This window comes from Zavarzinia compransoris (assembly GCF_003173055.1).
Lineage (GTDB): Bacteria > Pseudomonadota > Alphaproteobacteria > Zavarziniales > Zavarziniaceae > Zavarzinia > Zavarzinia compransoris.
In genome coordinates this window covers 1059848-1170571 of record NZ_QGLF01000001.1, presented here as the reverse complement: position 1 = coordinate 1170571, position 110724 = coordinate 1059848, and the positions used below count along the sequence as shown (strand labels likewise).

The following is a 110724-nucleotide window of genomic DNA, read 5'->3' as shown; positions in this document are numbered from 1 at the left end:
CACCACGGTCAGGGCGTCGATCAGGATCGGGCCCGGGTCGTAGATCTTGCAGGGAATGTCGCAATGGGCCGCGGCCTCGGCGACCAGGCCGAGGCCCTGAAGCCGGTCGAGCAGATGGGCGAATGCACGCATGCCGATATCCTTCGTCGAATCAATGCTGCTGAGGGGGATTGAGGGCGTTCAGCGCCGCCTGCCGCGCCTGCTCGACCGCGCCGGCCAGGGCCGTCTCCGGATCGCCCTGCCGCCGCATGTCGAGCAAGAGGGCGCCCAGCGCATGTTTAAGGTGGCGGACGCAGGCGAGCCGGAACGGTGGCGACAATGCGGTCGTGCCCGCCGAAGCCGACAGGATGGCAAGGGCATCGTCGAGCAGCCGGCGGGCCTCGGCCGGGCGGTTCTGGCGGTGGCGCAGGTCGGCGAGGTTCTGGTGGGCGACGTTCAGCGCCGGGGGGCCGTCCGCGGCCTGGGCGGCCAGCAGCCGGCGGGCCGCCTGCTGGGCCTCGCAATAGCAGGCATCGGCCGCCGCAAGCTCGCCCCGGCCGAAAAGCTCGTTGCCTTCGATGGTCGAGAGGCGCCATTGCCGCCGGTCTTCGACGGTGCCCCGGTCGAAGGGAGAGCCCAGTTCCAGCCTGCTCATGCGCCCGCCAGTCCCTTGCGAGGAAATCAACAGGCGCAGGGTGACATCCGCAAGACGCCGCCGGAAATCACATCCGGCGATCAACCCTTCAGCGGTGGCGTTCGAGCACTTTCTGGACGACCTGGAACAGGGCGGTGAAATCGACCGGCTTCGAGACGTAATCGTCCATCCCGGCCTCGATATAGCGTTCGCGGTCGCCGCGCATGGCATGCGCCGTGACGGCGATGATCGGGACATTGCCGTGGGGCGGCGGCAGCTTGCGGATTTCGGCCGTCGCCTGGATGCCGTCCATCTCGGGCATGCGGACATCCATCAGGATCAGGTCGAAGACCTGCTGGCGGGCTTTCTCCACCGCCTCGACGCCGTCGTTCGCCAGCGTCACCCGGTGCCCGGCGGTGCCGAGCCGGGCGACCATCAGCTTCTGATTATAGGGGTGATCCTCGGCGACCAATATATTCAAGGACTTGTTGCCCAGGTCCTCGCTTCGCGCCTCGGAACGCAGGCGATCCTGGGTGCTGGGGCCGCCGTAGGATTCGGTTTCGACCACGTCGAAGGGCAGGGTGACCCAGAAGGTGGAGCCGCGCCCCGGCGCGCTGGCAAGGCCGATATGCCCGCCCATCATCTCGGTCAGCTGGCGGCAGATCGCCAGCCCGAGGCCGGAGCCGCCATAGGTGCGCGCGGTCGCCGTGTCGGCCTGTTCGAACTTGCGGAACAGGCGGCTTTGCACGTCCTCCGCGATGCCGATGCCCGAATCCTTGACCTCGAAGCGCAGCACGATCTTCTCGCCCATCGAGGCTTCCCGCTTCACCCGCAGGGCGACGAAGCCGGACGAGGTGAATTTCACCGCGTTGGAGACGAGGTTGACCAGGATCTGGCGCAGCCGGTCCGGATCGCCGATCAGGGCGGAGACGCCCCGGAGGTCGTTGGTGACGAAGAATTCCAGGCCCTTGCGGTTGGCCTGGCTTTCCCAGATGGCGGCGATGCCGTCCAGCACTTCGTTCGGATCGAAGGGGCGGTCGTAAAGCTCGAAGCGGCCGGCCTCGATCTTCGAAAGGTCGAGGATATTGTTCAGCAGGGTGAGCAGGGTCTCGCCCGATTTCTGCACCGCCTCGGCATAGTCGCGCTGGTCGGCGGTCAGCGGCGTGTCGAGCAGGAGGCCGGTCATGCCCAGGATGCCGTTCATCGGCGTGCGCAGTTCATGGCTCATGGTGGCCAGGAATTCGGATTTCGCCCTGTTCGCCGCCTCGGCCTGCTTGGCCGTGCTGACCGCCTCCATCGCGGTCTTCCGCTCCGAAATGTCGCGGATGATGCCGACATAGACCCGGCCGCCGTCGGTGATCGCCTCGCCGACTGACAGTTCCATCGGGAAGGTGCTGCCGTCCTTCCGCTGGCCCACCACCTCGCGGCCGATGCCGATGATCTTGCGCACGCCCGTGCGCTGGTAATTGGTGATATAGCTGTCGTGTTCCTGCCGGTAGGGAGCGGGCATGAGCATGCGGACGTTGCGTCCGGCCACTTCCCCCGGGGCATAGCCGAACAGGCGCTCGCAGGCCGGGTTGTAGATCTGCACGTTGCCGTCGGCATCGATGATGATCAGGCCGTCGACGGCGGTCTCGATCACCGCGCGCATCTTGGCTTCCGAGGCGCGGAGCGCTTCCTCGGCGTGCTTGCGCTCCGAAATGTCGCGGATGATGCCGACATAGACGATGTCGCCGTCGGCCGCGGCCTCGCCCACCGAAAGCTCCATCGGGAAGGTGCTGCCGTCCTTCCGCTGGCCCAGCACCTCGCGGCCGATGCCGATGATCTTGCGCACGCCGGTGCGGCGGTAATTGTCCAGATAGCCGTCGTGCTCCACCCGATAGGGGGCGGGCATCAGCATGCGGACATTGTGGCCGAGCACGTCCTGCGGGGTATAGCCGAACAGTTTCTCGCAGGCGGAGTTGAACAGTTTGATCGAGCCCAGGCGGTCGATGATGATGATGCCGTCCACCGCCGTATCGATGACCGCCTTCAGTTGGATGGCACTGCTTTCCACGATCCTCACCTTAACGCGCGGCTGGCCGATAAACCGGGGCAGCTTGGCATGATGCGCTCACCAAAAGGTTAACTCCGGCCCGGGGATCGCCTATATCTCTGCCGTCGGTTGCAAGCATGGAATCGGTGGGAGCGCGAGGCGGACATGAACATCACGGTCAACGGCGATCAACTGGCGCTTTCCGGTCCCTCGACGGTGGCCGGCCTGATCGCCCGGCTCGGGCTCGACCAGGGCAAGGTCGCGGTCGAACGCAATCTCGAAATCGTGCCGCGCTCGACCTATGGCGACGTGCAGCTGGCCGAGGGCGACCGTATCGAGATCGTCCATTTCATCGGCGGCGGCAGCGGGGCGGCCGCTGCGGACGAGGATCCCTTCTTCGTTGCCGGGCGGCGCTTCACCTCGCGCCTGCTGGTCGGCACCGGCAAATACAAGGATTTCGAGGAAACCCGCGACGCCATCGCGGCGTCCGGCGCCGAAATCGTCACGGTCGCGGTGCGTCGGGTCAATCTGGCGACACCGGGCGCCCCCATGCTGGTCGATTACCTCGACCCCAAGGTCTATACCTTCCTGCCCAATACCGCGGGCTGCTATACCGCCGAGGATGCGGTGCGCACCCTGCGCCTGGCGCGCGAGGCGGGGGGCTGGAACCTCGTGAAGCTCGAAGTGCTGGGCAATATCAAGACCCTTTACCCGGACATGGCGGAAACCCTGAAGGCGGCCGAGGTCCTGGTGAAGGAAGGCTTCGACGTCATGGTCTATTGTTCCGACGACCCGATCGCGGCCAAGCGCCTTGAAGAGATCGGCTGCTGCGCGATCATGCCGCTGGCGGCGCCCATCGGTTCCGGCCTCGGGGTGCAGAACCCGGTCAACATCCGCCTGATCATCGAGGCGGCGAAAGTGCCGGTCCTCGTCGATGCCGGGGTCGGCACGGCGTCGGATGCGGCGGTCGCCATGGAACTCGGCTGCGAGGCGGTCCTGATGAACACCGCGATCGCCGAGGCAAAGAACCCGATCCTGATGGCCCGCGCCATGAAGGCGGCGATCGAGGCCGGGCGGCTGGCCTATCGCGCCGGGCGCATGCCGCGGAAATTCTACGCCGACCCGAGTTCGCCCCTGGCCGGGCTGATCTGACGTCCGGTCACCCCGATCAGTCGCCGAACAGGGCCATCTGGCCGCCGCGGTCGAGGGGCGGGCGGAAGCGGGTGACGTCGAGCGCGTGGCGCCTGGTGTCGAGGCCGAGACGGGTGCAGGCGAGGCGGAAACGCTGGGCGATCATCTCGGCATAGGCGCCCTGGCCGTGCTGGCGGGTGCCGAATTCGGCGCTGTTCAGCTGGCCGTCGCGGATATCCCGGACGAGCGCGAGCACCCGGGGCGCCCGTTCCGGCAGGGCGGCGGCCAGCCATTCCTGGAACAGGTCCTTGATCTCCAGCGGCAGGCGCAACAGCACATAGGAGGCGAAGCCGGCGCCGGCCTTGGCCCCGGCGTCGAGGATCGCCTCGGTCTCGTGGTCGGTCAGGCCGGGGATGATGGGGGCGGTGATGACGCCGGTCGGAATGCCGGCCCCGGCCAGGGCGCGGATCGCCTCCAGGCGCCTTTCGGGCGTTGCCGCCCGGGGTTCCATGCGCCGGGCGAGACGGCGGTCGAGGGTGGTGACCGAAAGGGCGACCCGGGCGAGATTGCGCTGCGCCATGCGACCCAGGATATCGATGTCGCGCTGGACCAGGGCGGATTTGGTGACGATGGTGACCGGGTGGTTCCAGCGTTCCAGCACGTCCAGGATGGCGCGGGTGATTTCCAGCTTCTTGTCGATCGGCTGATAGGGATCGGTATTGGTGCCCATGGCGATCGGCTTGCAGCGGTAGCTTTTGACGCCCAGTTCCGCTTCCAGCAGGCGGGCGGCATCGGGCTTGAAGAACAGCCGGCTTTCGAAATCGAGGCCCGGCGAAAGCCCCAGCCAGGCATGGGTGGGGCGGGCGTAGCAATAGGTGCAGCCGTGCTCGCAGCCCCGATAGGCATTGATCGAACGGTCGAAGCCGAGGTCCGGGCTGTCGTTCCTTGAGATGACGCTTTGCGCCTTGTCGGGCTGGACCGTGGTGTGCAGGCGCGGTGCCGGTTCATCCAGGTTGCCCCAGCCGTCGTCCAGGGCCACCCGGCGCTGGGTCTCGAAGCGGCCGGAGGCGTTGGACAGGGTGCCGCGCCCGGCGCCGGCGTCCTTGTCGGCCGTGGCCTTGCCGTCCCGGCGGCCGCGCGGCGCCTCCGCCGCTTCGCCGCGAACGAAGACGGGGCGGGGAGACGGGGGGCGCTTGGCCGGTATGGTCGGAGGGGAAGCCATGAAAAGAACATGGCATGAACAGAACAAAAAGAGAACATTAAAATCGGAAAAAACGCCGGCCCGGGCTCAGAAGCGGTCCATCAACTCGACGAAATTGCAGGGGCGGAAGCGGCTGTCGAGCTGGGTCTTCAGGATGTCGTCCCAGGCATCCCGGCAGGCGGAGGGCGAGCCGGGCAGGGCGAACAGCAGGGTGCGCCCGGCGATGCCGGCGACCGCGCGCGACTGGATCGTCGAGGTGCCGATCTTGGCGTAGGAGAGCCAGCGGAACAATTCGCCGAAACCGTCGATCTCCTTCTCGAACAGGGTGCGGAAAGCCTCGGGCGTCACGTCGCGCCGGGTGATGCCGGTGCCGCCGGTCGCGATCACCACCTCGATCGCGGGATCGGCGATCCAGGCCTGGACCTGGCCGATGATGGCCGGCTGGTCGTCGGTGACGATGGCGCGGGCGGCCAGGATATGTCCGGCGCCGGTGAGGCGTTCGACCAGCGTATCGCCCGAGCGGTCCTCGGCCGGGCCGCGGGTATCGGAGATAGTGAGAACGGCGATGCGGACCGGGCGGAAGGCCCGGCTTTCGTCAACCGGCATTGCGTTTCGTGCCTGTGCGGATGGCTTCCCGGTCCTGGGGGACATAGATCGGCCAGGCGCCGCTGGCGGCGGCGTCCAGCGTTTCCAGGGTCTGGCCCAGGCGGGCCTGATAGATCCAGAAATTGGCCAGGATCCGCTCGATGAACAGGCGGGTCTCGCCGGCCGGAATGCTTTCGATGAAGAGCAGGGGATCGCCGTTGAAGCGCACCTCGGCCAGCCAGCGTTCCGCGGCGCCGGGCCCGGCGTTATAGGCGGCGGCGACCAGGAACAGGTTGTTGCCGATGCTGCCGTTCGCCATCAGCATCTCGATATAGGCTTGGCCGAGGCTGAGGTTGGTGCCGGGATCGGTCAGGTTCTTCAGCTTGCGGTCCAGTTCGATGCCCCGGCGGTCGGCGACGATCCGCGCCGTCGCCGGCATCAATTGCATCAGGCCGACGGCGCCCACCGGGCTGCGGGCATGGGTATTGAAGCCGGATTCCTGCTTGGCGAAGGCAAACAGCAGGGCGCGGTCGATGCGCAAGCCCTCGCTCGGGCGCCATTCGGGCACGGGATAGCGGCCGTTGCCGTGGGTCGCCGGATCGATCAGGCCGAGGCGGACGGCCAGGGCGTCGATACCCGAGGTTTCGGTCGGCGACAGCGTCGCGCGCAGCAGGCCGAGTTCGGCGCTGGCAAGGTCCGGCTGGCCGATGGCGGCCAGCGCCGCCGCCCGCTGCACGGCGGGATCGAAGGCAAGGGCGTGAAGGGCGCGGGCATCGATCTGGTCGAGGTCCGGGGTCGCGGCGATATCGCGGCCGAGCAGCCGCGTCGCCATCAGGCCGTAGAAGGTGTTCGGATATTGCGCGGCCCGGGTCAGGTGATCCAGCACCCGTTCCGGCCGGCCGGCGATGAGATCGGCCCGCGCGGCCCAGAAGGCGGCGGCCGAGGCGACCCAGACCGAGACGGTCTCGGCCTCCGCCAGGGCGGCGAAGTGGATGCCGGCCCGGGCCGGTTCGCCCAGGCGCCAGGCGGCGAGCCCGGCGGTCCAATCGGCCATCGGCACGTCGGCGCGCGACCGGTCGGCGACGCCGGCGGCCATCTCATAGGCCGCGCGGTCGTCGCCCATGCGGTAATAGTGGCGGGCGATGTCGGCGCGGGCGAATTCCTGTTCCAGGGGATCGAGACGGCCACCCACCCGGGGCTCGTCCAGCAATTGCGCCGCCTGGTCCGGGCGGTCGGCGCGCAGCGCCGCGGCGATCCGGGGCGAGACCGAGCGTTCCCGCGCCGCATTGGGCCGGCCCCGCGGCTCCAGCGGCATGACGTCGAGGGGCGAATCCATCAGGGCGAAGACGCGGGCATTGCCGATCGGGCGCAGGAAGCGGCTGCCGTCGTCGCCGGCGCCGGCCGGATTGGCCGCGGCGGCCAGCGCCTCGATATCCTCCGCCCCCGGCAGTTCGGCATAGGCGGCGATCCAGGACGCCAGTTCGCCGGTGCCGGCACTGTAGCGCGCGGTATCGAGATAGCGCAGGCGCATCAGGTGCCCGACCAGCATCAGATCGCTCAATTCGGCGACCTGGCGGTCCGCCTCGGCGAAATCGCCCCGCTCCTGCGCGTCGAAGGCGGCGCGGTAGCGCTTCAGGTCCGGGGCGGAAAGATTATGCAGGGGCTTCAGGCCCGGCGCCGGCGGGGCGACCACGGTGCCGGCGTCGCTGGCGGCCCGGGCCGCGGCAAGGGGGCCGAAGGCGAGACCCGCAGCCAGCGCAAGCACAAGCGCCGTCCCGGACGCACGCCGGAACGCAGCCCCACCCCGTACGGGCAGCCGCCCTGAAGCCATGGATCCCCCAATACCCAACTCAGCCCTTGGCCAAGGTAACCCAGGCCGGCATCGCGCGCCAAGACGGTATCTACGGAAGCAGGCGCGGAATTCAGGGATTTCCACCGTCGAGGCGGCGTTTGACGGCCAGGAAATCGCGCCAGGCCTCGCGCTTGGCCTGGGGCTGGCGCAGCAGATAGGCCGGGTGCAGGGTGGGCAGGGCGGGGATGCCCTCGACCTCGTGCCAGCGCCCGCGCAGCCGGGTGATGCCTTCGGACGTGCCGAGCAAGGTCGCCGCCGGCGTGCCGCCGAGCAGGATGAGGACTTTCGGCCGGGCCAGTTGGATCAGGCGCTCGACGAAGGGCTTGCAGGTCGCGGTCTCGACCGGATCGGGCTTGCGGTTGGCGGGCGGGCGCCAGAACAGGATATTGGCGATATAGGCGTCGCGGCCGCGGTCGCGCCCGATGGCGGCCAGCATGCGGTCCAGCAATTGCCCGGCGCGGCCGACGAAGGGGCGGCCCAGGCGGTCCTCGTCCGCCCCCGGCGCCTCGCCGACCAGGAGCAGGTCGGCGCCGAAAATCCCGTCCGCGATCACCGTGTTCATGGCCCCGGCCTTCAGCGGGCAGCCGTCGAAGGCCCGAATCGCCGCTTCCAGTGCTGCTATATCGTCGCAGGCGGCGGCGATCTGGCGGGCGCTGGCGATCGCGGCGCTTTCGGCCCCGGTTTCGCGCCCCTGGGGCGGCAGGATCGGCACCGCCGGCGCCGCGGGCCGGAAAGACGCTGCGGCGACAGGGGCTTCCGGGGCCGCGGGGGGCCTCGGCGCCTGCCGGCGGGAGGTCTCGAAGCGGTCGATCGCGACGTCGCCGATGACCTCGTCGACCCCGGCCGACAGGTACCATTCGAGGATAGTCCCGATTTCAGTGATTTGATCCATGGATTGACAATAGCACTATCGTTATGTTCCCGCTTCACAACATCGGGGCCGTCAAGGCCGGGCCAGCTATTGACAGTGAATTGCGGGGTTAGGAGGAGCTTGATGGAACGCGAGGCGATGGAGTTCGATGTGGTCATTGTCGGCGCAGGGCCGGCGGGCCTGTCGGCGGCGATCAGATTCAAGCAGCTCTGTGCCGAGCAAGGGAAGGACTACACCGTCTGCGTGATCGAGAAGGGCTCCGAGGTCGGCGCCCATATTCTCTCGGGCGCGGTGCTCGACCCCAAGGCGCTGAACGAGCTGCTGCCGGACTGGAAGGAGCGCGGCGCGCCCCTGAACACGCCGGTCACCGAAGACCAGTGGCTGTTCCTGACCGAGAAGAAGTCGCTGTCCTATCCGGCCTTCGTCCTGCCCTCGTTCATGCACAACCACGGCAATTATATCGTCAGCCTGGGCAATGTCTGCCGCTGGCTGGCGGCCCAGGCGGAAGAACTCGGGGTCGAGATCTACCCGGGCTTCGCCGCCGCCGAAGTGCTCTATCACGAGGACGGCTCGGTGAAGGGCGTCGCCACCGGCGACATGGGCATCGGCCGCGACGGCCACCACAAGGACAGCTATACGCCGGGCGTCGAGCTTCACGCCAAATATACGTTCTTCGCCGAGGGCGTGCGCGGCAATCTGTCGAAGCAGATCATCGCCCACTATAACCTCCGCGAGGGCAAGCAGCCGCAGACCTACGGCATCGGCATCAAGGAACTGTGGCAGATCGATCCGGCCAAGCATCGCCAGGGCCTCGCCCTCCATGCCCAGGGCTGGCCGCTGGACCGCCGGACCGCCGGCGGCGCCTTCCTCTATCATCTCGAGGACAATCAGGTCGCGGTCGGCTATGTCGTCGCCCTCGATTATTGGAATCCCTATCTCTCGCCCTTCGAGGAATTCCAGCGCTTCAAGACCCACCCCGCCATCCGCCATTTCTTCGAGGGCGGCAAGCGCATCGCCTATGGCGCCCGCGCGATCAACGAGGGCGGCTACCAGTCGATCCCGAAGCTGATCTTCCCGGGCGGGGCGCTGATCGGCTGTTCCGCCGGCTTCGTCAACGTGCCGCGCATCAAGGGCAGCCACAATGCCATGAAGACCGGCATGATGGCCGCCGAAGCCGCCTTCGAGGCGCTGGAGGCGGGCCGCGAGGGTCATGACGAGCTGACCGAATACGCCAACAAGTTCTCGACCTCCTGGGTCCACGACGAACTGTTCAAGGTGCGGAACGCCCGCCCGGCCCTGAAGTGGGGCACCCTGAAGGGGACGATCTACGGCGGCTTCGACATGTGGATGAGCCATCTCGGCCTTCCCCTGCCGTGGACCCTCGGCCATCATCCGGACAACACCAGCCTGGTGAAGGCCAAGGATGCGCCGAAGATCGATTACCCGAAGCCGGACGGCAAGGTGACCTTCGATCGCCTGTCCTCGGTGTTCCTGTCGAACACCAACCACGAGGAAGACCAGCCGATCCACCTGACCTTGAAGAACCCGGACGTGCCCGTCAGCATCAACCTGGCGGAATACGACGCGCCGGAGCAGCGCTATTGCCCGGCCGGCGTCTATGAGATCGTCGGCCAGGACAAGGGCGAGCCGCGGTTGCAGATCAACGCGCAGAACTGCGTCCACTGCAAGACCTGCGACATCAAGGACCCGACCCAGAACATCAACTGGGTGGTGCCGGAAGGCGGCGGCGGCCCGAACTATCCGAATATGTAACGCGACGAACCCCGCCGGCCCGCCGGCGGGGTTTTCGTTTTCGGGGGGCCGGAACGGCGCGGGTGTCGGGGCCCGGCCGTTCCGGCCGTCGCCGGGGGCCCTTGCGGGCGGCTGATGGCCCCGGCGAGAGGGGCGGGGGGCAAGGAGCCGCCGGTGGTCCGGCAGCCCCCGCCGCGATAGCCTGCCTGACCCTTCAGGTCATCACGAAGCCGGGATAGCCGCCGTCCGCCACTTCGAGGCATTTCGCACGATAGGTGCCGACCCCGCCGGTATAGGACAGCACCCGCCGCGGCTTGCCCGGCACGTTGGAGCCGACGTACCAGGAGTTGGTCTTGGCGATCAGGGTCGCATTCGCCGTCTCGTCATGGTGGCGGACCCATTCGTCTTCGGCTGCGGCCGAAGGTTCGACCACCGAGCGGCCGAGGTCGCGCAGATAGGTGATGCAATCGGTGATCCATTCCGTCTGCTGTTGCAGGCAGGTGGTCATGTTGCACAGCGCGGCCGAGGGCGCGAGGGGGGCGCCGGTCATGAACAGATTGGGGTAGCCGTGCACCTGCATGCCGAGGGTGGTGCGGATGTCCCGGCCCCAGTCCTCCTTCAGGGAACGGCCGCCGCGGCCCCGGATGTCGATCCGGGCAAGGGCGCCCGAGCCGGCGTCGAAGCCGGTGGCCAGGATGATGACGTCCAGTTCGTGCAGGGTGCCGTCGGCCAGGCGGATGCCTTCCGGCACCACTTCGGCGATCGGGTTGTCGCGCACGCTGACCGCCTCGACGTCGTCGCGGTGATAGACTTCGAGGTAATTGGTCTCGAGCGGCACGCGATGGGTGCCGAAGCCATAGTCCTGCGGCACCAGGAGGTCGATCAGCCGGGGGTCCTTCAGGCGGGCGCGCATCTTTTCCCGCACGAATTCCGAAACCTCCTCGCTCACCGCCTCGTCCGAGAAGATTTCGGCGAAGGAGGCGAGCCAGAGCTTGAGCGAGCCGTTGGCATGGATCTCTTCCAGCCGGGCGCGGCGCTGCGCCGGGGTGAGATCGGCCCAGGCATTCTCGAAATCATATTCGAAGCCGGTGAAGGTGCGCGGCAGGTTCTGGCGCAATTCGTCGAAGCGGGCCTTGTAGGCCTTTTCCTCGGCCGGGCCGAATTTCGGGTTCTTCATCGGCAGCACATATTGCGGCGTGCGGATGAAGACCTTCAGGTGGCCGGCCTCGCCGGCGATGGTCTGGATGACCTGGATGCCGGTGGCGCCGATGCCGACCACGCCCACCCGCTTGCCGGTGAAGTCGAGCGCTTCCTTGGGCCAGCGGGCGGTGTGGAAGATCCGGCCCGTGAAGCGATCCTGGCCGGGAAAGCGGTTTTCCAGCGGCGCCGAAAGCATGCCGCAGCAGCCGATCAGGAACTGGGTGTCGAAGGTCTCGCCCCGGTTGGTGCGCACGGTCCAGCGGCCCCGCGCCTCGTCGTAGACGGCCGAGGTGACGGTGGTCGAGAAGCGGAAATCCTTCCGCAGGTCCAGCCGGTCGGCGATGTAATGCAGCCAGCGCTCGATTTCCGGCTGGCCGGGGAAGCGCTCGCTCCAGGTCCAGTCCTTATAGAGGCCTTCGTCGAAGAGATACTGGTAGATGTAGGATTCGGAATCGAATTTCGCCCCCGGATAGCGGTTCCAGTACCAGGTGCCGCCCACGTCGCTGGCCGTGTCGAGGCCGAGCACGGTCAGCCCTTCGCGGCGCAATTGGTGCAATTGGTAAAGGCCGGCGACGCCGGCGCCGATCACCAGGGCGTCGAGGGTTTCCGGGGCCCTGGTCGTGGTCCCGGCTTCACTGGTTGCGCTTGTCATCTCTTCATGCCTCCCGTTTTCCTGTTCCAGCCGGCCACCGTCTTGTCGTCGCGGCGGGCCTTTGCCACGGAAAAGCCTAGTGAGGAGGGGGATGGGGGGCTTGTCGGATCCGGCGGCAATTCTTGTACGATCGGGACCGGCGGCGCCGCTCTCGTCCTAAAGGACAAGGGCCGGCCGGTTGTGCAGGCCGGCCATCGCCCCTAGCATCGGCCGAAAAGGGGAAGGAAACCCGGCCATGCTGCAAGATGCGCTTCTCTTCGATGGCGCGGGGCGGCCCGTCGCCGGACAGGGGCGAACCTACTCCCGCGATTGGGACGAGGTGCAGGACTTCTGCCGCAAGGTCTATATGCCCTACAAGGTACGGCCCACGGGCCGCCTGCTGCAACCGGACGCGACCATGCGCCAGGCCGCGGTCGCGCGGGTCACGGTCACCCGCTTTTCCTATGGCGTGCCCATCCATCTCAGCGAATTCGATCCCGGCGCCGGGAATATCCTGGTCCTCAACACGCTGCGCGGCAGCCTGCGCCATCTGTGCGAGGGGCCGAACGATGCGGTGACCCGGGCCGGCGACAGTTTCGTGGTCGATTGCAGCCGCACCGACTATTGGCTGGATGGCGACGAGAACCACATGCAGCTGAACCTGACCATCCCGCACGACGTGGTTGCCGAGGTGGCGCACCGCTGGTTCGATTTCGTGCCGGACGACCGGCTCTGGACCAAGCGCCTTGCGTTCGGCGGTTATGGTTCGCGCTGGCAGTACCTGCTGTCCTATGTCGTCCAGGCGGTCGACCCGGTGCGCGGACGGGTGCGCAGCGATGCGCTCGCCCGCCACCTCGAGGAAATGCTCTGCCTCGAATTGCTGGAAACCTGGGCCGCCGGGGCCGGCGTCTCGCTGAAGGACGGCGCCCGGGCGGCGGCGCCCTATTACGTGCGCGAGGCGGAGGAGATCATGGCCCGCGAGGCCCGGGATCCGCCCGCCATCGGCGCCATCGCCGTGCGGGTGGGCGTGTCCGCCCGCACCCTGTCGGAAGGGTTCCAGCGCTTTCGCGGCATTTCGCCCCGCAGCTTCCTGCGGGCCCGGCGCCTGGAGGGGTTCCGCACCGCGCTGGAGAGGGCGCAGCCGGGCGAGACGGTGACCACCATCGCGACCGACTGGGGCTATGTGAATTTCGGCGCCCTGGCCGTCGCCTATCGCGAGCGCTTCGGCGAGCGGCCGTCGCAGACGCTCGCCCGGACGATGGCGAAAGTCTAGATCCCTGCCGATTGCGGACAGGCGGCGCCGGTCGCGGACAGCAGGGCGGCGGATTTCGGCCCACCCTTGCCGGACATAAAAACCACCACGGGAGGACGGATCATGAGCAACCTGAAGCCAAAGCTCGATGCGGTGCTGTCAAGCGTGACCACGGGGGCCGCCCGCGTGCCGGGCGTGGTCGCCATGGTCACGGACCGCGACGGCGACCTTTATGCCGGCGCAGCCGGCGAGCGCCGCCTGGGCGGGACGGCCATGAGCCTCGACACGGTCTTCGCCATTTTCTCGACCACCAAGGCGATCGCCGGCACGGCGGCGCTGCAATGCGTCGAGGAGGGGCTGCTGGACCTCGACGCCCCGGCCAAGACCTATGCCCCGGCGATCGGCAGGCTGCAGGTGATCGAGGGCTTCGACGCCGACGGCCAGCCCCGCCTGCGCGCCCCGAAAAGCGATGTCACCACCCGCCAGCTCCTGCTTCATGTCGGCGGCTTCGGCTATGATTTCTTCAGCGAGACCTACAAGCGCCTGGCAGAGGAGCACGGCCAGCCGTCCGTGGTCAGCGGCAGCCGCGCCGCGATCGAGACCCCCTTGCTCTTCGATCCGGGCGAGCGCTGGGAATACGGCACCAATATCGACTGGGTGGGGCAGGTGGTCGAGGGCATCCGCGGCCAGCGCCTGGGCGCGGTGCTGCGCGAACGGGTGTTCGACCCCCTGGCCATGGACGAGATCGCCTTCACCCGCACGCCGGCGATGAAGACGCGGACCGCCACCATCCATGCCCGCGACGGCGGCGGCGGCCTGGTGCCGATGGATGATTTCGCCCTGCCGGACAATCCGGAGGTGGACATGGGCGGCCACGGGCTCTACGGCACCGTGCCCGAATACATGAAGTTCATCCGCATGTGGCTGAACGACGGCGCCGGCCCGCGCGGCCGGGTGCTGAAGCCCGAGACCGTGGCCTGGGCGGTGAAGAGCGGCCTGCAGGCGCACCAGAAGGTGGGCATGCTGCCGGGGGTCATTCCCAGCCTGTCGAATGACGCGGAATTCTTCCCCGGCGTGCGGAAATCCTGGTCCTATACCTTCATGGTCAACGACGAGCCGGCGCCGACCGGCCGGCCCGCCGGGGCCATCGGCTGGGCCGGGCTGGCCAACAGCTATTACTGGATCGACCGCCGGAACGGCATCGGCGGCTATTGGGCGACCCAGATCCTGCCCTTCGGCGACGGCGTGTCCTTCCCCGGCTATATGGCGTTCGAGACCGCCGCCTATCAGGCCCTGGTGGCGGCCAAGGCCGCCTGAGCGCCTGCCCTCGTTCTGTTGCGTATCTGCGTTACGGCTTGAAACCCGTGGCGGAGGGCCGTCGCCCTCCGCCCCCTTCCATCGGGGAGATGCGCGCATGTCCGCCCTCGTTCCGCCCGAGGACCTGCCCGAATGGGTCCCGGGCCGCATCCTGCTCGCCAGCGACGGGCTCGGCTGGAACCATGTCGGGCTCCGGTCCTACCATTATGCCGGCCAGGACGTGATCGTGCCCGCCATGCGGGACTATATGCTGGTCGGCTATCGCCGGGGTGCGACGCCGATGCAGCGCCGCTTCGACGGGCGCTGGCGCCAGGAGACGCTGACCCCCGGCGCCGCCTCGCTGCTGACCCGGGCCCAGCGCGCCTATTGGAACTGGAGCGAGCCGATCGACGTCACCCATGTCTATCTCTCCGGCGGGCTGGTCGCCCAGGTGGCCGGCGAAGTGATGGATTGCCTGGTGACCGAAGTCACCCTGGCCGACGTGCTGCGCACCGAGGACGAGGTGATGACCCGGGCGATCGAGGCGATCGCCGCCGAGGCGCGGGAAAAGGCCCTGGGCGGCACGCTCTATGTCGAATCGGTCGCGCGGGGGCTGATCATCCACCTGCTGCGCCGCTACGCCTCGGTCGATACAAGGCGGCTGGAGGCGGGGCAGGGGCTTTCCCCCGGGCAGCAGCGCCGCATCGCCGAGTTCATCGACGGCCATCTGGGCGAGGCGATCGATCTCGAAGCCATGGCGGCGGCCCTGGACCTGACGCCCTGCATCTTCGCCCGCCGCTTCCGCCACAGTTTCGGCCAGCCGCCCTATGCCTATGTCATCGCCAGGCGCATCGGCCGCGCGGCGCAACTGCTGGCGCAAAGCCGGCGCCCGATCAAGACGATCGCGGCCGATTGCGGCTTCACCGACCAGGCCCATCTCACCCGCCTGTTCGCCCGCGTCCACGGCACCACGCCCGCCGCCTTTCGCCGGCAGGCGGAATAGGGGCGGCTCGCCGGGCTTTCTTTTCCACGCGCGACTGCCCAATATCGGTTTCTGTCTGTCGCCTTGGGGGGCAACCGGTTAAATTGGCCCGCATGAATATTCGTAGAATGGGCGGGCGTTCCGTCGCGCCGCCCCGTCCCGCACCCGCATTCCCCGTGCTCGCCTTTCCCGCGCTCGCACGTCATGTCTATTCCCCGCGTCGCCTGGTTTCGGCTGTCGTCGCTGCGGTGCTGCTGGCGGGCTGCGCCACCGCCGACGTCGGCGCGACGCCCAATGCCGGCGCGTCGCTCGCGCTCGAACAGGTCGAGGTGCATTCGCTCGCCGGCGGCTATCTGGCCGGGCGCCATGCCGGCGGCACCCAGGACGTTCTCGCCTCCGCCCGCTTCTATGATGCGGCGCTGCGCCTCGATCCGGGCAATACCAACCTGCGCCGGCAGGCCATGATGTCGGCCCTGCTGGTCGGGCGCTATCTCGATGCCGCGACCCATGCCGAGATCGTCGCCCGCCTGGAGCCGGCGGATCCGGTCGCGCCCCTGATCGCGACCATCGCCGAAATGCGCACCGGCCGCTATGAGGCGGCGCAGAAGCGCCTGAACGCGCTGCCCAGCAATTCCGCCCTCGACATCATCAGCCCGATCATCACCGCCTGGGCCATCCAGGGCCAGGGCGATATCGACGGCGCCCTCGTCGCCCTCGAAAAACTGGGCGACAGCCCGGGGGTGCGGCCGTTCCGCCTGTACCACACGGCGCTGCTGGCGGTCGCCGGCGGCCAGACCGCGCTGGCGGCCAAGGCATTCCAGGCCCTGCGCACCTCGATCGGCGGCTCCTGGGTCCATGCCCTGCTGGCCGAGGGCGCCTTCCTCGAATCGATCGGGGAGAAGGCGGCGGCCCGCGCGCTCTATCAGGCGGCGCTGAAGGGCGGCAACAATCTCGCCCTGGCCGCGGCGCTGGCCCGGCTGGAGCGGGGCGAGGGGGCCCAGCCCCTGGTCTCCACCCCGGTCGAAGGGGTGGCGGAGGCGATGTTCGGCATCGCCAGCCTGCTGGCCCAGGAGGGCGCGAACGAGCCCGTCCTGGTCTATCTCCGCCTGGCCATGATGGCGAAGCCCGATTTCCCCGAGGCCCAGGCCCTGCTGGCCGAAACCTTCGAGGATGTGGGCGACAAGCGCGCCGCCGCCGAATTGTTCCGCACCGTGGCGCCGGACTCCCTGCTGCGCCCGATGGCGGAAATCCGCCATGCCCTGCTCCTTGCCGAAATCGACCTGAAGGACGAGGCGGTCGCCCTGCTCGACCGGCGGATTTCCGCCAATGGCAAGGATGTCGACGCCCTGACCGCCAAGGGCGACATCCTGCGCCAGGGCGAGGATTTCGCCGGCGCGGCCCGGGCCTACGGCAAGGCGATCGACGTGATCGAGGCGGACGGCCAGCAGCCCGAGGCGCGCTATTGGACGCTCTATTTCTCGCGCGGGATCTGCAACGAGCGCCTGCGCCGCTGGGACGATGCCGAGGCGGACCTGAACCGCGCCCTGGCGCTGCGTCCGGACCAGCCGAGCGTGCTCAACTATCTCGCCTATTCCTGGGTCGAACAGGGCCGCAACCTGAAGAAGGCCGAGGACATGCTGAAGAAGGCGGTCGCCGACCGCCCGGACGACGGCTATATCGTCGACAGTCTCGGCTGGGTCTATTTCCGCCAGGGCCGTTTCGAGGAAGCGGTCGCCGTGCTCGAGCGCGCGGTCAGCCTGAAGCCGGGCGATCCGACCATCAACGATCACCTGGGCGACGCCTATTGGGCGGTCGGCCGCCGGGCCGAAGCCGGGTTCCAGTGGCGCACCGCGCTCGCCCTGAAACCCGAGGCGGAACAGAAGAAGGATATCGAGGGCAAGCTCGACAAGGGCCTGCCGGCGGAGCGCCTGGTGCCCGGTGTCGATTGACCCGGGTTTTCCCGTCGCCGAGGCCGCGCCCGCCAAGGTCAATCTCTATCTTCATGTCACCGGCCGGCGGGACGACGGCTATCACCTGCTCGATTCCCTGGTCGCCTTCGCCGAGACCGGCGATCTGGTCGAGGCGGGGCCGGCCGGCCCGGGCGTCCTCGACCTCGATCTCGCCGGCCCCTTCGGCCCCGCCCTGGCCGCGGACGGCGGCGACAATCTGGTGCTGCGCGCCGCCCGTGGCCTGCGCGCGGCCCTGGGCGAACCCGCCCTCGGCGCCCGCCTGCGCCTGACCAAGGTTCTGCCCGTCGCCGCCGGGATCGGCGGCGGATCGTCGGATGCGGCGGCGGCCTTGCGCGCCCTCTGCCGTCTCTGGCGGCGGGAGCTTGATTCGGTGCAACTCTCGGCGCTGGCGCTTGGTCTCGGCGCCGACGTGCCGGTCTGCCTCGGGGCGGTGCCGGCCCATATGGCGGGCATCGGCGACAGGGTGGAACCGGTCGCGGGCGCGGGGCTGGCCGGCCTCGGCCTGGTCCTGGTCAATCCGGGCGCCCATCTGCCGACACCGGCGGTGTTCCGGGCCCTGGGCGGGCGGTTTGGGGCGGCCGACCGGCTCGACCCCCTGCCGGATGCGCCGGCGGGAATCATCGAGGCCCTGGCGGGTCGGCGCAACGACCTGGAAGCGCCAGCCATCGGTCAATGCCCGATCGTCGCCGATGTTCTCGCCCTCCTCCGCGGAACGGATGGGGTCGTGCTTGCCAGGATGAGCGGTTCCGGCGCAACCTGCTTCGGTCTTTGCCCGGATCGGGCGGCCGCGCTTCGGGCGGCGGCGGAAATCCGCCGGATGCGGCCGGCCTGGTGGGCCGCCGGCGGTGGCATGTACAAGGGGCGGGAGGCGCCTTGATGCAAATGTGGCGCTTCGGTCTGTCGCGCGCGGCGGCGGCCCTGGTCCTCGGGGTGACGGCTATCGTTACCGCGTCCTGCGGTTCCCGCGCGCCCGAGGCCCCGGCGGCGACGGGCGATGCCCAGCTCTCCGATATCGAGCGGACGTGGTACGACGCGGTCGTCGCCTTTCCGCCGGCGACCCTGGGCGGGCCGGTCGACATCCGCCGCATGCACGATGTGATCGCCAGCCCGCCGGTCGATCCCCGGCCGCGCACCACGGTGATCTATCTGCACGGCTGCACCGGGCTCGGCGATCTTTCGGTGGTGAAATACCTGGCGGCCGAGGGCTTCGTCGTCATCGCGCCGGATTCGATGGCGCGGAAATACCGGCCGCTGCAATGCGACGCGGCGACCGGGCGGGGCGGCTACAATCTCTTCGTCTACGACTTCCGGGCGACGGAACTGGCCTTTGCCATCCACAGCGTCTCGCGCATGCCCTGGGCCGATGTCGGCGACATGTTCCTGATCGGCGGCAGCGAGGGCGGCGTGACGGCGGCGCTCTATCGCGGCGAGGCCTTCCGCGGCCGGGTCATCGCGGCCTGGACCTGCCACGGCGCGCCCCTGGTCGCCGGGCTCGACGCCCCGCCGATGGAACCGGTGCTGAGCATCGTCAGCGCCGACGATCCCTGGTATTCGGGGCGGGCGGCGGTCGGCCAGGCGGGCGATTGCGGCACCTATATGCCGGGCCGGCCCAATGCCCGTTCCCTGGTGCTGCCCTCGGGCGAGGGCCACGCGGTGCTGAATTCCCGCGTCGCGCGCCAGGCGATCGTCGATTTCATCACCCTGTGGCGCCGGCCCTGAGCCGGCGGGGCGCAAAACCGCACCGCATTGGGTATAGCCTGTGCTTGTGAGCGCCGCCCTCTGCCCCTAGCTTCTTCTGAAACAAGCGCCGGGGGAGAGGCCTTTGATGAACGATCTCGCTGCCTTCTGGCAGGAGCTTTACGCGCGTCCTGATTTCTGGGGCTTCGTGTCGATTCCGATCGTCGCCGCCGTGGTCACCTGGGGCCATGTCTGGATGGCGATCCAGATGGTGTTCTATCCGATCCATTTCGTCGGCTACCGGCCGCTTCTTCTCGGCTGGCAGGGCATCATCCCGCGCAAGGCCGAGAAGATGGCGGGCATCGTCGTCGACAAGACCCTGACCAAGCTCGGCACGGTCGGGGATTTCCTCGACCAGATGAATCCGGAACTGATCGCGGCCTATGTCGCCAATGCGATCGAGCGCCGGATCGAGGAAATCGTCGACGAGGTGATGGAGGAGCAGAACAAGGTCCTGTGGCAGAACCTGCCCCGGATGGTGCGCAACCGGGTCTATGCCCATGTCCGGGAAAAGTTGCCGGACGTGATGCTGGAACTGATGATGGAAATCATGGCCGATGTCGACAGTCTGGTCGACGTGCGCGAGATGGTGGTGCGCCAGATGGCCGGCGACCGGAACCTGATGGTGCGCATGTTCCAGGAGGTCGGGCACAAGGAATTCAAATTCATCATCGACGTCAGCTTCTGGATCGGGCTCGGTTTCGGCTTTATCCAGATGATCCTGTTCTACTTCATTCCGGCCCATTGGATGCTGCCGATCTATGCCGCCGCCCTCGGCCTGATCACCAACTGGCTGGCGCTGGCCATGGTGTTCCGCCCGCTGCACCCGGTGAAGGTCGGGCCGTTCAAGGTCCAGGGCGTGTTCCTGAAGCGCCAGAACGAGGTCGCCGAGAAATTCGCCGAGCTTTCGGCCAACGAGCTTCTGACCATCGGCCAGATCACGCGCGAGATCATCACCGGCAAATATTCGCCGCGCACGCGTTCGATGGTGAAGCGCCGGCTGATGCCGATCCTCGAATCGCCGGTCGCCCGCGCCACCATGCAACTGGCCCTGGGCACGGAAGCCTATGCCGCCGTGCGCACCAAGGTCGGGGACATGTCGGCCGATTTCGCCCTGACGCCGATGGAGGACGAGAAGTTCAACCGGGACCGGGCGAAAGTCCTCCAGGTCAATCTGGCGGCCAAGATCCGCGCCCTGCCGACCGAGGAATTCCAGGACATGCTGCGCCCGGCGTTCCAGGAGGACGAGTGGATCCTCCTGGTGCTCGGGGCGGTCACCGGCCTTGCCGCCGGCGCCGCCCAGCTTGCGCTGGGTTTCGCCTGATCAAAGGGCGGGGCGCAGGCCCCGCCAGTGCCTGATCAAAGGGCGGGGCGCAGGCCCCGCCACGGCACCACGGTTTCCAGCTGTGCCGCCAGGCGGTACAGCTGGGCCTCGTCGCCGAAGCGGGCAGCGACCTGCACGGCGCGCGGCAGGCCCAGCGCGTCGAGGCCGGCAGGCACCGCCATGGCCGGCTGCCCGGTCATGTTCTGGAGCCCGGTGAAGGCGACCACGCGCCCGATCGCCGCGACATAGTCGCCAAGATCGGCCGGCGACAGCGACAGGGTGCCGAGCGGCGGCGGGCTGTCGGGCAGCAGCGGGGTCAGCAGCAGGTCGTAACGCCCCTCGTCCAGGAAGGCGGCCATGCGCCGGCCGGCGTCGTGGATCGTCGCCAGCGCGTCGAGATAGGCCGTGGCCGGGATTGCGCGGCCGGCGGTCGCCAGCATCAGGGGGACCGGCTCGATGACATCCTCGATCCGGGCGCCGGTCGCGGCCAGGCGCTGGTCGACGCTGCGGGCGACATTGCAGGCGATCAGCGTCTGCTGCGCCGCGGTCAGGACCGGGCCGGAAAGGGGCAGCCGCGCCACCTCGACGATCTCGTGGCCGAGATCGGCAAGGGCGGCGCGGATCAGCGCGATGGCGTCGAGCGCCGGGGCCGCGAGCACGGTCGGATTGGCGGCTTCGAGGCAGAGCGCGATGCGCAGGCGCCCGACCGGCGCCCCCACTTCCGCCGCCCAGGGCCGCGCCGGCGCCGGGGCGGCATAGGGATCGCCCGGGACCGGGGCCGCGGTCGCATCGAGCAGGGCGGCCGAATCGCGCACGCTGACGCCGACGGCATGGACCGTGGACATGCTGCCCCAGCCCTCGGCGGCATCGGGCGCCATGGTGATCCGGGCGCGCGAGGGCTTCAGGCCGAACAGCCCGCAGCAGGCGGCGGGAATGCGGATCGAGCCGCCGCCGTCCGAGGCATGGGCCAGGGGGATGATCCCGGCCGCCACCGCCGCCGAAGCCCCGCCCGACGAACCGCCGGAGGTCCGTTCCAGGCCGAAGGGGTTGCGGGTCTTGCCGTGGACCAGGGTTTCCGTGGTCGAGGTCAGGCCGAATTCGGGCGACGCGCTGCGCCCGAACAGGACGAAGCCGGCGCGGCGGTAGCGCTCGATCAGCACGCTGTCGTGGTCGCAGATGAAATCCCGGTAGCTCCGGCTGCCGTTAGTCAGGGGCCAGCCGGCGACATGGGCATTCATGTCCTTGATCAGCATGGGCACGCCGGTGAAGGGGCCCCGGGGCAGGCCGCGGTCGATCTGGCGCCTGGCCCCCGCCTCGTCGAGGAAGGTGACGGCATTCACCGCCGGGTTGACCGCGGCCACGCGGGCGAGCGCGTGGTCCAGCAGTTCGTCCGGGCTGGCCGCGCCGTTGGCGACAAGGGCGGCAAGGCCCAGCGCGTCCTGTGCCGCATACTCGTCTTTGCTGATCATTCTGCCTGGATCCCCATTTGTCGGCCGTTGCCCGGCTTCTTCGCAGCTCTTGTGGAACCCGGAGCTTGGCGCATGCGTTGCATGGAGGCAACGGCCGCGCATTCAACCGGCGCGGCCCTGATCCCCGGTTGGGTTCCGACCCTTGCTGTGCTAGGTCTTCTGCCATGAGAAATGTCTGCCTGCGACGACGAAGTTCGGGCCTGCCCGGCGCCTTTGGCCGGTCGGCAGGCATGCGTCCGCGCGGCCGCGGGTAGGGGCACGGTCCCCGCCCGGGCGCGGGGACTGGTGAGCCGTTTCCGGGAACCTCCTTTTCCGGGGGATTTCCGGGGGCGGAATGGGATCTTGGGGCGCGGGCCTGCGGGCCGGGCCGTCCCGCTTGAACAATGCGGCAGACATGACCACCCTGATGCAGGAACGGCCGGAAGACGGCCCCGCCATCGAAACCCTGATCGACGCGTCCTTCGGCGGCGATCGTTTCAAGAAGACGGTCTACAAGTTCCGCGACGGCGTGCCGCCGGTGCCGGAACTGTGTTTCGTCGCCTATGACCGCGGCCGGCTGGTGGGCAGCCTGCGCTTCTGGCCGATCCTGATCGCCGGCAAGACCGAGGCGATCCTGCTCGGGCCGCTGGCGGTCGACGGCAGCCGGCGGGGGCAGGGGATCGGCGCCGCCCTGATGTGGCACGGCCTGGCCGAGGCCCAGCGCCAGGGCCACCGGATCGTGATCCTGGTCGGCGACTATGATTACTACGTGAAATTCGGCTTCCGGCGCGAACCCTGCGTCCGGCTGGACCTGCCCGGCTGGGTGGATCGCAAGCGGTTCCTGGCCCGCGCCCTGGTGCCGGGCGCGGTCGACAATCTCGCCGGCATGATCGGGAAATGGGTGCCCGCGGCGGAACGGCCGCGCGACGTCGCCTGACGGCTTGAAATTCCTCAAACTTCGGATTGAGACTTGGCGCTTCTACCAATTCGCGACGCCGCCGATGGTCGCGAAGGTGGAATTCTTCCGGGTCGACTCAGGTTATGCTCGGGGGCCGCCGGGGCCAAATCGCGTCGCACAAGGGGAACACGATGTCCAACCATCTGAAATTCTATATCGACGGCGCCTTCGTCGACCCGCTGGTGCCGGCGACGCTCGACGTCATCAACCCGGCGACGGAAGAAGCCTATACGCAGATTTCCGTCGGCACCGCCGCCGACGTCGAGCGGGCGGTGGCGGCGGCGCGGGCGGCCTTCCCGGCCTTCGCCAAGGTGCCGCAGGCCGAGCGCCTGGCCCTGCTGAAGCGCATCCTCGAAATCTACAACGAGCGCTACGAGGATATCGCCCGCGCGGTGAGCGAGGAAATGGGCGCGCCCCTGTCGTTCGCCCGCGCCGCCCAGGCCTGGGCCGGCCAGGTTCACCTCGAGGCGACGATCAAGGCGCTGGAAGACTTCGTCTTCGAATACCCGCGCGGTTCCACCCGCATCGTGCTGGAGCCGATCGGCGTCGTCGGCATGATCACGCCGTGGAACTGGCCGCTGAACCAGATCGTCTGCAAGGTGGCGCCGGCGATCGCGACCGGCTGCACCATGGTGCTGAAACCGTCCGAGATCGCGCCGATCTCGGGCATCGTCTTCGCCGAGATCATGGCGGCGGCGGGCGTGCCCAAGGGCGTGTTCAACATGGTGAACGGCACCGGCCCCGATGTCGGCCAGGTGATCGCCGCCCATCCGGGCGTCGACATGGTCTCCTTCACCGGCTCGACCCGGGCCGGCATCATCGTCGCCAAGTCGGCGGCGGACACGGTGAAGCGCGTCGCCCAGGAACTGGGCGGCAAGTCGGCCAACATCATTCTCGGCGATGCGGATCTCGAAGCGGCGGTCACCGCCGGCGTCGGCGGCTGTTTCGGCAATTCGGGCCAGTCCTGCGATGCTCCGACCCGCATGTTCGTGCCCGCCGACCGCCATGCCGAAGCGCTGGAGATCGCCCGGGCCGCGGCCGAGACCCACAAGGTCGGCGATCCGCTGGCGGAGGATACGGTGCTCGGCCCCCTGGTCTCGCAGCTTCAGTTCGACAAGGTGCAGCGCCTGATCAAGGCCGGCATCGACGAGGGCGCGACCCTGGTCAGCGGCGGCCTCGGCCGGCCGGACGGCCTCAACCGCGGCTATTACGCAAAGCCCACGGTGTTCGGCAACGTCCAGCACGAGATGACCATCTCGCGCGAGGAAATCTTCGGCCCCGTGCTCTCGATCCTGCCCTATGGGACCGAGGCGGAGGCGATCGAAAAGGCCAACGACACGGTCTATGGCCTCGCCGCCTATATCGCTTCCGGCGATATCGGCCATGCCCGCGCCGTGGCCCGGGAATTGCGCGCCGGCACCGTGAACATCAACTATCCCGACTGGGACACCCATGCCCCCTTCGGCGGCTACAAGCAGTCGGGCAACGGCCGCGAATATGCCGACTGGGGCATCCATGATTTCCTGGAGACCAAGGGCATCGTCGGCCACGGCGAATAGGGGCTACTGCCCCTCCCAGCTGCCGACGACGCGGTGGATGGCCTTCACCCGGCGGGTGGGGATGGCCGGCAGGTCCCGGGGTTCGGGGTTGAATTCGCGCAAGGTCAATTCGTCGTTCGACTGGCGGACGAATTGCTTCACATAGGCTTCGTCGTCGCCCAGTTCGACGACGACGAAGCAGCCCCGCACCGGCGGCAGGTTGGGATTGAGGAACAGGAGATCGCCGGCGCGGAACTTCGGCTCCATCGAATCGCCCACCGCATAGACGGCGAAGGCATTCGCCACCCCCGCCAGCTGGGCCGGCCGGAAGGTATATTCGAGGGCCTGGCCCTGGTCGACGAACAGGGCATTGGCCCCGCCCCGCGCCGCGCCGCAGACCGGAAGGTCGCGCAAGGGGGCAGCCTCCGCCCAGGGCTGCGGCGCCGGGGCCTGGAGCCCGGCCGCGGCGGGCAGGGGGGCTTCCGGCAAAAGATCGCCCGGCTCGCAGCCCAGGTGCTTGGCGAGGCGCAGCATCCAGTCGACGGTGAGGCGGCGTTCGCCCCGTTCCAGTTTCACGATCTGCGAGCGCACGGTGCCCGCGCGTTCGGCCAGCTGGTCCTGTGTCAGCCCCGCATGGCGGCGCCATTCGCCCAGGCGATTGTGCACGGCTATGCTCCCATACTGTATCCATGCACCCTAGCACACTTACCCGATCCGGGCAAAAGTTCTTGATTTGTTCCGTTCGCGTGATAGTATGCTTCCGATAGTTGCGACGGGGGCGATGCCATGTGGACGGGTGAATTGGTCGCAGCGCGGCTGGAGGAGGCGGCGGATACCCTGCGCCGCCTGCCGGATACGGAGACGAAGTACCGCCTGGGCCTGCGCTCCGCCTGGCCCGATGTGGTGCGCGAATCGGTGGCGGTCCAGGCCTCCACCGGGGTGCGCGTCCGCCTCGGCCCGCCCAGCCCGGGCGCCATCGACCGGCTGGAGGCGACGATCGGCTGGCTGTCCCTGCTGACCGAGGCGCAGCGCCGCATCGCCTGGGCGCTGGCCAGCGGGATTTCCGCGGCGCGCCTCGCCCGCATGATCGGCTGCCACCGCAACACGATCGCCAATCGCCAGGCGGCGGCGCTGCGCATCATCGCCGGCCATCTGAACCAGCCCGCGGCGCAAGGGGCGGGGGCCTGCGTCCAGGACATGGGTGTTTGAGGGAACAAGCGCCGGCTTTTCACATTCAGATCCGCGAATGCCGCCACGGGCGCGGCACCGAACCGGCAGGTCGAGATCATGGCGCAGCGCATTCTTGTGGTCGAGGACGAGGCTTTCATCGCCTTCTTTCTTGATACGGTGCTGACCGACGCCGGCTTCGAAGTCATCGGCCCCCTCGACGATGCCGCCGAGGCGCTGGTGGTCGCGGCGGCGGAACGGCCCGATCTCGCCCTGATGGACATCCGCCTGAAAGGCGGGCTGGACGGCGTTTCCGCCACCCGCCACCTGGTCGAGGACCTGGGCGTGCCGGTGGTCGTGGTCAGCGCCAATGCCGGCCAGGCCATGGCCGACCTGCGGCCCCTGACCTCCCATATCCTGGGCAAGCCGGTGGCGAGCGAGGAATTGGTCGCCACCGTGCGCGAGGCGCTGCTCGCCGCCTGAAAGCGCTTTGTATCGCCTGGGGTGCAGTTGAAGGCTGATCTCGGCGGATTTTCATTGTAGAACAAGGGCATGAAGTCCCTGTCGCGGGGCGCGCGGCAGGGCGAGCCGGCGGCCTCCTCAATCGATATTGCTCCCGTCGAGGGTTCGGCGTCGGCGCGCGAGCCGGCGACCCTGATGCTGTGGGTGGTGGCCCTGTGCATCGCCGCCGTGGTCGGTACCATGTGGTCGGTGCTGGCCCAGCCCTGGCTCGGCCTGCACCTGGGTGTCGCCGCGGACGGCAGGGTGACGGTGATCGCCGCCGCCGCGGGCGGCCCCGGCAGCGCCGTCCCGGCGGGCAGCGTGCTGCACGGCCTGTCGGTGCCCGGGGGCCCGGTCCTGGCCCTGGAGGCGCAGGACCTGACCCCCGAACCCGATTTCATCACCAGCTATGCCGACCTCGATCGCTTCATGGCCCGGCAGTCCGCCCTGCATGCCATCCTGGGCGCGGGGCAGGTGGTTCTGCACTATGCGGGCGCGGACGGCGCGCCCCTGGCCCTGGCGGTCGTGCCCGGGGAACGGCCGCTGGCCGACCTGCCGGTCGATTTCTGGGTCCAGTTCGTCACCGGCATCGGCAGCCTGCTGATCAGCGGCTGGGTGTGGTCGATCCGCCCGCGCGACTGGCCGCCGCGCTTCTTCATTGTCAGCGGCGTCGCCATGGTCATGTCGGCCCATGCCGCCGCGATCTACAGTTCGCGCGAACTGGCGCTGGACGGCATCCTGTTCCAATGGCTCTCGGCGGCCAATTTCCTGGGCGCCATGGGGTTCGGGGCGGCGGCGGTGGCGCTGTTCCTGCGCTATCCGATGCCCCTGGCGGCGACCCGCCACCTGGTCTGGCTGACCCTGTTCGTCGCCGTCTGCTTCGCCGCCGACCGCCTGCGCCTGTTCGACGGCCAGACCACCGCCCGTTACCTGCCGACCGCGACCGAGATGGTCTCGATCGTGCTGGCGGTCGCCGCGCAATGGCTGGCGACGCGGCGGGATGCGGCGGCGCGGGCCGCGCTGAACTGGCTCGGCCTGACCATTTCGATCGGGGCGGGGTGCTTCATCCTGATCATCGGCGCGCCGCTGCTGATCGGCCGGGAACCCTATATGTCGCAAGGCTATGCCTTCGGCTTCTTCCTGCTGATCTATCTCGGCGTCGCGCTGGGCCTGCGCCGCTATCGCCTGTTCGCGATCGGCGAATGGTCGTTCCGCGTGCTTTTCTACGGCGGTGCGATCCTGACCATGCTGGTCCTCGATGCCGCCCTGCTCTATGTTCTGCATCTCGGGCCCGAGCCGTCGCTCGGCCTTGCCCTGGTCTTCGTCGGCTTTCTCTACCTGCCGCTGCGCGATGCCCTGTGGCGGCGCACGGTGGCGCGCCGGCGCATGGCGGAACCCGAACTGTTCCGCGCCGTGATCGAGGTCGCCTTCGGCGCCTCGGCCGAGGAACGGGCCGGGCGCTGGCGCGCCCTGCTCGAACGCCTGTTCGATCCGCTCGAGATCGCGCCCCTGGCCGAACCGCCGCGGATCGCGCAGCTGCGCGGCGACGGCACCGAAATGCGCCTGCCGCCGACCGGGGAGACCGGCGGCCTCGCCCTGCGCTATCCCTTCGGCGGGCGGGCGCTGTTCTCCCTGCTGCACCTCAATCTCGCCCGCCAGCTCGGCCTTCTGATGCAGCATGCCGAAGCCAGCCGCAGCGCCTATGAGCGCGGCGTGGCCGAGGAGCGCCGGCGCATTTCCCGCGACCTGCACGACGATGTCGGCGCCCGCCTGCTCTCCGGCCTGCACAAGGGCGACATCGGCGATATGCGCAAGATCCTGCGCGAGGCGATCGTCGATATCCGTTCGATCGCGGGCGCGCTCGCCGGCGACCGCCTGCCGCTCTCCGTGGTGGCGGCCGATCTCCGCCACGAAACCTTCCAGCGCCTGGACGGCACGGGCATCGCCCTCGACTGGCCGATGAATCCGGCGGCGGGGGAAGAGGTCATGGTCGATTACACCCTCTACCGTCACTTCGTGTCGGCGGCGCGCGAGATCGTCAGCAACGCCATCCGTCACTCGGGCGCGTCGCGCCTCGACATCCGCCTGGCCTGGGGCGGCGGCCTGCTGCGGGCCGCCTTCGCCGATAATGGCATCGGCCGGGCCGAGGCGGCCCTGGGGGGCATCGGCCGGGCCGGGGCGGCCCCGGGCGGCAACGGCCTGCGCAACCTGACGGCCCGGGTCGGCGCGGTCGGGGGCACGATCGCCTTCCCGCCGGTGGCCGCCGGCTTCGCGATCGAGATCACCCTGCCGCTCGGCCGGACGGCATCATGACCGCAAGGCCCGACATCGGCTTCGTGGTCGAGGATCTGGCGGAAGCCCGCGCCAGCCTCGTCGCCGCCCTCGAAAGCGCCTTTCCCGGGATCGAGGTCTTCGCCTTCGCCGATCTGGCCGGCGCCCGGGCCTGGATCGCCGCCGCTCTCGGCCCGCAGCGCCGGGCCATCGGCCTGATCGATCTCGCCCTGCCGGACGGCTCGGGCATCGACCTGATCCGCCTTCTCGCCGGCGGCTATCCGGCGACCCTGACCGTCGTGACCACGATCTTCGACGACGACGGCCATCTGTTCGACGCTCTCGGGGCGGGCGCGCAGGGCTATCTGCTGAAGGATGTCGACCTCGGCCGGCTCGGCACCTATCTGCGCCGGATCGAGCAGGGGGAACCGCCCCTGTCGCCCTCGATCGCGCGGCGCATGCTCAATCACTTCCGTGCCGCCGCGCCGCGGCCGGAAATCGTGCCGCCGGAAATCGTGCCGGACGATGCCAATCTCACCCGCCGCGAGGTCGACGTGCTGCAATTGATCGGCCGGGGCCTGCGCGTCGCCGAGGCGGCGGATGTCCTCGGCCTGACCGAACACACCGTCGCCGGTTACGTGAAGACCATCTATCGCAAGTTGCACGTCTCGTCCCGCGCCGAGGCGGCGCTGGAAGCGGCGCGGCGCGGCCTGGTCTGAATCGGGTATTTCCCCCTGTTCCGGGGATATCTCCGCCCTTGCCGCCATGGTTAAGGTTCGGGCGGCGGCCCCGGCTGCCATCGACGTGCCGATCCGCGTCGGGAGTGACGGTGCCCGTGACCAATTTTCCGCTGCCGGGGGGCGCGGAAAATCGGGCTGCAATCCCGGCGATGGATGACTGCCCGGCAGCGACGCCCCGCGCGGGCAGTGCTGGCCGCCGGGGGGCGGCCAGGGCCGTCGAGGCAGCGGGGCCGTTCCCGGCCCCCGCCTGCCCGAATGCCCCGCCTGATGGATGAATTCAGATCGCCTGGCGGACGGTATCGATGATGCGGTCCTGCACGTCGGGGGCGAGATAGGGATGCATGGGCAGGCTCAGGACCCCGGCCGACAGGCGCTCGGAAACCGGCACGCCGCCCGGCCCGGTCGGGAAATGCTTGTAACCGAGCTGATGGCTGAGCGGGATCGGGTAATAGATCGCGGTCGGGACATTGGCCGCCTTGCAGGCCGCCGCCACCTTGTCGCGATCGTTCAGGACCAGGGTATATTGCGCCCAGACGCTGGTCGTCCCGGCGCGGAGGTGCGGCACCCGGGCGACATCGGCGAGGCCAGCGTTGTAACGGCTGGCGACACGGTCGCGGGCTTCGATCTCGTCGGGGAAGAGCTTCAGCTTCTCGATCAGCACGGCGGCCTGGATGGTGTCGAGGCGGCCGTTGATGCCGATGCGGACATTCTCGTATTTGTCGCTGCCCTGGCCGTGGATGCGGATCGAGCGCAGGACTTCGATCAATTCGTCGTCGTCGGTGAAGACCGCGCCGCCGTCGCCGTAGCAGCCAAGCGGCTTCGCCGGGAAGAAGCTGGTCGCGGTGGCGAGGCCGAAGGTGCCGACCGCGCGGTTGTTCAGCTTGGCGCCGAAGCTCTGCGCCGCGTCCGACATCAGCCACAGTTCTTCGGCCTCGGCGATGGGCAGGATCGCCTGATAGTCGGCCGGCTGGCCGAACAGGTCGACCGGGATGACGCCGACCGGGCGCAGGCCGTTGTCGCGCGCCCATTTGATCGAGGCGGCGAGATGGGCCGGGTTCATGTTGAAATTGTCCTCGTCGACATCGACGAAGACCGGCGTGGCGCCGACCCAGGCCACCACTTCCGCCGTGGCGACGAAGGTGAAGGCGGGCACGAAGACCGCATCGCCCGGGCCCACGCCCTTCGCCATCAGCACGAGGCCGAGGGCGTCGGTGCCGTTGGCGCAGGACAGCACATGCTTCGCGCCGCAGAATTCGCCGAGCTGGCGTTCCAGTTCGATCACTTCCGGCCCCATGATATAGGCGCCGTGATTGACCACCTTGAGGATCGCCTCGTCCACGGCGCTGCCCATGCGGGCGCGCTGGGTCTTCAGGTCGATGAAGGGAATGGGCGGGGTGGTCATGTTCACATCCTTCGAGTCTCGAAAGTGCTGGAATGCTGTACAGGGTTTGGCCGAACTGGCGTCGTCCCGCAAGCGCGGCGCATGCATGGCTGATCGAAGACGGGGAGAAGCGGATGTCGTATCTGGGCCGGGTTCTGGGGTTCGTCGCGCTACTGGCGTTCGGCGGCGGTGCCGCCCTCGCCGAGGACGGGGAGGGCTGGAGCGTGCCCGGCTTCAAGGCCGAGATGTACCGCCATCCGCTGGATCCCGCCGCCGATCCCGCCGACTATGAAAACTGGGATGCGGCGGGCCTGCGCTTCCTCGGGCCCGACGGCAAGGTGGTGGCCGCCTTCACGGGCCAGGGCGATACGGAATCCTGGGAATTGCTGCGGGCGGACATCCGCATCGAGGGCGTGGCCGAGCCTTTGGCCGCCTTCCGCCACTATTGGGGCGGGGCGCATTGCTGTTCCCGCGTCGAAGTGTTCCGCCTGGGCGGTATCCCCGGCCTGCTGGCCGTCAGCCCGCGCCAGGAGGGGGATACGGTCGGCATCGTCGAAACCCCGGCCGGCTGGTTCGTGCCCTCCCACGATGCCAGCTTCGCCTATGCCTTCGACCGTTCCTTCGCCGGCTCGCCTTTTCCGCCGGTCTATTGGCGCCTGACGGCGGCCGGCTTCGTGCCCGCGCCGGAACAACAGCGGGTCGATGCCGCCGGCCGGCCGGCCCTGCTCGAGGCCTGCCGCCGCCCCGGCGTCTACGAGGAAGGGGTGCCGTCCTGCGACGACGTGCCCTTCTACCTGACCGGCGATGCCGAGCTTGCCGCCCTGCTGGCCGAAGTGGCGCCGGGGGCCGGGCAGGAGCCCTTGAAATGGCTGGCGCGCATGCCTGCCGCCGTCTTCGAGCGTTTCGCCGAAGGCGAGGCGGCCAAGGCGCTGGCCCTGCTGAAGGCGGCGGGGGCGCCGCCCGAGGTCGGCCGCATCCTGGTCCAGGCCTTCGCCGCCCGCCACCACTGGCGCGAACTGGTCGCCCTCAACGGTTTCGAGACGCTGGTCGCGCCGCTGCTCGAGGATGGCATCGTGGTGCCGGCGGCGGGGCGCGGGCTGGTGCAGCCGGTCTCCGCCCTGCGCGGGCCGCTGGCCGGTTTCGCCCGCATCGATTGCCCGGCGGACGGGGAGGCCAGGGTCGAACTGCTGGATCGTTTCGGCGCCGGTCTCGGCCTCGCGACGCTCGATCATTGCCCGGTGCTGGCCTCGCCCCTCTATCTCGGCGGCAAGGCCCCGGTGCCGGCGCTGCTTGCCGCCTATCGGGGCGAGGCGATCTCGGCCCTGGTGGTGCCGACGGCGGCCGGCGGCATGGTGGTCCCGGTCGATGTGCCGGACCTCGAAGTGATCGGCGCCACCGATGCGGACGGCGACGGCAAGGCCGAGACCATCGCGGTCAAGCGGTCCGGTCGGGCCGGCGAGCCGGTGACCTGTCCCTTGAGCGAAGCCCCGGCCCTGATCGCCTGCCTTGACGGCCTGCCGTGATCCTCGGCCGGTTTCTGGCCGCGATACCGCTGCTGATCGCCGGGGCGTCCCTGTTCATCGCCTGGGTCTGGCTGCATGCGCTTGCCCCGGCCCCGGCCAGCAGTTTCCTTGCCGGCCCGGCCCCGGCCGAGATCCTGGCGATCGAGATCGTCGAACGGCGGGTGAAGGGCAGCCTGCACACGATCGATCTCGCGGTCACCGTCCGGCTGGCGGACGGGCGCAGCGGCATCGTCGGCGGCTATCAGCGGATCGATGGTGCCGGCGCGGTCGCGGATGTCCTGGCCGATCAGGTCGAGGACGGCGCCCTGCGGGTGCGGGCCTTCGCCGGCACGATCTATCGCCATGACCCGGATCTCTTCATGCTGGCCGGGGGCACGGCCATCGGCCTGATCGGCCTGTTTATGCTGCCGCTCGGCCTTGCCGTGGTCGGGCTGGCGGGGGCGGGGTTCATCCGCGCCTACGCCGGGGTGATCGCGGCCGTGCTCGTCGTCCTCGGCGGTGCGGTCGGCTGGTCCGGCCTCAACCAGGGGGCGGTGCGGCCGCTGGACCGGCTGCTGGGCGAGCGGATGACGGCCGAGGTCGTGGCGAGCACATGGCACCGCCTGCCGGTGACGGGTGCTGCCCCGGCCGGCAAGGCGGTGCTGCTGCCCGCGGTCCTGGTGCGCCTGCCGGACGGGCGGGGCGAGGTTGCCCTGCAGGGGTTGCCCGGCGCCGTGGCGATCCCGGGGCTGGACGAGCCGGCGCCCGCGGTCGCCCCCGGCGATCGGGTCGAGGTGACCTCTCGCGCTTCGGAACCGGGGCGGGTGCGGCTGGCCGGCTGGCGCTTCCGGCCCCTGGCCACGGCCGGCCTCGGCGCCGTTCTCCTGGTGCTGGGGCTCGGGATCGGCCGCCGCCTTGCTGGGCGCCCGGTCAGGCGGGGCGGCGGCTGAACCAATGTTGCAGCGCGATCGAGGCGGCGACCGTCGCGTTCAGGGATTCGACCGCGCCGCTGGTCGGGATGGCGAGGCGGGCCGCCGCGAGGTCGGCGGGCAGGCCCTGGCCTTCCTCGCCGAGGACGAGGCGGAGATCGCCGGGCCAGGAGAACCGGGTCAGGTCCGCGCCGCCGCCGTCGAGGGCGAGCAGGGGGCCGGCCCCGGCGGCCAGCGCCGCCCAGCCGCGGGTACGGACGAAATCGAGGCGGAACACCGCATTGGCGGCGCCGCGCAGGCATTTCGGGTGAAACGGATGGGCCGCTTCCGGCAGCAGGATCACGCGCCGGACCCCGAAGGCGGCGGCGGAGCGCAGCAGCGCCCCCAGGTTGCTGGGGTCGCCCAGGGCGCAGGCGAGTTCGAGGCCCCGGGGCGGGGCGGCGAGATCGGCTTCGGCGAAGGCGGGCACCGTGCCGACCAGCAGCGGCAGCCGCGTGCCCGAGACGTCCAGCCGCTCGAACAGCGGCCGGGCCAGGACATGGCGGGCGAGATGGGCGGGCAGCAGGGGCGCCAGCTGGTCGAGGGCCGGCGTATCCGGGGCGATGACGGCGGTGAACCGGTCCGGCACCGCGGCCAGGGCTTCGGGCACGGTCTTCCGCCCGGCCAGCAGGAAGGCGCCGTGCTTGCGGATGCCGCGCCCCTCCAGCAGCCGTTCCCAGGTGCGGAAGCGCTCGTTCTGTTCGCTGTCGATGGCGATGACGCGGGTCATGGCGCGGATCGGGCCCGGCTCAGATCGTCATCTGGGTGCCGAGCTCGATCACCCGGTCGGACGGGATCTGGAAGAATTCCGTGGCGTCCGAGGCATTGCGCGCCAGCGAGATATAGAGCCGGTTCTGCCACAGCCGGAGCCCGCCCTTGCTGCCCGGGCGCAGCGAGCGGCGGCCGAGGAAGAACGACGTGCTCATGATGTCGTATTTGAGGCCGAGCTTGCGGGCGGCGGCCAGCGCGCGGGGCAGGTTCGGGCTTTCCATATAGCCGTAGAATACCCGCATCAGCATGATCCGCGGGCTGAGCGACTGCACGGTGACCCGGGATTCCGGATCGATATGGGGTTCCTGCGCCACTTCGATGGTCACGATCACATTCTGTTCGTGCAGCACCTTATTGTGCTTCAGGTTGTGCATCAGGGCGACCGGGGCGACATTCGGCGTCGAGGTCAGGAACATGGCCGTGCCCGGCACCTGGTGGGGGTGGCTGCGCTCCAGCATGGCGACGACGTCGAGCAGCGGCAGGCTGTCGCGCCGCGACTTCTCGGCCAGGATGCGGGTGCCGCGCACCCAGGTCGCCATCAGGGTCGCCAGCGTCGCCGCCATCACCAGCGGCACCCAGCCGCCGTCCAGCACCTTGAGCAGGTTGGCGCCGAGGAAGGTGAGGTCGATCAGCAGGAAGGGCGAGATCACCAGCAGGGCGACCGCCAGCGGCAGCCGCCAGCGATAGCGCATGACGACGAAGAGGAGGAGGGCGGTGACCACCATGGTCCCGGTCACCGCGATGCCGTAGGCGGAGGCGAGATTGCCCGACGACTTGAACGACAGCACCAGGATGATGACGGTGAGCAGCATCAGCTTGTTCACCCGGGGCAGGTAGATCTGGCCCGCATGCTCGCCCGAGGTATGGCGGATCTCCATGCGCGGCAGGATGCCGAGCTGGATCGCCTGCCGGGTCAGGGAGAAGGCACCGGTGATCACCGCCTGGGCGGCGATCGCGGTCGCCATGGTCGCGAGCAGCACCATGGGGATCAGACCCCAGTCCGGCGCCAGCAGGAAGAAGGGGTTTTCCAGCGCTTCCGGCCGCGACAGGACGAGGGCGCCCTGGCCGAGATAATTGAGGGTCAGCGAGGGAAAGACCAGGGCGGCCCAGGCGATCTGGATCGGCTTCCGGCCGAAATGGCCGAGGTCGGCATAGAGCGATTCCGCCCCGGTCACGGCCAGCAGCACCGAGCCGAGGGCGATGATCCCGACCGTCTTGTGTTCCAGCAGGAATTCGACCGCATAGGCCGGGTTGAAGGCGAGGAAGACCGCCGGCTCGTCGGCGATATGGCTGGCGCCAGTGACGGCCAGCGCCAGGAACCAGACCACCATGATCGGGCCGAAGAAGACTGCGACCTTGGACGTGCCCCGGCTCTGCACCAGGAACAGGGCCATGATGATGCCGATGGTGATGGGCACGACGTAAGGATCGAAGATGGGGGTGACCAGCTTCAGCCCCTCGACCGAGGACAGCACCGAGATCGCCGGCGTCACCACCGCGTCGCCGTAGAACAGCGCCGCGCCGATGATGCCGAGGCCGAGCACGAAGCCGGTGCGCTTCGCCATGGCGCGCCGCGCCAGCGCCATCAGGGACAGCGCGCCGCCCTCGCCGTTGTTATCGGCGCGCAGCAGCAGGATGACGTATTTGGTGGTGACGATGATGATCAGCGCCCACAGGATCATGGACAGGACGCCCAGCACCATGGGCTGGGTGACGGGTTCCCGGGACGCGGTATGGATCAGGGCTTCGCGGAAGGCATAGAGCGGGCTGGTGCCGATGTCGCCGTAGACGACGCCGACGCTGCCGAGCACGAGCGCCCATAAGCGCTTGCGGTCGGCGGTCGGATCGGGGACCTGGGCGCCGCTCGTCTTGGTCTCGCCTGCGGTTGGGGCCGGGGCGGGATTGCTCATCAGATGCTCCGCAAAGGGTCCGGTGACTATGACGGGGCGGGGCGCGGCCGCCTAGCCCGTTCTGCACCGCAATGAAAATATCGCCGCCCGTGCTCCGGGGGCGGGCGGCGGGCTCAGCCCTCGAGTTCTTCGCGCAGCATTTCGAGGGCCAGCCATTCATCCTCGGCGGCGGCAAGCTCGCCCTGCGCCGCGTCGATCCGGGCCACCGTCTTCTGGAATTGGGCGGGATCGCGGCCGAACAGGGTACCGTCGTCGAGCCGGGCCTGGAGGCCGGCGATTTCCGCCTGCAATTTCTCGATCGTCTTCGGCAGGGTTTCCAGCGCGTGCTTTTCCTTGAAGGAGAGCTTGCGCTTCGCCGCTGCACGGGGGGCTTCCGCAGACGTGGCGGCGGGGGCGGGCTTGCCGGCGGCGGCCGGGGCCTGTTCCCGCGCTTCGACGCCGCGGCCGCGCTGCGCCACCATGTCGCTGTAGCCGCCGGCATATTCGACCCAGGCGCCCGGCCCCTCGTAGGCCAGGATCGAGGTGGCGATGCGGTCGAGGAAGTCGCGGTCGTGCGAGACCAGCAGCACGGTGCCGGCGTAGTCGGCCAGGATTTCCTCGAGCAGGTCCAGGGTTTCGAGATCGAGGTCGTTGGTCGGCTCGTCGAGGACGAGAAGGTTGGACGGCTTCGCCAGGGCCCGGGCCAGCATCACCCGGCCCCGTTCCCCGCCCGACAGCACGCCGAGCGGCGTGCGCGCCTGTTCCGGCCCGAACAGGAAGTCCTTCATGTAGCCGATGACGTGCTTGTAACTGCCCGCGACCTCGACCTGGTCGCTGCCGCCGCCGGTCAGGGCATCCTGCAAGGTGGTGGTCGGGGCCAGCGATTCCCGCTTCTGGTCGAGGGTGACCATCTGGAGATTGGTGCCGAGGCGGACCTCGCCGCCGTCGGGGGCGAGGATCCCGGTCAGGACGTTGATCAGCGTGGTCTTGCCGGCGCCGTTCGGCCCGACGATGCCCAGCCGGTCGCCCCGGCGCAGGCGCAGGTCGAGGCCGGCGAAGATGGCGCGGCCGTCGTAGGCCTTGGAGACGCCCTTCGCCTCGATCACGGTCTTGCCCGAGATGTCGCCTTCGCCGACGGCCATTTTCACCGTGCCGACCGCTTTCCGCTCCTCGCGCCGGTCCCGGCGCATGCCGTGCAATTCGCCGAGGCGGCGCATGTTGCGCTTGCGCCGGCCCGAGACGCCGTGGCGCAGCCAGTCGAGTTCGGCCACGATCTTGCGGTCCAGCTTGTGGCGCTCGCGCTCTTCCTGTTCGAAAACCTCGTCGCGCCAGTCCTCGAAGGCGGCGAAGCCGCGCTCGATGCGGCGGGCGACGCCCCGGTCGATCCAGACGGTCGAGCGGGAGAGGGCGGTCAGGAAGCGGCGGTCGTGGCTGATCAGCACCAGGGCGCAGCGGCTGCGCTTCAATTCGTCTTCCAGCCATTCGATGGCTGGCAGGTCCATGTGGTTGGTCGGCTCGTCGAGCAGCAGGATATCGGGCTCGGGCGCCAGCGTCCGGGCAAGCGCCGCCCGGCGGATCTCCCCGCCCGACAGGCTGCGCGGGTCCTCGTCCCCGGTCAGGCCGAGGGAAAGCAGCAGGCTGCGCGCCCGATAGGCGTCGTCGCCCGGGGCGAGGCCGGCCTCGACATAGGCGATGACGCTCGGAAAGGCGCTGAGGTCGGGCTCCTGCGGCAGGTAGCGGATGGTGACGCCGCTTTGCAGGATGCGCTCGCCGCGGTCGGGCTCGACCAGGCCGGCGGCGATCTTCAGCAGCGTCGACTTGCCCGAGCCGTTGCGCCCGACGAGGCACAGGCGGTCGCCTTCGCCGACGATGAGTTCGGCGCCGTCGATGACCGGGTGTCCGCCGTAGCCGACATGAATATCGCGAAGGGTGAGAAGCGGTGCTGCCATGATGTCGGGCCCGTCAATAGCCGCACCGCGCCCGGAGATCAACCTCGGCGGGCGCGCCGGGGTTTCCGGATTTTAAGGCAGCACTATTGACCTAACGCGCGGCTTGAGGCATTTATGTGCCCATATCCATCATGGGATGAAATAAAATGTCTGCCGAAAACATTGTCTGGAAAGATAGTTTCGCAAAACGCGCCAGCCGCATGAATGCCTCCGAAATCCGCGAATTGCTGAAGCTGCTGGACCAGCCGGATGTGATTTCCTTTGCCGGCGGCATTCCGGATCCCGCCCTGTTCCCGACCGGCGTGGTCGAACAGGCCTATGCCCGCATCCTGGCCGATCCGGCGCGCTCCGGGCCGTCGCTGCAATATTCGGTCTCGGAAGGCTATGCGCCGCTGCGGGCCTGGATCGTCCGCCATATGGCGGCCCTGGGCGTGCCCTGCGATATCGGCAATATCGTCATCACCGCGGGCTCGCAGCAGGGCCTGGACTTCATCGGCAAGCTGTTCCTGTCGCCGGGCGATACCGCCCTGGTGACCGCGCCGACCTATCTCGGCGCGCTCCAGGCTTTTAATCCTTACGAGCCGCGCTACGACACGCTGGCGCTGGGCGGCAATCGCACGCCCGATTCCTATCGCGAGGCGGCGGCAGCGGCGGGCGGGCGCGTCGGCCTTGCCTATCTGGTGCCCGATTTCTCCAACCCTTCCGGCGAGACCGTGCCGCTAGCCGAGCGCCTGGCGCTGCTCGACCTTGCGGCGGCGCTCGATACGCTGGTGGTCGAGGATGCGGCCTATCAGGCGCTGCGCTACGACGGCGAGCCGGTCCGCGCGATCCAGGCCCTGGATGTCGAGCGTTCGGGCGGGATCGAGCAGTGCCGCACGCTTTACTGTGGCACCTTCTCGAAGACCCTGGTGCCGGCGCTGCGGGTGGGCTGGATCTGCGGCCCCTCGGCGGCGATCGCCAAGATCGTGCTGGCCAAGCAGGCGGCGGACCTGCACAGCCCGACCATCAACCAGATGGTGATGCATGAGGTCGCGGCGGCGGTCTACGACGCCCAGGTCGAGAAGATCCGCAAGGTCTATCACCAGCGGCGCGACGCTATGCTGGCGGCCCTGGCCCGCCACATGCCGGAAGGCGTCACCTGGACCCGGCCCGAGGGCGGGATGTTCGTCTGGGTCAGCCTGCCCGAGGGGATGAGCGGCGCCGCCCTGCTGGCGCGGGCGATCGCCGAATGCCGGGTCGCCTTCGTGCCCGGCGGCGCCTTCTACGGCGAGGGGCGGTGCGACAACCGGCTGCGCCTGTCCTATTCCCTGTCCGATCCGGGCCAGATCGAGGCCGGCATCGGCCGCCTCGGCGCCCTGATCCGGCAGGTCCGCGCGGGCGCGTGATCGTCATCCCGCCTGTCGAGGGGGGATGGCCGCGGATGCGGGGCGATTGGATCGCCCCGCGTCAACTATTAACACCATTCCTGCGATAGTTGTGCGCTGCAAAAATCGCCCCGAAGCCGTGGTGAAGGCAAAAAACGGCGGAAAAACCGCAGGATTCAGGTAACAGGCAAGCCGCTACATGCAGCTTGGACGATAGATATGTTTCCATAATGAATGTTTGTTGCATTCATTGTGAAATTAATAACACGGCAATATGAGTGAAGTTGCCAGCTCAACACAGCCTGTTTCGCGCAAAGTCTCGGATGTTCGTCCCGAGGATGTCTGGCAGACACATTGGCGAGTCGGCGCGGGGTTTTCGGTGGTTGTCGCCGGCCACCTGAAACGTGGGCTTGCAGTCGAGTCGCTGCACCCGGGACGGGGATTCCCAAAGTTTCTACAGGGGCAGAGAAACGATGAAGATCAATGCGATCCTTGGCTCGGCGGTGTTTGCCGCTGCGGTCGCCGGTGCCACTTTCGTCGGCGCGCAGGACTCGGGGCCGGTTTCCGAGGTCAGCGGCCAGCTGTCGATCTTCGGCGGCGGCGACGAGAACGGCGGGCTGTTCGGCGGCGCGCCCAGCCTGACGGTGCCGGTGGACGGTTCCTTCGCGGTGCAGTTCGACGGCATTGCCGGCTTCGTCGCGGACGAGGCGGGTTTCGCCGGCGGCGCGGTGCAGCTGTTCTACCGTGATCCCCAGGCCTATACCGTCGGCATCGCCGGCGGCGGCTATTATGTCGACAGCTATTCGCAATACGCGGTCTCGGGCATTGCCGAATACTATATCGACAACCTCACCCTCGAAGGCGCCGTCGGCTTCACCACGGGCCAGATCCTCGAGGATCAGGTCTATGGCCGCGTCGGCCTCGCGGTCTACCCGAACCCGAACCTGCGTCTCGGCGGCGGCGTGACCTATTCCGATACGGTCGGCCTCGGCGGCGACGTCCAGGTCGAAGCACTGCTGACCGATGTCCCGGGCCTTGCCCTCTTCGCGGCCGGCGCCTTCGACGACAAGGGCGCCACCGGCTACGGCGGCATCCGCCTCTACTTCACCGGCCGCACGGTGCTTTCGGTCGCCGACAGCGCTGCCGAATCCACCCCCAGCCTGCAGGAACTGCACCGCAATTACGGCCGGCCGAACTTCTTCCTGTCGGATCCGAGCGGCTTCGGCATCCGCCAGATCAGCAAGGCGGGCGGCGCCATCAACGGCGGCGAGCCGTTCGGCGACATCGGCGAGGACGGCAACAACGACCCGGGCGACGATACCCCCCCGAACAGCCAGAACTGCCAGACGCCGGACCTGATCAGCACCGTGCAGTGCACCCTGGGCGGCCTGACCAACAATACCGTGCTCGATCCGGTCACCGACCTCGTGGACCAGCTGCTGAACCCGACCGACGGCGCCCTCAGCGCCCTGACCGGCCCGCTGGCGGACCTGACCGCCCTCGGCCAGGGCGCCCTCGCGCCCCTGAGCGAAGTGGTGCAGGCCCTGGTCGGCACGCAGAACTCGGCCCTGAACCCGCTGATCGACGGTCTCAACGCGGTCATCCAGGGCATCGGCCTCGGCTCCACGCCGACCGATATCGCCAACCAGCTGGGCGCCATTCCCGGCCTCGGCGCCCTGCTGCCGTAAGGCGGGCGGGACCCCTTGAAAAGGGCGGCTTCGGCCGCCCTTTTTGCTGGGCGGCACAAAAAAATGGCGCCGGGGGGACACCCGACGCCATCAAGTCGGCCCGGCGCTAAACCCGGGCGGCGTGCATAAGGGCTCACACGCAGGCTCTGTCTACGCCTGCGGCTAAAATTTGTCACTCGTCAAAAAATAGCAAATTGGGACGATTCCGTGCCTGTTCGAGCCGAACGGCCGCCAATCCGGATTATTCCCCCGGCCCCTCCACCAGCGTGCTCAGCAGCTTCGCCAGGGCATCGGCGCCGATTCCGCCGCCCATCAGCACGTCGCGGAGCGGCGGCAGGGCGAAATTGATCGCCGAAATGCCGACGAGGGCGGAAATGAAGATCGCCGGCTCGATGGTTTTCAGGACGCCTTGGCGATGAACCGCTTCGATATGGTGAGAAAACCCTGAAACAATATCGTTCAGGTAGTGCCGGGTGATCCAGTCCATGCGCTCGCCGCCGGCGGCGGCCTCGCTGAAGACGATCTGGATATGCTCGGGGTGGGACAGGCAGAAGGAGGCATAGTCGGCGATCAGCCGGGCGACGGTGGCCCGGGCCTCGGCCGGGGTTTCGGCCACGGGCTGGTCGGCCGGCTTCGGCATGGCGTCGAAGATGCTGGCGACGGCGGCCTGCCACAATTCCATCTTGGTGCTGAAATGATAGCCGAGATGGCCGAGTTCGATGCCGGTACGGGCCGAGATCGAGCGCAGCGACGCCCCGCCATAGCCAAGGGCCGCGAATTCGGCGATGGCGGAATCGACGATCGCCTGGCGCAGGGCCTGGGTCCGCTCTTCCCGGCCGAGGGAACGCGGCTGGCGGCGACGGGGCTTCTTGGCGGGATCGGGCATGCTGTTAAAGGCTCCGCGACGGCACAGGGGACGGGGACGAGACAAGACGGGGATAAGGCAAGAGGGGGATAAGGCAAGAGGGGGACAAGGCAGTGAGACGCAGGAAAATATTAATCATCTTTCTGACAGGCCCGTCCGGAACCGGCAAGGGTTGCCACCATCGTGCCACAGCATGTCGCCGTCCCATTCGAGAATTCTTGACGTCTGACCAAGTCTGTCGTCCTCTCCTGCAGAAGGGTGGGGGGAAACCGGGCATGCAGGGCGAGGATCGCGGTGCGGCGCCGCAGCGAGGGCGGCCGTCTTGACTGTGATGTCGGTGGTTCTTCTGGTTTTCGGCGTCGCGGTGGTGGCGGCGGCCCCGCTGGTCGCGGCCCATGTCCTGCTGACCGGGGTCAGGGTGCCGCGCCGGCTGCGCGCCGACGGCCGCCTGCCGTCGCTGATCGCCGCCCGCGCCGGCCAGATCGGCGGCCGCATCGGCAGCCTGACGCTGGATGTGGTCGGGCCCTTGAACGAGGTCGCCCTGGCCCTCGGCCCCAAGGATATCGCGGAGGCGGTCAACCGCATGTTCGCGGCCGAGCGGGAACAGATCCTGGACCGGGTGGCGCGGGCCCATCTCGGCGTCATCTGGCGCAGCCTGCCGGGGGCGGCCAAGGTGCAGTTCGAGGATCACCTGGCAAAGACCGTGCCCCGCGCGATCGACCGCGCCATGGACGAGATCATCGCCGCGATCGACGACCTGATCGACGTGCCGGCCATGCAGACGCGCTTCTTCGGCGCCCGGCCTGCGGAATTGTCGCGCATGATCGAAACCGTGGCCATGCCGGCCTTCCGGGCCCTGGCGGTGCTGCTGCCCGTGCTTGCCGCCGTGCCCATGCTGCTGCCGGTCTGCGTGCCCGGCCTTCAGGGCGTGCTGGGGGGGGTGCTGCTCGGGCTCGGGGTTTCGCTGCTCGGGGTGGCGTGGCTGTTCACGCCGCCGCCGGCGCGCTGGCGCCCGCTGCCGGCCCGCCTGTTCACGCCCCTGCTACCCGAGCGCCGCATGATCACCGCCTTCTATGCCGATACGGTGGCGGACGAGGCCTTCCGCCTGGACGTGGTCATCGACGAACTGGTCAGGGGCCGTGCCGCGCTCGGCACCCGCGCCATCGTCGAACGGCGGGTGAGCGCGATTTTCGCCCGGCTGCCCGGGCGCCTGCTGCTCAGCCTGGTGATTCCGCCCCGGGCCATGCAGGGCATGATCCAGTCGGCGACCGCCGAACTGCTGGACCTGCTGCCCCGGGCCGCGCGCGAGCCCGAATTGACGGCCCGTTGCGCCGATCGCCTGCGCCGGCGCGTGGTCGATTGCTTCGAAGCGATGGACGAACTGGAATTCCTGGTCATGCAGCGCAACGTGCTGCGTACCGAACTGCCGCTGCTGCATGTCTTCGTCGGCGGCATCTTCCTGGCGGTGGGACTTCTCGCCGCCCTGTGAGGCCGGCGGGAACAGGGGTGGGGAAACCGGGGGATGGTCCCAAAAGCGGCGGTTTCGCGCTTGGTTCGCCATGCGCGTCCGGGATAATCATGCGGCGGCCGGCAACAGACCGGCGGGGAGAGACGAGGTCGGGGCATGGGGTTTGGTGAATTCTGGGCGGAACTGAGCAGCCGGCCCGATTTCTGGGGTTTCGTCACCATTCCCATCACGGCCGCCGTGGTGACCTGGGTCCATGTCTGGATGGCCATGCAGATGGTCTTCTACCCGGTCCATTTCGTCGGCCTCGTTGAACCGTTCCTCGGCTGGCAGGGCGTCGTGCCGCGCAAGGCGCGCAAGATGTCGAACATCCTGGTCGAGAAGACGCTGTCCAAGATCGGCACCCTCAGCGACTTCATGCGCAAGATGGAGCCGGAGCGGATCTCCGAGCATGTCGCCAAGGCCGTCTCCGCCCGGATCGAGGATTACGTCGACGACCTGATGTCGGGGCAGAGCCCGGTGCTCTGGGCCAACCTGCCGCGGGTGGTGCGCAACCGCGTCTACAACCATGCCCGCGGGCAATTGTCCAAGGTCATGGGCCGGATGATGGACGACATCATCGATCATGCCGAAGACCTGGTCGACGTGCGCGAGATGATCGGCAATCAGGTCGAGGCCGACCGCAGCCTGGTCGTGCGCATGTTCATGGAGGTCGGCAACAAGGAATTGTCCTTCGTGATCCGGGCCAGCTTCTGGATCGGGCTCGCCTTCGGCCTGTTGCAGATGGTGCTGTTCTATTTCATCCCGGCCCATTGGATGCTGCCGGCCTATGCCGCCATCCTCGGCTTCCTGACCAATTGGATCGCGCTTTCCATGGTGTTCAGGCCGCTGAAGCCGATCAAATTCCTCGGCTTCCGCTTCCAGGGCGTGTTCCTGCAGCGCCAGGCGGAAATCGCCGACAAATTCGCCGAACTGGCCGCCAGCGAAATGCTGACCATCGGCCGCATCACCCGCGAAATCCTGGTCGGGCGGCAGTCGAGCAAGACCCGGCTGATCATCAAGAAGCACCTGTCGCCGATGCTCGAATCGCCGGTGATCCGCACCACGCTGCAACTGGCCATGGGGCCGGACGGCTATGCCGGGCTGAAGTCCTCGATCGCCGAGAAATCCACCACCATGGCCCTGGATCCGCTGGAGGAGGAAGCCTTCAACAAGGACCGGGCGAAATTCCTTTCCCGCTTCCTGGCGGAACGGACGCGGGCGCTGACACCTGAGGAATTCCAGGACCTGTTGCGCCCCGCGTTCCAGGAGGACGAGTGGATCTTCTTCGTTCTCGGCGCCGTCACCGGCTTCCTCGCCGGCTCGATCCAGCTCGCCCTCGGCTTCCAATAGGGGCCTCGACGGCGGGGCGGCGGCCGGCTTACCCTGGGCCCCGGGGTCTGTTCCAGCGGGGAAAGCGATGCAGCGCGTAACCATCACCCTCGACAACGACCTGATCGAAGAACTGGACCGCTTCATGGCCGCGCGCCAGTACGACAACCGGTCGGAGGCGATTCGCGATCTGGTGCGCGCGGGCCTCGGTGAGGTCGGTGTCGGCGAGGGCGGGGACCGGCCCTGCGTCGCCGCCCTGGTCTATGTCTTCGACCATCACCGGCGCGACCTTGCCAACCGCCTGACCAACGCCCATCACGATCACCACGACCTGTCGCTGGCGACCACCCATGTCCATCTCGACCACGACCGCTGCCTCGAAGTGGCGCTGCTGCGCGGCGCCTCGGGCGAGGTGCGCCATTTCGCCGACCATGTGATGGCGGAACGCGGGGTCCGCCACGGCCGCCTGGTCATCGTCCCGGCCGAGGGGGAAGCGGGCGGGGAGGACCACAGCCACCCGCACTGCCACGGCCAGGGCGGGGATTGAGCTCTATCCGCACGATGCCCCTGGATGCTTTCCTCCTGTTCCTGCCGGCCTGTTTCGCCGTCAATCTCGCCTTCGGGCCCAACAACCTGCTGGCCCTGACCAATGGCGCGCGGGTCGGCGTCGGCCGGACCGTGCTGGCCTCGGGCGGGCGGATGATCGCCTTCGCGCTGATGATCGCCATTGCCGGCCTCGGCCTCGGCGCGCTGCTCGCCACCTCGGCGCTGGCCTTCAATATCGTCAAATGGGCGGGGGCGGCCTATCTGGTCTATCTCGGCGTGCGCCTGCTGAAGGCCGGCGGCCCGGCGGCGGATGTCGAGGCGGCGGCGCCCCGCACGCTGGCCGCGCTGGCCCGGCAGGAATTCGTCGTCGCCGCCGGTAATCCCAAGGCGATCCTGGTCTTCACCGCTTTCCTGCCGCAATTCGTCGACCCCGGCGCCTATGCCCTCAGCTTCACCATTCTCGGCGCCACCTTCCTGGTGCTCGAGGCAGTCGCCATCGCCCTCTATGCGCTGATCGGGGCGCGTCTCGGCGCCGCCATGGCACGGGGCAGGGCGATGGCCTGGTTCAACCGCATCAGCGGCAGCCTGATGATCCTGTTCGGGGTGCTGCTGGCCTTCACGCGCCGCCCGGCCTGAAAGCGGGGCCGGGAAAAAAAGCCCGCCGTTCGAGGGCCAGGGTGAACGGCGGGCATGAGTGCGGCCGCGTCAGCGTGGGGCCCGAAGACGGGCGGCCCAACCGACATTGCGCTGCGGCCATTCCGATCAAGCAAGCGGAGGAGAGATCGCTTCACCTATCGGCGTGCAGGCATATGAAGCCGATTCCTATTTCCCCGCCATTCGACCTTGGTATGAGCAAAGTTGACGCAGGGGAAGCCTGGGCTGGCGCGCGTCCGGCCGAATTGCGGCGCTGCGGGACGGCAGGGCTTGCTAAGATACGGCAGCAGGGGAGATTCGCATGCGTCCTTCGCTTCCGGTTGCATTTATGTTCTCGATCGCCGTCATGGCTGTGCCGCCGGCGGGGGCGTCGGACCTGCGTCTCGAAGGCCCGGCGGTGGCCGAATTCGTGCCCGGGGCGGGGGCTTTCCTGCGCCTGACCGGGCGGGATTTCCTGCGCCGCAGCCACTATGTCGCCGAGGGCGATAGCCGCAACTACCTGATCGAGGTCGAGACCCGCAGCGAACCGCCCCTGGCGGAAAGCGACGATATCGCGCCGCCGCCGCGCCGCCTGATCTCCGTCCGCGCCCTGTCGGCGCAGGGCATCGGCCCGGTGCTGCGCACCCTGGACGTGAGGGCCAACGAGTTGCGCATCGACCGCATGCCCCTGGCCGAGGCGGAGACCTGGGGCTGCTGCGTGCAGGCCAATACGATCGCCACCTATGACCTGCTGACGGGCCGGCTGATCGCCGCGCGGTCCAGCGATTTCGACGTGCTGACGGCGACTGGCCTGCCGCGGGGCGGCCAGGGCGAGGCGGTGGCGTTCCAGGTCTTCACCTTCAAAGCGATCGAACCGGGTTATGAGGAACTGGCCAGCGCGGATCCGGCCTCGCTCGGCGTCATCACCCTGGTGCGCGAGGATGTGCCGGTGCAGCGCATCGAATTGCGCGTCGCCCTTGGCGATCCCCAGGCGGGTGAGCAGGTCGAGTGGCTGAACCGGGTGCAATGGCTGGACGAGGCCGACGGCAAACCCCGGGACGACCAGCACATCGTCTATGACGCCGGCAAGCCGACGGGCCGCGCCTTCACCTGGGCGGTGGACGAGGGGCAGCGCATCGTCATCCCCTTCGATGGCGAGCGTTTCGATATCGCCAGGGCCCGGCTGCCCGCGCGCCTCAAGCTGATCGCCCTGCCGGCCCGGCCCTGATGGGTCTCGCCTGACGGGGTTTACCTGACGGGGCTTGACCGGCGGGCCGCCCGCTCTACCCTGTGGCCGAACGGTTGTGGGGGCGGCGATGGACGGATTGGCAGCTTTCGTGTGGAACCTTGTGCCGCGCGCGGACCTGGCGCCCGATGCCTATGGCCTGGCCGACGATCTGCTGCGCCAGGCCCAGAGCACCGAGGGCATCATCGTGATCGCCGCCGTGGTCATCGGCGCCTGGGCCGTGTTCCGCCTGTTCCGCTGATCTCCCCGTTCGGCGGCGCCGTCAGCGCGGCGGGATCGAATAGGTTCCGGTGGCATGGGCGACCAGTTCCGGATCGCCCTCGGAATAGAGCGAAACCTCGCCGATCACGAGGCGGCTGCCGAACTTTAGGGCCCGGCTTTCCGCGATCATGTCGCGCGGTGCGGGCTTGCGCAGGAAATTGATGTTCAGATTGGTGGTCACCGCCAGAGCCACCGGCCCGAGGGTGCCGAGCACCATGGCATAGAGCCCGCAATCCGCCAGCTGGAACATGGACGGGCCGGAAATCGTGCCGCCCGGCCGCAGGTGCCGGGGGTCGAAGGGCAGGCGGCAGCGGGAGAAGCCGGGGGCCGTCTCCTCCACCTTGATATGGGTCGCCTGCTCGAAGACCTGCTCGAGGAATGCCTGTACCTCCGTCGCGGTCATCGCTGCCTGTTCCGGCAAGGCCATGATCCCTCCCTGGTCCTTGTTGCTTGTCCCTGCGTCAAAATAAGCGGCTGCCGGCGCCAGGACCACCCTTGCCCGCGCATGGGCCTTCGCCCTAAAAGCGGGGCATGATCCTGACCCCTGTCGATCTCGGCGAATTGCCGGCCCTGGCGGCGACTTTCGACGCGCTTCTCGTGGCCGAGGCGCCCTGGGCCCGTGCCGCTTTCGCCCTGATCGCCGACAGTGCGCGCTTCACCGCCGCCGGCGTCGATACCCCGGAACAGCGCGCCGCCGCCGTCGCCCTGGCCGAGAGCTTCGGCATGGCGGTGCTGGACGAGGAGCCGCAGGCGGCGTTCTCGTGGGACGGCCGCATCCTCCGCACCCGGTCGGAGGCGAGTGTGATCGTGCATGAGGTCACCCATTTCCTGGTCGCCCCGCCCGAGCGGCGCCATGTGATCGATTTCGGCCTCGGCGCCGGCCCCGAATCCGGCCGGATCGAGGAGGCGAATGCGGCGACCTGCGCCGATTTCGCCACCCGGGAACAGGAAGAGACGCTGGCCTCCCTGCTCGGCGTGCTGTGGGAGATCGAGCTGGGCCAGCCCGGCATTCTCGCCTTTCTCGAGCAGAATTGGCTGGAGGGCTGCCACCGGCCGACCGCGGCCCGCCATTTCGCCCGCTTCCTCGGCCTTCTGGTCGCGGCCGGGCTGGCCACGCCCGAGGGAAAGGTGCTGCGCCCGGCCCCCGGCTCGCTCGCCGCCTGAGCCCTTGTCCGCTATAGTGCGGCCAGCCGCAATGAACGGGAGAGCGTGAATGTCGACTTCGACCCTGGTGCCGCAACCTTCAAAGGCGCTCCAGACCATGGAGGCCGAGCTTGCCCGCGATACCTCGGCCGTTGCGGTGCTGGAGCCCGCGGAACTGGCGACGATCGGCGAGATCAAGTCCCGCCTCGACCTGACCGACAGCGCCCAGGTGCTGCAGTTCGGCGGCAAGGTCCAGGCCAATATCGCCGAATTCGCCGACGGCATCCTGAAGACCGTGGCGGCCAAGGATTCGGGCGTGGTGGGCGAGACCCTGTCCGACCTGATGGCCAAGGTGCGCGACATCGACGCCGAATCCCTGTCGAAGAGCGGCGGCTTCCTCGGCCGCCTGTTCGGCTCGGCCAAAAACGAGATCGGCAAGTTCCTGGGGCGTTACGAGAAGGTCTCCAGCCAGATCGACCGCATCGTCCTGAAACTCGAAGAGACCAAGGACCAGCTGCTGCGCGACGTCGTCATGCTGGACATGCTGTTCGACCGCAACCGCGAGAATTTCAAGGCGCTGAACCTGCATATCCGCGCGGGCGAGGAATTGCTGGCGGAAACCCAGGCGAAGCTGCTGCCGGTCCTCGAAGCCGCGGCCAACGACCCGGACCCGGGTCTGGCCCAGATCAACGCGCAGAAGCTGAACGACGTCCGCCAGGCCCTCGACCGCTTCGAGAAGAAGCTCCAGGACCTGCGCCTGTCGAAGACCGTGACCTTGCAGACCATGCCGCAGATCCGCATGATCCAGGCCAACGACACGGTGCTGGTCGAAAAGATCCAGTCGTCGATCCTGAACACCATCCCGATCTGGAAGAACCAGATGGTGATCGCCATTTCGATCGCCCGGTCGCAGGGCGCGCTCGAATTGCAGCGCAAGGTGACGGATACGACCAACGAACTGCTGAAGAAGAATGCCGAGCTGCTGAAGCAGGGCACGATCGGCGTCGCGCGCGAGGCGGAACGCGGCATCGTCGACATCGAAACCCTGCAGACGGTGAACCGCGACCTGATCTCGACCATCGACGAAGTGATCAAGATCCAGACCGAAGGCCGGACCAAGCGCCGGCAGGCGGAAGCGGAACTGGTCAAGATCGAGACCGACCTGAAGAACCGCCTGACCCAGCGCTGAGGCGGCCCGGGCGGCGATGGGCCGGCTGCGGCATGTCGCGGCGGGGGCGGGCGGCGGCATCGCTTTCCTCGTCTTCTACCTCGGCCTGGGGGCCGGGGCGGGGGCGTCCCTGCTGCTGGCCGGTGCGGCCTATGCCGGTCTGCTGCTGCTGGGACGGGCGCTGACACCGGCCGTCCTGCCCGACGACGGTATTGCCGCGGCCCTGGTCGAGGGGGCGGGGGAGCGGCTGCGCCGGCTCGACGAACTGGCCGCCGGCCTGGGGCCGGGGCTGCATCGCCGGTTTCAGGCGATCGCGGCGGCGGCGCTCGATACCGTGGCGCTGATCGAGCGCCGCCCGGCCGAAGCCATGGCGCACCGGCGGCCGCTCACCTTCTGGCTGGACATGGCGCTCAGGATCGCCGAACAGGCGGTCGAATTGCAGGCCCTGGCCGGGCCCGATCACCCCGATCTTGCCAAAATCGCCGGGATGCTGGACGAGGTGGGGAAAGCCTTCGCCGACCATGCCGATTCGGCCCTTGGCCGGCTGGACCTAGAACTGGCGGTGATCGCCCGCACGATCGAAGCAGAACGCGGCAAGCGCAGGCCGCGCGAAAGGGAGTGAGAGAGCATGTCGAAACTGTTCCGGCGCCTGGCCCTGGCCCTGGCCGTCACCGCCGCCGTCGCCGGCCCGGCCTTCGCCCAGGCCTTCGATGTCGTCGGCACCTATATCGTGCGCGGCAAGAACCCGGGCGAGGACGGCACCTATGGCGCCGAGGTCAAGGTCAGCCTGGTGGGCGAGGTCTACCAGCTGGAATGGAAGGCGGGGGGGCAGACGGCGGTGGGCGTCGGTCTCCGGCTGGGCGATACGCTGTCCGTCACCTGGCAGGACCAGGCGACCAAGGAAGCGGCGGTCGCCGCCTTCATCGTCATGCCCGACGGCAGCCTGAAGGGCCGCTGGGCGCCGGTCGGCTCGGAAGCCGCCGGTTCCGAGGATTGGATCCGGAAGCCCTGAGCCCCTAAATACCGTCAGCCCCTAAATACCGTCGATCCAGCCCGAGAGGGCGTGCCAGGAAACCGAGGTCATATAGGCGAGGAAGAGGATGGCGGCGATGCCGGCGACGATGCCGATCGCCGTCATCAGCCCGTCCTGCTCGATCAGGCCGAGGGCCAGGAACAAGATGGCGAAGGACAGCGGGATATTGGTGAAGGGGATCGGGCTGGCCAGCAGCAGGCCCAGTGCCGCGATGAGCACCGCCACCAGCCGTTCCTGCGCCGCGCCGGTCAGGGCCTGAAGCCGGGGCTTCAGCACTTTCTCGATCCGGTGGACGACCGGCAGGCCGCCCTTGACCACCCGGCGCAGGTCCTCGATGTCGAGGGACTTGGCCAGCACCCGCTTGGGCAGCCAGGGCCGGGGCAGGCCCGCCACCATCTGCAAGGCGATCAGCGCGATCGGAAAGCCGGCGATGGCGGAAAGCCCGGGCGGGGCGATCGGCAGGCAGGTGGGCAGGGCCAGCAGCAGGATCAGCAGTCCGAAGCCGCGCTCCGCCAGAAGATCGACGATCTCGCCGATGGTGATCCGTTCCCGCGGCCAGCCGAAGGCGAGGACCACCAGGGTCTCCGCCGCCGAAGGATCGCGAAACGGGCTTTGGGACTTCTGCTTGCGCGCCATGAGCCTCAGCCGTGGTCGAGGCGCCGGGGCAGGCGCCGTTCCCGGTGCACGGAAACCGACAGGATCAGGCCGACGCCGATCATCAGCGTCATGGTCGCCGAGCCGCCGTAGGAGACGAGGGGCAGCGGAATGCCCACCACCGGGATCAGGCCCATCACCATCGACAGGTTGATGAAGACATAGAGGAAGAGCTGGGTGCCGATCCCCAGCGCCACCAGCCGCCCGAATTGATGCCGGCAGCCGAGGCCGATGGCCAGCGCATAGCCGAAGACGCAGACATAGAGAAGGATCAGCAGAAGCCCGCCGATCATGCCGAATTCCTCGGCCAGCTGGGGGAAGATGAAATCGGTGTGAACTTCGGGGACGAAACGCAATTGGCTTTGCGTGCCAAGGAGATAGCCCTTGCCGAAGACCCCGCCGGAGCCGAGCGCGATCATCGATTGCAGGATGTTGTAGCCCGCCCCCAGCGGGTCCGCCTCGGGATCGAGGAAGGTCAGCACCCGGCGTTTCTGGTAGTCGTGGAGGAATTCCCAGGCGACCGGCAGGGCACTGAGGCCGGCGCCGATGACGATGGCGAATTTCCACAGCCGCACCCCGGCCAGGAAGAAGATGGCGCCCGAGCCGAGCATGAGCAGCGTCGCCGTGCCGAGGTTCGGCTGCTTCAGGACGAGCGCGACCGGCAGCAGGACCATGATCAGGGGAATGATCAGCACCGTGGGCCGGCCGATCTGTTCCGGCATCACGCCGTGGAAATAGCGCGCGAGCGCCAGGACCAGCGCCAGCTTCATGATTTCGGAGGGCTGGATCTGGAAGAAGCCGAGGTCGATCCAGCGCTGCGCGCCCATGCCGATCGAGCCCATGATCTCCACCCCGATCAGCCCGACCAGGGTGGCGCCGTAAAGCAGATAGGCATAGCGGGCATAGACCGAGATATCGATCACCGCGACCACCACCATGACCGCAAGGCCGATGATGAAGCGCACCAATTGCCGCCCGGCCCAGGGGTCCCATTTGCCGCCAGCGCTGGAATAGAGCATGGCGACGCCGATCGCCGCGATGGCGATGACCAGGAGCACGAGGCCCCAATTGATCGACAGCAGGCGCGACCCCAGTGAAGGACGGTCGCCGTCCCGGCTCGAATAGACGCTCAAGGCCAAGGTCCGATCTGGCGGCATGGACGGATCGCCCCGTTCTAGACCGGATCGCGCCGCAGTGCAAAGCGGATCGGGACCCTTACCGCTGTGCCGCCTCGAAGGCTGCGGCGGTGGCGAAAAGGGTGCAGCGCGGCCAGGCCGGGCTCTGCTCCGGCTTGCCGATGAAGGTGAGATGGACCACGGCGAGGCGCCCGTCGTCGAGGGCGAAGAGAATGTCGTCCTCGCCGTCCACCCGGCCGATGGCGGTGGCGCCGATGCCGTGCAGCGGATGGCCGGGCACGAGTTCGAGGCGTAATTCGCGGTCGAACAGGGCGCGGGCCGCACCGTCGGTCAGCGCGATCCACGGGTAGGCGAAGGCGATCGCGGGCAGGGGCAAGGAAGGGGGGCGAACCGGGGCCGCCGTGGCGGCGGGCCGGGTTCCGAGGCGGAGCAGGCTGGCGACGAGCCGCAGCAGCCGGATCAACGCCCGGCCTTGACCAGGGCGCCGATCAGGATCCAGGCCCAGCCGATCAGCATCAGCGTGCCGCCGACGGGGGCGACCATGCCGAGCGACAGGTCGGCCAGCGCGATCGCATAGAGCGCGCCGCCGAAGACGAAGGCGCCGGCGGCAAGCGCCAGGGCGGCGACGGCCGAAGTCCAGCCCCGGTCGGCGAGCCAGAGCGCGCCGAGGGCGGCGGCGGCATGAACCATCTGGTACTGGCTGGCGGTCTGGATCAGGTCGAGCTGATAGGCGGTCGCCGTCGCCTTCAGGCCGTGGGCGGCGAAGGCGCCGATGCCGACCGCGAGCAGGCCGTCGAGGGCGGCCAGGATCAGGGCGAGGCGAAAGAGAATATTCATCATGCCACCGTCACGGCGCCGGTGAAGGCATCGGCCAGAACCTGGGCGATCTGGGCCCGGCTCTTTTCCGAAGTCAGGAGCCTTTCATCGGCGGCATTGGAGAGGAAACCGGTTTCGATCAGCACCGCCGGCACGTCGGGCACCTTGAGCACGGCGAAATTGGCCGAGCGGCGGGGATTGTCCATCAGGCGCAGCTTGGCGCCCGCGGCCTTGACGATATGGGCCTTGCGGGCCAGCGCGGTGTTCAGGGAATGGCGCCGGGTCAGGTCGAACAGGATGGCGGCGACATCGGGATCGGAAACGCCGACGTCGAGGCCATGGACGAGGTCGACCGCATTCTCCCGGTCGGCGATGGCGGCGGCGAGCCCGTCCGACGCCTTTTCCGACAGCGTATAGGCGGAAAGGCCGCGCGCGTCCGGGTTCGGGGCCGAATCCGCATGGATCGAGACGAAGAAATCGGCCTTGGCGGTCTGGGCCAGGAAGGCCCGGTCCTTCAGGGGCACGAAGACATCCTTGCGCCGGGTCAGGATCACCTTGCAGCGGCCGCGCGATTCGATCCGGGTGGCGATCCGTTTCGCGAGGTCGAGGGTGATATCCTTCTCGAAGGCGCCGCTCGGCCCGATCGCGCCCGGATCGCGGCCGCCGTGGCCGGGATCGAGCATGATGACGGGCATGGTCTTGACCGGCCCGGCCGCGGCGCCGCGCGGTGGGGCGGGCTTGCGCGCAGGGGTCGGCAGGCTTTCCGCCAGCGCCTCCGCGGCGCCCGCGGAGAGCAGGAAAGGCAGGCCGAGGCCGAAGCGCAGAATGTCCCGACGATCGATGCTCATTTACCGATGCCCGTTGGCGCCGGGGCCCGCCAAAGGCGGAGGCCCACCGCAATAACCGACGCCGGCGCCCCTGGGGGAGCCGTACAGCACTGGCAGAATCTCACTCTTTTCCCTTCGAATCAAGTGCTTGTCGCCCATCACTCAGATTCCGATTAAAGGCGCCAGGGGAAACTGGGCGATTTTTCCGTGCCGCCGCTGCAGAAAAGCGCGGCCAGCGTCTTGACAGGCCCCGGGGCCGTGCCTAACTCTGCGGCGGCTGTTGGCACTCGCCAAATGGGAGTGCTAACAACGCGGCCCGATATTAAGGCCTTTGTCTACTCTAGAGGAGGTTTCCATGAGCTTTCGGCCGTTGCATGACCGGGTTCTGGTGAAGCGTATCGACGCTGAAGAAAAGACCAAGGGCGGGATCATCATCCCCGACACCGCCAAGGAAAAGCCGCAGGAAGGCGAGGTTGTCGCCGTCGGCTCCGGCGCCCGCAACGAGAAGGGCGAAGTCGTCGCCCTCGACGTGAAGGTGGGTGACCGCATCCTGTTCGGCAAGTGGTCCGGCACGGAAATCAAGCTGGACGGTCAGGACCTCCTGATCATGAAGGAATCCGACATTCTCGGCGTTCTCGCGGACACGGTGGCTCCGGCTGTCCCCGCGAAGAAGGGCAAGAAGGCCGCCTGAGCGGTCTCGCCATTCTCCCCGCCCTGAATAGCTTTTGAAGGAGCAAGCCGATGGCTGCCAAGGATATTCGTTTTAGCACCGACGCCCGTTCGCGCATGCTGCGCGGTGTCGAGCTTCTCGCCGACGCGGTGAAGGTCACCCTGGGCCCGAAGGGCCGCAATGTCGTGATCGAGAAGTCGTTCGGCGCGCCGCGCATCACCAAGGACGGTGTCTCGGTCGCCAAGGAAATCGAACTGGCCGATCGTTTCGAGAACATGGGCGCCCAGATGGTGCGCGAAGTGGCCTCGAAGACCAACGATCTCGCCGGTGACGGCACCACCACGGCGACCGTTCTCGCCGCCGCGATCGTCCGCGAAGGCGCCAAGGGCGTTGCCGCCGGCATGAACCCGATGGACCTGAAGCGCGGCATCGACATCGCGGTCGAAGCGGTCGTCGCCGAGGTGAAGAAGCAGTCGAAGAAGATCGCCGGCTCGGACGAGATCGCCCAGGTCGGCACCATCTCGGCCAATGGCGAGCGCGCCATCGGCGAGATGATCGCCAAGGCGATGGAAAAGGTCGGCAAGGAAGGCGTGATCACGGTTGAAGAGGCCAAGGGCCTGGAGACCGAGCTCGACGTCGTCGAAGGCATGCAGTTCGACCGCGGCTACCTGTCGCCCTACTTCGTGACCAACGCGGAGAAGATGACCGTCGAACTCGACAGCCCCTATATCCTCCTGCACGAGAAGAAGCTGTCGGGCCTCCAGGCCATGCTGCCGGTGCTCGAGTCGGTGGTGCAGTCGGGCCGTCCGCTGCTGATCATCGCGGAAGACGTCGAAGGCGAAGCGCTGGCCACCCTCGTGGTCAACAAGCTCCGCGGCGGCCTGAAGGTCGCGGCCGTGAAGGCGCCGGGCTTCGGCGACCGTCGCAAGGCCATGCTGGAAGACATCGCCATCCTGACCGGTGGCCAGGTGATCTCCGAAGACCTGGGCATCAAGCTCGAGAACGTCAACCTGAAGATGCTCGGCCAGGCCAAGAAGGTCGTCATCGACAAGGAAAACTCGACGATCGTCGACGGCCTCGGCAAGAAGGACCAGATCCAGGCCCGCGTCGGCCAGATCCGCGCCCAGATCGAAGAGACCTCGTCCGACTACGACCGTGAAAAGCTGCAGGAACGCCTGGCGAAGCTCGCCGGCGGCGTTGCGGTGATCAAGGTCGGCGGCTCGACCGAAGTCGAAGTGAAGGAACGCAAGGACCGCGTCGACGACGCCCTGCATGCCACCCGCGCTGCCGTCGAAGAAGGCATCGTCCCGGGCGGCGGCACGGCGCTGCTCTATGCCACCCGCGCGCTCGACAAGCTGAAGATCGAGCACGAAGACCAGAAGCACGGCGTCGACATCATCCGTCGCGCGCTCCAGGCCCCGGTCCGTCAGATCGCCGAGAACGCCGGCAAGGACGGCGCGGTCGTCGCCGGCAAGCTGCTTGAGAACAAGGACACCAAGCTCGGCTACGACGCCCAGAACGACGTCTACACCGACATGGTGAAGGCCGGCATCATCGACCCGACCAAGGTCGTCCGCTGCGCGCTCCAGGATGCGGCCTCGGTCGCCGGCCTGCTGATCACGACGGAAGCCATGATCGCCGAGAAGCCGGAGAAGAAGGCCCCGGCCATGCCGGGCGGCGACATGGGCGGCATGGGCGGCATGGATTTCTGATCCAGCCCTATCCAGCCTGTTCATTCGGGAACGGGGTCGGCGCAAGCCGGCCCCGTTTTCGTTTGGCCCGCGGTCCCGCCTGCAACCGGACGCCGGACGCGGTGTTATTGGCCATGGGGGCAAATGCCCGGATCGGAGTGAGATGGAATGACCATGGGTTCCTGGGGGCGGCTGTTGGGCTGGGTGCCGCTTGCGCTCACCCTCGTCGGCTGCGTCGCCTATGAGGACGGTTACGACGGCTATGGCAACGGCGGCTATGGTTCGCCGCCGCCCTATTACGGCCAGGGCGGGCGGCCCAATGACTATCAGCGCGACTATGAACGCCAGCGCCGCGAGCAGGAGCGCCAGCAGCAGCAATACGAACGGGACCGCCAGCGCCAGTACGAACGCGAGCGGCAGGAACAATACGAACGCGGCCGCCAGCGCGACGAGGATCGGCAGCGCCGCGAACAATACGAGCGCGAACGCCGCGACCAGGAGCGCCGGCAGCAGTACGAGCGCGAACGCCGCGACCAGGAGCGCCAGCAGCAATACGAACGCGAACGCCGCGACCAGGAGCGCCGGCAGCAATACGAGCGCGAGCGCCGCGACCAGGACCGCCAGCAGCAATACGAGCGCGAGCGCCGTGACCAGGAGCGCCAGCAGCGCGAGCGCGAACGCAACGACCAGGACCGCCAGCAGCGCGAACGCGAGCGCCATGACCAGGAGCGCCGCCAGCAATACGAACGCGAGCGCCAAGACCAGGACCGCCGGCAGCAGTACGAGCGCGAACGCCGCGAACGGGAGCGCGGGCAGCAGTCCGAAAACGACCGCCGCCAGCGCGATCAGCAGGAGCGTCAGCGGGACATCGAACGGGAGCGCCAGCAGCGCGAGGAAGAGCGCCGCCGCCGCGATGGCCAATAGGCCCTGATCCGCTTGCCGGCGGCTTGGTCCTATAGTAACGCGTAAGAAACTCCAAAGACCCGTGCCCACCTGCTTTCCGCGGTGGGCGCGGGGTTTTCCTGTGCGTTTCATGGTATGGCAAGGTTTATTTTTGGTTAACGCCGAAACAATTGCCCGGAGTCGATCATTCCTTTACCGGAAGGCGGTGCATGACCGCCGCAAGGCAAGGAGCGCGACATGATCGGATTCGGCTGGTTGAAGAAAGCCGCGGGCGTCGCCCTGCTGGTCGCGGGCGCCGGCGTTCTGGGCGGCTGCGTCGTCTATGACGGACCCTATGACCATGGTGGCCGCCGCTACCATCGGGGCTATGAGGGGGATTACCGCCAGGGGCCCCATCACCACGGCGGCCCGCAGCGCCCGCCGCGCCATGATCGCGGCGGCTATTATCACGGCCGGTAAAGGTCGGCTTCAGCCCTTCTTGCCGTTCTTCTCGGCGCGGGGGGCCCAGGCCGGGTGCGGGCGCCGCGTCCCGGGATCATGGGTGGCCTGCCAATTGTCGAGATCGATGCGCGCGAGGTCGAACAGGTAGCGCGTGGTGGCATAGGCATCGCCGCCCATGCGCCCGACCGCGTCGAGCCCATGGGGATCGACATGGCCGCGGCCGTTCAGCAGGCAGGTGTCGACATGGACCGCCACCACTTCGCCCAGGAAGATGCTGTTGCCCGTGGGCAGGGCGAGGTCCTGGTAGAGCCGGCATTCGAGGGCGGCCCGCGCCTCCTGGATGCGCGGTGTCGCGATGCGCAGGCCGGGGGCGGCGGTCAGCCCCGCCTCGGCCAATTCGCTGATGCCGGGCGGGAAGGGGGTGGCGGTGACGGTCATCGCCTCGACCAGCACGTTCGAGACGATGTTGACGGTGAATTCGCCCCGTTCGCGGATATTGCGGGCGGTGTCCTTGGGGCTGCCGTCCGGGCGCCGGCCGATGCCGAGACCGACGATCGGCGGCTCCGAAGCCAGCATGTTGAAGAAGCTGAAGGGGGCGGCATTGACCCCGCCCGCGGCGTCGAGGCTGGTCACCCAGGCGATGGGGCGGGGCACCACCATGCCGATGAGAAGGCGGTACTGCTCGCGGCCGGAAAGATCCGCGAAGTCGAAACTGGTGGTGGTCACAGGCCCTATGCTCCCGGCGACGGCTGCGCGAGGGGGCGATTATAGGCGTTCGGCCGGGCCGGCGCGATCATCCTGCGAAAATATGTGCGGGCAGGAAGGGGGGCTGCCGGCGTCAGGCATTCAGGTCGTCCCGCCGGCTGCCCGGAATCTCCAGGATCAGGTCCGGGCCATAGACCCCGGCGGGCGTGCCGAAGCCTGGCCGGACAGCCCCCGCCGCCGCCTTGCCGGCGATGAGCAGGGCGGTTTCGACCGTCAGGGCATAGGGTTCGATGACCTCGAGCCGGCTGCGCAGCAGCCTGCCGTCCGCATCCTCCACCTCGGCCAGCAGCAGGGCGCGGGCGGTCTTGCGGTGCTCGGCGCCGGGGCCCGCGGGCATGCGGTCCACCGCCTTCTTCAGCAGGGCCTGGAGCGGGGCGGTGCCCATGAGTTTCCGCACGAAGCGCGGCAGGCCCATGATCCGGGCAAGCTCGGGCGTCGTCTCGAAATAGACGTCGATGTCCGGAATGCCGGTGGTGTGATAGGCGGTCGAGACGTCGCCCCAGGATACGCCGATGCCGTCGACCGGGCCCTTGCCGAAGTCGAAGCGCCGGCGCGGCACGGTGTCGACCTCGGTCAGCCGGCCGCCGCGGCGCACCGCCGTGCCCTTGGCCACCGATTCGATCGAGGTCTTGGCGGTGCCGCGCGACATGGCGTTCAGCCCGCTCATGGCCAGGGTCAGGCGCGTCGCCCCGGGCAGGCGGCGGGCGGCATGGGCGGCCAGGCAATCGGACGGCACCACGTCGAAGCCGACCCCCGGCATCAGCATGATCCCGGCCGCCGCCGCCTTGGCGCCCATGGCCGCGCAATGCTCGAAGACCGCGATCTCGCCCGTGATGTCGAGGTAATGCACCCGGTTGCGGAGGCAGGCCTCGACCATGGGCCGGCTGGTGGCGGAAAACGGCCCGGCGACATGGAGGACGACCGCCACGCCGGCCAGCAGGCGGTCGAGGCCGGCCGCATCGTCCAGCGCCGCGGCGCCATGGGGCAGGCCGAGGGGCGCCGCCACCTTGGCGACCGACGCGGCATCGCGCCCGGCGAGCACGATATCCAGCCCGCGCCCGGCGGCCTGTTCGGCGATCAGGCGGCCGGTATAGCCGGTGGCGCCGTAAAGCAGGATGCGGCCGGTCATTGTTCTCTCCCCCTGATTTTGGTCGGGCGACAAATATCATGTTTGGGCCCCGCCCGCACGACAGTTGCGCTCCCGCCCGTGGGCGTCGACAATCCGGCCGCGGCCTGGGGGCCGAGGGGAACAGGTGAGACGGCATGATCGACGTTGACGGCCTGAGTTTCGAATATCCGGCCAAACGGGCCCTGGACGGGGTCGGCTTCCATATCGGGCCCGGCACGGTGACCGCCCTGGTCGGGCCGAACGGCGCCGGCAAGACCACGCTGCTGCGCTGCCTCGCCACGCTCGAACTGCCCTACGCCGGGCGGGTGCTGCTGGGTGGCATCGACACCGCGGAGGAGCCGCGCCGGGCCCGCCGGCTGCTCGGCTTTCTCGACGAATTCTTCGGCCTCTACGACGAATTGACCGTCCTGCAATGCCTGCAATATTGGGCCGGCGCCCACGGCCTCGAAGGCGACGTGACGGTGGCGGCCCGGGATGCGGCGGCGCGCCTCGGCCTGGCCGACCGGCTGGAGGAGCGGGCGGGCAGCCTCTCGCGCGGGTTGCGCCAGCGTCTCGCCATCGCCCAGGTGATCATTCACAAGCCCCGTATCCTGCTGATGGACGAGCCGGCCTCCGGCCTCGATCCGGAGGCGCGGGCGGGCCTGGCCGACCTGATCCGCAGCTTGCAGGCGGACGGCATGACCATCGTCGTCTCGTCCCACATCCTGGTCGAACTGGCCGATTATTCGACCCATATGCTGATCGTCGACAAGGGCCGGGTGATCGACCACAGCCCGATCGGCGGCGCGGAGCGGGGGGCGGCCCGGCTGGCCCGGCGCCTGCGCCTGGTGCTGGCCCGGCCGGTCGCGGCGGCGGCGCTCGCGGGGCTTTCCGTCGGCCCCCTCGACCTCGACGGGGAGGGCGCCGCGGTCTTCGATTTCGCCGGCAGCCTGGACGATCAGGCGGCGCTGCTGCGCGACCTCGTCGCCCGCGGCCTTCCGGTCGCCGCCCTGGCCGAAGACCACACCAGCCTCCAGGACCAATATATCGAGAAACTGAAGGCGTCCCGGCCATGACGTTCAGCAATCCCGAATTCCGCCGCAACCTGCTGCTGGAACTCTCGACCCAGCGCCTGATCATCATGCCCCTGGTGCTGCTGCCCCTGTTCCTGCTGGGCTGGACCTGGGGCGAGGCGGTGGGGGCGGCCTCGGTGGCGCAGACCGCGGGCTGGGCGCTGCTGGTCTTCTGGGGCACGCGGCTCGCGGTCGACAGCCTGTCGGCCGAGGTCCAGGCCAAGACCTGGGACGGCCAGCGTCTCTCCGGGATCGGGCCGGTGACCATGACGGTGGGCAAGCTCTTCGGCGGTACCATCTATGCCTGGTACGGCGGCGTCATGTGCCTCGCGGTCTCGGCGCTGGCCGGCGGGCTGGACGGCGACCGGCTGGCCGCCCTGCGCCTGCTGATCACCGGCTTCTTCGCCCAGGCGGTGGCCTTCTGGTTCGGCATGATCCAATTGCGCCTGCGCCCCGGCTCCATGCGCTTCCAGGTCACCTTCGCCCAGATCGTCGGCATCCTGGTCTCCGCCCAGGCCGCCCCCCTGCTCGGGTTCGTGGACTTCACGGTCGATTGGTACGGGATCGGCTTCGATGCCTATGGCTTCGTGCTGTTCTCGACCATCCTGTTCACCCTGTGGGCCTGGGTGGCCTGCTGGCGGCTGATGCGGGCCGATCTCCGCTATCAGTCCTATCCGTTCGTCTGGCTCGCCTTCCTGGCCTTCCTGGTGATCTACTTCGGCGGCGTCACCGAGACGATCTTCGGCAATTTCGAGAATGCGGGCACCAATATGATGCGCGGTGCCATCGCCTTTCACGTCCTCGTCTTCGTCACCTGGTTCGCTGCCCTGGTCGAGCCGAAGAACATCGTGCGCCTGCGCCAGGTCGGCTATCGCTGGCGCCAGCGCGACTGGCGCCGGGCGCTGACCGAAGTGCCGCCCTTCGTCGTCGGCCTGCCGGTCGTGCTTTCGGTCGGCATCGCCACGGCGCTGACCCGGCCCGATCACCTGCCGCTCGGGGCGCAGCTCCTGTCGCTGTTCCTGTTCCTGCTGCGCGACATCCTGCTCGTCTATTTCGTCGTGCTCGGGCCGAATGCCCGGCGCGGGCACGGGGCGGCGCTGATCTTCCTCCTGGTCCTCTATCTCCTGGCGCCGGCCCTGATCGCCGATACCGGGGCGGCCCGCCTGATGCCCTTCTTCATCCCCGCGGGCGGGGTCGATCCGGTGGTGGGGCTGATCGGGCCGGCGGTGCAGGTGATCGGCTTCGGCATTCTCTTCGCCAGCCGTTTCCGGGACCGGCCGTGACCGCGCCCTGGCGCAACTGGTCGGGCTTGCAGGCGGCGCAGCCGGCGCTGCGCTTCGCTCCCCGGGAAGAAAGCGGCATCGTCGCCGCCGTGCGCGAGGCCGGCAACCGCGGCCTGAGCCTGCGGGCGGTCGGCGCCGGCCATTCCTTCACGCCGCTGTGCGTGACCGGCGGTGCCCAGATCCATCTCGGCGGCCATGCCGGGCTGGTCGCGGTCGAGGGGCGGCAGGCCACGGTCAGGGCCGGCACCACCATCCGCGCCCTCGGCCCCTTGCTGCGGGAACGGGGGCTCAACCTTGCCAACCAGGGCGACATCGACGCCCAGGCGATCGCCGGCGCGGTCGGCACCGGCACCCATGGCACCGGGGTGGCGCGCGGCTGCCTGTCGTCCCAGGTGGCGGCGCTTCGCCTCGTCACCGCGAGCGGCGAGATCGTCGAGTGCAGCGCCGACCGGGAACCGGATGTGTTCCAGGCGGCGCGGGTGGCGCTCGGCACCGTCGGCATCCTCTCGACCCTGACGCTCGACTGCCTGCCGGCCTATCGATTGCGCGAGACCCGGCGCATCGCCGATCTCGACGACGTCATCGCCGGCTTTGAGGCCGAGGCGGCGGACCACACCCATGCGGAATTCTTCTGGTTTCCGCTGGCCGAGCGGGCGGTGGTGAAGCGGCTGGACGCGACCACCGAAGCGCCCAGCGGCGGGCGCCGCTTCCGCGACTGGAAGGAGATGGTGCTCGAGAACGGCGCGCTGTTCCTGTTCGGGCGGGCGTCGCGCCTTCTGCCGGCCCTGGCGGCGCCGCTGGCCCGGCTGTCGACGGCGGCCGGCGGGGGCGGGGGCTATGCCGATCACGCCGAGCTTGTCTTTCCCTCGCCCCGCCTGGTCCGTTTCAACGAGATGGAATATGCCGTGCCGGCCGACCGGGGGCCCGACTGCATCGCCGAGATCCGCGCCTGGTTCCGCCGCACCGGCACCAGGGTCTATTTCCCCATCGAATACCGGCGGGTGGCGGCGGACGATATCTGGCTCAGCCCGTTCCAGGGCCGGGACAGCGCGACCATCGCCGTCCACCGCCTGGCGGGGGAGGATTTCGCGCCCTATTTCGCCGCCATGGAGGCGATCTTCGCCAATCACCGCGGCCGGCCCCATTGGGGCAAGCTGCACGGCCTGAAGGCCCGCCAACTTGCCGATCTCTATCCCGACTGGGGCCGGTTCCACGACCTCCGCCGGCGCCTGGACCCGGCGGGCCTGTTCCTGAACGAATACCTGCGCGGCCTGTTCGAGGCTTGAGCGGCGCCGAATCGCCTGCCGCCCGGGCCCGGCGATCGGCTATGCTGCCGCCCCGATCTTGCATGGGATGGAGTGCCGACATGTCCCGCCGCGACAGTCTTTCGGCGGTCGAGCGCCGCATACGCCGCATCGCCGTGCGCTACGGCCTCAACCTGCTGAAGCCGCAGAAGCCCGATCCCCAGGTGCTGCGCCACGGCGGCTATATGCTGCGCGACGAGGAAACGGCGAAGATCGTCTTCGGCGACAAGGAATACCGCTTCTCCGCCAGCATCGACGAGATCGAAGCCTATCTCGAACGGCTGGGCGCGGAGGAATAGGGCCGCCCGAATTAACCCTCCAGCCGCGAGCGCCAGTCCTCGACCGCGCCGGCGGCCAGGCGCTTCTCGGCATAATGCCGCCAGCCCGCGGGCAGCAGGGGTTCCGCGGCCATGGCCGCCAGCTCGTCCCGGTCGAGGACGTCGACATAGAGAATGCGCCAGAGCCGGGTCAGCGACCAGGCGGGTGCCCGGCGGTCGAGCAGGGCCAGGGCATCGCCCGGCGCGACCATGCCGTCCTCGATCACCCGGTAATACCAGCCGGTGCGCCCGCTCGCCTGGACCCGGCGGGCCATGTCGGCGACGCCGAAGCGGAGGTTCAGCTTCCAGCACGGCTGCCGCCCTTGGGAGACTTCGAGCACGGCGCCGCCCAGGCGGAAGACGTCGCCGACCGCGACCCCGGCCTCGGTCAGCCCGAGGCTGGACAGGTTTTCACCGAAGGCGCCGGCCCGGCCCAGGCGGGGCAGGGGGCCGAGGTCGGCGGCCCAGGCGGCATAATGATCGAACGGATAGTGATGCACGGCCTTGTCCGGCCCGCCGTGGTGGCGGAGATCGCCCTGGGCATCGCCGGCGAAGCCGGTCCGGGTCAGCCGGCGGGGGCCGTCCACCGGCTGCTTGTCGATCCCGCTCGGCACCGCGCGGGGGCCGAGGGGGGCGAGGCGGCCGGTCAGCAGGTGGGTGATCGCAACGGTCATGGCGCCATCATGGGGAAGGGGGGCATGTTTTCCTCATGCCAAGGCGGCGGGTGACGCATGCGCCCGCCCCCGGGGCCCGCTTCCGCGTTGCGGCCGGCGCAATTCGGGTTAATCCTTGCCCACCGTCCGAGCACCCGGAATGACCATGGACTTGACCTGCTATACCTACGAGGGATGGGCGCCGCGCCTGCGGCCGGCCTCGCACAAGCGCGACTGGATGGAGGCGACGCCGGAGCGATTCGCCTATCGCTGCCTGCCCCTGGCGATCGCCAATGCCCATGGCTGGGAGGTGCTGAGCCCGGTCGGCTTCGCCGCCCGCTGGACCGGCGGCCCGGGGGTGGAGGCGGTCGAGATCAGGCCGGACCCCGGCGCCGATCCGCAGCGCCTGCCGGTCTCCCTGTTCGGCCACGGCACGGTCACCTTCCATGTCGAGGGCCTGTTCCGGACACCGCCGGGCTGGAATCTCTGGGTCGGCGGGGCGCCGAACGCGGCGAAAGACGGTATCGCGCCCCTCGGCGGCGTGATCGAGACCGACTGGTCGCCCTATACGTTCACCATGAACTGGCGCTTCACCCGGCCGGGCCATTGGATCCGCTTCGAGGAGAACGAGCCCTTCTGCTTCCTTTTCCCCGTCGAACGCAATGCCTTGACCGCGACCGAGGCGCGCCTCCGCCCGATCGACGAGGTGCCCGAGCTGAAACAGGCTTTCGAGACCTGGAGCCGGTCGCGCGACGCCTTCCAGAAATGGGTCGACGAGACCAAGCCCACCGCCCCGGCCGACAAATGGCAGAAGCTCTATTACCGCGGCGTCGGGCCGGACGAGGCGCCGGGGCCGGCCGACCATGTCTCGAAACTGCGCCTGCCGCCCTTCGTGCAGGCGGACGGCCGCGCCTGTCCCCATTACCAGCAGGCCGCCGCCGCCGCGCCGCCGCCCCCGCCGCCCGAGCCGGCGGCCCCCGCGCCCGATCCGGCCATCGATCTCGCGCTGCGCCGGCGCGACTGGATCATGCAGGTGGCGGAGCGCCAGCGCCTGCTGTCGCCGGCGGAAGCGGTGCCGCGCATCTGGCGGCCGTCGGCCAATGAATTCCTGGAGAATTTCTACGCCCCCTCGCGCCCGGTGGTGATCGAGGGCGCGATGGAGGGCTGGCCCGCCCTGGCGCGCTGGACGCCGGATTATCTGGCAAGGACGGTCGGCGCCGCCCCGGTCACCTTCCAGGGCGACCGGGACGGAGACGGCGATTTCGAACTCTACAAGGACAATCACGCCCGCACCCTGCCGTTCGACCAATTCATCGCCAGAATCGCCGGGCATAGGGGCAACGACGCCTATCTGACCGCCTATAACAGCGCGGCCAACCGGGAGGCCCTGCGCCCGCTGGAGAATGATCTCGGCTATCTCGACGACTTCCTGACCCGGCAGCACGGCATGATCTGGATCGGCCCCGCCGGCACCTTCACGCCGCTGCATTTCGACCTGACCAACAACCTGCTGGCCCAGGTCGTCGGGCGGAAGGTGATCACCCTGCTGCCGCCGTCGGAAACCCCGCGCCTGGCCAATACCCGCCACGTCTTCAGCGACGTTCATGACGTCGGCGATGTCGAACGGCTGAAGCTCTATCCCGACGCCCGCTTCGCGGCGCGGGTGGAGGTGACGCTCAGCCCGGGCGAATTGCTCTATATCCCGGTCGGCTGGTGGCATCAGGTGCGCTCGCTCGATTTCAGCGTGATGCTGACCTACACCAATTTCCATTGGGCGAACGATGCCTATGTCGATTTCCCCGCCGCCTGAGCGGCGTCGCATCCCGCTCACGCGGGAATTTCCCCTTGCGGCAATTTGCGCTAAGCCCGCGGGGTCGTTGCGCTTGCGGAGCCTTTCGATGCCGGCCACCCCCTCGGTCCTGTTCGTCTGCCTTGGCAATATCTGCCGCTCGCCCCTGGCGGAAGGGGCGCTGCGCGACCTTGCCGCCCGCAGCGGCGTGGCGGTGGCGGTCGATTCGGCCGGCACCGGCGACTGGCATGTGGGCGACCCGCCGGATACCCGGGCGCAGCGCGTCGCCCGCCGCCACGGGGTGGAGATCGGGGGCCTGCGCGGGCGCCAGGTCGCGGTGGGCGATTTTCTGCGCTTCGATCATATCGTCGCCCTGGACCGGCAGAATCTGGCCGACCTGCGCAAGGTGGCGCCGGCGGGGGCGACCGCGCGGCTCTCGCTCCTGCTCGATCACGTGCCGGGGCGGGAAGGGCAGGCGGTGGCCGATCCCTATTACGGCGACGAGGCCGGCTTCGACGTCACCTGGGCCGAGGTCCGCCTCGGCGCCGAGGGATTGCTGCGCCTGATCACGGGCTGAAGGGCAGGACCAGGGGCACCAGCAGCACGGCGGCGACCAGGGTCAGCACCGACAGGGGCACGCCGACCTTGACGAAATCCATGAACCGATAGTTCCCCGGCCCGACCACCAGCGTGTTCACCGGCGAGGAGACCGGCGTCATGAAGGCGGTGGAGGCGGCCAGCGCCACGGTCATGGCGAAGGGATAGGGCGACAGCCCCATCTCGCCGGCGATGGCCAGGGCGACCGGCGCCATCAGGACCGCGGTCGCCGTGTTCGAGATGAACAGGCCGAGCCCGGCAGTCAGGGCGAAAAGGGCGGCCAGGGCCAGCCGCGGCCCGGCCTCGCCGAACAGGGCGATGAAACCGTCCGCCGCCAGGGCGATGCCGCCCGTCTTCTGCAGGGCGAGCGAGAAGGGCAGCATGCCGACGATCAGCACCAGGCTCTGCCAGTGGATCGCGCGATAGGCATGGGTCATGTCGATGCAGCCGAACAGGCCGAGCAGCAGGCAGCCGATCAGGGCTGCGATCACATTGGGCACCACGCCGCCGACCATCAGGGCGATGACCAGGGCCAGGATGCCGAGGGCGAAGGGCGCCCTGTTCCCGGCCGGCAGGACGTCGTCGACCTCGACCGGCAGGGCCAGGACGACGAGATCGGCCAGATCTTCCTGTATCTTCCGGATCGCCCGCCAGGGCCCGGCGACGAGAAGCGTATCGCCGGCGGCGAGCGGGCGGTTCAGCACATCCTCGGCCATGGCCTTGCGGCCGTGGCGCAGGCCGATCACCGCCAGGTCGTGGGTGGTGCGGAAGCGCGCCTCGACCACGGTCTTGCCGAGCAGCCGGGAGGTCGCGGGGACCATGACCTCGGCCAGGCCGATCTCCTGGCGCCGATCGGCGAAATAGCGCCCGGTCAGGGGCAGGCGCTCCAGGCCGTAGAGACCGGTCACATCCTCGATCGTCACCTGCGGGCGGAAGACGTCGAGCATCAGGACGTCGCCCGCCTCGAGCACCGTCTCGGCCAGGGGCCGGATCAGGCGGCGGCCGAACCGGGGGCCGCGCTCGATCGCGATGATGTTGACGCCCGCGGTGGCGCGAAGGTCGAGGGCGCGCAGCATCTGCCCGGCCAGGGGCGATCCGGGCGGCAGGCGCAGCCGGTATTCCCGCTTCTCCAGCGCATAATCCTCGATCCATTCGGCCAGCCGGGGCCGGCGACGGCGCGTCGTGCCCGCTTCGGCGCCGCTGCCCGGCGCCAGCAGGCGGCGCGCGAACAGCATATAGACGATGGCCAGCGCCAGGATCGGCAGGCCGAAGGGCGAGAAGGCGAAAAAGCCGAAGCCGTCCAGCCCGTGGCGCCGCAATTCGGCGTGCACCACCAGGTTGGGCGCTGTCGCCACCAGGGTCATCATGCCGCTGATCAGGGCCGCGACGGACAGCGGCATCAGCAGGCGGGCCGGGGCGATGCCGGCGCTGCGCGCCACCCGCAGCACGACCGGGATGAAGATGGCGACCACCCCGGTCGAACTCATCACCGAGCCGACACCGGCGACGAGAATCATCAGGAGCACGATCAGCCGCGTCTCGTTGTGGCCGGCGCGGGTGATCAGCAGGTCGCCCAGGCGCTGGGCGACGCCGGTGCGCACCAGCGCCTCGCCGATCACGAAGAGGGCGGCGATCAGCACGATGCTGGGATCGGCGAAGCCGGCCAGCGCCTCGGGCGCGGTGATCACCCCGGTCAGCGGCAGGGCCACGATCATCAGGAGGCCGACCACATCCATGCGCGGCCGGTTCAAGGCGAACATGGCGACGGCGGCCAGGAGCAGGGCGAGGACAAGGGCAAGGTCGACGGTCATGGCCGGGAGGGTAACCCGGGGCGGTGCCCCGGGTCGACCGCGAAGGCCGGTTTCATGCGCCCGGGTTGACAGGGCGGGCGGCGGTCCTCATCTATGGGGCATGAGGACGACCGCAGCCATCCTCCGCCGGCTTCTGCCGATCGCGGATCTCTAAGCCCCCGGCCCGGCCGTTTGCGCCCCCGTGCGGGGGGCCGTCATCTGCCGGCTTTCGGCCGGCCCCGGGGCGCCAGCGTCGTATTTCCCATCGTTCAGCTTTCCATCGTTCAACCACGAGGCGCCCTGCCGCGCCCTGCCCGGAGCACGCCTGTCATGACCCGGACCACAAAGCCCGCCCGGAAGCCCGCCATCACCGTCGGCACCGGGGACTACAACCGCCTGAGCGACCTTGCCGCCGCGATCGAGGACCGCAACCCGGTGCTGGCCGCCGAGCTTCAGGCCGAATTGGACCGCGCCCGCGTCGTCGCCGACCACAAGGTCCCGGCCGGCGTGGTGCGCATGGGCTCCACCGTCGCCTTCGATACCGACGACGGCCAGCACCGGCACCTGCGCCTGGTGTTCCCGGCGGAGGCGGATATCGCCGCCGGCACCCTGTCGATCCTGACCCCGATCGGCGCGGCGCTGATCGGCCTGTCCGCGGGCCAGTCCATCGGCTGGACCGCGCGCGACGGCCGCCACCACGCCCTGACCGTGGTCAGCGTCGAGCCGCCCCGATGATTCGGGGTAGGCTGCACCTTCAAGCCTTGGCGGAGATCCGGCGGCCATGACCATCACCATGTACGGCATCAGGAATTGCGACACGATCAAGAAGGCGCGCCTCTTCATCGAGGCGCGCGGCCTCGACTACCGCTTCCACGACTATAAGGCCGAGGGGATCGCGCCCGCGCAGTTGAACGCCTGGTGCGACGCCCTCGGCTTCGAGACATTGCTCAATCGCGCCGGGACCACGTTCCGCAAGCTGCCGGAGGCCGAGCGCGCGGGCATCGACCGGGCGAAGGCCGTCGCCCTGATGCTGGCCCAGCCCTCGATGATCAAGCGCCCGGTGCTGGACCTCGGCGGCCGGCTCCTGGTCGGCTTCAAGCCCGAGATCTACGCCGGCGCCCTGGAGAAAATTTGACGATCGACAAAAACTTTGCGTTGACGTCTCCATGATTTCTAATGGGGCGACGGCCCGCAAGGGGCCGCCGGTTATGGAGAGGGCATCCATGCTCAACGAATTCAAAGCATTCATCATGCGCGGCAACGTCCTTGATCTCGCCGTCGGCGTGATCATCGGCGCCGCCTTCGGCAAGATCGTGACCTCGCTGGTCGACGACATCATCATGCCGCCGATCGGCGTGATCATCGGCGGCATCGATTTCTCGGGCCTCTACATCAATCTCTCGGGCGTCGAATATGCCTCGCTGGCGGCCGCGCGCGAGGCCAAGGCGGCGGTGATCGCCTATGGTTCCTTCATCAACGTGATGATCCAGTTCCTGATCGTCGCCTTCGCGGTCTTCATCCTGATCAAGGCGGTGAACAAGGTGATCGCGCGCACCCCGGCGGCCCCGGCCGGCCCGACCAAGACCGAGGAACTGCTGACCGAAATCCGCGACTCGCTGAAGGCGAAATAAACCCTGCGCGGGCGGCGGCAGCGGCCGCCGCCCCTCAGAAGGTGACGATCGGCAAGGTCGCCTGGAAGGCGTCGCGCTCGGCGATGCCGTGGAACCAGCGGCGCAGGGTGGGGTAGACGTCCAGCGCCTCGTTGCCTTCGGGGGTCTTGTCCACCCAGTGGATGACCGGCGCGAGGAAGAGGTCGGCAAGGGTGAGCTCGGCGCCGGCGAGATAGCGGTTGGAGCACAGCATCTCGTCGACCACGCCCAATTGCTCGCGCATGGCGGCGGCCTGTTCGGCGACGATCGCCTCGTCGGCTTCCCGGCCGTCGAGGGGGGCGACGAGACGCTGGGCGACCACGCCGCCGATCATCGTGTCGTAGAGATAGTCGGCGGTCGCGCTGATCCATTGGTCCATGCGGGCGAGCGCCAGGCTGTCTTTCGGTTGCAGCGGGGGGCCGGCCAGTTCGCGGTCGAGATAGCGGGCGATGGCCGGCGATTCATAGACCGTGATACCGCGAAAGCGCAGCACCGGCACCCGGGCGAAGGGATGGCGCACGCCGTCCAGCACGCCGCCCGGGATCATTTCGAAGAAATCATGCGCCTGGCCCTTTTCGGCGCAGACGAGGCGGGCGGTCCAGCAGAAGGTGCTGGTCGGAATGCCGAAGATCTGCGGACGGTCGGCCATCGGCTCGGTTCTCCCTCGATATTCCCCGTCTATCTGGGGGCGGCCCGCCGGCGTGAAAGGGGGGTGACGCCGAAACGGTGCATTCTTACCGGTTTTCAGGCTTACCCGTTTTCAGGCGTCCTGCACCTTGAGGTCGCGGGCATAGCGCCGGGCATTCTCGACGTAATGCAGCGCCTGCATGGTCAGGATCTGCACCTGGGTCTCGCTCAACTGGCGGATCACCTTGCCCGGGCTGCCCATGACCAGCGAGCCGTCGGGGATTTCCCGCCCCTCGGGGATCAGGCTGTTGGCGCCGATGATGCAGTTCCGGCCGATCTTCGCCCGGTTCAGGATCACCGCATTGATGCCGATCAGCGAATTGTCGCCGACGATGCAGCCGTGCAGCATCACCTTGTGGCCGACGGTGACATGGGAGCCGATCTCCAGGGGCACGCCGTCGTCGGTGTGGAGCACGGAACCGTCCTGGATATTGGTGTTCTCGCCGATCACGATGGGATCGTTGTCGCCGCGGATCACGGCGTTGAACCAGACGCTGGCATTCCGCTTCAGGGTAACGGCGCCGATCACGACGGCACCGGGGGCGATCCAGGCGCCCTCTTCGCGCACCACCCGCTTGTCACCCAGTTCGTAGATCATCGCGCTTTTCCTTATCGCCTGCATCGGGCGCAGGATGCCCCCGATGCGCGGCCGGGCGCAATGCCCTCAAGGTCGCGGTGAGGTGCGCCGGCGCAGCCAGCGCCGGCCGAGCACGCGGCTGGCCCAGACGATCAGCGCCGTGGTGCCGCCGTGCCAGATCAGGATCATGATCGAGGCGTCGAGATCGTGATAGAGGCTGAGCCCGGCCGCCGACAGGGCCGCGGTGCCGAGGGCGCCGACCGTGATCGTCTCCAGCGGCCAGGCCGCTTCCGCATGGCGCAGCATCCAGGCGAGGCCGGCGCCCAGCGGCAGGCTGGTGCCGATGATGACGACGAAGCAATCGAGGCTGTGGCCGGCGACGAAACCGTCCGGCCCGCGTTCGATCCAGTCGGTCAGGCAGCCGTGGCCGATGGTCAGCAGCCAGAGGACCACCGCCGGCAGAGGCAGCAGGCGCCAGCGCCGCGACCGGTCGGGCAGGGCCAGTTCGAAGGCGGCGATGATCGCCGTCACCCCGGTCGCGATGCTGGCCAGCCATTGCAGGGTGAAGCTGAGATCGGCGAAGCCGCCGAACAGGGAGCGGAGGCTGTGGCCCTGATTCACGGCGTGGAACAGGGTGAAGGCGGCGACCAGGGCACCGGCGCCGGCCAGCCAGAACGCTGCGCGCACCAGGGGCGGCCGCAGGCGCCGCACCGGCGCCGCCGACCCCGCCAGGGCCTCGATCAGACGATCCGTTTCCGCCGTCACCGCTACTCTCTCAACCTCTCTCGTCATCCGCTTCAGCCTTGCCGCCGAGGGCGGCGCGCAGGGCCTTGTAGGCCCGATGCGCCGCGACCTTCAGCGCCCCGACGGTCATGCCGCTCTTTTCCGAGGCCTCGCGCAGCGACAGGTCCTGGAACTTCAGCAGTTCGACCGCCAGGCGCTGGCCCTGCGGCAGCTTGGCCACCGCGGCCCGCAAAGCCTCGTGGTCGGGTGGCTCCGCTTCCGTATTCGCCGCGGCCATGGTGAAAGTTTCATCGTCCGGGGCGACCACCACTTCCCGCGCGTCCAGCCGGCCCTTGCTGCGCAGGCGGTCGACCACGCGGCGCCGCGCGATCGCCACCAGCCAGGGCATGAAGGGCCGGGCCGGGTCGTAGGTCTGGCGGACGCGATGAACGGTCAGCAGGATTTCCTGTACCACATCCTCGACATCGGCGGGATTGCGCAGATAGCGCCGCACCTGCGCGCGGAGATAGGGCGTGATCGCCTGCAACAGCGTGGCATAGGCGCGCCGGTCGCCGTCCTGCGCCGCCTGCATCAACTGGCTGAATGCCGCTGCCTGATCGCCGTCGCCGGCCATGCCCCATCCCCTTGGGCGGTCGTGCCTGCCGGCAACGCCCCGCCCGATTCAGGGGGCCAGAATACAGCGAAACGAAGGCATTTCGAGCGCCGTAACTTTTCACCGGCGCCGCCGAACCTGAAGATGCGACCGGGACCGACCGGTCCCTCGACCGACGATCAGGAGAATCACCATGTCCATTCTGTCCCGCACCGGCCTTCTGGCCGCCACGGTCGCCGCCGCGGCCGGCCTTGCCGCGACCGCCGCCCAGGCCGCCGACAACGAGAAATGCTACGGCGTCGTCAAGGCCGGCCAGAACGATTGCCAGACCGCGTCCAGTTCCTGCGCCGGCACCTCGACGGTCGACGGCCAGAAGGATGCCTGGATCCTGGTGCCCGCCGGCACCTGCGCCAAGCTGGTCGGCGGCAGCGCCGCCCCCAAGGGCTGATTTCGTGATCCGGGGGGTGCCGTTCGGGCGCACCGGCATCGGCCTCCGCGCCCCCCATGTCGCGGCGCTGGCGGCCCGGCTCGATGGTGGCGGGCCGCTGCCCGCCTTCGTCGAGATCCATGCCGAGAACCACATGCCGGGCGGTGCCGCCGACGACCGCCTGCTGGACCGGATCGCCGAGGCTTTGCCCCTGTCGGTCCATGGCGTCGCCCTGTCCCTGGGCAGTGCCGGCGGCGTGGACGAGGCCCATCTCGCGCGCTTCGCCGGCCTCGTCCGGCGCCTGCGGCCGGCGCTGGTCTCGGATCATCTGGCCTGGTCGGCCGGCGGCGGCCATTATTGGAACGACCTGCTGCCCCTGCCGCGCAGCCGCGAGGCGCTGGACGTCGTCGCCGCCAATGTCGCCCGGGTGCAGGACCGCATCGGCCGCCCGCTGCTGGTGGAAAACCCGTCCGCCTATCTCGATTTCGAGGGCGCGGCGATGGGCGAGGGGGAGTTCCTGGCCGCCCTGGTCGCGCGGACCGGCTGCGGCCTGCTGCTCGACCTCAACAATATCGTGGTCAGCGCGGCCAATCTGGACCTCGACCCCGAGCGGATGCTGGCGGCCATGCCGCTGGCGGCGGCGGGTGAAATCCATGTCGCCGGCCATGCCGTCGTGCCGCTCGACGACGGCGGCCATCTGCTGATCGACGATCACGGCAGCGCCGTCGGGCCCGCCGTCCTTGCCCTGCTGTCCCGGGTGCGGGCGCTGCGCCCCGACTTGCCCGTCCTGCTCGAACGGGACCGCGATCTGCCCTCGCTGGACGAACTTCTGGCCGAAGCGGCGTCGATCGACGGGGCCTTCGAGACGGAGCGGCGACGCCATGCCTGCGGCTGAACTGACATTGGCTGAAGTTCAGGCCGCCTTCGCCGAGGGCCTGCGCCGGGGCGCCATGCCGGATGCCCTGGTCGCTGCCGTCCGCGGCGGGCGGGTGCCGGCGGCCCGCCGCCTCCAGGTCCACCGCAACCATGTGCGGACCAGCCTGACGGCGGCCTTGGCGCTGCATTACCCGGTCGTCGCCCGCCTGCTCGGGCCCGCCGCTTTCGATGTTGTGGCGCAGCGCTTCCTGGCCGCCCGCCCGCCGGACGATCCCCGGCTCGCCCTTTACGGTGCGGGGCTGGATGACGTCCTGCGCGCTCAGCCCGAACTGGCGGCCCTGCCCATGATCGCCGAGGTGGCGGGTTTCGAATGGGCCCGCCACGGCGCCGCCCAGGCGCCGGCGGCCCCGATCCTGGAGGCGGCGACCCTGGCCGCCCGGCCCGCCGGCGACTTGGCGGGGCTGCGCCTGCGGCGCCTGCCGTCCGTCCGCCTGGTCGCTGCCCGCCACGACGTCGCCCATCTGTGGGCGATCAACCAGCCGGGGCGGGACGGGACGCCGGAACAGCCGCTGGACCGGCCCTGCCGTCTCGCCGTCTGGCGCGACCAGGCGGGGGCGATCCGGGCCGCCGACCTCGGCCCCGCCGAGGCCACCCTCCTTTCCGGCCTCGCGGGGGATGCCGCCCTCGGGCCGCTGCTCGATACCGTGCCGCCGGACGCGGCCGCCCCGGCCCTTGCCCGCATTCTCGGCCTCGGCCTGCTTTGCCTTGCCGGGACCGCCACCTCGATGGAGACCGCCTGATGATCGACGCCCTGATCGCCAAAGCCGCCCGCGTGGGCGAACCCCTGGGCCTGCTCGGCCTGCGGATCGGCCTCGGCCTCGTATTCTGGAAGAGCGCCAGCACCCGCTTCGACGGCTTCGGCATCAGCGACAATGCGATCTTCCTGTTCCAGGAAATTTATCGCGTGCCCCTGTTGCCGCCGGCCGTCGCCGCCTGGGCCGGCACCCTTGCCGAGGCCGGGGGCGCGCTGCTGCTTTTCGCCGGCCTGTTCACCCGCCTGGGCGCCTTGGCGCTGCTCGGCGTGACCTTGATGATTCAGCTGGTGGTGCCCTTCACCGGCGACGGGGTGAGCTTCAATGCGGTCGAATTCGCCCTTTGGGGCGGCGGGCTCCTGGTTCTCGTCGCCCGCGGCGGGGGCCTGCTGGCGGTCGATGCGATCGCGGGAAAATTCCTGCACCGGGGGTGAAACTGCTGCTATCCTGCGCCCTCTGACAGGAAGAGTGGCGGGGCGGCCATGAACGCAATCAAGAGATGCGCGCTGTGGTGCATCCTGGCAATGCCGGCGGCATTGCCGATGCCGGCCCATGCCGAATTGTCGTCCGCCGAATTGCCGCCGCTCGAATCGCGCGATATCGGCACGCGGCCCGCGCCCAAGGCGCCGCAGGACATGCTGCTGCCGGGCGAGACCCTGCGCAGCCGCTGGGCCGATCCCCAGCACCCCCAGGCCCCCGGCCGCGAGGCGAGCCTGCCCGCCGTCCCGGCCAAGCCGCGGGGCGGGCAGGGGCGCCCGGCGGCCGGCCTGCCCGCGCCGCTGACCATCACCCCGATCCCGGCGGCCCCCGCCCCGGTGGCGGCCCCCGCGCCGGCGCCGGCCCGCACCCCGGCCAAGCCGGCGAAACCGGGCAAGATCCGCTTCGGCGATGCGGCCTGCGACGGGGGCTATCATCTCGAAGGGGTCGCGGTGGATGCCGCCGGCCGGCCCTGCGGCCTGTTCTGATTTCGGTTTCCGATTGCGTCTTCCGGGGGTTGCGTTGGCGAAGAATGTGCGTATGGGCGAGGCGGCCCATCCCTGGGGGGCGGACGGCAACAGCCTTTGGCACGGCGGCCAGGATGACGCGGCCCCGCCGGCACCGGTGCCGGGCAAGGTCGACGGCCGTCTGGCGCGCTCCCGGCGGACGCGGGCGGCCGTGCTCGATGCCTTGATCGCCCTTCTCGAGGAGGGCGAGTTCAAGCCGCCGGCCAAGGTGATCGCGGAACGCTCGGGCGTGTCCACCCGCTCGGTGTTCCAGCATTTCCCCGACCTCGAAACCCTGTTCACGGCCGCGGTCGCCCATGGCGTCGAGCGCTATTCGCCCCTGGTCCAGCCGATCGGCCCGGATCAGCCGCTGAAGGCGCGGGTCGGGGCCCTGGTGCGCCAGCGCTTCGCCCTGTTCGAGAAGGCGGGCAATGTCTATTGGGCGGGGCAGATCGCGGCCCCCCTGTCGGATACCCTGTGCCAGACCTTCGCCCGGGTCGAATATGCCCTGCGCATCCAGATCGAGGTGACGTTCCAGCCCGAACTGTCGGGCCTGCGCAAGCCCCAGCGCGAGGCCAGGGTGGCGCGGCTCGCCGCCTTCACCGGCTTTCACGCCTGGTACGCCCTGCGCCGGGTCGAAGGCGTCGGCGAAAGTGCCGCCAAGGCGGCGATGGCCGAAACTTTCACGGCCTTGTTGCCAGAATGACGCCATTCGGCCTTTAAACCGGGACGAGTGTCAAAACTAATAGAGTTTCCGGGCGATTCGATGGCTGAAGGTCGTTGACGCCGCGATTGGAGCGTCCTAATAGCGAAGAATTCGGGGGAGTTGCGCCCCCGATGGGTCAATGACATCGACCGGGCCGCCGTAGGCCCGGCGGAAACACGATCGGTCCAGAAAGCAAGGACCGGCGGGGAAGGGGAGACTCGATGCTGCGGCACGTAGAGAATTTTCTGTTCAGGGTGAGAGCCTATATCCTGGCCTTCCTTGCCGTATTGACGGTGGTGATGGGCTATTTCGCCTCCCACCTGCACATGGATACCGGCTTCGAAAAGATGCTGCCGATCGGTCACGAGTATATCGAGACCTTCCTCAAGTATCAGGACGATTTCGCCGGTGCCAACCGCATCGTCGTCGTTCTCGAGAACGAGAAGGACAAGACGATCTTCACGCCGGAATACCTGAAGGTCCTGCGTGAGGCGACCGACGACATCTTCTTCATCCGCGGCGTCGCGCGGCCGACCCTGGCCTCGCTGTGGACGCCGAACACCCGTTACCTTGAAATCACCGAGGAAGGCATCGCCGGCGGCGACGTCATGCCCGCGGAATTCAAGGCCGACGAAGAATCGATGAACATCGTGCGCGCCAACGTGCTGAAGGCCGGCATCGTCGGCCGCATGGTGGCGAACAATTTCGAATCGTCGATGATCTCGGCCGAGCTTCAGGACATCGACCCCGACACCCGCCAGCGCCTGGATTATTTCCGCGTCGCCGCCGATCTCGAGGCTTTCCGCCAGAAGTACGAGAAAGACGGGATCTCGGTGAAGATCGTCGGCTTCGCCAAGATCATGGGCGACATCAAGAAGGGCGCCGAAAGCGTCGTGATGTTCATGGGCGTCGCCTTCCTGCTGACCGTCGCCATGCTCTGGCTCTACTGCCGGTCGTGGCTGCTCACCTTCGTCACGCTCTCGGCCTCGCTGTGCTCGCTGGTCTGGCAGTTCGGCATTCTCGACCTGCTCGGCTTCGGGCTCGATCCCCTGGCGGTGCTGGTGCCCTTCCTGGTCTTCGCCATCGGCGTGTCCCACGGCGTGCAGCAGATCAACATGGTCTCGGCCGAGATCGCCAACGGCAAGACCAAGGAACAGGCGGCGCGCGATACCTTCACCTTCCTTCTGGTGCCGGGCTCGATCGCACTCTTCACCTGCCTGGCCGGCTTCGCGACGCTCTACCTGATCCCGATCGGCATGATCCGCGAACTGGCGATCACCGCCTCCATCGGTATCGGCCTGAAGATCATCTCCAACCTGGTGATGTTGCCGCTGCTCGCCTCCTATATCGCGCCGACGGGCGAATATGCCCGCCGCGTGAAGAAGCAGATGGAGAAGCGCGAACGCGTGTGGCCCTATGTCGCCCGCATCGCCAAGCCGCGCAACGCCTGGATCATGGTCGTCGCCTGCGCCATCCTGGGCGCGACCGGCATCTATATCTCCAAGGGCCTGCAGATCGGCGACGTCCATGCCGGCGCCGCGGAACTGCGTCCCGACAGCCGCTACAATGTCGACACCCGCTATGTGATCGACAATTTCGACATCGGCGTGAACATCCTGACCGTGATCGTGGAGACGCCGGAAGGCGCCTGCGTCGATCACAAGTACATGTCCGTCCTCGACCGCTTCCAGTGGGAGATGGCGAACGTCGAAGGCGTGCAGTCGACGATCGGCCTGCCGCTGCTGGCCAAGATGGTCGGCTCGATGTGGCGCGAGGGTAACCTGAAGTGGTACTTCCTGCCCCGTAACACCAGCGTTCTCGCCCAGGCGGTCGGCCCGATCCCGACCTCGACCATGACCCTGAACACCACCTGCACCGTGCTGCCGCTGCTGATCTTCACCAAGGACAGCAAGGCCGTGACGATCAAGAAGATCGTCGCCGCGGTGAAGGATTTCCGCGCCAGCCCGGAGAACCAGCTGGAAGGCATGCGCATCCGCCTTGCCGCCGGTTCGATCGGCGTGACCGCCGCGACCAACGAAGTGGTCGAGGAGCAGGAAATCCCGATGCTGCTCTGGGTCTATGCGGTGGTGATCAGCCTCGTGCTGCTGACCTATCGCGAATGGCGCGGCTCGCTGTGCTGCGTGCTGCCGCTGATCCTGTCCACGATCATCGGCAACATGTTCCTGACGCTGGCCCAGATCGGCCTGAAGATCTCGACCCTGCCGGTGCTGGCGATCGCGGTCGGCATCGGCGTCGATTACGGCATCTACGAGTACAACCGCATCCAGCGCTACATGCGTCTCGGCAAGACGCCCTTCCAGGCCTATGAGCAGGCGCTGAAGGACGTGGGTTCCGCGACCATGTTCACCGGCTTCACCCTGGCCGTCGGCGTCTCGACCTGGAGCTTCTCGGCCCTGAAGTTCCAGGCCGACATGGGGATGCTGCTGACCTTCATGTTCATGGTGAACATGATCGGGGCGGTGACCCTGCTGCCGGCGCTGATCGCCGTGATCCAGCAGCTCTTCCCCAAGAAGTATCCGCCGCTGTCGGACGAAGAACGCACGGCGCTGATGCGCAGCATGCACTGAGAACCGGAACGGGGCCCGAAAGGGCCCCGTTCTCGTTTGGGGGGGCGGGCGGCCCTCAGCCGCCCATATGATCCCAGCCGGCCGGCCTCAGCCGCCCATGTGGTCCATATCGGGCGGGGGCAGCAGGGCGGCGGCATCGCCCAGGGAATCCGTCCTGGTCAGCGCCCGGCCGATCAATTGCGCGACGGTGACGCCGTATTCCGTCTTGACCTGCACCTTCACCGGCACGGCGCGCGGCAGGTCCGGGAAGCGCGCGAACCAGATATCGACCTCGTTCGGGAATTTCCGCGCGTTGGCCCGTTCCCAGTCCGGGTCGAAACCCTTCACCCGGCGATAGCGGATGACGCAATGGATCGCGTCGCCGGCATAGAAATTGTCGTCGTTGCCGTTCAGGTGGTCCGGGCCCTTGTTCTCGAAGGCGACGTCGTAGCGCCGCCGGCCGTCGAAGATCTTGAACGTCTGCTTGCAGATCTGGTCGTCCGCGCCGTTTTCGGCCGCCAGCATGGCGGCGGTCGACGGGTCGATGGCGCCGAGCAGGAATTCCGGCTCGACCGGGCGGCGGCCGTCCTGGTCGTTCGGCGGTTCGGCGCGGATGTCGACCGGGCCGTTGCGGTCATAGGTGACGTCGACCGAGCGGCGCTGGCCCACCCGCCCGTCATAGCGCAACTGGAACAGGGTGGGGCTGGCCTCGACCCCCATGGCCGGGACCAGGCTGCCGTCGACCCGGCTCTGCATCCGTGCCTTGAACAGGCTTTCCCACAGGCCGACGGTACGGGTGAGATTGTCCATGCGGTAGCGGCCGCCGTCGATCGTGGTCCTGGTATCGACCTCGACGATGGGCAGGCCGCCCAGGAAGACGCGATAGGTAAGGTCGACCCGGTCGGCGCCGCCGGCCAGCGCCGGGCTGGCGCCGGCGAACAGCGCGGCGGCGGCGAGCGCCAGGGGGGCAAGGCGGGGAAGGGTACGCTTCATCCTGTCCTCCATGGGGGGGCGGGGACCGTACCGAAGGGGCATGGTCTTTCACCGTCCGTCCTGATAAATCCTGCCCATGATCACCGGTTCCCGTCCAGCCGCAGCGGCGGCCTCGCTTTCTCCCGCCACCCAGGATCTGGCCAGCGGCATTCTCGCCGGGCAGCGGCGTGCCCTCGCCCGGGCGATCACCCTGGTCGAATCGACCCGCAGCGACCACCGCCTGCAGGCGGCACGCCTGATCGCCCATTTGCTGCCGGCGACGGGCAAGGCCATCCGCATCGGCTTTTCCGGCCCGCCGGGGGTGGGCAAATCGACCTTCATCGAGGCGTTCGGGACCCATCTCACCCGCTCCGGCCGCAAGGTCGCCGTGCTCGCCGTCGATCCTTCGTCCAGCCGCTCCGGCGGGTCGATCCTGGGCGACAAGACGCGGATGGAAACCCTCTCGCGCGAGCCGAACGCCTATATCCGGCCGAGCCCGTCCGGCGGCACCCTGGGCGGCGTCGCCCGGCGCACGCGGGAAGCCATGCTGCTGGCCGAGGCCGCCGGCTTCGACGTCATCTTCATCGAGACGGTGGGGGTCGGCCAGTCCGAGACCACGGTCGCCGACATGGTCGACCTCTTCGTCCTGCTGGCCAGCCCGGCGGGCGGCGACGACCTTCAGGGCATCAAGCGCGGCATCATGGAACTGGCCGATCTCCTGATCGTCACCAAGGCCGACGGCGACCTTCTGCTGGCGGCGCAGCGCGCGGCCTCGGAACTGCGTTCCGCCCTGCACCTGATGCGGCCCAAGGTCCCGTGCTGGCGGCCCAAGGTGCTGACCGTGTCGTCGGTCGCCGCCAAGGGGCTGGAGACGGTCTGGGACACGATCGAGGCGTTCCGCAGCGCCATGGACGGGGCGGGCGAACTGGCCCGGCTGCGCGCCGAACAGTCGCGCGCCGCCCTCTGGCGCGAGATCGAGGACGGCCTGATCACCGCCCTCAAGGACCACCCCCAGGTCGCGGCCGAGGCCCCGGCCCTGGAAGCCCGGGTGGTCGCGGGCGAGACCACGCCGAGCCTTGCCGCCGAACAGCTGCTGACCGCCTTTCTCGGCCGGCCCTTCCGCCCCGACTGACGATCAAGGGGTTGGAAGAGCGGCGATGAAGGCGAGCACCACTTTGGCCGCATTGTCGGCCGCGAAGGCGAAGAAGGTGCCGATCTCATTCTCGCCCTCGCCGCCGCCGGCCAGGTCCGACAGGCTGCGGAAGGCGATGAAGGGCACGCCGTTGGCATAGGCGACCTGGGCCAGGGCCGCCGTCTCCATGTCCAGCACCTGGGCCTTGAAGGTGTCAAAGACATAGGCGCGGAAGGCGGCATTGTCGACGAAGCTCTGGCCGGAAACCCCCTGGCCGCCGACCACCACCCGCGGCTGATGGTCGAGGCAGGTGCCGGGCAGCGTGCAGCGCGCCAGGTCGATCCCCGCCGCCACCCGGCGGGCGACGGCCAGTAGGGCAGGGTCGGCGGCGAACCAGAATTTATGCTCGATCACGTCCCCCGGCCGGGCGATGCCCACCCCTTGCGGGAACATCATGCCGAAATTGGCGAATTCCGCCGCCTTGTCGGCGGGCAGGCGCCAGCCGTCCCCGGCCTGCCGGGCCAGGACGTTCTCGAGATATTGCCCCCAGCGTTCCGCGACCACCACATCGCCGATAGCGAGCCCAGGGTCGACGCCGCCGGCGATGCCGCTGAAGACGATCGCCGTCACCTTGAAATGATCGAGGGCGGCCTGGGTCGACATGGCGGCATTGACCATGCTGATCCCGGAGAGGAAGAGCACGACCTTGTGCCGGCCGATGGTGCCGGTGACGAAATCGATGCCGGCGATTTCCTGCGTCACCGGATCCTGCACCGCCTGGCGCAGCAGGGCGAGTTCGGGCCCGAAGGCGGAAACCACCGCCAGCCGCGGGGCCTCGTCGGCCGCCGCCGGCGCCGCCGCCAGGGCGAAAAGAAGGACGAGGGCCGCCCGGGCCCGCTGCCAGAATGCCATGGATCCCCCGCCGCTTACGAAGAGGCGAGGACAGGATAATCGGTATAGCCCTCGGCGCCACCGCCATAGAGGGTTTCGCGGACGAGGCCGTTCAGCGGCGCATCGCGGCGCAGGCGCTCGACAAGGTCGGGATTGGCGATGAAGGGCCGGCCGAAGGCGATCAGGTCGGCATGATCGGCGGCCAGCGCCGCCTCGGCCAGGGCCTTGTCGTAGCCGTTGTTGGCGATATAGGCGCCGCGGAAATGCCGGCGCAGGGCGGCGAAGTCGAAGGGCTGGCCGTGGTCGCGGGCGCCGCCCGTCGCCCCCTCGACCACATGCAGGTAAAGGATGCCGCGGGCGTCCAGCCCCTCGGCGACGGCGAAGAACAGGGGTACGGGGTCGCTGTCGGCGATGCCGTTCGACGGCGTTACCGGGGCGATGCGCACGCCCACCCGTTCAGGCCCGATGGCGGCGGAAACCGCATCGACCACCTCGAACAGGAAGCGGGTGCGATGGGCCACCGGCCCGCCATAGGCATCGTCGCGCCGGTTGGCGCCGTCGCGCAGGAACTGGTCGATCAGATAGCCGTTGGCGCCATGGAGTTCGACCCCGTCGAAGCCGGCCGCCACGGCATTGCGCGCGGCCCGGGCGAAACTTTCGACCACGGCCGGGATTTCGCCGATGTCGAGGGCGCGGGGCATCGAGGTCGGCTGGAATTCGCCGTTCACGAAAGTCCTGGCCTCGGCCCGGAGGGCGGAGGGGGCGACGGGTGCCTGCCCGCCCGGCTGGAGGGCGACGTTGGAAACCCGCCCGACATGCCACAATTGAATGAAGATGCGCCCGCCCGCCTTGTGCACCGCCTCCGTCACCAGCCGCCAGCCGGCGACCTGCTCGGGCGTATGGATGCCCGGCGTGGCGTCATAGCCGTGGCCTTCGGGGCAGACCGGGCTGCCTTCGGAGATGATGAGGCCGGCGCCGGCGCGCTGGGCGTAATATTCGGCCATCAGCGCGGTCGGGACATTGCCGGGGCCGGCGCGATCCCGCGTCAGCGGCGCCATGACGATTCGATTCGGCAGGTCGATGGCGGCCAGGCGATAGGGCGAGAACAGGGAGAAGGTCCGGGTCATGGTTTCAACTCCACACCGGGGAAGCACTGAAAAGACCATGGGCCTGCCGGCCCCGTGCTACAAATGGCGGGAAGACAGGGCTCCACGCGCATTATGCAGGTGTCGGGCCTTGACGAAGCGGCCGCCGGGGTCTAGAAAGCGCGACTTCCACGGGGGGTGAGAACCTCCTGTGACGATGCACTTTTGCGCAAGGCGATGGGAGATACACATGGCGCGGCGCTGCGAACTGACCGGCAAGGGCGTTCTCGTTGGCAACAACGTCAGCCATGCCAACAACAAGACCCGTACCCGGTTCCTGCCGAACCTGGTCAATGTTTCGCTGATCAGCGAAGCCCTGAACCAGTCGATCCGCTTCCGCATCTCGGCCAATGCCCTGCGGTCGGTCGAGCATAACGGCGGCCTGGACCGTTTCCTGCTGAAGGCGCGCGACGCCGAGCTTTCCCTGAAGGCCCGCCGCCTGAAGAAGCTGGTCGCCGAGCGCACCGAAGTCGCGGCCGCCGCCTGAGCTTGACGAGAGTGACGATGATGAACGGCATCGGCAAGGCGGATCGGGGGTTCTTCCTGTTCTCCGTCGTCGCGATGGTCGCGATCGTCGTCGCTTCGAACATCCTGGTCCAATATCCGTTCGAGCCCTTCGGCCTGGCGGATTGGCTGACCTGGGGTGCCTTCACCTATCCGCTCGCCTTCTTCGTCACCGATCTGACCAACCGGCAGATCGGGGCCAAGGGGGCGCGGCAGGTCGTCTATGCCGGCTTCCTGGTCGCGGTGGTCCTGTCCGCCGTGCTGTCGGAGCCGCGCATCGCCGCCGCTTCGGGCCTGGCCTTCCTGGTCGGCCAGCTGCTGGACGTCACCGTCTTCAACAGCCTGCGCCGCCAGACCTGGTGGCGGGCGCCGCTCGCCGCCTCGGCGCTCGGCTCGCTGGTCGACACCGCAGTGTTCTTCTCGGCCGCCTTCGCCTTCTCCGGCCTGCCCTGGCTGGGCTGGGCCGCGGGCGACCTCGCGGTGAAGCTCGGCTTCGCCCTGCTGCTGCTGGCGCCCTTCCGCCTCTTCATCGCCTATTACCGCCGGCCCCTGGCGGCTTGAGCCGGGATCGCCCGGCACAGGTGTGATCGCCGTCATTGGCGGCACCGGCGAAGCGGGCCACACTGCTTCCATGCCTGAGAAAAGGGTATGGAACCGGCCATGGCGGCGTTCGATCTGACACCGGAGGCTGCCTTCACCCCCGCCGCCCGGCTGGAATTCTGGCTGAAGTCGCGATTGCTGATGCTGGCGCGGCTGCTGCGCGATGGCCTGCGCCCGCCCGGCTTCGCCTCCCGCCGGGTCCGGTTCCGGGGCGAGGCTGCGCCGCTTTGTGAAATCCGCACACCGCTCTATGCCGAGGTCGATCCGGCGGAGGCGACCCTGCAACTGGGCAAGGTGGAGAACCTGCGCGTCGTCGCCCGCCGTCTCGACGGGCTGGTGATCCGCCGGGGGCAGGTGTTCGGCTTCTGGCATCAGGTCGGCCGGCCCAGCCGGGGGCGGGGCTTCGTGCCCGGGCGGGAATTGCGCCACGGCTGCATTATTCCTACGATCGCCGGCGGCATCTGCCAGATGAGCAACAGCCTGCATCACGTCGCCCGCACCGCCGGCATGGCGATCCTGGAGCGCCACAGCCATACCAGTCCGGTACCCGGCGCCGCCTTTCCCCCGGGCGAGGATGCGACCGTGTTCTGGAATTATATCGACCTTCGCTTCCGGGCGCCGGCGGACGTGGTGCTGCACGCCCGCCTGACCGCGACCGAACTGGTCGTCGGCCTGGGGCGCCTGCCGTGAGCCGGCCTGCCAACAGCGACCATCAGCCGGGCAATTGCCTGACCTGCGGCAACGGCGCCTGCGGGATGAGCACCCGCGCCCCCCTGGTCCGGGGCGGCCGCCGCGCCTTCATCCTGGACGAGGTCTGGCCGGAATTCCGCGCCTTCCTGGCCCGGGAACGGGGCGAGGGCGATCAGGTGCTGGCGCCGGGCCTGTTCGGCCATGCCCGCTATGCTTGGGGGGCCGGGGTCGAGCGCGGCGCCGGCCTTGCCGCCGCCGCCCGCCATCTGGCCATGCGTATCGTCCGCGACCGCCCGGGGGCGCAGCGCCAGCCGGCCTATCTCCGCCACGACCGGCAGGTGTTCGAGGCTTTGCTGCGCCGGCTCGACTATCACGCCGACCGGCTGGTCATCGACCAGCGCTTCCTGCCCTTCGCGGCGCGGGCGGGGGTGCTGGGCGGGCGGCGCTACGATGTGCTGATGGTGCGCTATCCCCTGGCCGCCCTGCACGAACGCCTGGATGCCCTGGCCCTGGCCGAGGGCGCCAGCCCCAGCCTGAGCGATTTCCGCGCCCCCGGCGACCTGGTGCGGGACGAGGCGGCGGGGCTGGCCGGGGCCGCGCGCCTGGTGACCCCTCACCACGGCATCGCCGGCCTGTTTCCCGGCCGGGCGCTGCCTCTCGACTGGGCGCGGCCGGCGCCGCTGGCGGCCGCCCCCGGGGGCCGGGTCGCCTTTCTCGGGCCGGCGATCGGGCGGAACGGATTGGCCGTGGCGCGGGCCCTGGCGCGTGGACTGGCCGACCCTCTGATCGTCTTCGGTCCCGACCTCGAGCCCGGGGCATGGGCGGGGGTGGCGATCGAAAGGCGCGCCTTCGGTCCCGGCTGGCTGGACGGGATCGGCGCCATCCTGCACCCGGCGGCCATGACCGCCCAGCCGCGCCGCCTGTTGCAGGCGCTGGCGAATGGCGTCACCCTCTATGCGACCGAGGGGGCGGGACTGGCGCCCGGCGACTGGCAGCCCCTGTCCGCCTTCGACCCCGCCCGCCCGGCCCGCCGTTTCCCGACCCCTGCCGCCGGAGGCAGATCATGATCGAAGCCGCGAAGGCCTTCGCCACCAGGGCCCATGCCGCCGCCGGCCAGCGGCGGAAATATACCGGTGCCCCCTATATCGAGCATCCGGCCGCCGTCGCCGCACTGGTCGCGGCGGCGGGCGGCGATGCGGCGATGATCGCCGCCGCCTGGCTGCACGATGTGGTCGAGGATACGGGCGTGCCCCTGGCCGCGATCGAGGTAGATTTCGGCCCCGAGGTGGCGGAACTCGTCTCCTGGCTGACCAAGCCCGAGGCTTCGGGCGCAGGCGACCGCGAGGCGCGGAAAGCGCAGGAATGCGCCCATCTGGCGGCGGCCCCGGTGCGCGCCAAGGCGGTGAAACTGGCCGACCTGATCGACAATACCGCGACCGTGGTCGAGCGCGACCCCATCTTCGCCGCGACCTACCTGCGCGAGAAGCTGGCGGTGCTCGACGTGCTGGCCGATGCTGCCGGCGGTTCCGCCGTCGCGGCCGCCCTGCTGCCCCGGGCGCGGGCCATCGTCGAACAGGGGCTTGCAACCCTGTCGGCCGCGCGATAGGGGGCGCAAATCCGTCGTTCCGTCGTATATTGAAGCCTGTAGCAGTAAAGGGTGCGGCCATGGCGAAATACGACACGAGCTTCCTCGAACGCATGATCGACCAGGCCATGGGGCGGACGGAGGCGGATATCGTCATCCGCGACACCCGTTTCCTCAATGTCTTCACGGCGGAAGTGGCGGAGGGCGACATCGCCATCTGCGGCGACCGCATCGTCGGCACCTATGAGGGCTATCGCGGCAAGCTGGAGATCGACGGCCGCGGCCTGACCTGCGTGCCGGGCTTCATCGATACCCATGTCCATGTCGAATCCTGCCTGATCTCGCCCGGGGAATTCGACCGCTGCGTCCTGCCGCGCGGCACCACTACGGCGATCTGCGACCCGCATGAGATCTGCAACGTGCTGGGCACCGCCGGCCTCGACTATTTTCTCGAGGCGGCCGCCGGCACGGTGATCGACCTCAAGGTGCAATTGTCGTCCTGCGTGCCGGCGACCCACCTCGAAACCGCCGGCGCCACCCTGACTGCCGATGATCTGGTGCGTTACAAAGGGCACCGGCATTCGATCGGCCTGGCCGAATTCATGAATGTGCCCGGCGTCCTCCACAAGGATCCGGACGTGCTGGCCAAGCTCGCGGCCTTCGAGGGCTGCCATATCGACGGCCATTCGCCCATGCTGTCGGGCCGCGACCTCAATGCCTATCTCGCCTGCGGCATCCGCAACTGCCACGAGACGACCAGCCTGGCCGAGGCGCGGGAAAAGCTGCGGAAAGGCATGCAGGTCCTGATCCGCGAGGGCACGGTGTGCAAGGATGTCGACACGCTGTCGCCGCTGATCACCGCTGATACCTCGTCCTTCCTCGCCTTCTGCACCGATGACCGCAATCCCCTGGATATCCACGAGGAAGGCCATATCGACCACTTGATCCGCCGTGCCATCCGGGCCGGCGTGCCTATGGCCCATGCCTATCGCACCGCCTCCTGGTCGGCGGCGCAGGGCTTCGGCTTGCGCGACCGGGGCGTGATCGCGCCCGGGCGCCGCGCCGATATCGCCCTGCTCAACGATCTTGAAACCTGCGACGTTCACAGCGTGATCTCGGCCGGGCGCATGGTCACCCCGGAACTCTTCGCGTCGCGCATCCTGCCGCCGCCGATCGGCCTCGATTCGATGAAGCTGGAGCCGGTGCAGGCGGCGGATTTCATCGTCCGGGCGCAGGGCCCCGGCGGGCCGGTGATCGGCATCGACGTCGGCAGCGTGGTCACCCAGCACCTGACCCTGAGCCTGCCCTACCGGAACGGCGAGCGGCTGCCGGATCCCGGGAAGGACGTGCTCAAGGTCTGCGTCGTCGCCCGCCACGGCAAGAACCGCAATATCGGGCGCGGCTTCGTCAAGGGCTTCGGCCTGGCGCGCGGCGCGCTCGCGTCCTCGGTCGGGCATGACAGCCACAATGTCTGCGTCGTCGGCGGCGACGATGCCGACATGGCGGCGGCGGTCAACCGCCTGATCGAGATCGGCGGCGGCTTCGTCGCGGTGGTCGACGGCCGGGTGGCGGGCGAACTGGCCCTGCCCATGGCCGGCCTCATTTCGCTGAAGCCGTTCGAAGGGGTGCGCGGCGATCTTCTGGCGCTGCGCCAAGTGATCCGCGAGATGGGCTGCCCCTTGCCGGAACCCTTCCTGCAACTGGCCTTCCTGCCGCTGCCGGTGATCCCGCACCTGAAGATCACCGACCACGGCGTCGTCGATGTCGACCGCTTCGAGCTTATCGCGGCCTGACCGCGCGTTCGCCCGCGACATAGGTGGCGGCGACCGAGCGGTCGTCGCCCATGATCATCAGGACGAAGAGTTCCTGTTCGAGATCGCCGTCGACGGCGGTCATGCGGTGGGCCATGGCCGGTGTCGCCCGGGCGTCGAGGACGACGACATCCGCCTCGCTGCCGGTCTCCAGGGTGCCGATCAGATGGCCGAGGCCCAGCACCTCGGCATTGCCCCGGGTCATCATGTGGAAGGCGTCCAGGGGGCGCAGGGTCTGGCGGCGCAATTGCAGCACCTTATAGGCCTCGCCCGCGGTTTCCAGCATGGAATAGGACGTGCCGCCGCCGACATCGGTGGCCAGGCCGATCTTCACCCCGCCCGCCGCCAGCCGGTCGCGGTCGAACAGGCCGGAACCGAGGAAGGTGTTGGAGGTCGGGCAGAACACGGCGGCGGCCCCGCTTTCCGCCAGCATCGCCACCTCGCTGTCGTCGAGATGGATGGAATGGCCGAAGAGGGCGCGGGGGCCCATCAGTCCGAAGTGGCGATAGACGTCGGCATAATTCTTCGCCCAGGGGTAGATCTCGCGGACGAAGGCGATTTCCTTGTCGTTCTCCGACAGATGGGTCTGGAGGAAGGTGTCGGGGAATTCGCCGATCAGGGCGGCGCAGGCCGCCAACTGCTCGTCGGTCGAAGTGATAGCGAAGCGCGGCGTTACCACATACATCTGGCGGCCGTTGCCGTGCCAGCGGGTGATCAGGTCCTTCACTGAATCATAGGCGCCCTGGGCGGTGTCCATCAGCCAGGGTGGGGCATTGCGGTCCATCATGGATTTGCCCGCGATCATGCGGGTGTTCGCCTGCCGGCTCGCCTCGAAGAAAGCGTCGGTCGCGGCGGCATGGACGGTGCCGTAGACCGCGGCGGTGGTGGTGCCGTTCGCCAGCAGCTCGTCGATGAAGAAGCGGGCCATCTGCGCCGCCACGTCCGGATCGGCGAGGCGCGATTCCTCGGGGAATGTATAGCGTTCCAGCCAGTCCATGAGCTGGGTGCCGAAGGCGCCGATCACCCGGCTTTGCGGATAATGGATATGGAGGTCGATGAAGCCGGGCAGGATCAGCCGCCCGGCATGGTCGTCGATCGGCATGGTGCCGAGGTCGGGCAGGATCTCGGCCGCCGGGCCGCGGTCGATGATGCGCCCGCCGGCCATCACCAGGACGCCGTCCTCGATGTAACGCAGGGCGCCCGAGCCGGCGGCGGCCGGATCGGCGGTGAAGTCGAGCAGGCGGCCACGCAGGGCGCGGGGGGCGGGCATCATGCGGTTTCCGGAATGGGCGGCCATGCCCCCGGCCGCAGGGGCCGGGGGCGAGGGCGGGAGATTACGCCGAAACGCCTTCGACGTACCAGTTCATGCCGAGCATGTCGCCGTCCGACAGCTTGGCGCCGTCGGCGACCTTGATCTCGCCCTTGTCGTTCTTGATCGGGCCGGTGAAGGGATGGATCGAACCGTCGATGATGCCGTTCTTGATGGCATCGGCGGAGGCGCGCAGCGCTTCCGGCACGGCATCGCCATAGGGCGAGAGGGTGAGGAAGCCTTCCTTCAGGCCGTGCCAGGTGTCGGAGGTCTTCCAGGCGCCGTCCAGCACCGCCTGGGTGCGTTCGACGTAATAGGGGCCCCATTCGTCGACGATGGCGGTGAGCTGGGACTTGGGCGCGAAAGCCTTCATGTCGGACGCCTGGCCGACGCCGAGGACGCCGCGCTGTTCGGCGATCTGCAAGGGCGCCGGGCTGTCGGTGTGCTGGGTGATGATGTCGACGCCCTGGTCGATCAGGGCCTTGGCGGCATCGCCTTCCTTGCCCGGGTCGTACCAGGAATTGATCCAGACCACTTTCACTTCGGCGTCCGGGCGGACCTTGCGGGCCCAGATCGCGGTCGCATTGATGCCCATCACCACTTCCGGGATCGGCACCGAGGCGATATAGCCGATCTTGCCGGTCTTGGTCAGGCTGCCGGCCAGATGGCCGACCACGGCCCGGCCCTCGTAGAAGCGGGAATTATAGACCGAGACATTGGGCGCGGTCTTGAAGCCGGTGGCATGTTCGAAGAAGACGTTGGGGAAAGTCTTTGCCACCTTCAGGGTCGGTTCCATGTAACCGAAGGAGGTGGTGAAGATCAGCTTGTTGCCGTCGGCGGCCAGCTTGCGGATCACGCGCTCGGCGTCCGGGCCTTCGGCGACATTCTCGACATAGGTGGTCTTCACCTTGTCGCCGAACTTGGTCTCGACGGCCTTGCGGCCCAGGTCGTGGCCGTGGGTCCAGCCGAAGTCGCCGATCGGGCCGACATAGACGAAGCCGATCTTCAGGGGATCGGCCGCGCTCGCCGCCTTGAACGGGCCGGACGCCAGGGTCAGGCCGGCGGCCGCGGCCGTGCCGGCAAGGAAAGTTCGGCGATCGAGGGGACGGATCATCTCTAGCTCCAGCGGATGGGGTGGGTCAGCTTGCGGGCCGGAACGGCTTGCCGAGGCAGGCCGGGGCATCCAGCCGGCCCCGCCAGGGTCCGGCCGAAATCACGGTAAGAACGATGATGGTGGCGAGATAGGGCAGCATGTTCATCACCTGGGCGGGCACGCCGATGCCGCCGGCGCCCTGGAGGTAAAGCTGCAGGATGGTGACGCCGCCGAAAATATAGGCGCCGCCCAGCACCCGCCACGGCCGCCACGAGGCGAAGGCGACCAGGGCGAGCGCGATCCAGCCGCGCCCGGCCGTCATCCCCTCCACCCACATGGGCGTATAGGAAAGCGAGAGATAGGCCCCGGCCAGCCCGGAGCACAGGCCGCCGAACATGACCGCGAAATAGCGGACGCGAATGACGTCATAGCCGATCGAATGGGCCGAAAGGTCGGACTCGCCGACCGCGCGCAGGATCAGGCCCTTGCGCGTCGATTTCAGGAACCAGGCGACCGCGACGGTGAGCGCCACCGAAGCATAGACCAGCACGTCATGGCCGAAGAGCAGGGGGCCGAGCACCGGAATATCGGAAACGCCCGGGATCGCCAGGGTGGCGAGCTTCGTCACCGGCGTGCCGATGTAACTGCTGCCGATCAGGGATGACAGGCCGATGCCGAAGATGGTGAGGGCAAGCCCGGTCGCCACCTGATTGGCCATCAGGGTGAGGGTGAGGACGCCGAAGGCGAGCGACATGACGATGCCGGCGACCATGGCGGCGAAGATGCCGAGCGTGGCGCTGCCGGTGCCCACCGTGGTGGCGAAGGCGATGACGGCGCCCGCCAGCATCATGCCCTCGACCCCGAGGTTCAGGACGCCGGCCTTTTCCGTGACCAGCTCGCCGATCGCGGCCAGCAGCAGGGGGGTGGCCGCCGCGATCACGGTCAGCACCATGGGCAGGATCATTTCGGCGGTCATGGTCAGCCCTCCAGCACCGGCTTGACCATCCGCACCCGGTAGCGCACCAGGAAGTCGGAGGCGAGCAGGAAGAACAGCAGCAGGCCCTGGAACACCCCGGTCACCGCCTGGGGCAGGCCCTGGTTGATCTGGGCATTCTCGCCGCCCATGTAGGACAGCGCCATCAAAAGCCCCGAGGCGATGATGCCGAGCGGATGCAGCCGGCCGAGAAAGGCGACGATGATCGCCGTGAAGCCGTAGCCGGGCGAGATATTGGGCACCAGCTGCCCGATCGGTCCCGAAACCTCGAAGGTTCCGGCCATGCCGGCCAGGCCGCCGGTCAGCATCAGGCAGAACCAGGTGAGCCGGGTGCGGTCGAAGCCGGCATAGCGGGCAGCGGCGGGCGCCGAGCCGAGGGTGCGGATCTGGAAGCCGACGATCGAGCGCGTAAGCAGCACCCAGCCCCCGACCGCGACCGCGACCGCGATCACAAAGCCGAGATGGAGCCGGGTTTCCGACCAGATGATGGGCAGGGTCGCGCTGTCCGTGAACATGCGCGACTGCGGGAAGTTGAACCCCATGGGATCCTTTAGCGGCCCGAAGACGAGAACGGCCAGGAACAGCGTGGCGACATAGGTCAGCATCAGGCTGGTCAGGATCTCGTTCACGTTGAAGCGGGTCTTCAGGAAGGCCGGGATGGCGGCATAGAGGGCGCCGCCGGCAAGCCCCGCCAGCGCCATCAGGGGCAGGACGTAGATCCCGCTCTCGTCCCAGAAGGCGAGGGCGACGGCACCGCCGCAGACGGCCCCCATGGTCAATTGCCCCTCGGCGCCGATGTTCCAGATATTGGCGCGATAGCCGAGGGCGAGGCCGATGGCGATCATGATCAGGGGGGCGGCCTTCACGCAAAGCTCGGAAATGCCGTATTTGGTCTCGAGGGGCGAGACGAAGAAATAATAGAGCGAGAGAAAGGGATCGGCGCCCAGGATCAGGAACAGGAAGAAGCCGGCGACCACGGTGGCGGCGACGGCGATGAAGGGCGTCAGATAGAGCATGCGCGTCGAGATCTGGCGGCGCGCTTCGATTTTCAGGGCCATGTCACGCCGCTCCCTTTTCGGGGGCGCCGTGAATGCCGCCCATCAGAAGGCCTATTTCCTCGACGGAGACGGTCGCTGCCGGCATGGCCGCCGACAGTTGTCCGGCATTGATCACCGCGATCCGGTCGGACAGGGTCAGCAATTCGTCGAGGTCCTGCGAAATCACCAGGATCGCGCTGCCGGTCGCGGCGAGGTCGACCAGCGCCTGCTGGATCGTGGCGGCGGCGGCGGCATCGACGCCCCAGGTGGGCTGGGCCACCACCAGGATCTCGGGCTTTTGCAGGATCTCGCGCCCGACGATGAATTTCTGCAGATTGCCGCCGGAAAGACTGCCGGCCGCCGTTTCCGTGCCGGGGGTGCGGACGTCGAAGCGCTTGATGACGTCGGCGGCGAAGCCCCGGGCCTTGCCCTTGTCGAGGAAGCCGCCCTTCAGGAAGCCCATGCGCTTGTGGGCGGACAGCATGGCATTGTCGGTCAGCGACATGTCGGGCACGGCACCATGGCCGTTCCGTTCCTCCGGCACGGTACAGAGCCCGAGCTTGCGCCGGCCGGCAGGGCCGAGACGGCCGACCGGCTTGCCGTCGATGATCACGGTTTCGGCCGCGGCCGCCCTGCGTTCGCCCGCGATCGCGGCGAGAAGGTCGCCCTGGCCGTTGCCGGCGACCCCGGCGATGCCCAGGATCTCGCCGCCGCGAAGCTCCAGGTCGATCGCCTTCAGGGGCACGCCGTGGGCCATTTCGGGGGCCATGGACAGGGCCTTCAAGGTCAGGCGGACCGGGCCCGCCCTGTCGCCGCCCTCGCGCCGGGCGACGCTGCGGAATTCGGCGCCGATCATCAATTGCGCCATGCTGCGCGCGGTTTCCGCCCGGGGATCGCAGGCCGCGACCACCTTGCCGCCGCGCAGGATCGTGGCGGCGTCGCACAATTCCTTGATCTCGTTCAGCTTGTGGCTGATGTAAAGGATCGAGCAGCCCTCGGACTTCAGCTTGCGCAGGGTCTCGAACAGCCTGCCCACTTCCTGGGGGGTGAGCACCGAGGTCGGCTCGTCCATCACCAGAAGGCGCGGCGATTGCAGCAGGCAGCGCACGATCTCGATGCGCTGGCGCTCGCCGACCGAAAGCGTGTGCACCTCCCGCGCCGGATCGAGCGGCAGGCCGTAGGATTCCGAAATCTCGCGGATCCGCCTCGCCAGCGCCGTCCGGTCGCGGCCCGGATCGTCCATGCCGAGAGCGACGTTCTCGAGCACGGTCATCGCCTCGAACAGCGAGAAATGCTGGAACACCATGCCGATGCCGAGGCGGCGGGCGGCATGGGGATTGGGGATGTCGACCTCGCGGCCGTCCCACAGGATCTCGCCGCTGTCGGGTTTCAGGATGCCGTAGATCTGCTTGACCAGCGTGCTCTTGCCGGCGCCGTTCTCGCCGAGCAGGGCGTGGATCTCGCCGGGCGCGACGGTGAAGGTCACGTCGCTGTTGGCCTTGACGCCTGGGAAAGACTTGGTGATGCCGCGCAGTTCCAGGCGCGGATGTTCCTTCAAAGCCTCGATCCCTGGCTCCATGCCGCCCGATCCCCTGCCAAACCCCTGTCACAGCAGTGCAGCATACGGCAGTGCACCATGACAACCGTTACCCGCGGCAATAATGTTTTTTGGCTTTTCGAGACAATCGATCGGAAAACATGGGCGATCAGCGGTCGTCCAGCAGCCAGCGGCCGCCCGATCTCACCAGGGAGAAGGCGATCTCCTCGACCACTTCCAATTCGTTCTTCGGGTCGCGGTGGACGATCACGGCACGGTCGCCGTGGTAATAGACTTCGCTGACCAGGGGCTTGATCAGGTCGAGCGCGGCGGCGGCGCCGCCCATGTCCTCGCCCGGCTCGACCAGGCGGCGGAGCGCCGGCATGGCCAGGGGCGAGACCAGGGCCGCCGCCTTGTCCCGGTCGCCGTCGGCCAGCGCGTGCAGAAAGCTGGCGAAGATCTTGAACGGCTCGCTGGCGCGGGCCTTGGACCCGCTCTGCTTCGAGGTGATGGGGAAACGGTTGATCGGGGCATCGAAACTGATGGTGCCGTGGTCGCCCTCGAAACTGCCGCTGATGCGGCCGTTGTCGATCGACAGGGTTTCCAGTTCGAGGGTGTTGTCGATCGTATAGATCTTCTGGTCGGGGCCATAGATGAAGGCGGACAGGAAGACTTCTTCCGTGTTCTCGACGTCGACTTCGAGCATGACCACCGGGTCTTTTCCCTTGATCGCATCGTCGCGCAGTGTCGCCAGCGAGGGATAGGCCCCGGCTTGCCAGGGCTTGATCGCCCGGTCGTCCAGCACCACCCGGATATAGTTGATGGGCGAGACCGGGTCGCTGCTCTCGTTGTGGAGGGCTGCAAGGGATTCGGTGAGCCGCAGGGTGCCCAGGATACCGCTGGCGGTGCCGCGGGCCGCCGTCGGGGTCGAAACCTCGGCGGCAAGACCGGGGGCGGCAGGAACGGGGGCCGCCGTCAGGGCGATCAGGAAGACACAAATCGCCGGACGCATCTTCTCCCCCGGATCGAAAGCGGCGGTCACGCTACGGGCGGGGCGCAGGCCCGCCATGGCCGTGATTATGGCGGGCCTCCGGGAGGGACGACAAGGCGGCTCCGGCCGAGTTAACCATTCCGGGGGCGAAAGAGGGGCGGCCCCGCCCCGGGGCGGGGCCGTTTGCCGGGATTACTTGCGCCGGCCGCGGATCATGAAGCTGTCATAGGTATATTCGGCCACCTGGAACCACAGATATTCCTGGTCGCGGAAGGCGATGATCGAATCGATGATCTTCTTGAAGTCCGCGTTGGTCGCCGAAATCTCGGCATAGAGTTCATGGGCGGCGGCATAGGCGGCCTGCATGATCTCGGTCGAGAAGGGCTTCAGCTGGGCGCCGGCGGCGACCAGGCTCTGGATCGCCTTCGGGTTGCGGGCATCGTATTTGGCCACCATGTCGCCGCTGGCGGCGGCCGCGGCGGCGGTGACGATGGCTTGATAGCTCTTCGGCAATTCCGCCCATTTGGCGCTGTTGATGAAGAAATGGGCGCTGAGGCCGCCTTCCCACCAGCCGGGGTAATAATAGTAGGGCGCGACCTTGTGGAAACCGAGCTTCTCGTCGTCATAGGGGCCGACCCATTCGGCCGCGTCGATGGTGCCGCGTTCGAGCGAGGGGTAGATCTCGCCGCCCGCCACCTGCTGCGGCACCACCCCGAGCTTGGCCATGGTCTGGCCGGCCAGGCCGGCGATGCGCATCTTCAGGCCCTTGAGGTCTTCGACGGTCTTGATCTCCTTGCGGAACCAGCCGCCCATCTGGGTGCCGGTATTGCCGCCGGGCAGGGCGTAGATATTGTGCTTGGCCAGGAACTCGTTGTAGAGGTCGCCGCCGCCGCCGTGATAGAGCCAGGCATTGAGCTGGCGGGTGTTCATGCCGAAGGGGACCGCCGCCGCCGTGGCGAAGGTCGGATCCTTGCCGACATAGTAATAGCCGGCGGTATGGGACATTTCGACCGTGCCCTGGCTGACCGCATCCGCCGCCTGGAACGTGCCGACGATCTCGCCCGCGGCGAAGACCTGGATCTGGAACCTGCCGTCCGTCGCCTCGGAGACATATTTGGCGAAGACTTCGCCGCCGCCATAGATCGTATCCAGCGACTTGGGGAAGCCCGAGGTCAGGCGCCATTTGATCTCGGGGTTGGACTGGGCGATGGCCGGGGCGGCGACGGTGGTGGCCGCCACCGTGCCGGCAGCCGCGGCGGTCAGGAATTCGCGACGTTTCATGGGTTTCCTCCTGGTGACTATTCAGTTGTTGTTGCCGCCCAGGCCCTGCAGCCCGGGCAGATCCAGGTTTTCATCCTCGCCCAGCGGCATCTGCAGCTGATCGAAGGTGCCTTGCACGGCGGCGGGGTCGATCTGCACCGCGCCCGCCTTGTAATGGGTGACGAGCCCGGGGAAGGCGATCACCACCGCCACCATGGCCAATTGGATCAGCACGAAGGGAACCGCGCCCCAATAGATCTGGCCGGACGTCACCGGTTCCATCACCCGTCCGGTCACACGGTCCCGGTAGGCCGTCTTCGGCGCGACCGAGCGCAGGAAGAACAGGGCGAAGCCGAAGGGCGGGTGCATGAAGGACGTCTGCATGTTGACCGCCAGCATCACCCCGAACCAGACCAGGTCGATGCCCATGGCATTGGCGACCGGGGCCAGCAGGGGAATGACGATGAAGGCGAGTTCGAAATAATCGAGGAAGAAGGCGAGGAAGAAGACGAGGACATTGACCAGGATCAGGAAGCCGACCTCGCCGCCGGGCAGCGCGGTCATCAGGTGCTCGACCCAGAGATGGCCGTTGACGCCGTAGAAGGTGAGGGAGAACACCCGGGCCCCGATCAGGATGAACAGGACGAAGGCCGACAGCCGGGCCGTCGCATAGGTCGCCTGGACCAGGATCTCGCGGTTGAAGCGGCTGGGCATGCGGTCGGCGGCGCGCTTGCCGGCGGCCAGGATGACGGCGCCGAGCGCGCCCATGGCCCCGCCCTCGGTGGGGGTGGCGACGCCGATGAAGATGGTCCCGAGCACGAGGAAGATCAGCAGCAGTGGCGGCACCATGACGAAGGTCACCTGCTGCGCCATGGCCGAGACGAGGCGGAGGCCCAGGAACCGTTCGGCGCAGCCGGCGACGAAGCCGTAGACCGCGCCCGCGGCGACCATCTCCATCAGCAGGCTTGCGGTGACATGGCCGTCCTGCCGGAAGTAAGCATAGAGGCCGACCGCGCCCAGGGTGACGGCGGCATTCAGGCCCAGGTGCCGGGCCCCGAGATAGCGGTTCATCAGGGCGCAGATCAGGGCGATCACGGTGGCGATGCAGATGGTCAGGATGACGAAATCCGCCCCGGCCCTGATCCCGGTCTGCGACATCACCCACCAGGCGACGACGGCGGAGAAGAGCACCATGACGCTGAGCTGCCAGACGCCGCGCTGGCCGCCCGGCTCCTTATGGCCGATGGCGTCGACCGGCAGGCCCGGCGCCGCCTTCGGCGAGAACAGGCCGACGACGAAGATATAAAGCGCATAGGCGCCGGCCAGCAGGATGCCGGGCAGGAAGGCGCCCTCGTACATGTCGCCGACCGAGCGGCCCAATTGGTCGGCCATGACGATCAGGACCAGGGAGGGCGGAATGATCTGCGCCAGGGTGCCCGAGGCGGCGATGACCCCGGAGGCGACCCGCCGGTCATAGCCGTAGCGCAGCATGATCGGCAGGGAGATCAGCCCCATGGAAATGACCGAGGCGGCGACGACGCCGGTGGTCGCGGCCAGCAGGGCGCCGACGAAGATCACCGCATAGCCGAGCCCGCCGCGGATGGTGCCGAACAATTGCCCGATGGTGTCGAGCAAATCCTCGGCCATGCCGGATCGTTCCAGGATCAGGCCCATGAAGGTGAAGAAGGGAATGGCCAGCAGCACCTCGTTCGACATGGTGCCGAGCACCCGGTCCGGCAGGGCCTGGAGCAGGGGCCAGGACAGGGTGATGCTCTCGGGGGCGAAGGGCGCCAGTTCCACCGCCAGGGCGAAGAAGACGAGGCCGTTGGCGGCCAGCGCGAAGGCGACCGGATAGCCGAGCAGCAGGAACAGGATCAGCGCCGCAAACATGATGGGCGCCAGGTTCTGGGCGATGAGATGGACCATGGCGGACCGTTTCCGTCGGGAAGGGCTGGGGGATGATCAGCGGTCGGCGGCCGGGGGGGCTGCCGGCGGTGCGCCATGGCCGCCCGGGCTGCCCTCGTCCTCGAGCGCGCCGGCGATGATCGCCAGGCGTTTCGCCAGTTCGCTCAGCGCCTGCAGGAGCAGGAGGATGAAGCCGAGGGCGATCAGCGCCTTGGCCGGCCAGATGATCAGGCCGCCGGCGCTGCTCGACACTTCGCCCGAGGCGAAGGACAGCTGGAAATAGGGAACCGACAGCCACGCCATCAGGGCGGCGAAGGGGATGAGGAAGAAGACGTGGCCGAAGACGTCGATCCAGTCGCGCGCCCGCTTGGACAGGCGGTTCGAGACGATGTCGATCCTGATGTGTTCATTGGCCCGCAATGCCCAGGCCGAACCCAGCATGAAGGTCGCGCCGAACAGATACCATTGCAGTTCCAGCCAGGCATTCGACGAGGTGCCCAGCACCTTGCGCACGATCGCGTTGATCGCGGAAACCAGGATGGCGGCAACGATCGCCCAGGCGGTCGCCTTGCCGATCAGTTCGTTCAACCGGTCGACGAAACGGGCGACGGCGATGACCATGGTGCGTTCCCTCTCTCTGCCGGCATTGGCTGCCGTGCTTTGTCTTCACTCTAGAAAGCGGCGCGGCAAATTGCCTCCCCTACTTTTGGCGAAGATCGGTTGCCGGTGCGGGCATGGCCCCCCGGCGCGATCGAGTTTCCGCGGTCCCGGCCGGCATGTCGACAGGTGCGGGCGGCGGCGTGGCGCCGCCGCCGCAAATAGGGCGGGGGCGGCAAAGATAGGGCCGTTTTCAGGGCAATGCGGCGGGAAGGGGGAGAAAGCGGGCGCTTTTTCTGGCCAGCGGACTCCACGCTGGTGTATCTGTTGTTTCATACTGATTCGTCTGTAGCAGGGGACTTCCTATGTCGTCGACCCGCGTTGCCCTCGTGGCATTGACCGTGGCGCTCGGCCTTCAGGCTTGCTCGATGTTCGGCAAACCGGAACAGGCGGCCACCGCCCCGGCCGCCGGGCCCCAGCCGGAACCGGTGGCGGTCGCCGCCGCCGAGCCGCTGGTGACCGGCCCGGTGATGCCCGGCGGCCCGCCCATGCCCAGCCGCAAGCCGACCGCCGCCGCCGGTGCCACCATCGCGGCGCCCCGTCCGGCCCTGCCGGCGGTTCCGGTCGCCCCCGGCGCCCCGCGCATCGGCCCGGGCACCCAGATCCAGGCCGATACGGTCGCGCCCAAGGGCTGCCGCAAGCCGGCGGAACTTGCCGCTGACGACGTTCGCCGCCTGCAGACGGAACTGATGGTCGCCGCGCTCCGCTGCCACAAGGATGCGGACCTGAAGATCGCCGACAAATATAATTCCTTCGTCCGCAAGTTCTCGGACGAGATGGTCGCCCAGACCAAGACGCTTCAGGTGCTGTTCAAGCGCGAATACGGCGGCTCGCACATGAAGCAGTTCGACATCTATGTGACCGCGCTCGCCAACGAGATTTCCCAGCGCAGCCAGCGCACGCCCAGCTATTGCAAGCAGGTCGCCGATCTCCTCGATCAGGTGAATGCGGTGAAGCCGAAGGAAATCGCCACTTTCTCCAGCCAGGCGCCGGTGATCGTCCGCACCTCGTTGACCACGGCCTGCAAGGCCTGAACTCTTCCCCTCGCACAAAAGGCGCGGACCGCAAGGCCGCGCCTTTTTTATTGGCTTCGCCGCCTCCCCCTCACCCCAGCCCTCTCCCCGGAGGGGCGAGGGAGTCGATGTCGCATTCTCCCTCGCCCCCTTGGGGGAGAGGGCTGGGGTGAGGGGGAGGCGGCAAAGAAAAAGGGCGCCGGAAACCCGGCGCCCAATTCCCTGTGACAGTCCGGCAGATTACTGCAGGACGATCTCGACGCGGCGGTTCTGCGGCTCGCGGACACCGTCGGGGGTCGGGACCAGCGGGGCGCTTTCGCCCTTGCCGATGGTGACGATGTTGCCGGACGAGACGCCCAGGTTGACCAGGACGGCCTTGACCGCTTCGGCGCGGCGGACCGACAGGCGCTGGTTGTACAGCGGCGAGCCCGAACGGTCGGCGTGACCGGTCAGTTCGATACGGGCGACGCCCAGCGAGGCAGCGGCATTGGCCGCGTCCTGGATGATGGCGTTGGCTTCCGGGGTGATCGCGGTCGAATCCCAGTCGAAGAAGACGATGTAGGAACGAGCCACTTCCGCCGCCGGGGCCGGAGCCGGAGCGGGCGCCGGGGCCGGAGCCGGGACGGCACCGGTGCCGAAGTTGTAGGTCAGGCCGGCGAAGATGTTGTGCGACGCATATTCGCCGTCAACCTTGCCGCCGAAGCCGCGGCTGGTGAATTCCGGGTCCAGGGTGGCGAAGTAGCGGTAGTCGACGAACAGCGACAGGCCGGTGGTGATCGCCACCTTCACGCCCGCGATGCCCTGATAGGCGAAGACCACGTCGTCGTCGTTGGTCGAGAAGACGCTGGCGGCCGGCTTCACGGCATTGGCGTAGACCCAGGCCGCGCCGATGCCGACGCCGACGTAGGGGGTGAAGCGCGACGAATTCTCGAAGTCGTACAGGGCATTCAGCATCAGGGCCAGCGAGGCCAGATCGCCCTTGTAGCGGGTGGCGCCGACCTTGTCGGCGTCGTTGTCGCGATAGGTCACTTCGGCTTCGACGCGGGGACCGCCGAAGTCATAGCCGAAGCCGACGCCCGCGGCCCAGCCATTGTCGGTTTCGAGCTGGCGCTTGGTGTTCGGCGAGTTGAAATCCAGTTCCGGCTGGATCACATAGCCGCCGAAAGCGCTCAGGTACGGGCCGACGCGGTCGGCGTGCGCGGCAGTGCCGGCGACCAGGATCGCGGCGGCGCTGACGAGGCCAAGGGAAATGCTGCGCATTGTGTTCTCCGTTTCGACTTGTTCTTAAGTGTCGAAGTTGCCGGCCTGGAAGCCCTATTCAACCGGGCCGGCGACTTTCAAGGGGAGGCCGGCGATGGTCCACCGGCGCACCCAAGACCATGGGCCCTGATCAGGGCAGGACGATTTCCACGCGGCGGTTCTGGGCCTCGCGGACGCCGTCCGGGGTCGGGACCAGCGGCGCGCTCTCGCCCTTGCCGACGGTGCTGATCGAGTCGGCGGCGACGCCGAGGGCGATCAGCTCGGCCTTCACGGCATCGGCGCGCTTCAGGGACAGGCGCTGGTTGTAGCGCGGGCTGCCCGAGCGGTCGGCGTGGCCGGTCAGTTCGATGCGGGTGACGCCCAGGGTCTGGGCGGCCGAGGCGGCGTCACGGATGATCTGCGACGCGTCCGGGGTGATCGCGGTCGAATCCCAGTCGAAGAAGACCATGTAGGAACGGGCGGCTTCGACGGCCGGCGGCGGGACCACGGCCGGGGCGGGCTCGACCACCGGGGCGGGCGCCGGGGTGCCGAAGTTGTAGCTCAGGCCGGCAGTGATCGTGTGCTGCTCGTACTCGAACTTGAGATTGCCGATGTTGGTACCAATATCGGTCTCAAGGGTGCGGAAGTAACGGTAGTCAACCACCGCCGAAAGATTCTCGGTAACCGAGATCTTGGCACCCGCAATGCCCTGATAGGCGAGGACCGTGTCCGAGTTGTCGTCGTCCAGGTAAGCGGCACCGATACCGAAACCGATGAAGGGGGTGATGACCGACTCGTTTTCGAAGTCATACAGCACATTCACCAGACCCGAGATTACAGCGAGGTCGCTGTCGCTGGTAAAGGTGGTGGTGCCGAGCTGCAACTCGTCGTAGTTATTCTTGCGGTAGGCACCCTCAAACTCGATCCGAGCGCGACCAAAGTCATAGCCAACGGCAGCGCCGCCGACCCAGCCGTGATCGAAGGAAAGATGACCGCTCGGGTTGGTGTCGGAGTCAACGCCGACATCGGGGTTGATCGTGTAGCCGCCAAAGCCAGTGACATACGGACCCGACACCATATCGGCCTGCGCGGCCGCGCCGGCAACGATAATGGCGGCAGCGCTAACCAGACCAAGGGCAAGTCTCATGACCGTCTCCGTTCCATATCCATATTCTGTAAACCTGTGCCCAACATACTCGTCGCTAGACAGTCCGGCACGGGGAGAATCTCTCCAAAACCAAGCACATGGGCCCAATTTGACGGCGAATTGCCTGCCTTCATCGGGCCATGAATGTTGTTGCGCAATGTATTACCGGGGCCTTCCGCCGACAACTGCGGAATGGAAGCCGGCGGTTGTGCGTGGCAACTGAACCATAAGTGTTGCGGTGCCGCCACAGCAATCAGGGCTGGTTAGGGTTAACGGGCCGGATCTTAACGGTATTTCGGCGGCGAATGAAGGAACGAAGACGATGGCGCTGGCAGAATCCCGCTCTCTGTTGTCGCGGTCCGGGGTGTTCAGGGCAGCCTTGCTGATCGCGGCGGGCGTTCTGCCGGCGGGCTGCGAATCATGGCCGCCGGCGAGCGGGGCGGCGCCCTGGCCCGGTGCGGATCGGGCCGCCTATGACGACATGAACCTGCGCACGCGCTGCCGGACGACTTTATCGGCCCCGGATTGCCGGGTTTCGCCGCCGGTACCGGCCGGCGGGCCGGCCCCGGTCAATCAGGCCCCAGGCAGCCCGGTCCTGGTCAGCCCGGCCCCGGTCAGCCTGGCCCCGCCGGCCGCGCGCTAGGCTTGCGGTCAGGCCCCCAGGCGGCGGGCGAGGGCCAGGACATAGGCGCGGTCCTGGGCGTCGAGGCTGCCTTGGGCGAGCAGGCCGGCGAAATCGGCCAGTTCCGCGCGGGTTTCCTCGGCCAGGCCGGGGCGCGACTGCAACTGGCGGATGGTGCTGGCGATGGTCTCGTCGTCGGCGCCGGCGCGGGGTTCGCCGTCCTCGGCCTCGAAATCGATCGGGCCGTGGTCGTAGTCGTCGAAAGCGCTGCCCGAAGCGGCGCCGGCGATCACATCCTCCCAGTCGAGGCCGGCGGCGGCCAGCTGGGCGGTGGCGGCGCGGGCGGCTTCGAGGGCGTCCGCATCCTCGGCGGCCCCGAGCCAGCGCAGCGTGGCGATCAGTTTGGCGCGGCTGTCCTGGTCCATGGCGTCGTCCTTTCCTGGCCGGCCTTTCCTGCCGGCAGCCCGGGCCCCGCAGAATCGGGCGGCCCCGGGCATGATAGGGGCGGCGGCGCCGGCAATCATCCCCAGAACGCGGGAACAGGGCAGGGCTGCACCGTGTTGTCCTTGCGTTTGCGGGCAAACCTATCGATGTTGTGGCGGCAATGGAGAAGCAGCAGCAAATGTCCGTCTTGTCGAAACGGTGGGTTCGGGGTGCCGGCATCGCGGCCTGGGCGCTGGTGCTCGGCCTGTCCGGGCCCGCCCTGGCCGATCGCGAGGCGGGGCAGAAGGCCATGGCCGCCGGCGACTATGCCACCGCGCTGGCCGAACTGAAGCCGCTGGCCGAGGCCGGCGACGCCGCCTCGCAATTCGATATCGGTGCCCTGTACGACAACGGCCTGGGCGTGATCGCCGATGCGGTCGAGGCCGCCCGCTGGTACCAGCGTGCCGCCCGCCAGGGCGATCAGTCGGCCATGTTCAATCTCGGCGTGATGCATGAGGACGGGATCGGCGTCGCCCGCGATCCGGTCCAGGCCTATGTCTATTTCAGCCTGTCGGTGACCCAGGGCCCGCCCTATGCCGCGCGCAACCGCGACAAGGTGAAGGCATCGCTCACCCCGGACCAATTGGCCCGCGGCGACGAACTGGTGCGCAGCTACAAGCCCGTGCCCGAGATCAAGCCGTGAGACGGCCCTTCAATCCGGCGCGGCTGCGGCGGGCCCGCCGGCGGGGGCCCCATGCCCTGCCGGTGCCGCGCCCGGGCCGCCCGTCGGGCGATATCGACGGCGGGCCGTCCGACATCGAGGTGCTGAGCACCGCGCGCCAGCTGGTCGAACGCTATGGCCGTGAAGCCTCGTCGGTCGCGCTGATGCGCGCGGCCGAATTCGCCGCCTTCGGCGACCACGAGGGCCTGGCCGCCTGGGAGGCGGTGGTGACCGCCGTCGATTTCCTGCTCGCCGCCCATCCCGGCCTCACCGGCCTGCACTGACCCCGAAAACAACAGCGCCAGCCGTGCATTTCCGGTGTGGCGGCCATCCGGCGGCGCCGGGTTGACCGCGCGCCCGGCGCCCCGATGATGTTGCCCTCAAAACCGGAAGGCGGGCACGGGGCATCATGGCGGAGACAACGACGGGCGAACGGCACAGCGCGTCCCTGGCCGGGGCCGGCTATGCCGTCGCCGCCTATCTGACCTGGGCCTTGCTGGCGCTGTACTGGAAGGCGCTGGCCCATGTTCCCGCCTTCGAGGTCATGCTGCACCGGGCGGTCTGGTCGACGCTGTTCCTGCTCGGCCTGCTGGCCGCGACCGGGCGCCTGCCGGACCTGCTGGCGGCGCTGCGCCGCCCCCGGCGCCTGCTGATCCTGGCGCTGACGGCGGTGCTGCTGGCCAGCAACTGGTATCTGTTCATCTGGGCCATGGGCGCCGATCTCGCGCTCGAGGCCAGCCTCGGCTATTACATCAATCCGCTCGTCAACGTGCTGTTCGGCGTCGTCTTCCTGCGCGAGCGGCTGTCGCGCTATCGCCAGGTCGCGGTCGCCATGGCGACGATCGGGGTGGTGATCCTCAGCGCCTCCATGGGCGTGCCGCCCTGGGTGGCGCTGTTCCTGGCCTCCACCTTCGGCCTCTACGGCCTGCTGCGGAAAATGGCGCCGGCCGATCCCATGGTCGGCCTGACCCTGGAAAGCCTGTGGCTGGCGATCATCGCCGTGCCCTGGCTTCTCTGGCTCGAAGGGCACGGCCGGGGCGGGCTCGGCGAATTCGGCCCGGTCACGGATATCCTGCTGGTCGCGGCCGGCGTCGTTACCGCCGTGCCCCTGCTGTGGTTCAATGCGGCGGCCAAGCGCCTGACCCTGTCGACGCTCGGCCTGTTCCAATATATCGCCCCGACCGGCATGTTCCTGATCGCCGTCTTCATCAACGGCGAGGCCTTCACCGCGATCCATGCCGTCACCTTCGGCCTGATCTGGGGGGCGCTGGCCCTGGTCGCGGTGGAGACCCTGCGCAACCGGGGCTGAGTGCCGGGGGCTGAGTGCCGGGGGCTGAGTGCGATCAGGCGGCGCGTGATTGCGCCAGGGCGTTATAGACCGCGCTCTCGAAGCCGAGATAGGCGCCGGCTGCGCCTGGATCGGCGAAGGGCAGGACCTGGGCGGCCCAGAAGCCGGCGATGCCTTTGGTGCAGTCGATCCAGTAGAACAGATTGGCGAGCCCGGCCCAGCCGACCGAACCGGCGCTGCGCCCGGTCGGCGCCGTTTCGTCGTTGACCATGAAGCTGTAGGCCCAGCTTTTCGACTGGCCGGGGAAGAATTCGGCATCGAGCGAGAGTTGCGGCACCGCCGTCGTCACCGGCGTCACCTTCAGGGTGCCGAGGCCGTTGGCCATGGCGAAGCGGACCGTTTCCGGTTTCAGCACCCGGCCGAATTCGCCCTGGCCGTCGTTCAGCCACAGGCGCAGGAAGCGGCCGTAGTCGCCCACGGTCGAATAGAGGCCGGCGCCGCCGAGTTCGACCTCGGGCGCATCGGGCAGGCGCAGTTCGGGCACGGGCAGCAGGCTGCCGTCTTCGAGGCGCTGGTGCACGGTGGCAAGGCGGGCGTCCATGTCGGGCCGGCGGCTGAAGCCGGTGTCGCGCATGCCGAGCGGCGCGAAGACCTGGTCGGCCAGCACGGCGCCCAGGCGCTTGCCGGCGATCGCCTCGACCACCTGGCCGCACCAGTCGATGCTGAGGCCGTATTGCCAGCGCTCGCCCGGATCGAAGGTCAGCGGCAGGGTGATCGCCGCCCGGGTCGAGGAGACGATGGAGGGGATGCCCTTCAGGGCGACGTAATCGCGCAGGTTCGGGTCGAGGAAGTCATAGCCCATGCCGGAAGTGTGCAGCATCAGCATGCGGGTGGTGATGTCGCGCTTCGGCGCCCTGAGGCGCGGCCGGCCCGCCGCATCGAAGCCGTCGAGCACCTGGATTTCACCGATCTCGGGGACATAGGTCTTCGCCGGCGCGTCGAGGTCGAGGCTGCCGCCCTCGACCAATTGCAGGATCGCGGTGCCGGTCACCGCCTTGGTGCAGGAAAAGATGCAGAAGACCGTATCGGCGGTCATGGCCGCCGTGCCCTCCAGCCCGCGGAGGCCCGCGGCGCCCCGGTAGAGCGGGCCGTCGCGGTCGCTGACCTCGGCCACCACGCCCGGGACCTTGCCCGTGGCGGTCGCTTCGCTGAGAACGGCATCGGCCGCGGCCTTCAGCACGGAATTGCCCATCACGCTTCCCCTTCCACTGTTGGGGCCCCGCCAGAAGGCGGGTGCCCGGCCCGACGATAGGGGAGATCGGCGAAGCCGTCGCCCACCCAAGGGAGGGGATCAGTCGGTGATATCGCGCTCGCCCCGGTTGAGGTCGTGCATGCGGGCGATCGGCTCGTCCTCGGCCAGCAGCGCCAGGAAGGCGGCGCGTTCGGCCGCCAGCCCCTCGGCCAGCGGGATCTCGCGGGCCTGGCGCACCAGATGCTTGATGCGGGCGCTGGCGGGGCCGTATTGATCGGCCAGGCGCCGCGCCATGACCAGGGCGGCATCGAGGGCGAGATCGGCCGCCAGTTCCTGGGCGATGCCGATCTGCACCGCCTGGATCGGCGAGATCGTCCGCCCCATCAGGATCAGTTCCAGCGCCTTGGCCGGGCCGATCAGGCGTGGCAGGCGCTGGCTGCCGCCGGCCCCGGGGACGAGGCCGAGGTTGGCCTCGGGCAGGCCCAGGGTGAAGTCCCCGTCCTCGACGATGCGGATGTCGCAGGCGAGCGCGAGCTCGAAGCCGGCACCGATGCAGGTGCCGTTGATCGCGGCGACGAAGGGCAGGGGGCTGGCCTCGATCCGGGCGAGATGGCGGGCAAGCTCGGTCGCGACCGGCAGGGGATCGTCCGTCCCGCCGCCCGCGGCGGCGCGCAGGTGCCGGCCCAGGGGTTCCAACTCCTCGATCGAGTAATGGGAGGCGAAGATCCCCTCGGTCTCGCCGGTGACGACGACGGCGCGGACCGCCGCCGTGCCCTCGATCAGGTCGAGGGCGGCGCCCAGCGCCCCGACCATGCCCCGGTCGACATGGCCGAGCGGCGGGTTGTTGAGGCGGACGAGGGCGATGCCGTCGTCGATATGGACCGGGACCTGGGTCATGGTCGCTCCTAAGGCGGGTTTCGGCCAAACAGGTTTCTACACGTCAGCCGGAGGCGAGATAGCGGACCGCCGCATCCCGCTCGAACAGATAGAGAAGGTAACGCAGCGCTTCCCCGCGGGATCCCTCCAGCCGGGGATCGCGTTCCAGGATCAGCCTGGCATCATCATGCGCGATTTCCATCAAATCCGCGTGACGGTCGAGATCGACCAGGCGGAATTCCGGAATGCCCGATTGCTTGGTGCCCAGGATTTCGCCCGCGCCCCGGATCTGAAGGTCGGCCTCGGCGATGACGAAGCCGTCGTCGGTGTCGCGCAGGGTTTCCAGCCGGCGCCGGGCGGTGCGCCCCGCGCCATCCGCCGTCAGCAGGATGCAGAAGGAGGCGGCGGCGCCCCGGCCGACCCGGCCGCGCAACTGGTGCAATTGGGCGAGGCCGAAACGCTCGGCCTGCTCGATCACCATGACGGTGGCCTGGGGCACGTCGACGCCGACTTCGATCACCGTGGTCGCGACCAGCAGCTTCAGGCGCCCCTCGGCGAAATCCTGCATCACCCGGTCCTTTTCCGCCGCCTTCAGGCGACCGTGGACGAGGCCGACGGCGGCGCCGAAGCGGGCGGAAAGATGGGCGAAACGGTCCTCGGCCGCGGCGGCGTCGGTGGTTTCCGATTCGGTGACCAGGGGGCAGACCCAATAGACCTGGGCGCCCGAGGCGATGGCCCGGGCGATGCCCTCGACCATCTCGCCGAGCCGGGAGAGGGAGACGATCCTGGTGTCGATCCGCTGCCGGCCTGCCGGCTTCTCGGTCAGGCGCGAGACGTCCATGTCGCCGAAGGCGGTCAGCGTCAGGGTGCGCGGGATCGGGGTGGCGCTCATCACCAGGACATCCAGCCCGTCCTCGCCCTTGGCGGCCAGGGCCAGGCGCTGGTCGACGCCGAAGCGATGCTGCTCGTCGATCACCGCAAGGCCCAGGTTGCGATAGGCGACCTCGCCTTCGAGCAGGGCATGGGTGCCGACCACGACATCGATCTCGCCGGCGGCAAGCCCGGCCAGGAGCTTCTTCCGCGCCGCCCCGGTGTCCCGCCCGGTGAGGACGGCGAGGCGGATCCCCGCCGCCTCGCACAGGGGGGCGAGGCTCTTGCCGTGCTGGCGGGCGAGAAGCTCGGTCGGTGCCATCAGGCACGCCTGGCGCCCGGCTTCCACCGCGATCGCCATGGCGAAGAGGGCGACCACGGTCTTGCCCGCGCCGACGTCGCCCTGCAACAGGCGCAGCATGCGAGTGGGCGAGGCCAGATCGCCGGCGATCTCGGCGATCGCCTGATCCTGGCCGTTGGTCAGGCGATAGGGCAGCGCGGCGTGCAGTTTCTCCTGCATCGCCCCGGTGCCGGTGACGGGCCGTCCGCGCGTCCGCCGCAATTGCCGCCGGACCAGGGACAGCGCCAATTGGTTGGCCAGCAACTCGTCATAGGCGAGGCGCCGCCGCGCCGGACTGTCGGACGAGACATCCTCGGCCCGGCCGGGGCGGTGCACGAGGGTCCAGGCGGTGCGCCATTCCGGCCAGCCCTCGCGCTTCTGAAGCGCGGGGTCCAGCCATTCCGGCAAGGCGGCCGGGGCAAGCTCCAGGGCGGCCAGCACAACTTTCGCCATGGCCCGGGCATTGACCCCCGCGGACAGGGGGTAGATCGGCTCGACCGGGGGGATCTTGTCGGCTTCCTCGGGGGCGAGCACATAGTCCGGGTGGGGCATCTGGCGGATGCCTTCCCAGGTTTCCACCCGGCCGCTGATCAGGCGCGTGGCGCCCAGGGGCAGCAGGCGGGACAGCCAGTCCCCTTCGGCCTTGAAGTAGACGAGCTGCATCTCGCCGGTCTCGTCCGCCACCACCACGCGATAGGGGCTGCGCCCCCCGGGCCGGCCGGGACGATGGGCGATCACCTGCACTTCGATGGTCGCGACCTCGTTCACGGGCGCCGCGGCGACGGTCGGGCGGGCCCGGCGATCGACCAGGGCGAAGGGCAGGTGGAACAGCACGTCCAGCACCCTTTCGCCGCCCACCGCCTTGGCGATGGGCTTCGCCGTCTTCGGCCCGACTCCGGGCAGGCCGAGCAGCGGCGCGAACAGGGGAAACAGGGGAGCGGGGCGCATGCCGCTTCGATACAGCGTTCCGCGCCGGTGCTCAAGCGGGGCGGCTGTGCTTGACCGGCGCCGCGCCCCGTTCCTTCACGACGGGGCGACGGCGGGGGCGGGCATGAACGGGCAGATCGGGCCGCACGAGGGGCGGGAACTGGCATTGCTGCGGCAAGGAACAAAGCCGCTCGCCTGTTTCACCGGCCTTGAGGCGGAGGGCGGCGCCTTCGCCTTTCTGGATGAGGACGAGCTTGCCGCCCTGGTTGCCGAAGGCCTGGTCGTGACCGAGGAAGCCTGGAGCGAGGCGCGGGGGCCGGACGGCGCGGCGCACCGCCTCCACCATCTCTATGTCGCGCGGGCGGGGGAGGCCTGGCGCATCCCGGCCCTGCGCATGATCGAGGCGATCTATGGCCAAGGCCCGGGCTGGCGCCCCGACTTGGAACGGGTGATCGGCGCCTTGCTCGGCTATGGCGAGGCGGAGGTCGAAGCCTTTCTGCGCCGCGTCGGCGGCGAGGGGTGACAGGCGCCGTGCCCCGCCCTATATCTTGCCGCCATGCAGGATGACGATCTCGATATCCGGCGCCGGCGGGCGCGATTCCGCTCGTGGCACCGGGGCACCAAGGAAACCGATATTTTTCTCGGCTCCTTCGCCGATGCCCATGTCGGCGGCTTCGGCCCCGACGAATTGCGCCAATACGAAACCCTGCTCGAGGAGCAGGACCCGGACATCTATGGCTGGGTGACCGGGACCCAGGACATTCCGGACCATGTGCGCGGCCCGGTGATGGACCTGCTGCTGCGCTTTCAACTGAAGCCCTGAGTAGCCGCAACCGTGCTGTCGCTGGCCAAGATCCTGGACGACCGTCCCCGCCTGACCCTGGCCGAAGTGCCGGACGGGGTGGATGCGCTCGTCATCGCCGAAATGGCGAAGACGGTCGATGTCCTTCATCTCGCCCGCGACGAGTCGCGCCTGCCGGCCCTGGTCGCCGCGCTCGGGTTCTTCGCCCCCGCGCTCGAAGTGCTGGTGCTGCCGGCCTGGGATTGCCTGCCCTATGACCGGGTGTCGCCGGGGACGGAAATCACCGCCCGGCGCATGGAAGTGCTGAGCCGGCTGGCGGCGCCGAAACAGGCGGCGGGCGGGCGCGTGGTGCTGGC

General features: G+C 68.6%; 110 protein-coding genes (2 of these 110 only partly in view). 63 read left to right on the top strand and 47 right to left on the bottom strand.

Going from position 1 to position 110724, the window contains the following annotated elements; translation table 11 throughout:
- The 3 genes from sodN to DKG75_RS05655 form a co-directional block, all read right to left on the bottom strand.
- On the bottom strand, positions 1 to 132 hold the beginning of the coding sequence (sodN, locus tag DKG75_RS05665) for a superoxide dismutase, Ni (RefSeq protein ID WP_109920061.1). The gene continues 375 nt to the left of window position 1, outside the view; the window shows 132 of its 507 coding nt (coding positions 1-132); the start codon lies at positions 130 to 132; its stop codon lies off the left edge, out of view.
- Positions 133 to 151: 19 nt separating this feature from the next.
- A complete protein-coding gene (locus DKG75_RS05660; RefSeq protein ID WP_109920060.1) occupies positions 152 to 634 on the bottom strand; it encodes a hypothetical protein in 483 nt (160 codons plus the stop codon).
- 88 nt (positions 635 to 722) lie between these two features.
- On the bottom strand, positions 723 to 2669 hold the full coding sequence (locus tag DKG75_RS05655) for a PAS domain S-box protein (RefSeq protein WP_133636789.1): 1947 nt from the start codon (positions 2667 to 2669) through the stop codon (positions 723 to 725).
- A gap of 144 nt (positions 2670 to 2813) precedes the next feature.
- On the opposite strand from DKG75_RS05655, the gene thiS reads away from it, so the two are divergent.
- Positions 2814 to 3800 (top strand): sulfur carrier protein ThiS, encoded by a 987-nt coding sequence (gene thiS / locus DKG75_RS05650; protein ID WP_109920058.1) that lies wholly within the window; start codon positions 2814 to 2816, stop codon positions 3798 to 3800.
- Between the two features lie 16 nt (positions 3801 to 3816).
- On the opposite strand, the gene DKG75_RS05645 is transcribed toward thiS, so the two are convergent.
- The 4 genes from DKG75_RS05645 to DKG75_RS05630 all read right to left on the bottom strand — a co-directional run bounded on the left by DKG75_RS05645 (position 3817) and on the right by DKG75_RS05630 (position 8309).
- Positions 3817 to 5001, bottom strand: coding sequence for a PA0069 family radical SAM protein (locus DKG75_RS05645; protein ID WP_109920057.1), 1185 nt, complete (start codon positions 4999 to 5001; stop codon positions 3817 to 3819).
- A gap of 66 nt (positions 5002 to 5067) precedes the next feature.
- A complete protein-coding gene (gene moaB, locus DKG75_RS05640) occupies positions 5068 to 5586 on the bottom strand; it encodes a molybdenum cofactor biosynthesis protein B (RefSeq protein WP_109920056.1) in 519 nt (172 codons plus the stop codon).
- Positions 5576 to 7330 (bottom strand): lytic transglycosylase domain-containing protein, encoded by a 1755-nt coding sequence (locus tag DKG75_RS23710; protein WP_109920055.1) that lies wholly within the window; start codon positions 7328 to 7330, stop codon positions 5576 to 5578. The genes moaB and DKG75_RS23710 overlap by 11 nt, the downstream gene beginning before the upstream one ends.
- A gap of 157 nt (positions 7331 to 7487) precedes the next feature.
- A complete protein-coding gene (locus DKG75_RS05630; protein WP_109920054.1) occupies positions 7488 to 8309 on the bottom strand; it encodes a uracil-DNA glycosylase in 822 nt (273 codons plus the stop codon).
- Between the two features lie 102 nt (positions 8310 to 8411).
- On the opposite strand from DKG75_RS05630, the gene DKG75_RS05625 reads away from it, so the two are divergent.
- Complete coding sequence (locus DKG75_RS05625; RefSeq protein WP_208111951.1) at positions 8412 to 10061, top strand: electron transfer flavoprotein-ubiquinone oxidoreductase; 1650 nt, start codon at positions 8412 to 8414, stop codon at positions 10059 to 10061.
- Positions 10062 to 10254: 193 nt separating this feature from the next.
- Here the strand turns inward: DKG75_RS05625 and DKG75_RS05620 are convergent, their stop codons facing one another.
- Entirely contained in the window at positions 10255 to 11892 is a 1638-nt protein-coding gene (locus DKG75_RS05620; protein WP_109920052.1) for a flavin-containing monooxygenase, read from the bottom strand.
- A 235-nt stretch (positions 11893 to 12127) separates the two neighbouring features.
- Here DKG75_RS05620 and DKG75_RS05615 point away from each other — a divergent pair, with 235 nt between their 5' ends.
- The 7 genes from DKG75_RS05615 to DKG75_RS05585 all read left to right on the top strand — a co-directional run bounded on the left by DKG75_RS05615 (position 12128) and on the right by DKG75_RS05585 (position 20432).
- Positions 12128 to 13144: an AraC family transcriptional regulator gene (locus DKG75_RS05615; RefSeq protein WP_109920051.1), complete on the top strand. Its 1017-nt coding sequence runs from the start codon at positions 12128 to 12130 to the stop codon at positions 13142 to 13144.
- A 102-nt stretch (positions 13145 to 13246) separates the two neighbouring features.
- Positions 13247 to 14440, top strand: coding sequence for a methyl acetate hydrolase AcmB (gene acmB, locus DKG75_RS05610; protein ID WP_109920050.1), 1194 nt, complete (start codon positions 13247 to 13249; stop codon positions 14438 to 14440).
- A gap of 97 nt (positions 14441 to 14537) precedes the next feature.
- Positions 14538 to 15422, top strand: coding sequence for a helix-turn-helix domain-containing protein (locus tag DKG75_RS05605; RefSeq protein WP_109920049.1), 885 nt, complete (start codon positions 14538 to 14540; stop codon positions 15420 to 15422).
- A 107-nt stretch (positions 15423 to 15529) separates the two neighbouring features.
- Entirely contained in the window at positions 15530 to 17350 is a 1821-nt protein-coding gene (locus DKG75_RS05600; protein ID WP_133636786.1) for a tetratricopeptide repeat protein, read from the top strand.
- Positions 17340 to 18248 carry a 4-(cytidine 5'-diphospho)-2-C-methyl-D-erythritol kinase gene (locus tag DKG75_RS05595; RefSeq protein ID WP_109920047.1) on the top strand — a complete coding sequence of 303 codons (909 nt, stop codon included), beginning with the start codon at positions 17340 to 17342 and terminating at the stop codon, positions 18246 to 18248. The genes DKG75_RS05600 and DKG75_RS05595 overlap by 11 nt, the downstream gene beginning before the upstream one ends.
- A gap of 5 nt (positions 18249 to 18253) precedes the next feature.
- Positions 18254 to 19090, top strand: a complete 837-nt coding sequence (locus tag DKG75_RS05590; RefSeq protein ID WP_133636784.1) for a dienelactone hydrolase family protein — start codon at positions 18254 to 18256, stop codon at positions 19088 to 19090.
- Positions 19091 to 19196: 106 nt separating this feature from the next.
- On the top strand, positions 19197 to 20432 hold the full coding sequence (locus DKG75_RS05585) for a DUF445 domain-containing protein (protein WP_109920045.1): 1236 nt from the start codon (positions 19197 to 19199) through the stop codon (positions 20430 to 20432).
- A gap of 35 nt (positions 20433 to 20467) precedes the next feature.
- On the opposite strand, the gene DKG75_RS05580 is transcribed toward DKG75_RS05585, so the two are convergent.
- Positions 20468 to 21901, bottom strand: a complete 1434-nt coding sequence (locus tag DKG75_RS05580; RefSeq protein ID WP_166646352.1) for an amidase — start codon at positions 21899 to 21901, stop codon at positions 20468 to 20470.
- Positions 21902 to 22295: 394 nt separating this feature from the next.
- Between DKG75_RS05580 and DKG75_RS05575 the strand changes: the two genes are divergently transcribed.
- Positions 22296 to 22817 (top strand): GNAT family N-acetyltransferase, encoded by a 522-nt coding sequence (locus DKG75_RS05575; protein ID WP_109920043.1) that lies wholly within the window; start codon positions 22296 to 22298, stop codon positions 22815 to 22817.
- Between the two features lie 152 nt (positions 22818 to 22969).
- Positions 22970 to 24397, top strand: coding sequence for an aldehyde dehydrogenase family protein (locus DKG75_RS05570; RefSeq protein ID WP_109920042.1), 1428 nt, complete (start codon positions 22970 to 22972; stop codon positions 24395 to 24397).
- 3 nt (positions 24398 to 24400) lie between these two features.
- On the opposite strand, the gene DKG75_RS05565 is transcribed toward DKG75_RS05570, so the two are convergent.
- On the bottom strand, positions 24401 to 25042 hold the full coding sequence (locus DKG75_RS05565; protein WP_109920041.1) for an XRE family transcriptional regulator: 642 nt from the start codon (positions 25040 to 25042) through the stop codon (positions 24401 to 24403).
- A gap of 120 nt (positions 25043 to 25162) precedes the next feature.
- Here DKG75_RS05565 and DKG75_RS05560 point away from each other — a divergent pair, with 120 nt between their 5' ends.
- From DKG75_RS05560 to DKG75_RS05545, 4 genes are all read left to right on the top strand, one after another.
- Complete coding sequence (locus tag DKG75_RS05560) at positions 25163 to 25585, top strand: DUF6362 family protein (protein WP_109920040.1); 423 nt, start codon at positions 25163 to 25165, stop codon at positions 25583 to 25585.
- Positions 25586 to 25663: 78 nt separating this feature from the next.
- On the top strand, positions 25664 to 26026 hold the full coding sequence (locus tag DKG75_RS05555; protein WP_109920039.1) for a response regulator: 363 nt from the start codon (positions 25664 to 25666) through the stop codon (positions 26024 to 26026).
- Between the two features lie 69 nt (positions 26027 to 26095).
- Positions 26096 to 28357, top strand: coding sequence for a sensor histidine kinase (locus DKG75_RS05550; RefSeq protein WP_109920038.1), 2262 nt, complete (start codon positions 26096 to 26098; stop codon positions 28355 to 28357).
- Positions 28354 to 29034, top strand: a complete 681-nt coding sequence (locus DKG75_RS05545) for a LuxR C-terminal-related transcriptional regulator (protein ID WP_109920037.1) — start codon at positions 28354 to 28356, stop codon at positions 29032 to 29034. The genes DKG75_RS05550 and DKG75_RS05545 overlap by 4 nt, the downstream gene beginning before the upstream one ends.
- A 298-nt stretch (positions 29035 to 29332) precedes the next feature.
- On the opposite strand, the gene DKG75_RS05540 is transcribed toward DKG75_RS05545, so the two are convergent.
- Complete coding sequence (locus DKG75_RS05540) at positions 29333 to 30457, bottom strand: DegT/DnrJ/EryC1/StrS family aminotransferase (protein ID WP_109920036.1); 1125 nt, start codon at positions 30455 to 30457, stop codon at positions 29333 to 29335.
- A gap of 113 nt (positions 30458 to 30570) precedes the next feature.
- Here DKG75_RS05540 and DKG75_RS05535 point away from each other — a divergent pair, with 113 nt between their 5' ends.
- Positions 30571 to 31959: a hypothetical protein gene (locus DKG75_RS05535; protein ID WP_109920035.1), complete on the top strand. Its 1389-nt coding sequence runs from the start codon at positions 30571 to 30573 to the stop codon at positions 31957 to 31959.
- Positions 31956 to 32888: a hypothetical protein gene (locus DKG75_RS05530; RefSeq protein ID WP_109920034.1), complete on the top strand. Its 933-nt coding sequence runs from the start codon at positions 31956 to 31958 to the stop codon at positions 32886 to 32888. Before DKG75_RS05535 ends, DKG75_RS05530 begins: the two co-directional genes overlap by 4 nt.
- On the opposite strand, the gene DKG75_RS05525 is transcribed toward DKG75_RS05530, so the two are convergent.
- From DKG75_RS05525 to DKG75_RS05515, 3 genes are all read right to left on the bottom strand, one after another.
- Positions 32869 to 33636, bottom strand: coding sequence for a TrmH family RNA methyltransferase (locus DKG75_RS05525; protein ID WP_109920033.1), 768 nt, complete (start codon positions 33634 to 33636; stop codon positions 32869 to 32871). The two genes, DKG75_RS05530 and DKG75_RS05525, sit on opposite strands and share 20 nt — an antisense overlap.
- 19 nt (positions 33637 to 33655) lie before the next feature.
- Positions 33656 to 35587: a potassium transporter Kup gene (locus DKG75_RS05520; protein ID WP_109920032.1), complete on the bottom strand. Its 1932-nt coding sequence runs from the start codon at positions 35585 to 35587 to the stop codon at positions 33656 to 33658.
- Positions 35588 to 35700: 113 nt separating this feature from the next.
- The gene (locus tag DKG75_RS05515; protein WP_109920031.1) at positions 35701 to 37515 is read right to left on the bottom strand and encodes an ABC-F family ATP-binding cassette domain-containing protein; all 1815 of its coding nucleotides are present in this window, start codon (positions 37513 to 37515) and stop codon (positions 35701 to 35703) included.
- A gap of 200 nt (positions 37516 to 37715) precedes the next feature.
- On the opposite strand from DKG75_RS05515, the gene DKG75_RS05510 reads away from it, so the two are divergent.
- The gene (locus tag DKG75_RS05510; protein ID WP_243746448.1) at positions 37716 to 38900 is read left to right on the top strand and encodes an aminotransferase-like domain-containing protein; all 1185 of its coding nucleotides are present in this window, start codon (positions 37716 to 37718) and stop codon (positions 38898 to 38900) included.
- Between the two features lie 452 nt (positions 38901 to 39352).
- Entirely contained in the window at positions 39353 to 40567 is a 1215-nt protein-coding gene (locus DKG75_RS05505) for a hypothetical protein (protein ID WP_109920029.1), read from the top strand.
- Between the two features lie 241 nt (positions 40568 to 40808).
- Here the strand turns inward: DKG75_RS05505 and DKG75_RS05500 are convergent, their stop codons facing one another.
- On the bottom strand, positions 40809 to 41453 hold the full coding sequence (locus tag DKG75_RS05500) for a TetR/AcrR family transcriptional regulator (RefSeq protein WP_109920028.1): 645 nt from the start codon (positions 41451 to 41453) through the stop codon (positions 40809 to 40811).
- Positions 41454 to 41754: 301 nt separating this feature from the next.
- On the opposite strand from DKG75_RS05500, the gene DKG75_RS05495 reads away from it, so the two are divergent.
- The 6 genes from DKG75_RS05495 to DKG75_RS22930 all read left to right on the top strand — a co-directional run bounded on the left by DKG75_RS05495 (position 41755) and on the right by DKG75_RS22930 (position 46934).
- Positions 41755 to 42921: a hypothetical protein gene (locus DKG75_RS05495; RefSeq protein WP_133636782.1), complete on the top strand. Its 1167-nt coding sequence runs from the start codon at positions 41755 to 41757 to the stop codon at positions 42919 to 42921.
- A gap of 135 nt (positions 42922 to 43056) precedes the next feature.
- Entirely contained in the window at positions 43057 to 44289 is a 1233-nt protein-coding gene (locus DKG75_RS05490; protein WP_109920026.1) for a DUF445 domain-containing protein, read from the top strand.
- Between the two features lie 67 nt (positions 44290 to 44356).
- Positions 44357 to 44815 (top strand): nickel-responsive transcriptional regulator NikR, encoded by a 459-nt coding sequence (gene nikR / locus DKG75_RS05485; protein WP_109920025.1) that lies wholly within the window; start codon positions 44357 to 44359, stop codon positions 44813 to 44815.
- A 14-nt stretch (positions 44816 to 44829) separates the two neighbouring features.
- Complete coding sequence (locus DKG75_RS05480) at positions 44830 to 45450, top strand: LysE family translocator (RefSeq protein WP_109920024.1); 621 nt, start codon at positions 44830 to 44832, stop codon at positions 45448 to 45450.
- Between the two features lie 319 nt (positions 45451 to 45769).
- Positions 45770 to 46675 carry a hypothetical protein gene (locus tag DKG75_RS05475; protein WP_133636780.1) on the top strand — a complete coding sequence of 302 codons (906 nt, stop codon included), beginning with the start codon at positions 45770 to 45772 and terminating at the stop codon, positions 46673 to 46675.
- Between the two features lie 88 nt (positions 46676 to 46763).
- Positions 46764 to 46934, top strand: a complete 171-nt coding sequence (locus tag DKG75_RS22930) for a hypothetical protein (protein ID WP_166646351.1) — start codon at positions 46764 to 46766, stop codon at positions 46932 to 46934.
- A gap of 21 nt (positions 46935 to 46955) precedes the next feature.
- On the opposite strand, the gene DKG75_RS05470 is transcribed toward DKG75_RS22930, so the two are convergent.
- A complete protein-coding gene (locus DKG75_RS05470) occupies positions 46956 to 47381 on the bottom strand; it encodes a PaaI family thioesterase (RefSeq protein WP_109920022.1) in 426 nt (141 codons plus the stop codon).
- A 104-nt stretch (positions 47382 to 47485) separates the two neighbouring features.
- Between DKG75_RS05470 and DKG75_RS05465 the strand changes: the two genes are divergently transcribed.
- Genes DKG75_RS05465 through DKG75_RS05450 form a run of 4 tightly spaced genes read left to right on the top strand, consistent with a single transcriptional unit; the run spans position 47486 to position 50277 of the window.
- The gene (locus tag DKG75_RS05465) at positions 47486 to 48118 is read left to right on the top strand and encodes a hypothetical protein (RefSeq protein ID WP_109920021.1); all 633 of its coding nucleotides are present in this window, start codon (positions 47486 to 47488) and stop codon (positions 48116 to 48118) included.
- 49 nt (positions 48119 to 48167) lie between these two features.
- Entirely contained in the window at positions 48168 to 49286 is a 1119-nt protein-coding gene (locus DKG75_RS05460) for a toxic anion resistance protein (RefSeq protein ID WP_208111949.1), read from the top strand.
- Between the two features lie 16 nt (positions 49287 to 49302).
- A complete protein-coding gene (locus tag DKG75_RS05455) occupies positions 49303 to 49887 on the top strand; it encodes a hypothetical protein (protein ID WP_109920020.1) in 585 nt (194 codons plus the stop codon).
- Positions 49888 to 49893: 6 nt separating this feature from the next.
- The gene (locus DKG75_RS05450; protein WP_109920019.1) at positions 49894 to 50277 is read left to right on the top strand and encodes a hypothetical protein; all 384 of its coding nucleotides are present in this window, start codon (positions 49894 to 49896) and stop codon (positions 50275 to 50277) included.
- A 21-nt stretch (positions 50278 to 50298) separates the two neighbouring features.
- Here DKG75_RS05450 and DKG75_RS05445 read toward each other — a convergent pair whose 3' ends face one another.
- From DKG75_RS05445 to DKG75_RS05425, 5 genes are all read right to left on the bottom strand, one after another.
- Positions 50299 to 50934, bottom strand: coding sequence for an exopolysaccharide biosynthesis protein (locus DKG75_RS05445; RefSeq protein WP_109920018.1), 636 nt, complete (start codon positions 50932 to 50934; stop codon positions 50299 to 50301).
- Positions 50935 to 50939: 5 nt separating this feature from the next.
- On the bottom strand, positions 50940 to 52085 hold the full coding sequence (gene rodA / locus DKG75_RS05440) for a rod shape-determining protein RodA (RefSeq protein WP_243746447.1): 1146 nt from the start codon (positions 52083 to 52085) through the stop codon (positions 50940 to 50942).
- 82 nt (positions 52086 to 52167) lie between these two features.
- Positions 52168 to 52551: a hypothetical protein gene (locus DKG75_RS05435; protein ID WP_109920016.1), complete on the bottom strand. Its 384-nt coding sequence runs from the start codon at positions 52549 to 52551 to the stop codon at positions 52168 to 52170.
- The gene (locus DKG75_RS05430) at positions 52548 to 52928 is read right to left on the bottom strand and encodes a DUF423 domain-containing protein (protein ID WP_208111948.1); all 381 of its coding nucleotides are present in this window, start codon (positions 52926 to 52928) and stop codon (positions 52548 to 52550) included. Before DKG75_RS05430 ends, DKG75_RS05435 begins: the two co-directional genes overlap by 4 nt.
- Positions 52925 to 53752, bottom strand: coding sequence for an N-acetylmuramoyl-L-alanine amidase family protein (locus DKG75_RS05425; protein WP_243746446.1), 828 nt, complete (start codon positions 53750 to 53752; stop codon positions 52925 to 52927). The genes DKG75_RS05430 and DKG75_RS05425 overlap by 4 nt, the downstream gene beginning before the upstream one ends.
- A 334-nt stretch (positions 53753 to 54086) precedes the next feature.
- Between DKG75_RS05425 and groES the strand changes: the two genes are divergently transcribed.
- The 4 genes from groES (at position 54087) to DKG75_RS05405 (ending at position 57454) form a co-directional block, all read left to right on the top strand.
- On the top strand, positions 54087 to 54422 hold the full coding sequence (groES, locus tag DKG75_RS05420) for a co-chaperone GroES (protein WP_109920014.1): 336 nt from the start codon (positions 54087 to 54089) through the stop codon (positions 54420 to 54422).
- Between the two features lie 50 nt (positions 54423 to 54472).
- The gene (gene groL, locus DKG75_RS05415) at positions 54473 to 56113 is read left to right on the top strand and encodes a chaperonin GroEL (protein ID WP_109920013.1); all 1641 of its coding nucleotides are present in this window, start codon (positions 54473 to 54475) and stop codon (positions 56111 to 56113) included.
- A gap of 147 nt (positions 56114 to 56260) precedes the next feature.
- Entirely contained in the window at positions 56261 to 57016 is a 756-nt protein-coding gene (locus tag DKG75_RS05410; RefSeq protein WP_109920012.1) for a hypothetical protein, read from the top strand.
- Positions 57017 to 57232: 216 nt separating this feature from the next.
- A complete protein-coding gene (locus tag DKG75_RS05405) occupies positions 57233 to 57454 on the top strand; it encodes a hypothetical protein (protein WP_109920011.1) in 222 nt (73 codons plus the stop codon).
- Positions 57455 to 57463: 9 nt separating this feature from the next.
- Here DKG75_RS05405 and DKG75_RS05400 read toward each other — a convergent pair whose 3' ends face one another.
- A complete protein-coding gene (locus DKG75_RS05400) occupies positions 57464 to 58162 on the bottom strand; it encodes a flavin reductase family protein (RefSeq protein ID WP_243746445.1) in 699 nt (232 codons plus the stop codon).
- A 112-nt stretch (positions 58163 to 58274) separates the two neighbouring features.
- Entirely contained in the window at positions 58275 to 59330 is a 1056-nt protein-coding gene (locus DKG75_RS05395) for a saccharopine dehydrogenase family protein (RefSeq protein ID WP_109920010.1), read from the bottom strand.
- 134 nt (positions 59331 to 59464) lie between these two features.
- Here DKG75_RS05395 and DKG75_RS05390 point away from each other — a divergent pair, with 134 nt between their 5' ends.
- The 4 genes from DKG75_RS05390 (at position 59465) to DKG75_RS05380 (ending at position 63268) form a co-directional block, all read left to right on the top strand.
- Positions 59465 to 60385: an ABC transporter ATP-binding protein gene (locus DKG75_RS05390; protein WP_109920009.1), complete on the top strand. Its 921-nt coding sequence runs from the start codon at positions 59465 to 59467 to the stop codon at positions 60383 to 60385.
- Positions 60382 to 61665, top strand: coding sequence for a hypothetical protein (locus tag DKG75_RS22925; RefSeq protein WP_166646350.1), 1284 nt, complete (start codon positions 60382 to 60384; stop codon positions 61663 to 61665). Before DKG75_RS05390 ends, DKG75_RS22925 begins: the two co-directional genes overlap by 4 nt.
- Positions 61662 to 62951 (top strand): D-arabinono-1,4-lactone oxidase, encoded by a 1290-nt coding sequence (locus DKG75_RS22920; RefSeq protein WP_166646349.1) that lies wholly within the window; start codon positions 61662 to 61664, stop codon positions 62949 to 62951. The genes DKG75_RS22925 and DKG75_RS22920 overlap by 4 nt, the downstream gene beginning before the upstream one ends.
- A gap of 80 nt (positions 62952 to 63031) precedes the next feature.
- Positions 63032 to 63268 carry a hypothetical protein gene (locus DKG75_RS05380; protein ID WP_109920008.1) on the top strand — a complete coding sequence of 79 codons (237 nt, stop codon included), beginning with the start codon at positions 63032 to 63034 and terminating at the stop codon, positions 63266 to 63268.
- 11 nt (positions 63269 to 63279) lie between these two features.
- On the opposite strand, the gene DKG75_RS05375 is transcribed toward DKG75_RS05380, so the two are convergent.
- A complete protein-coding gene (locus DKG75_RS05375) occupies positions 63280 to 63960 on the bottom strand; it encodes an MOSC domain-containing protein (protein WP_109920007.1) in 681 nt (226 codons plus the stop codon).
- A 139-nt stretch (positions 63961 to 64099) separates the two neighbouring features.
- Here DKG75_RS05375 and DKG75_RS23200 point away from each other — a divergent pair, with 139 nt between their 5' ends.
- Together DKG75_RS23200 and DKG75_RS05360 are read left to right on the top strand one after the other, a co-directional pair.
- Positions 64100 to 65749 (top strand): DUF6065 family protein, encoded by a 1650-nt coding sequence (locus DKG75_RS23200; RefSeq protein WP_208111947.1) that lies wholly within the window; start codon positions 64100 to 64102, stop codon positions 65747 to 65749.
- Between the two features lie 88 nt (positions 65750 to 65837).
- Positions 65838 to 66305 carry a low molecular weight protein-tyrosine-phosphatase gene (locus tag DKG75_RS05360; protein ID WP_109920006.1) on the top strand — a complete coding sequence of 156 codons (468 nt, stop codon included), beginning with the start codon at positions 65838 to 65840 and terminating at the stop codon, positions 66303 to 66305.
- Here DKG75_RS05360 and DKG75_RS05355 read toward each other — a convergent pair.
- Complete coding sequence (locus DKG75_RS05355) at positions 66295 to 68136, bottom strand: SLC13 family permease (RefSeq protein ID WP_109920005.1); 1842 nt, start codon at positions 68134 to 68136, stop codon at positions 66295 to 66297. The genes DKG75_RS05360 and DKG75_RS05355 overlap by 11 nt on opposite strands.
- A 309-nt stretch (positions 68137 to 68445) precedes the next feature.
- Between DKG75_RS05355 and rnk the strand changes: the two genes are divergently transcribed.
- The 3 genes from rnk (at position 68446) to mscL (ending at position 69746) form a co-directional block, all read left to right on the top strand.
- Positions 68446 to 68850: a nucleoside diphosphate kinase regulator gene (rnk, locus tag DKG75_RS05350; protein WP_109920004.1), complete on the top strand. Its 405-nt coding sequence runs from the start codon at positions 68446 to 68448 to the stop codon at positions 68848 to 68850.
- A gap of 46 nt (positions 68851 to 68896) precedes the next feature.
- Positions 68897 to 69250, top strand: a complete 354-nt coding sequence (locus tag DKG75_RS05345) for an ArsC family reductase (protein WP_109920003.1) — start codon at positions 68897 to 68899, stop codon at positions 69248 to 69250.
- Positions 69251 to 69338: 88 nt separating this feature from the next.
- Positions 69339 to 69746: a large conductance mechanosensitive channel protein MscL gene (mscL, locus tag DKG75_RS05340; RefSeq protein ID WP_109920002.1), complete on the top strand. Its 408-nt coding sequence runs from the start codon at positions 69339 to 69341 to the stop codon at positions 69744 to 69746.
- A 34-nt stretch (positions 69747 to 69780) separates the two neighbouring features.
- On the opposite strand, the gene DKG75_RS05335 is transcribed toward mscL, so the two are convergent.
- From DKG75_RS05335 to DKG75_RS05320, 4 genes are all read right to left on the bottom strand, one after another.
- Positions 69781 to 70413: a glutathione S-transferase family protein gene (locus DKG75_RS05335; protein WP_109920001.1), complete on the bottom strand. Its 633-nt coding sequence runs from the start codon at positions 70411 to 70413 to the stop codon at positions 69781 to 69783.
- Between the two features lie 111 nt (positions 70414 to 70524).
- Positions 70525 to 71049 carry a gamma carbonic anhydrase family protein gene (locus tag DKG75_RS05330; protein ID WP_109920000.1) on the bottom strand — a complete coding sequence of 175 codons (525 nt, stop codon included), beginning with the start codon at positions 71047 to 71049 and terminating at the stop codon, positions 70525 to 70527.
- A 66-nt stretch (positions 71050 to 71115) separates the two neighbouring features.
- The gene (locus DKG75_RS05325) at positions 71116 to 71820 is read right to left on the bottom strand and encodes an NrsF family protein (protein ID WP_109919999.1); all 705 of its coding nucleotides are present in this window, start codon (positions 71818 to 71820) and stop codon (positions 71116 to 71118) included.
- Positions 71804 to 72385, bottom strand: coding sequence for a sigma-70 family RNA polymerase sigma factor (locus DKG75_RS05320; RefSeq protein ID WP_208111946.1), 582 nt, complete (start codon positions 72383 to 72385; stop codon positions 71804 to 71806). Before DKG75_RS05320 ends, DKG75_RS05325 begins: the two co-directional genes overlap by 17 nt.
- A gap of 172 nt (positions 72386 to 72557) precedes the next feature.
- On the opposite strand from DKG75_RS05320, the gene DKG75_RS05315 reads away from it, so the two are divergent.
- From DKG75_RS05315 to DKG75_RS05285, 7 genes are all read left to right on the top strand, one after another.
- Positions 72558 to 72812, top strand: coding sequence for a BufA1 family periplasmic bufferin-type metallophore (locus DKG75_RS05315; protein ID WP_109919998.1), 255 nt, complete (start codon positions 72558 to 72560; stop codon positions 72810 to 72812).
- A gap of 4 nt (positions 72813 to 72816) precedes the next feature.
- On the top strand, positions 72817 to 73686 hold the full coding sequence (locus DKG75_RS05310; RefSeq protein WP_243746444.1) for an MbnB/TglH/ChrH family RiPP precursor modification enzyme: 870 nt from the start codon (positions 72817 to 72819) through the stop codon (positions 73684 to 73686).
- Positions 73673 to 74467, top strand: a complete 795-nt coding sequence (locus tag DKG75_RS05305; RefSeq protein WP_109919996.1) for an HvfC/BufC family peptide modification chaperone — start codon at positions 73673 to 73675, stop codon at positions 74465 to 74467. Before DKG75_RS05310 ends, DKG75_RS05305 begins: the two co-directional genes overlap by 14 nt.
- The gene (locus DKG75_RS22650; RefSeq protein WP_133636778.1) at positions 74467 to 74913 is read left to right on the top strand and encodes a DoxX family protein; all 447 of its coding nucleotides are present in this window, start codon (positions 74467 to 74469) and stop codon (positions 74911 to 74913) included. Before DKG75_RS05305 ends, DKG75_RS22650 begins: the two co-directional genes overlap by 1 nt.
- 48 nt (positions 74914 to 74961) lie before the next feature.
- Positions 74962 to 75444 carry a hypothetical protein gene (locus DKG75_RS23705; protein WP_133636776.1) on the top strand — a complete coding sequence of 161 codons (483 nt, stop codon included), beginning with the start codon at positions 74962 to 74964 and terminating at the stop codon, positions 75442 to 75444.
- A 34-nt stretch (positions 75445 to 75478) separates the two neighbouring features.
- A complete protein-coding gene (locus tag DKG75_RS05290; protein ID WP_133636774.1) occupies positions 75479 to 76168 on the top strand; it encodes a TetR/AcrR family transcriptional regulator in 690 nt (229 codons plus the stop codon).
- A gap of 221 nt (positions 76169 to 76389) precedes the next feature.
- Positions 76390 to 78756, top strand: coding sequence for an efflux RND transporter permease subunit (locus DKG75_RS05285; RefSeq protein ID WP_166646348.1), 2367 nt, complete (start codon positions 76390 to 76392; stop codon positions 78754 to 78756).
- Positions 78757 to 78843: 87 nt separating this feature from the next.
- On the opposite strand, the gene DKG75_RS05280 is transcribed toward DKG75_RS05285, so the two are convergent.
- Positions 78844 to 79728 (bottom strand): DUF3108 domain-containing protein, encoded by an 885-nt coding sequence (locus DKG75_RS05280; RefSeq protein WP_166646347.1) that lies wholly within the window; start codon positions 79726 to 79728, stop codon positions 78844 to 78846.
- Positions 79729 to 79804: 76 nt separating this feature from the next.
- Between DKG75_RS05280 and meaB the strand changes: the two genes are divergently transcribed.
- Positions 79805 to 80839 carry a methylmalonyl Co-A mutase-associated GTPase MeaB gene (gene meaB, locus DKG75_RS05275; protein ID WP_109919992.1) on the top strand — a complete coding sequence of 345 codons (1035 nt, stop codon included), beginning with the start codon at positions 79805 to 79807 and terminating at the stop codon, positions 80837 to 80839.
- Positions 80840 to 80842: 3 nt separating this feature from the next.
- On the opposite strand, the gene DKG75_RS05270 is transcribed toward meaB, so the two are convergent.
- Together DKG75_RS05270 and DKG75_RS05265 are read right to left on the bottom strand one after the other, a co-directional pair.
- On the bottom strand, positions 80843 to 81751 hold the full coding sequence (locus tag DKG75_RS05270) for a 5'-methylthioadenosine/S-adenosylhomocysteine nucleosidase (RefSeq protein WP_109919991.1): 909 nt from the start codon (positions 81749 to 81751) through the stop codon (positions 80843 to 80845).
- A gap of 14 nt (positions 81752 to 81765) precedes the next feature.
- Positions 81766 to 82857 (bottom strand): alkene reductase, encoded by a 1092-nt coding sequence (locus tag DKG75_RS05265; protein ID WP_109919990.1) that lies wholly within the window; start codon positions 82855 to 82857, stop codon positions 81766 to 81768.
- Positions 82858 to 83065: 208 nt separating this feature from the next.
- Between DKG75_RS05265 and rpmB the strand changes: the two genes are divergently transcribed.
- The 6 genes from rpmB to ade all read left to right on the top strand — a co-directional run bounded on the left by rpmB (position 83066) and on the right by ade (position 88047).
- Positions 83066 to 83362 (top strand): 50S ribosomal protein L28, encoded by a 297-nt coding sequence (gene rpmB / locus DKG75_RS05260; RefSeq protein WP_109919989.1) that lies wholly within the window; start codon positions 83066 to 83068, stop codon positions 83360 to 83362.
- Between the two features lie 17 nt (positions 83363 to 83379).
- Positions 83380 to 83940, top strand: coding sequence for a queuosine precursor transporter (locus tag DKG75_RS05255; protein ID WP_109919988.1), 561 nt, complete (start codon positions 83380 to 83382; stop codon positions 83938 to 83940).
- A 99-nt stretch (positions 83941 to 84039) separates the two neighbouring features.
- Complete coding sequence (locus DKG75_RS05250; RefSeq protein WP_166646346.1) at positions 84040 to 84669, top strand: VanW family protein; 630 nt, start codon at positions 84040 to 84042, stop codon at positions 84667 to 84669.
- Complete coding sequence (locus DKG75_RS22915; RefSeq protein ID WP_166646345.1) at positions 84666 to 85736, top strand: hypothetical protein; 1071 nt, start codon at positions 84666 to 84668, stop codon at positions 85734 to 85736. Before DKG75_RS05250 ends, DKG75_RS22915 begins: the two co-directional genes overlap by 4 nt.
- Positions 85733 to 86275, top strand: a complete 543-nt coding sequence (locus tag DKG75_RS05245) for an HD domain-containing protein (RefSeq protein WP_166646344.1) — start codon at positions 85733 to 85735, stop codon at positions 86273 to 86275. The genes DKG75_RS22915 and DKG75_RS05245 overlap by 4 nt, the downstream gene beginning before the upstream one ends.
- 59 nt (positions 86276 to 86334) lie before the next feature.
- Positions 86335 to 88047, top strand: a complete 1713-nt coding sequence (gene ade / locus DKG75_RS05240) for an adenine deaminase (protein ID WP_109919985.1) — start codon at positions 86335 to 86337, stop codon at positions 88045 to 88047.
- Here the strand turns inward: ade and guaD are convergent.
- The 9 genes from guaD to DKG75_RS05195 form a co-directional block, all read right to left on the bottom strand.
- The gene (gene guaD / locus DKG75_RS05235) at positions 88034 to 89338 is read right to left on the bottom strand and encodes a guanine deaminase (RefSeq protein WP_341809836.1); all 1305 of its coding nucleotides are present in this window, start codon (positions 89336 to 89338) and stop codon (positions 88034 to 88036) included. The genes ade and guaD overlap by 14 nt on opposite strands.
- A gap of 61 nt (positions 89339 to 89399) precedes the next feature.
- Positions 89400 to 90488: a BMP family ABC transporter substrate-binding protein gene (locus DKG75_RS05230; RefSeq protein ID WP_109919984.1), complete on the bottom strand. Its 1089-nt coding sequence runs from the start codon at positions 90486 to 90488 to the stop codon at positions 89400 to 89402.
- 25 nt (positions 90489 to 90513) lie between these two features.
- A complete protein-coding gene (locus tag DKG75_RS05225; protein ID WP_208111945.1) occupies positions 90514 to 91443 on the bottom strand; it encodes an ABC transporter permease in 930 nt (309 codons plus the stop codon).
- A gap of 2 nt (positions 91444 to 91445) precedes the next feature.
- A complete protein-coding gene (locus tag DKG75_RS05220) occupies positions 91446 to 92519 on the bottom strand; it encodes an ABC transporter permease (protein WP_109919983.1) in 1074 nt (357 codons plus the stop codon).
- Between the two features lies 1 nt (position 92520).
- The gene (locus tag DKG75_RS05215; protein WP_109919982.1) at positions 92521 to 94077 is read right to left on the bottom strand and encodes an ABC transporter ATP-binding protein; all 1557 of its coding nucleotides are present in this window, start codon (positions 94075 to 94077) and stop codon (positions 92521 to 92523) included.
- Positions 94078 to 94204: 127 nt separating this feature from the next.
- Positions 94205 to 95104 (bottom strand): hypothetical protein, encoded by a 900-nt coding sequence (locus tag DKG75_RS05210; protein ID WP_109919981.1) that lies wholly within the window; start codon positions 95102 to 95104, stop codon positions 94205 to 94207.
- A gap of 114 nt (positions 95105 to 95218) precedes the next feature.
- Entirely contained in the window at positions 95219 to 96307 is a 1089-nt protein-coding gene (locus DKG75_RS05205) for a TRAP transporter substrate-binding protein (RefSeq protein ID WP_109919980.1), read from the bottom strand.
- 21 nt (positions 96308 to 96328) lie between these two features.
- Positions 96329 to 98212, bottom strand: a complete 1884-nt coding sequence (locus DKG75_RS05200; protein WP_109919979.1) for a TRAP transporter large permease — start codon at positions 98210 to 98212, stop codon at positions 96329 to 96331.
- A gap of 36 nt (positions 98213 to 98248) precedes the next feature.
- The gene (locus DKG75_RS05195) at positions 98249 to 98812 is read right to left on the bottom strand and encodes a TRAP transporter small permease subunit (protein WP_109919978.1); all 564 of its coding nucleotides are present in this window, start codon (positions 98810 to 98812) and stop codon (positions 98249 to 98251) included.
- Between the two features lie 341 nt (positions 98813 to 99153).
- On the opposite strand from DKG75_RS05195, the gene DKG75_RS05190 reads away from it, so the two are divergent.
- Positions 99154 to 99882: a hypothetical protein gene (locus DKG75_RS05190; protein WP_109919977.1), complete on the top strand. Its 729-nt coding sequence runs from the start codon at positions 99154 to 99156 to the stop codon at positions 99880 to 99882.
- Positions 99883 to 100101: 219 nt separating this feature from the next.
- On the opposite strand, the gene DKG75_RS05185 is transcribed toward DKG75_RS05190, so the two are convergent.
- The 3 genes from DKG75_RS05185 to DKG75_RS05170 all read right to left on the bottom strand — a co-directional run bounded on the left by DKG75_RS05185 (position 100102) and on the right by DKG75_RS05170 (position 103294).
- Positions 100102 to 101121, bottom strand: a complete 1020-nt coding sequence (locus DKG75_RS05185) for an OmpA family protein (RefSeq protein WP_109919976.1) — start codon at positions 101119 to 101121, stop codon at positions 100102 to 100104.
- A gap of 130 nt (positions 101122 to 101251) precedes the next feature.
- Complete coding sequence (locus DKG75_RS05180; protein ID WP_109919975.1) at positions 101252 to 102247, bottom strand: OmpA family protein; 996 nt, start codon at positions 102245 to 102247, stop codon at positions 101252 to 101254.
- A gap of 651 nt (positions 102248 to 102898) precedes the next feature.
- Positions 102899 to 103294 (bottom strand): hypothetical protein, encoded by a 396-nt coding sequence (locus DKG75_RS05170; RefSeq protein WP_109919973.1) that lies wholly within the window; start codon positions 103292 to 103294, stop codon positions 102899 to 102901.
- Positions 103295 to 103500: 206 nt separating this feature from the next.
- Between DKG75_RS05170 and DKG75_RS05165 the strand changes: the two genes are divergently transcribed.
- The 3 genes from DKG75_RS05165 (at position 103501) to rarD (ending at position 105322) form a co-directional block, all read left to right on the top strand.
- Entirely contained in the window at positions 103501 to 103995 is a 495-nt protein-coding gene (locus DKG75_RS05165; RefSeq protein WP_166646343.1) for a tetratricopeptide repeat protein, read from the top strand.
- A complete protein-coding gene (locus tag DKG75_RS05160; RefSeq protein WP_109919971.1) occupies positions 103992 to 104297 on the top strand; it encodes a hypothetical protein in 306 nt (101 codons plus the stop codon). The genes DKG75_RS05165 and DKG75_RS05160 overlap by 4 nt, the downstream gene beginning before the upstream one ends.
- A gap of 125 nt (positions 104298 to 104422) precedes the next feature.
- Positions 104423 to 105322 carry an EamA family transporter RarD gene (rarD, locus tag DKG75_RS05155; protein ID WP_109919970.1) on the top strand — a complete coding sequence of 300 codons (900 nt, stop codon included), beginning with the start codon at positions 104423 to 104425 and terminating at the stop codon, positions 105320 to 105322.
- Between the two features lie 34 nt (positions 105323 to 105356).
- On the opposite strand, the gene acmB (DKG75_RS05150) is transcribed toward rarD, so the two are convergent.
- From acmB (DKG75_RS05150) to recG, 3 genes are all read right to left on the bottom strand, one after another.
- Positions 105357 to 106553, bottom strand: a complete 1197-nt coding sequence (gene acmB / locus DKG75_RS05150) for a methyl acetate hydrolase AcmB (protein WP_109919969.1) — start codon at positions 106551 to 106553, stop codon at positions 105357 to 105359.
- 99 nt (positions 106554 to 106652) lie between these two features.
- Positions 106653 to 107450, bottom strand: a complete 798-nt coding sequence (locus DKG75_RS05145) for an enoyl-CoA hydratase/isomerase family protein (RefSeq protein ID WP_109919968.1) — start codon at positions 107448 to 107450, stop codon at positions 106653 to 106655.
- A 43-nt stretch (positions 107451 to 107493) separates the two neighbouring features.
- A complete protein-coding gene (gene recG, locus DKG75_RS05140) occupies positions 107494 to 109587 on the bottom strand; it encodes an ATP-dependent DNA helicase RecG (RefSeq protein ID WP_109919967.1) in 2094 nt (697 codons plus the stop codon).
- Positions 109588 to 109690: 103 nt separating this feature from the next.
- On the opposite strand from recG, the gene DKG75_RS05135 reads away from it, so the two are divergent.
- The 3 genes in view from DKG75_RS05135 to mfd are tightly spaced (at most 33 nt apart) and all read left to right on the top strand, a layout consistent with a single transcriptional unit that may run on beyond the window.
- Complete coding sequence (locus tag DKG75_RS05135) at positions 109691 to 110089, top strand: hypothetical protein (RefSeq protein WP_109919966.1); 399 nt, start codon at positions 109691 to 109693, stop codon at positions 110087 to 110089.
- A gap of 33 nt (positions 110090 to 110122) precedes the next feature.
- Positions 110123 to 110389, top strand: a complete 267-nt coding sequence (locus DKG75_RS05130) for an FAD assembly factor SdhE (RefSeq protein WP_109919965.1) — start codon at positions 110123 to 110125, stop codon at positions 110387 to 110389.
- Positions 110390 to 110401: 12 nt separating this feature from the next.
- On the top strand, positions 110402 to 110724 hold the 5' portion of the coding sequence (gene mfd / locus DKG75_RS05125; RefSeq protein WP_243746443.1) for a transcription-repair coupling factor. Its footprint extends 3247 nt past the window's final position; the window shows 323 of its 3570 coding nt (coding positions 1-323); it begins with the start codon at positions 110402 to 110404; its stop codon lies off the right edge, out of view.

Coding starts and splice junctions, on each gene's coding strand:
- guaD (WP_341809836.1), bottom strand. CDS start 89,338: ATGATGCCCGCCCCCCGCGCCCTGCGTGGCCGCCTGCTCGACTTCACC.
- DKG75_RS05225 (WP_208111945.1), bottom strand. CDS start 91,443: ATGACCGCCGAAATGATCCTGCCCATGGTGCTGACCGTGATCGCGGCG.
- thiS (WP_109920058.1), top strand. CDS start 2,814: ATGAACATCACGGTCAACGGCGATCAACTGGCGCTTTCCGGTCCCTCG.
- rarD (WP_109919970.1), top strand. CDS start 104,423: ATGGCGGAGACAACGACGGGCGAACGGCACAGCGCGTCCCTGGCCGGG.
- DKG75_RS05335 (WP_109920001.1), bottom strand. CDS start 70,413: ATGGCCGACCGTCCGCAGATCTTCGGCATTCCGACCAGCACCTTCTGC.
- DKG75_RS05515 (WP_109920031.1), bottom strand. CDS start 37,515: ATGGCAGCACCGCTTCTCACCCTTCGCGATATTCATGTCGGCTACGGC.
- DKG75_RS05190 (WP_109919977.1), top strand. CDS start 99,154: ATGTCGTCGACCCGCGTTGCCCTCGTGGCATTGACCGTGGCGCTCGGC.
- DKG75_RS05220 (WP_109919983.1), bottom strand. CDS start 92,519: ATGGCCCTGAAAATCGAAGCGCGCCGCCAGATCTCGACGCGCATGCTC.
- DKG75_RS05615 (WP_109920051.1), top strand. CDS start 12,128: ATGCTGCAAGATGCGCTTCTCTTCGATGGCGCGGGGCGGCCCGTCGCC.
- DKG75_RS05395 (WP_109920010.1), bottom strand. CDS start 59,330: ATGACCGGCCGCATCCTGCTTTACGGCGCCACCGGCTATACCGGCCGC.
- DKG75_RS05475 (WP_133636780.1), top strand. CDS start 45,770: ATGCGTCCTTCGCTTCCGGTTGCATTTATGTTCTCGATCGCCGTCATG.
- acmB (WP_109919969.1), bottom strand. CDS start 106,553: ATGGGCAATTCCGTGCTGAAGGCCGCGGCCGATGCCGTTCTCAGCGAA.
- DKG75_RS05145 (WP_109919968.1), bottom strand. CDS start 107,450: ATGACCCAGGTCCCGGTCCATATCGACGACGGCATCGCCCTCGTCCGC.
- DKG75_RS23705 (WP_133636776.1), top strand. CDS start 74,962: ATGAACGCAATCAAGAGATGCGCGCTGTGGTGCATCCTGGCAATGCCG.
- DKG75_RS05660 (WP_109920060.1), bottom strand. CDS start 634: ATGAGCAGGCTGGAACTGGGCTCTCCCTTCGACCGGGGCACCGTCGAA.
- DKG75_RS05535 (WP_109920035.1), top strand. CDS start 30,571: ATGTCGTATCTGGGCCGGGTTCTGGGGTTCGTCGCGCTACTGGCGTTC.
- DKG75_RS05590 (WP_133636784.1), top strand. CDS start 18,254: ATGTGGCGCTTCGGTCTGTCGCGCGCGGCGGCGGCCCTGGTCCTCGGG.
- DKG75_RS05620 (WP_109920052.1), bottom strand. CDS start 11,892: ATGACAAGCGCAACCAGTGAAGCCGGGACCACGACCAGGGCCCCGGAA.
- DKG75_RS05355 (WP_109920005.1), bottom strand. CDS start 68,136: ATGACCGTCGACCTTGCCCTTGTCCTCGCCCTGCTCCTGGCCGCCGTC.
- recG (WP_109919967.1), bottom strand. CDS start 109,587: ATGCGCCCCGCTCCCCTGTTTCCCCTGTTCGCGCCGCTGCTCGGCCTG.
- DKG75_RS23200 (WP_208111947.1), top strand. CDS start 64,100: ATGACCATGGACTTGACCTGCTATACCTACGAGGGATGGGCGCCGCGC.
- DKG75_RS05265 (WP_109919990.1), bottom strand. CDS start 82,857: ATGACCCGGACCTTCTCCCTGTTCTCGCCCTATCGCCTGGCCGCCATC.
- DKG75_RS05550 (WP_109920038.1), top strand. CDS start 26,096: ATGAAGTCCCTGTCGCGGGGCGCGCGGCAGGGCGAGCCGGCGGCCTCC.
- DKG75_RS05520 (WP_109920032.1), bottom strand. CDS start 35,587: ATGAGCAATCCCGCCCCGGCCCCAACCGCAGGCGAGACCAAGACGAGC.
- DKG75_RS05375 (WP_109920007.1), bottom strand. CDS start 63,960: ATGACCGTTGCGATCACCCACCTGCTGACCGGCCGCCTCGCCCCCCTC.
- rnk (WP_109920004.1), top strand. CDS start 68,446: ATGACCCGGACCACAAAGCCCGCCCGGAAGCCCGCCATCACCGTCGGC.
- DKG75_RS05450 (WP_109920019.1), top strand. CDS start 49,894: ATGTCGAAACTGTTCCGGCGCCTGGCCCTGGCCCTGGCCGTCACCGCC.
- DKG75_RS05200 (WP_109919979.1), bottom strand. CDS start 98,212: ATGGTCCATCTCATCGCCCAGAACCTGGCGCCCATCATGTTTGCGGCG.
- DKG75_RS05490 (WP_109920026.1), top strand. CDS start 43,057: ATGGGGTTTGGTGAATTCTGGGCGGAACTGAGCAGCCGGCCCGATTTC.
- DKG75_RS05135 (WP_109919966.1), top strand. CDS start 109,691: ATGAACGGGCAGATCGGGCCGCACGAGGGGCGGGAACTGGCATTGCTG.
- DKG75_RS05205 (WP_109919980.1), bottom strand. CDS start 96,307: ATGAAACGTCGCGAATTCCTGACCGCCGCGGCTGCCGGCACGGTGGCG.
- DKG75_RS05630 (WP_109920054.1), bottom strand. CDS start 8,309: ATGGATCAAATCACTGAAATCGGGACTATCCTCGAATGGTACCTGTCG.
- DKG75_RS05605 (WP_109920049.1), top strand. CDS start 14,538: ATGTCCGCCCTCGTTCCGCCCGAGGACCTGCCCGAATGGGTCCCGGGC.
- groES (WP_109920014.1), top strand. CDS start 54,087: ATGAGCTTTCGGCCGTTGCATGACCGGGTTCTGGTGAAGCGTATCGAC.
- DKG75_RS05380 (WP_109920008.1), top strand. CDS start 63,032: ATGTCCCGCCGCGACAGTCTTTCGGCGGTCGAGCGCCGCATACGCCGC.
- DKG75_RS05315 (WP_109919998.1), top strand. CDS start 72,558: ATGTCCATTCTGTCCCGCACCGGCCTTCTGGCCGCCACGGTCGCCGCC.
- DKG75_RS05510 (WP_243746448.1), top strand. CDS start 37,716: ATGAATGCCTCCGAAATCCGCGAATTGCTGAAGCTGCTGGACCAGCCG.
- DKG75_RS05215 (WP_109919982.1), bottom strand. CDS start 94,077: ATGGAGCCAGGGATCGAGGCTTTGAAGGAACATCCGCGCCTGGAACTG.
- DKG75_RS05170 (WP_109919973.1), bottom strand. CDS start 103,294: ATGGACCAGGACAGCCGCGCCAAACTGATCGCCACGCTGCGCTGGCTC.
- DKG75_RS05580 (WP_166646352.1), bottom strand. CDS start 21,901: ATGATCAGCAAAGACGAGTATGCGGCACAGGACGCGCTGGGCCTTGCC.
- DKG75_RS05210 (WP_109919981.1), bottom strand. CDS start 95,104: ATGGCGGGCCTGCGCCCCGCCCGTAGCGTGACCGCCGCTTTCGATCCG.
- DKG75_RS05360 (WP_109920006.1), top strand. CDS start 65,838: ATGCCGGCCACCCCCTCGGTCCTGTTCGTCTGCCTTGGCAATATCTGC.
- DKG75_RS05455 (WP_109920020.1), top strand. CDS start 49,303: ATGGGCCGGCTGCGGCATGTCGCGGCGGGGGCGGGCGGCGGCATCGCT.
- DKG75_RS05585 (WP_109920045.1), top strand. CDS start 19,197: ATGAACGATCTCGCTGCCTTCTGGCAGGAGCTTTACGCGCGTCCTGAT.
- DKG75_RS05470 (WP_109920022.1), bottom strand. CDS start 47,381: ATGGCCTTGCCGGAACAGGCAGCGATGACCGCGACGGAGGTACAGGCA.
- DKG75_RS05130 (WP_109919965.1), top strand. CDS start 110,123: ATGCAGGATGACGATCTCGATATCCGGCGCCGGCGGGCGCGATTCCGC.
- DKG75_RS05555 (WP_109920039.1), top strand. CDS start 25,664: ATGGCGCAGCGCATTCTTGTGGTCGAGGACGAGGCTTTCATCGCCTTC.
- DKG75_RS05430 (WP_208111948.1), bottom strand. CDS start 52,928: ATGATGAATATTCTCTTTCGCCTCGCCCTGATCCTGGCCGCCCTCGAC.
- DKG75_RS05445 (WP_109920018.1), bottom strand. CDS start 50,934: ATGGCGCGCAAGCAGAAGTCCCAAAGCCCGTTTCGCGATCCTTCGGCG.
- DKG75_RS05505 (WP_109920029.1), top strand. CDS start 39,353: ATGAAGATCAATGCGATCCTTGGCTCGGCGGTGTTTGCCGCTGCGGTC.
- DKG75_RS05405 (WP_109920011.1), top strand. CDS start 57,233: ATGATCGGATTCGGCTGGTTGAAGAAAGCCGCGGGCGTCGCCCTGCTG.
- DKG75_RS05305 (WP_109919996.1), top strand. CDS start 73,673: ATGCCTGCGGCTGAACTGACATTGGCTGAAGTTCAGGCCGCCTTCGCC.
- DKG75_RS05600 (WP_133636786.1), top strand. CDS start 15,530: ATGGGCGGGCGTTCCGTCGCGCCGCCCCGTCCCGCACCCGCATTCCCC.
- nikR (WP_109920025.1), top strand. CDS start 44,357: ATGCAGCGCGTAACCATCACCCTCGACAACGACCTGATCGAAGAACTG.
- DKG75_RS05545 (WP_109920037.1), top strand. CDS start 28,354: ATGACCGCAAGGCCCGACATCGGCTTCGTGGTCGAGGATCTGGCGGAA.
- DKG75_RS05625 (WP_208111951.1), top strand. CDS start 8,412: ATGGAACGCGAGGCGATGGAGTTCGATGTGGTCATTGTCGGCGCAGGG.
- DKG75_RS05560 (WP_109920040.1), top strand. CDS start 25,163: ATGTGGACGGGTGAATTGGTCGCAGCGCGGCTGGAGGAGGCGGCGGAT.
- DKG75_RS05255 (WP_109919988.1), top strand. CDS start 83,380: ATGATGAACGGCATCGGCAAGGCGGATCGGGGGTTCTTCCTGTTCTCC.
- DKG75_RS05325 (WP_109919999.1), bottom strand. CDS start 71,820: ATGACGAGAGAGGTTGAGAGAGTAGCGGTGACGGCGGAAACGGATCGT.
- DKG75_RS05195 (WP_109919978.1), bottom strand. CDS start 98,812: ATGGTCATCGCCGTCGCCCGTTTCGTCGACCGGTTGAACGAACTGATC.
- DKG75_RS05500 (WP_109920028.1), bottom strand. CDS start 41,453: ATGCCCGATCCCGCCAAGAAGCCCCGTCGCCGCCAGCCGCGTTCCCTC.
- DKG75_RS05540 (WP_109920036.1), bottom strand. CDS start 30,457: ATGACCACCCCGCCCATTCCCTTCATCGACCTGAAGACCCAGCGCGCC.
- rpmB (WP_109919989.1), top strand. CDS start 83,066: ATGGCGCGGCGCTGCGAACTGACCGGCAAGGGCGTTCTCGTTGGCAAC.
- DKG75_RS05575 (WP_109920043.1), top strand. CDS start 22,296: ATGACCACCCTGATGCAGGAACGGCCGGAAGACGGCCCCGCCATCGAA.
- DKG75_RS05270 (WP_109919991.1), bottom strand. CDS start 81,751: ATGGCATTCTGGCAGCGGGCCCGGGCGGCCCTCGTCCTTCTTTTCGCC.
- moaB (WP_109920056.1), bottom strand. CDS start 5,586: ATGCCGGTTGACGAAAGCCGGGCCTTCCGCCCGGTCCGCATCGCCGTT.
- mscL (WP_109920002.1), top strand. CDS start 69,339: ATGCTCAACGAATTCAAAGCATTCATCATGCGCGGCAACGTCCTTGAT.
- DKG75_RS05390 (WP_109920009.1), top strand. CDS start 59,465: ATGATCGACGTTGACGGCCTGAGTTTCGAATATCCGGCCAAACGGGCC.
- DKG75_RS05570 (WP_109920042.1), top strand. CDS start 22,970: ATGTCCAACCATCTGAAATTCTATATCGACGGCGCCTTCGTCGACCCG.
- DKG75_RS22650 (WP_133636778.1), top strand. CDS start 74,467: ATGATCGACGCCCTGATCGCCAAAGCCGCCCGCGTGGGCGAACCCCTG.
- groL (WP_109920013.1), top strand. CDS start 54,473: ATGGCTGCCAAGGATATTCGTTTTAGCACCGACGCCCGTTCGCGCATG.
- DKG75_RS05425 (WP_243746446.1), bottom strand. CDS start 53,752: ATGAGCATCGATCGTCGGGACATTCTGCGCTTCGGCCTCGGCCTGCCT.
- DKG75_RS05345 (WP_109920003.1), top strand. CDS start 68,897: ATGACCATCACCATGTACGGCATCAGGAATTGCGACACGATCAAGAAG.
- DKG75_RS05250 (WP_166646346.1), top strand. CDS start 84,040: ATGGCGGCGTTCGATCTGACACCGGAGGCTGCCTTCACCCCCGCCGCC.
- DKG75_RS05645 (WP_109920057.1), bottom strand. CDS start 5,001: ATGGCTTCCCCTCCGACCATACCGGCCAAGCGCCCCCCGTCTCCCCGC.
- DKG75_RS05480 (WP_109920024.1), top strand. CDS start 44,830: ATGCCCCTGGATGCTTTCCTCCTGTTCCTGCCGGCCTGTTTCGCCGTC.
- DKG75_RS22930 (WP_166646351.1), top strand. CDS start 46,764: ATGGACGGATTGGCAGCTTTCGTGTGGAACCTTGTGCCGCGCGCGGAC.
- meaB (WP_109919992.1), top strand. CDS start 79,805: ATGATCACCGGTTCCCGTCCAGCCGCAGCGGCGGCCTCGCTTTCTCCC.
- DKG75_RS05525 (WP_109920033.1), bottom strand. CDS start 33,636: ATGACCCGCGTCATCGCCATCGACAGCGAACAGAACGAGCGCTTCCGC.
- ade (WP_109919985.1), top strand. CDS start 86,335: ATGGCGAAATACGACACGAGCTTCCTCGAACGCATGATCGACCAGGCC.
- DKG75_RS22925 (WP_166646350.1), top strand. CDS start 60,382: ATGACGTTCAGCAATCCCGAATTCCGCCGCAACCTGCTGCTGGAACTC.
- DKG75_RS05285 (WP_166646348.1), top strand. CDS start 76,390: ATGCTGCGGCACGTAGAGAATTTTCTGTTCAGGGTGAGAGCCTATATC.
- DKG75_RS05180 (WP_109919975.1), bottom strand. CDS start 102,247: ATGAGACTTGCCCTTGGTCTGGTTAGCGCTGCCGCCATTATCGTTGCC.
- DKG75_RS05330 (WP_109920000.1), bottom strand. CDS start 71,049: ATGATCTACGAACTGGGTGACAAGCGGGTGGTGCGCGAAGAGGGCGCC.
- DKG75_RS05280 (WP_166646347.1), bottom strand. CDS start 79,728: ATGAAGCGTACCCTTCCCCGCCTTGCCCCCCTGGCGCTCGCCGCCGCC.
- DKG75_RS05465 (WP_109920021.1), top strand. CDS start 47,486: ATGATCCTGACCCCTGTCGATCTCGGCGAATTGCCGGCCCTGGCGGCG.
- DKG75_RS05320 (WP_208111946.1), bottom strand. CDS start 72,385: ATGGCCGGCGACGGCGATCAGGCAGCGGCATTCAGCCAGTTGATGCAG.
- DKG75_RS05410 (WP_109920012.1), top strand. CDS start 56,261: ATGACCATGGGTTCCTGGGGGCGGCTGTTGGGCTGGGTGCCGCTTGCG.
- DKG75_RS05185 (WP_109919976.1), bottom strand. CDS start 101,121: ATGCGCAGCATTTCCCTTGGCCTCGTCAGCGCCGCCGCGATCCTGGTC.
- DKG75_RS05230 (WP_109919984.1), bottom strand. CDS start 90,488: ATGATCCGTCCCCTCGATCGCCGAACTTTCCTTGCCGGCACGGCCGCG.
- acmB (WP_109920050.1), top strand. CDS start 13,247: ATGAGCAACCTGAAGCCAAAGCTCGATGCGGTGCTGTCAAGCGTGACC.
- DKG75_RS05245 (WP_166646344.1), top strand. CDS start 85,733: ATGATCGAAGCCGCGAAGGCCTTCGCCACCAGGGCCCATGCCGCCGCC.
- DKG75_RS05460 (WP_208111949.1), top strand. CDS start 48,168: ATGTCGACTTCGACCCTGGTGCCGCAACCTTCAAAGGCGCTCCAGACC.